This is a genomic window from Ralstonia soli, from assembly GCF_023955655.1.
In the GTDB taxonomy this organism is placed as follows: domain Bacteria; phylum Pseudomonadota; class Gammaproteobacteria; order Burkholderiales; family Burkholderiaceae; genus Ralstonia; species Ralstonia soli.
The window spans coordinates 183,133-298,475 of sequence record NZ_JAMXHT010000005.1; the positions used below are offsets into that span (position 1 = coordinate 183,133).

At 65.5% G+C, this 115,343-nt stretch carries 102 protein-coding genes, 1 pseudogene and 1 riboswitch (2 of these 104 only partly in view); of the genes and pseudogenes, 74 read left to right on the plus strand and 29 right to left on the minus strand.

Features of this window, described 5'->3' with window-relative positions; all coding sequences use genetic code 11:
* Positions 1-2,073, plus strand: the 3' portion of a protein-coding gene (locus tag NG900_RS14000; RefSeq protein ID WP_252681317.1) for a xanthine dehydrogenase family protein molybdopterin-binding subunit. The gene continues 150 nt to the left of window position 1, outside the view; the window shows 2,073 of its 2,223 coding nt (coding positions 151-2,223); its start codon lies off the left edge, out of view; the stop codon is at positions 2,071-2,073.
* Between the two features lie 8 nt (positions 2,074-2,081).
* Positions 2,082-3,014, plus strand: a complete 933-nt coding sequence (locus NG900_RS14005) for a LysR family transcriptional regulator (RefSeq protein WP_252681319.1) — start codon at positions 2,082-2,084, stop codon at positions 3,012-3,014.
* On the opposite strand, the gene NG900_RS14010 is transcribed toward NG900_RS14005, so the two are convergent.
* Complete coding sequence (locus NG900_RS14010; RefSeq protein WP_252681322.1) at positions 2,990-4,006, minus strand: AraC family transcriptional regulator; 1,017 nt, start codon at positions 4,004-4,006, stop codon at positions 2,990-2,992. The two genes, NG900_RS14005 and NG900_RS14010, sit on opposite strands and share 25 nt — an antisense overlap.
* 188 nt (positions 4,007-4,194) lie before the next feature.
* On the opposite strand from NG900_RS14010, the gene NG900_RS14015 reads away from it, so the two are divergent.
* The 6 genes from NG900_RS14015 to NG900_RS14040 all read left to right on the plus strand — a co-directional run bounded on the left by NG900_RS14015 (position 4,195) and on the right by NG900_RS14040 (position 11,550).
* On the plus strand, positions 4,195-5,328 hold the full coding sequence (locus NG900_RS14015) for an acyl-CoA dehydrogenase (protein ID WP_252681323.1): 1,134 nt from the start codon (positions 4,195-4,197) through the stop codon (positions 5,326-5,328).
* Positions 5,329-5,390: 62 nt separating this feature from the next.
* Complete coding sequence (locus tag NG900_RS14020) at positions 5,391-7,085, plus strand: AMP-binding protein (RefSeq protein WP_252681326.1); 1,695 nt, start codon at positions 5,391-5,393, stop codon at positions 7,083-7,085.
* Between the two features lie 49 nt (positions 7,086-7,134).
* Entirely contained in the window at positions 7,135-8,682 is a 1,548-nt protein-coding gene (locus NG900_RS14025; RefSeq protein WP_252681329.1) for a CoA-acylating methylmalonate-semialdehyde dehydrogenase, read from the plus strand.
* 20 nt (positions 8,683-8,702) lie between these two features.
* On the plus strand, positions 8,703-9,596 hold the full coding sequence (mmsB, locus tag NG900_RS14030; RefSeq protein WP_252681331.1) for a 3-hydroxyisobutyrate dehydrogenase: 894 nt from the start codon (positions 8,703-8,705) through the stop codon (positions 9,594-9,596).
* Positions 9,596-10,393, plus strand: a complete 798-nt coding sequence (locus tag NG900_RS14035) for an enoyl-CoA hydratase (RefSeq protein ID WP_252681334.1) — start codon at positions 9,596-9,598, stop codon at positions 10,391-10,393. The genes mmsB and NG900_RS14035 overlap by 1 nt, the downstream gene beginning before the upstream one ends.
* Entirely contained in the window at positions 10,390-11,550 is a 1,161-nt protein-coding gene (locus NG900_RS14040; protein ID WP_252681336.1) for an enoyl-CoA hydratase/isomerase family protein, read from the plus strand. The genes NG900_RS14035 and NG900_RS14040 overlap by 4 nt, the downstream gene beginning before the upstream one ends.
* Before the next feature lie 15 nt (positions 11,551-11,565).
* On the opposite strand, the gene NG900_RS14045 is transcribed toward NG900_RS14040, so the two are convergent.
* On the minus strand, positions 11,566-13,071 hold the full coding sequence (locus tag NG900_RS14045; protein ID WP_252681339.1) for an acyl-CoA synthetase: 1,506 nt from the start codon (positions 13,069-13,071) through the stop codon (positions 11,566-11,568).
* 169 nt (positions 13,072-13,240) lie between these two features.
* On the opposite strand from NG900_RS14045, the gene NG900_RS14050 reads away from it, so the two are divergent.
* From NG900_RS14050 to NG900_RS14070, 5 genes are all read left to right on the plus strand, one after another.
* A complete protein-coding gene (locus NG900_RS14050) occupies positions 13,241-14,152 on the plus strand; it encodes a LysR family transcriptional regulator (RefSeq protein ID WP_252681342.1) in 912 nt (303 codons plus the stop codon).
* 189 nt (positions 14,153-14,341) lie between these two features.
* On the plus strand, positions 14,342-17,176 hold the full coding sequence (locus tag NG900_RS14055; RefSeq protein WP_252681345.1) for a xanthine dehydrogenase family protein molybdopterin-binding subunit: 2,835 nt from the start codon (positions 14,342-14,344) through the stop codon (positions 17,174-17,176).
* The gene (locus NG900_RS14060) at positions 17,173-17,745 is read left to right on the plus strand and encodes a (2Fe-2S)-binding protein (RefSeq protein WP_252681347.1); all 573 of its coding nucleotides are present in this window, start codon (positions 17,173-17,175) and stop codon (positions 17,743-17,745) included. Before NG900_RS14055 ends, NG900_RS14060 begins: the two co-directional genes overlap by 4 nt.
* Positions 17,745-19,022: a cytochrome c gene (locus NG900_RS14065; protein ID WP_252681350.1), complete on the plus strand. Its 1,278-nt coding sequence runs from the start codon at positions 17,745-17,747 to the stop codon at positions 19,020-19,022. The genes NG900_RS14060 and NG900_RS14065 overlap by 1 nt, the downstream gene beginning before the upstream one ends.
* Before the next feature lie 116 nt (positions 19,023-19,138).
* Positions 19,139-19,216, plus strand: a riboswitch (Fluoride riboswitch).
* 77 nt (positions 19,217-19,293) lie between these two features.
* Positions 19,294-20,568: a voltage-gated chloride channel family protein gene (locus NG900_RS14070; RefSeq protein WP_252681352.1), complete on the plus strand. Its 1,275-nt coding sequence runs from the start codon at positions 19,294-19,296 to the stop codon at positions 20,566-20,568.
* 25 nt (positions 20,569-20,593) lie between these two features.
* Here the strand turns inward: NG900_RS14070 and NG900_RS14075 are convergent, their stop codons facing one another.
* Positions 20,594-21,304, minus strand: coding sequence for an IclR family transcriptional regulator (locus NG900_RS14075; protein ID WP_252681354.1), 711 nt, complete (start codon positions 21,302-21,304; stop codon positions 20,594-20,596).
* A gap of 170 nt (positions 21,305-21,474) precedes the next feature.
* On the opposite strand from NG900_RS14075, the gene NG900_RS14080 reads away from it, so the two are divergent.
* The 8 genes from NG900_RS14080 to NG900_RS14115 all read left to right on the plus strand — a co-directional run bounded on the left by NG900_RS14080 (position 21,475) and on the right by NG900_RS14115 (position 30,213).
* Complete coding sequence (locus tag NG900_RS14080; RefSeq protein ID WP_252681356.1) at positions 21,475-22,170, plus strand: RraA family protein; 696 nt, start codon at positions 21,475-21,477, stop codon at positions 22,168-22,170.
* Positions 22,170-23,117 carry an NAD(P)-dependent oxidoreductase gene (locus NG900_RS14085; RefSeq protein ID WP_252681358.1) on the plus strand — a complete coding sequence of 316 codons (948 nt, stop codon included), beginning with the start codon at positions 22,170-22,172 and terminating at the stop codon, positions 23,115-23,117. Before NG900_RS14080 ends, NG900_RS14085 begins: the two co-directional genes overlap by 1 nt.
* Positions 23,118-23,122: 5 nt before the next feature.
* Positions 23,123-24,073 (plus strand): SMP-30/gluconolactonase/LRE family protein, encoded by a 951-nt coding sequence (locus NG900_RS14090; protein WP_252681360.1) that lies wholly within the window; start codon positions 23,123-23,125, stop codon positions 24,071-24,073.
* A 60-nt stretch (positions 24,074-24,133) separates the two neighbouring features.
* The gene (locus NG900_RS14095) at positions 24,134-25,510 is read left to right on the plus strand and encodes an MFS transporter (protein ID WP_252681362.1); all 1,377 of its coding nucleotides are present in this window, start codon (positions 24,134-24,136) and stop codon (positions 25,508-25,510) included.
* A gap of 45 nt (positions 25,511-25,555) precedes the next feature.
* Positions 25,556-26,602, plus strand: coding sequence for an amidohydrolase family protein (locus NG900_RS14100; protein WP_252681364.1), 1,047 nt, complete (start codon positions 25,556-25,558; stop codon positions 26,600-26,602).
* Positions 26,599-27,879, plus strand: a complete 1,281-nt coding sequence (locus NG900_RS14105) for an MFS transporter (protein ID WP_252681368.1) — start codon at positions 26,599-26,601, stop codon at positions 27,877-27,879. Before NG900_RS14100 ends, NG900_RS14105 begins: the two co-directional genes overlap by 4 nt.
* 73 nt (positions 27,880-27,952) lie before the next feature.
* Positions 27,953-29,278: an MFS transporter gene (locus NG900_RS14110; RefSeq protein ID WP_252681371.1), complete on the plus strand. Its 1,326-nt coding sequence runs from the start codon at positions 27,953-27,955 to the stop codon at positions 29,276-29,278.
* Between the two features lie 2 nt (positions 29,279-29,280).
* Positions 29,281-30,213 carry an amidohydrolase family protein gene (locus tag NG900_RS14115; protein WP_252681374.1) on the plus strand — a complete coding sequence of 311 codons (933 nt, stop codon included), beginning with the start codon at positions 29,281-29,283 and terminating at the stop codon, positions 30,211-30,213.
* A gap of 64 nt (positions 30,214-30,277) precedes the next feature.
* Here the strand turns inward: NG900_RS14115 and NG900_RS14120 are convergent, their stop codons facing one another.
* The gene (locus NG900_RS14120; protein WP_252681377.1) at positions 30,278-30,655 is read right to left on the minus strand and encodes a RidA family protein; all 378 of its coding nucleotides are present in this window, start codon (positions 30,653-30,655) and stop codon (positions 30,278-30,280) included.
* Between the two features lie 317 nt (positions 30,656-30,972).
* On the opposite strand from NG900_RS14120, the gene NG900_RS14125 reads away from it, so the two are divergent.
* From NG900_RS14125 to NG900_RS14150, 6 genes are all read left to right on the plus strand, one after another.
* Positions 30,973-31,416, plus strand: coding sequence for a (2Fe-2S)-binding protein (locus NG900_RS14125; protein WP_252681379.1), 444 nt, complete (start codon positions 30,973-30,975; stop codon positions 31,414-31,416).
* Complete coding sequence (locus tag NG900_RS14130; protein WP_252681382.1) at positions 31,397-33,610, plus strand: xanthine dehydrogenase family protein molybdopterin-binding subunit; 2,214 nt, start codon at positions 31,397-31,399, stop codon at positions 33,608-33,610. Before NG900_RS14125 ends, NG900_RS14130 begins: the two co-directional genes overlap by 20 nt.
* Before the next feature lie 149 nt (positions 33,611-33,759).
* Positions 33,760-34,833 (plus strand): porin, encoded by a 1,074-nt coding sequence (locus NG900_RS14135; RefSeq protein WP_252681384.1) that lies wholly within the window; start codon positions 33,760-33,762, stop codon positions 34,831-34,833.
* Positions 34,834-34,858: 25 nt separating this feature from the next.
* A complete protein-coding gene (locus NG900_RS14140; protein WP_252681386.1) occupies positions 34,859-35,812 on the plus strand; it encodes an AraC family transcriptional regulator in 954 nt (317 codons plus the stop codon).
* A gap of 144 nt (positions 35,813-35,956) precedes the next feature.
* Positions 35,957-37,159 carry an ABC transporter substrate-binding protein gene (locus NG900_RS14145; RefSeq protein WP_252681389.1) on the plus strand — a complete coding sequence of 401 codons (1,203 nt, stop codon included), beginning with the start codon at positions 35,957-35,959 and terminating at the stop codon, positions 37,157-37,159.
* A 118-nt stretch (positions 37,160-37,277) separates the two neighbouring features.
* Positions 37,278-38,582 (plus strand): O-acetylhomoserine aminocarboxypropyltransferase/cysteine synthase family protein, encoded by a 1,305-nt coding sequence (locus NG900_RS14150; protein ID WP_252681391.1) that lies wholly within the window; start codon positions 37,278-37,280, stop codon positions 38,580-38,582.
* Between the two features lie 21 nt (positions 38,583-38,603).
* On the opposite strand, the gene NG900_RS14155 is transcribed toward NG900_RS14150, so the two are convergent.
* Together NG900_RS14155 and NG900_RS14160 are read right to left on the minus strand one after the other, a co-directional pair.
* Entirely contained in the window at positions 38,604-39,980 is a 1,377-nt protein-coding gene (locus NG900_RS14155) for an amino acid permease (protein ID WP_252681393.1), read from the minus strand.
* A gap of 53 nt (positions 39,981-40,033) precedes the next feature.
* Positions 40,034-41,551 carry a sensor domain-containing diguanylate cyclase gene (locus NG900_RS14160; RefSeq protein ID WP_252681396.1) on the minus strand — a complete coding sequence of 506 codons (1,518 nt, stop codon included), beginning with the start codon at positions 41,549-41,551 and terminating at the stop codon, positions 40,034-40,036.
* 276 nt (positions 41,552-41,827) lie between these two features.
* Between NG900_RS14160 and NG900_RS14165 the strand changes: the two genes are divergently transcribed.
* The 3 genes from NG900_RS14165 to NG900_RS14175 all read left to right on the plus strand — a co-directional run bounded on the left by NG900_RS14165 (position 41,828) and on the right by NG900_RS14175 (position 46,898).
* Positions 41,828-42,028 (plus strand): hypothetical protein, encoded by a 201-nt coding sequence (locus NG900_RS14165; RefSeq protein ID WP_252681399.1) that lies wholly within the window; start codon positions 41,828-41,830, stop codon positions 42,026-42,028.
* Between the two features lie 383 nt (positions 42,029-42,411).
* A complete protein-coding gene (gene mprF, locus NG900_RS14170) occupies positions 42,412-45,096 on the plus strand; it encodes a bifunctional lysylphosphatidylglycerol flippase/synthetase MprF (RefSeq protein ID WP_252681401.1) in 2,685 nt (894 codons plus the stop codon).
* Positions 45,093-46,898, plus strand: a complete 1,806-nt coding sequence (locus tag NG900_RS14175; protein ID WP_252681403.1) for a virulence factor family protein — start codon at positions 45,093-45,095, stop codon at positions 46,896-46,898. The genes mprF and NG900_RS14175 overlap by 4 nt, the downstream gene beginning before the upstream one ends.
* A 21-nt stretch (positions 46,899-46,919) precedes the next feature.
* Here NG900_RS14175 and NG900_RS14180 read toward each other — a convergent pair whose 3' ends face one another.
* The 3 genes from NG900_RS14180 to NG900_RS14190 form a co-directional block, all read right to left on the minus strand.
* The gene (locus NG900_RS14180) at positions 46,920-48,635 is read right to left on the minus strand and encodes a SulP family inorganic anion transporter (protein ID WP_252681405.1); all 1,716 of its coding nucleotides are present in this window, start codon (positions 48,633-48,635) and stop codon (positions 46,920-46,922) included.
* Between the two features lie 87 nt (positions 48,636-48,722).
* Positions 48,723-49,280 (minus strand): sunset domain-containing protein, encoded by a 558-nt coding sequence (locus NG900_RS14185; RefSeq protein ID WP_252681407.1) that lies wholly within the window; start codon positions 49,278-49,280, stop codon positions 48,723-48,725.
* A gap of 210 nt (positions 49,281-49,490) precedes the next feature.
* Positions 49,491-50,414, minus strand: coding sequence for a LysR family transcriptional regulator (locus NG900_RS14190; RefSeq protein WP_252681410.1), 924 nt, complete (start codon positions 50,412-50,414; stop codon positions 49,491-49,493).
* Positions 50,415-50,526: 112 nt separating this feature from the next.
* Here NG900_RS14190 and NG900_RS14195 point away from each other — a divergent pair, with 112 nt between their 5' ends.
* From NG900_RS14195 to NG900_RS14220, 6 genes are all read left to right on the plus strand, one after another.
* Entirely contained in the window at positions 50,527-51,276 is a 750-nt protein-coding gene (locus NG900_RS14195) for an SDR family oxidoreductase (protein ID WP_252681413.1), read from the plus strand.
* 56 nt (positions 51,277-51,332) lie between these two features.
* Positions 51,333-52,259 (plus strand): alpha/beta fold hydrolase, encoded by a 927-nt coding sequence (locus NG900_RS14200; RefSeq protein WP_252681416.1) that lies wholly within the window; start codon positions 51,333-51,335, stop codon positions 52,257-52,259.
* Positions 52,260-52,311: 52 nt separating this feature from the next.
* Entirely contained in the window at positions 52,312-52,956 is a 645-nt protein-coding gene (locus NG900_RS14205; RefSeq protein WP_252681419.1) for a helix-turn-helix transcriptional regulator, read from the plus strand.
* Positions 52,957-52,964: 8 nt separating this feature from the next.
* Positions 52,965-53,936: a threo-3-hydroxy-L-aspartate ammonia-lyase gene (locus NG900_RS14210; RefSeq protein ID WP_252681422.1), complete on the plus strand. Its 972-nt coding sequence runs from the start codon at positions 52,965-52,967 to the stop codon at positions 53,934-53,936.
* A 106-nt stretch (positions 53,937-54,042) separates the two neighbouring features.
* Positions 54,043-54,432, plus strand: a complete 390-nt coding sequence (locus NG900_RS14215) for a RidA family protein (RefSeq protein ID WP_252681425.1) — start codon at positions 54,043-54,045, stop codon at positions 54,430-54,432.
* Between the two features lie 142 nt (positions 54,433-54,574).
* Complete coding sequence (locus NG900_RS14220; RefSeq protein ID WP_252681427.1) at positions 54,575-55,465, plus strand: flagellar brake protein; 891 nt, start codon at positions 54,575-54,577, stop codon at positions 55,463-55,465.
* A 21-nt stretch (positions 55,466-55,486) separates the two neighbouring features.
* Here the strand turns inward: NG900_RS14220 and NG900_RS14225 are convergent, their stop codons facing one another.
* Positions 55,487-56,383, minus strand: coding sequence for a LysR family transcriptional regulator (locus NG900_RS14225; RefSeq protein ID WP_252681430.1), 897 nt, complete (start codon positions 56,381-56,383; stop codon positions 55,487-55,489).
* 114 nt (positions 56,384-56,497) lie between these two features.
* On the opposite strand from NG900_RS14225, the gene NG900_RS14230 reads away from it, so the two are divergent.
* Both NG900_RS14230 and NG900_RS14235 read left to right on the plus strand, forming a co-directional pair.
* Positions 56,498-56,935, plus strand: coding sequence for a multidrug/biocide efflux PACE transporter (locus NG900_RS14230; RefSeq protein WP_252681433.1), 438 nt, complete (start codon positions 56,498-56,500; stop codon positions 56,933-56,935).
* 163 nt (positions 56,936-57,098) lie between these two features.
* Complete coding sequence (locus tag NG900_RS14235; RefSeq protein WP_252681436.1) at positions 57,099-57,725, plus strand: helix-turn-helix transcriptional regulator; 627 nt, start codon at positions 57,099-57,101, stop codon at positions 57,723-57,725.
* Between the two features lie 16 nt (positions 57,726-57,741).
* Here NG900_RS14235 and NG900_RS14240 read toward each other — a convergent pair whose 3' ends face one another.
* The 8 genes from NG900_RS14240 to NG900_RS14275 all read right to left on the minus strand — a co-directional run bounded on the left by NG900_RS14240 (position 57,742) and on the right by NG900_RS14275 (position 66,677).
* A complete protein-coding gene (locus tag NG900_RS14240) occupies positions 57,742-57,960 on the minus strand; it encodes a DUF1059 domain-containing protein (RefSeq protein WP_252681439.1) in 219 nt (72 codons plus the stop codon).
* 112 nt (positions 57,961-58,072) lie between these two features.
* Positions 58,073-58,471, minus strand: a complete 399-nt coding sequence (locus tag NG900_RS14245; RefSeq protein ID WP_252681441.1) for a DUF488 domain-containing protein — start codon at positions 58,469-58,471, stop codon at positions 58,073-58,075.
* Between the two features lie 46 nt (positions 58,472-58,517).
* The gene (locus tag NG900_RS14250; RefSeq protein ID WP_252681444.1) at positions 58,518-59,546 is read right to left on the minus strand and encodes an ABC transporter substrate-binding protein; all 1,029 of its coding nucleotides are present in this window, start codon (positions 59,544-59,546) and stop codon (positions 58,518-58,520) included.
* Between the two features lie 280 nt (positions 59,547-59,826).
* A complete protein-coding gene (locus tag NG900_RS14255; protein ID WP_252681447.1) occupies positions 59,827-60,720 on the minus strand; it encodes an ABC transporter permease in 894 nt (297 codons plus the stop codon).
* Entirely contained in the window at positions 60,710-61,495 is a 786-nt protein-coding gene (locus NG900_RS14260; protein ID WP_252681450.1) for an ABC transporter ATP-binding protein, read from the minus strand. Before NG900_RS14260 ends, NG900_RS14255 begins: the two co-directional genes overlap by 11 nt.
* Positions 61,496-61,545: 50 nt before the next feature.
* Positions 61,546-62,268 (minus strand): GntR family transcriptional regulator, encoded by a 723-nt coding sequence (locus tag NG900_RS14265; protein WP_252681452.1) that lies wholly within the window; start codon positions 62,266-62,268, stop codon positions 61,546-61,548.
* 184 nt (positions 62,269-62,452) lie between these two features.
* Positions 62,453-65,008, minus strand: a complete 2,556-nt coding sequence (locus NG900_RS14270) for a flavin-containing monooxygenase (protein ID WP_252681454.1) — start codon at positions 65,006-65,008, stop codon at positions 62,453-62,455.
* Positions 64,995-66,677 carry a GMC family oxidoreductase gene (locus NG900_RS14275; protein WP_252681457.1) on the minus strand — a complete coding sequence of 561 codons (1,683 nt, stop codon included), beginning with the start codon at positions 66,675-66,677 and terminating at the stop codon, positions 64,995-64,997. Before NG900_RS14275 ends, NG900_RS14270 begins: the two co-directional genes overlap by 14 nt.
* 184 nt (positions 66,678-66,861) lie before the next feature.
* Here NG900_RS14275 and NG900_RS14280 point away from each other — a divergent pair, with 184 nt between their 5' ends.
* Positions 66,862-67,905, plus strand: a complete 1,044-nt coding sequence (locus NG900_RS14280) for an AraC family transcriptional regulator (RefSeq protein ID WP_252681459.1) — start codon at positions 66,862-66,864, stop codon at positions 67,903-67,905.
* A 75-nt stretch (positions 67,906-67,980) separates the two neighbouring features.
* Here the strand turns inward: NG900_RS14280 and NG900_RS14285 are convergent, their stop codons facing one another.
* Both NG900_RS14285 and NG900_RS14290 read right to left on the minus strand, forming a co-directional pair.
* Positions 67,981-68,829: a fumarylacetoacetate hydrolase family protein gene (locus tag NG900_RS14285; RefSeq protein ID WP_252681461.1), complete on the minus strand. Its 849-nt coding sequence runs from the start codon at positions 68,827-68,829 to the stop codon at positions 67,981-67,983.
* Positions 68,826-69,600, minus strand: a pseudogene (locus NG900_RS14290) (GntR family transcriptional regulator). Before NG900_RS14290 ends, NG900_RS14285 begins: the two are co-directional and overlap by 4 nt.
* Before the next feature lie 200 nt (positions 69,601-69,800).
* On the opposite strand from NG900_RS14290, the gene NG900_RS14295 reads away from it, so the two are divergent.
* The 7 genes from NG900_RS14295 to NG900_RS14325 all read left to right on the plus strand — a co-directional run bounded on the left by NG900_RS14295 (position 69,801) and on the right by NG900_RS14325 (position 78,428).
* Positions 69,801-71,108 (plus strand): MFS transporter, encoded by a 1,308-nt coding sequence (locus NG900_RS14295; protein ID WP_252681465.1) that lies wholly within the window; start codon positions 69,801-69,803, stop codon positions 71,106-71,108.
* A gap of 71 nt (positions 71,109-71,179) precedes the next feature.
* Positions 71,180-72,391 carry a serine hydrolase domain-containing protein gene (locus NG900_RS14300; RefSeq protein WP_289813801.1) on the plus strand — a complete coding sequence of 404 codons (1,212 nt, stop codon included), beginning with the start codon at positions 71,180-71,182 and terminating at the stop codon, positions 72,389-72,391.
* A gap of 75 nt (positions 72,392-72,466) precedes the next feature.
* Positions 72,467-73,195, plus strand: coding sequence for a maleate cis-trans isomerase family protein (locus NG900_RS14305; RefSeq protein ID WP_252681468.1), 729 nt, complete (start codon positions 72,467-72,469; stop codon positions 73,193-73,195).
* Positions 73,196-73,223: 28 nt separating this feature from the next.
* Positions 73,224-74,639, plus strand: a complete 1,416-nt coding sequence (hydA, locus tag NG900_RS14310) for a dihydropyrimidinase (RefSeq protein WP_252681471.1) — start codon at positions 73,224-73,226, stop codon at positions 74,637-74,639.
* Between the two features lie 39 nt (positions 74,640-74,678).
* A complete protein-coding gene (locus tag NG900_RS14315) occupies positions 74,679-75,416 on the plus strand; it encodes an aspartate/glutamate racemase family protein (protein WP_252681473.1) in 738 nt (245 codons plus the stop codon).
* An 88-nt stretch (positions 75,417-75,504) separates the two neighbouring features.
* A complete protein-coding gene (locus NG900_RS14320) occupies positions 75,505-77,301 on the plus strand; it encodes a methyl-accepting chemotaxis protein (protein WP_252681476.1) in 1,797 nt (598 codons plus the stop codon).
* A gap of 173 nt (positions 77,302-77,474) precedes the next feature.
* Positions 77,475-78,428 carry an AEC family transporter gene (locus tag NG900_RS14325; RefSeq protein ID WP_252681479.1) on the plus strand — a complete coding sequence of 318 codons (954 nt, stop codon included), beginning with the start codon at positions 77,475-77,477 and terminating at the stop codon, positions 78,426-78,428.
* A 9-nt stretch (positions 78,429-78,437) separates the two neighbouring features.
* Here the strand turns inward: NG900_RS14325 and NG900_RS14330 are convergent, their stop codons facing one another.
* Entirely contained in the window at positions 78,438-79,481 is a 1,044-nt protein-coding gene (locus NG900_RS14330) for an alpha/beta fold hydrolase (RefSeq protein WP_252681481.1), read from the minus strand.
* A 319-nt stretch (positions 79,482-79,800) separates the two neighbouring features.
* On the opposite strand from NG900_RS14330, the gene NG900_RS14335 reads away from it, so the two are divergent.
* Together NG900_RS14335 and NG900_RS14340 are read left to right on the plus strand one after the other, a co-directional pair.
* On the plus strand, positions 79,801-80,022 hold the full coding sequence (locus tag NG900_RS14335) for a hypothetical protein (protein WP_252681484.1): 222 nt from the start codon (positions 79,801-79,803) through the stop codon (positions 80,020-80,022).
* A gap of 47 nt (positions 80,023-80,069) precedes the next feature.
* Positions 80,070-80,858: an alpha/beta fold hydrolase gene (locus tag NG900_RS14340; protein ID WP_420804153.1), complete on the plus strand. Its 789-nt coding sequence runs from the start codon at positions 80,070-80,072 to the stop codon at positions 80,856-80,858.
* Here NG900_RS14340 and NG900_RS14345 read toward each other — a convergent pair.
* Genes NG900_RS14345 through NG900_RS14360 form a run of 4 tightly spaced genes read right to left on the minus strand, consistent with a single transcriptional unit; the run spans position 80,846 to position 83,693 of the window.
* Entirely contained in the window at positions 80,846-81,565 is a 720-nt protein-coding gene (locus tag NG900_RS14345; RefSeq protein ID WP_252681487.1) for a Crp/Fnr family transcriptional regulator, read from the minus strand. The genes NG900_RS14340 and NG900_RS14345 overlap by 13 nt on opposite strands.
* Positions 81,558-82,193: a 2-hydroxychromene-2-carboxylate isomerase gene (locus tag NG900_RS14350; protein WP_252681490.1), complete on the minus strand. Its 636-nt coding sequence runs from the start codon at positions 82,191-82,193 to the stop codon at positions 81,558-81,560. Before NG900_RS14350 ends, NG900_RS14345 begins: the two co-directional genes overlap by 8 nt.
* A gap of 23 nt (positions 82,194-82,216) precedes the next feature.
* On the minus strand, positions 82,217-82,891 hold the full coding sequence (locus NG900_RS14355; RefSeq protein ID WP_252681493.1) for a 3-oxoacid CoA-transferase subunit B: 675 nt from the start codon (positions 82,889-82,891) through the stop codon (positions 82,217-82,219).
* A gap of 37 nt (positions 82,892-82,928) precedes the next feature.
* Positions 82,929-83,693, minus strand: a complete 765-nt coding sequence (locus NG900_RS14360) for a CoA transferase subunit A (protein WP_252681496.1) — start codon at positions 83,691-83,693, stop codon at positions 82,929-82,931.
* A gap of 260 nt (positions 83,694-83,953) precedes the next feature.
* On the opposite strand from NG900_RS14360, the gene NG900_RS14365 reads away from it, so the two are divergent.
* Complete coding sequence (locus NG900_RS14365) at positions 83,954-85,171, plus strand: cation:proton antiporter (RefSeq protein WP_252681499.1); 1,218 nt, start codon at positions 83,954-83,956, stop codon at positions 85,169-85,171.
* A gap of 41 nt (positions 85,172-85,212) precedes the next feature.
* Positions 85,213-85,767, plus strand: a complete 555-nt coding sequence (locus tag NG900_RS14370) for an NADPH-dependent FMN reductase (protein ID WP_252681502.1) — start codon at positions 85,213-85,215, stop codon at positions 85,765-85,767.
* A gap of 96 nt (positions 85,768-85,863) precedes the next feature.
* Here NG900_RS14370 and NG900_RS26620 read toward each other — a convergent pair whose 3' ends face one another.
* Positions 85,864-85,986 (minus strand): hypothetical protein, encoded by a 123-nt coding sequence (locus NG900_RS26620; RefSeq protein ID WP_289813802.1) that lies wholly within the window; start codon positions 85,984-85,986, stop codon positions 85,864-85,866.
* Between the two features lie 197 nt (positions 85,987-86,183).
* Complete coding sequence (locus NG900_RS14375; protein ID WP_252681504.1) at positions 86,184-86,858, minus strand: hypothetical protein; 675 nt, start codon at positions 86,856-86,858, stop codon at positions 86,184-86,186.
* Between the two features lie 288 nt (positions 86,859-87,146).
* On the opposite strand from NG900_RS14375, the gene NG900_RS14380 reads away from it, so the two are divergent.
* On the plus strand, positions 87,147-87,854 hold the full coding sequence (locus tag NG900_RS14380) for a GNAT family N-acetyltransferase (protein WP_252681506.1): 708 nt from the start codon (positions 87,147-87,149) through the stop codon (positions 87,852-87,854).
* 9 nt (positions 87,855-87,863) lie between these two features.
* Here NG900_RS14380 and NG900_RS14385 read toward each other — a convergent pair whose 3' ends face one another.
* Together NG900_RS14385 and NG900_RS14390 are read right to left on the minus strand one after the other, a co-directional pair.
* Positions 87,864-89,477, minus strand: coding sequence for a COG3904 family protein (locus tag NG900_RS14385; RefSeq protein WP_252681508.1), 1,614 nt, complete (start codon positions 89,475-89,477; stop codon positions 87,864-87,866).
* A 155-nt stretch (positions 89,478-89,632) separates the two neighbouring features.
* The gene (locus NG900_RS14390; protein ID WP_252681511.1) at positions 89,633-90,136 is read right to left on the minus strand and encodes a FlxA-like family protein; all 504 of its coding nucleotides are present in this window, start codon (positions 90,134-90,136) and stop codon (positions 89,633-89,635) included.
* A gap of 259 nt (positions 90,137-90,395) precedes the next feature.
* Between NG900_RS14390 and NG900_RS14395 the strand changes: the two genes are divergently transcribed.
* The 23 genes from NG900_RS14395 to flhB form a co-directional block, all read left to right on the plus strand.
* Complete coding sequence (locus NG900_RS14395; protein ID WP_252681512.1) at positions 90,396-91,217, plus strand: ABC transporter ATP-binding protein; 822 nt, start codon at positions 90,396-90,398, stop codon at positions 91,215-91,217.
* Positions 91,201-92,031 (plus strand): ABC transporter permease, encoded by an 831-nt coding sequence (locus tag NG900_RS14400; RefSeq protein ID WP_252681515.1) that lies wholly within the window; start codon positions 91,201-91,203, stop codon positions 92,029-92,031. The genes NG900_RS14395 and NG900_RS14400 overlap by 17 nt, the downstream gene beginning before the upstream one ends.
* A 25-nt stretch (positions 92,032-92,056) precedes the next feature.
* Complete coding sequence (locus NG900_RS14405) at positions 92,057-93,061, plus strand: ABC transporter substrate-binding protein (RefSeq protein ID WP_252681518.1); 1,005 nt, start codon at positions 92,057-92,059, stop codon at positions 93,059-93,061.
* Positions 93,062-93,081: 20 nt separating this feature from the next.
* Complete coding sequence (locus NG900_RS14410) at positions 93,082-93,873, plus strand: IclR family transcriptional regulator (RefSeq protein WP_289813830.1); 792 nt, start codon at positions 93,082-93,084, stop codon at positions 93,871-93,873.
* A gap of 80 nt (positions 93,874-93,953) precedes the next feature.
* Positions 93,954-95,141 (plus strand): CaiB/BaiF CoA transferase family protein, encoded by a 1,188-nt coding sequence (locus tag NG900_RS14415; protein WP_252681522.1) that lies wholly within the window; start codon positions 93,954-93,956, stop codon positions 95,139-95,141.
* A 2-nt stretch (positions 95,142-95,143) separates the two neighbouring features.
* Positions 95,144-96,004, plus strand: coding sequence for a citryl-CoA lyase (locus NG900_RS14420; protein WP_252681525.1), 861 nt, complete (start codon positions 95,144-95,146; stop codon positions 96,002-96,004).
* Positions 96,001-96,897, plus strand: a complete 897-nt coding sequence (locus NG900_RS14425) for an SMP-30/gluconolactonase/LRE family protein (protein WP_252681528.1) — start codon at positions 96,001-96,003, stop codon at positions 96,895-96,897. The genes NG900_RS14420 and NG900_RS14425 overlap by 4 nt, the downstream gene beginning before the upstream one ends.
* 837 nt (positions 96,898-97,734) lie before the next feature.
* A complete protein-coding gene (flhD, locus tag NG900_RS14430; protein ID WP_252681531.1) occupies positions 97,735-98,052 on the plus strand; it encodes a flagellar transcriptional regulator FlhD in 318 nt (105 codons plus the stop codon).
* An 80-nt stretch (positions 98,053-98,132) separates the two neighbouring features.
* Positions 98,133-98,693, plus strand: coding sequence for a flagellar transcriptional regulator FlhC (gene flhC / locus NG900_RS14435; RefSeq protein WP_252681533.1), 561 nt, complete (start codon positions 98,133-98,135; stop codon positions 98,691-98,693).
* Between the two features lie 476 nt (positions 98,694-99,169).
* Positions 99,170-100,030 (plus strand): flagellar motor stator protein MotA, encoded by an 861-nt coding sequence (motA, locus tag NG900_RS14440; RefSeq protein ID WP_012430145.1) that lies wholly within the window; start codon positions 99,170-99,172, stop codon positions 100,028-100,030.
* 200 nt (positions 100,031-100,230) lie between these two features.
* A complete protein-coding gene (gene motB, locus NG900_RS14445; RefSeq protein WP_252681535.1) occupies positions 100,231-101,178 on the plus strand; it encodes a flagellar motor protein MotB in 948 nt (315 codons plus the stop codon).
* 25 nt (positions 101,179-101,203) lie between these two features.
* Complete coding sequence (locus NG900_RS14450; RefSeq protein ID WP_252681537.1) at positions 101,204-101,626, plus strand: response regulator; 423 nt, start codon at positions 101,204-101,206, stop codon at positions 101,624-101,626.
* A 16-nt stretch (positions 101,627-101,642) separates the two neighbouring features.
* Positions 101,643-103,826 carry a chemotaxis protein CheA gene (gene cheA, locus NG900_RS14455; protein ID WP_252681539.1) on the plus strand — a complete coding sequence of 728 codons (2,184 nt, stop codon included), beginning with the start codon at positions 101,643-101,645 and terminating at the stop codon, positions 103,824-103,826.
* 83 nt (positions 103,827-103,909) lie between these two features.
* Positions 103,910-104,401, plus strand: coding sequence for a chemotaxis protein CheW (locus tag NG900_RS14460; protein WP_009240463.1), 492 nt, complete (start codon positions 103,910-103,912; stop codon positions 104,399-104,401).
* A gap of 127 nt (positions 104,402-104,528) precedes the next feature.
* Positions 104,529-106,370 (plus strand): methyl-accepting chemotaxis protein, encoded by a 1,842-nt coding sequence (locus tag NG900_RS14465; RefSeq protein ID WP_252681541.1) that lies wholly within the window; start codon positions 104,529-104,531, stop codon positions 106,368-106,370.
* A gap of 228 nt (positions 106,371-106,598) precedes the next feature.
* Positions 106,599-108,488 (plus strand): methyl-accepting chemotaxis protein, encoded by a 1,890-nt coding sequence (locus NG900_RS14470; RefSeq protein WP_252682147.1) that lies wholly within the window; start codon positions 106,599-106,601, stop codon positions 108,486-108,488.
* Between the two features lie 106 nt (positions 108,489-108,594).
* Positions 108,595-109,476, plus strand: coding sequence for a CheR family methyltransferase (locus tag NG900_RS14475; protein ID WP_252682149.1), 882 nt, complete (start codon positions 108,595-108,597; stop codon positions 109,474-109,476).
* 92 nt (positions 109,477-109,568) lie between these two features.
* Positions 109,569-110,186, plus strand: coding sequence for a chemoreceptor glutamine deamidase CheD (gene cheD / locus NG900_RS14480; RefSeq protein WP_252682151.1), 618 nt, complete (start codon positions 109,569-109,571; stop codon positions 110,184-110,186).
* Between the two features lie 38 nt (positions 110,187-110,224).
* Complete coding sequence (locus tag NG900_RS14485; RefSeq protein WP_252681543.1) at positions 110,225-111,358, plus strand: protein-glutamate methylesterase/protein-glutamine glutaminase; 1,134 nt, start codon at positions 110,225-110,227, stop codon at positions 111,356-111,358.
* Positions 111,359-111,506: 148 nt separating this feature from the next.
* On the plus strand, positions 111,507-111,911 hold the full coding sequence (gene cheY, locus NG900_RS14490) for a chemotaxis response regulator CheY (protein WP_252681546.1): 405 nt from the start codon (positions 111,507-111,509) through the stop codon (positions 111,909-111,911).
* Entirely contained in the window at positions 111,911-112,573 is a 663-nt protein-coding gene (gene cheZ / locus NG900_RS14495; RefSeq protein ID WP_252681549.1) for a protein phosphatase CheZ, read from the plus strand. The genes cheY and cheZ overlap by 1 nt, the downstream gene beginning before the upstream one ends.
* Positions 112,574-113,185: 612 nt before the next feature.
* Positions 113,186-114,925 (plus strand): GGDEF domain-containing protein, encoded by a 1,740-nt coding sequence (locus tag NG900_RS14500; protein WP_252681551.1) that lies wholly within the window; start codon positions 113,186-113,188, stop codon positions 114,923-114,925.
* Between the two features lie 185 nt (positions 114,926-115,110).
* Positions 115,111-115,343 carry the 5' portion of a flagellar biosynthesis protein FlhB gene (gene flhB, locus NG900_RS14505; protein WP_252681553.1) on the plus strand. 919 nt of this gene lie beyond the right edge of the window, so only the first 233 of its 1,152 coding nucleotides appear in the window; its start codon is at positions 115,111-115,113; the stop codon falls past the right edge of the window.

The following is a 115,343-nucleotide window of genomic DNA, read 5'->3' on the forward strand; positions in this document are numbered from 1 at the left end:
GAGTTCGAGCCCAACGCCTGGGTGCGCGTACTGCCGGACAACACGGTCAAGATCGTCGTGCACAAGCATGATTCCGGCACCGGCACGCAAACTGCCCTGGCCGCCTGCGTGGCGGAAGAGCTGGACGTAGACCCGATGCGCATTGCCGTCATCACGCCGGAGCACCCGTTCTTCCAGGACTACATCCATCCGATCTGGAAGGTGTATTCCACCGGCGGCAGCACCAGCGTGTCGCTCGAATATGCACGGCTGCGGCAGGCCGGCGCCACGGCGCGCGCGATGCTCGTGAGCGCGGCTGCGCAACGCTGGGGCGTGCCGGTCGCCAACTGCAGCACGGTGGACGGCACCGTCATCTGCCAGGCCGACGGCCGCAAGGCTACCTACGGCGAACTGGCTGATGCGGCCGCTCGCTTGCCCGCGCCGGCCAATGTGCCGCTCAAGAACCCGGCGGACTTCAAATACATCGGCAAGCTGCGTCACAAGCGCGACGCGGCGGCCAAGGCCAGCGGCCGTTTCCAATATGGCATCGACGTGACATTGCCCGGCATGCTGGTGGCGGTGGTACAGCGCGCGCCGATGCCCGGCGCGCGCGTGCGGCATGTCGACAGCACTGAAGCTCTGAAGGTGCGCGGCGTGCGCCAGGTCATCACGATCCCGCTGCGCACGGATGTGCTGGGCGGCAACCAGGAAGGCGTGGCTGTGCTGGCCGACGACTATTGGGCGGCCAACAAGGGACGCGCCGCGCTCAAGGTCGAGTGGGACGACAGCGCCTTCGCGGATTTCGACAGCAGCCACGTTGCGCAACATCAAGCCGCGTGGCTCGCCAGTGGCAAGGCACGCGTGGTGCCTACCGTGCAGGCCGGCAACACGGACGTGGCGATCGCGCACGGCGCCAAGCGCCTCAACGCGGCCTACCGCATGCCCTACAAGCAGCAGAACCCGCTGGAGCCGGTCAACATCACCGCGTGGTTGAAGGACGGGGCGATCCAGTACTGGGGCGGCATCCAGGTGCCGTCCACTGCAATGGAAGCCGCCGAGACGATCTGCGGCCTGCCGCGCGACAAGGTGGTGTTGCACGAGATGGTGTCGGGCGGCAGCTTTGGCGCGCGCGAGAGCAAGTACTGGCTGTTCGAGGTCAGCTACCTGGCCAAGAAGACCGGCGTGCCCATCAAGCTGATGAACAGCCGCGAAGACGAAATGCGCGCGCTGTACGGCCACCCCGCCACGTATCACCAGTTGGAAGGCGCGCTCGACGCGCAGGGCCGGCTCGATGCCTTGCGTATCCGCGCGGTGTCGCCCGCCTCGCCCGAGCAGTGGGAGCCTGGCTACTTCGATCGCCCCGATCGCATGGACTACAGCACCACCGAGGCCATCTCGAAGTGGGATTTTCCGTACCGCGCCAACCACATGGACATCGGCTGGGTGCGCCACGAAACGGGCATCCCGACGGGCTGGTACCGGGCGGTCAGCTTCATCCCCAACGTGTTCGCCACCGAGAGCTTCATGGACGAACTGGCCGCGGCGGCCAAGCGCGATCCGGTGGACTTCCGCATTGCGCATATGGCCGACCGGCCACGCCATGTTGAGGTGTTGCGCGTCGCCGCACAGCGTGCCGGGTGGGGCAAGGCAGCGCACGGGCACGCACTGGGCGTCGCCACGCACCAGGCCTACGACAGCTACATCGCCGTGGTGGCCCAGGTGGCCCGCAAGGATGGCCGAGTGGTGGTGGAGAAGCTCACCTGCGTGGCGGACGTCGGCCTGGCGGTTTCGCGCTCCGGCGTGGAAGAGCAGCTTTACGGCGGCCTGATGTGGGGGCTGGGCCATGCGCTGTTCGATCGCATCGACATCCAGGGCGGGGCCGTGAAGCAGAGCAACTTCCACGACTACCCCGTGATGCGCATGTCGGACATGCCGGCCATCGAGATCGTCGTCATTGATGGCAACCGCGACAAGCCGGGCGGCGTGGGCGAACTGGCCAATCCGCCGGTGGCCCCCGCCATTGCCAACGCCATCTTCCGACTGACCGGCAAGCGCCAGCGCGAGACGCCGTTCAAGCTCGACCTGCAGGCGTAGCGCATACCGTGGACATCCGCCTGCTGCGCTACTTCTCGGTCCTGGCCGACGAACTGCACTTCGGCCGTGCGGCGGCGCGCCTGTTCATGTCGCAGCCGCCGCTGAGCCAGCAGATCCGCCTGCTGGAAGACGAGATCGGCACGCCGCTGTTCGTGCGCAGCCACCATCGCGTGGAGCTGACGGCCGCCGGGCGCACGCTCAAGGAGCAGGCGCCGCTGGTGTTCGAGCAGCTCAACCGCGCGCTCGATCTCACGCGGCAGGCTGGCCGCGGCCAGGTGGGCGAGCTGGAGATCGGCATGATCAGCTCGGTGATGGTGGGCCTGCTGCCCGAGGCGCTGCGCCAGTTTCGCGAGCGCTTTCCCGGCGTTGAATGGCGCCTCAAGGAGATGACGCCGGCCGCGCAACTCGCGGCACTCAAGGAACGCCGCATCGATGCGTGCATCTTCCGCCTCGGCCATGAAGACCCCGCCGTGCGCAGCGAACTGTTGCAGCACGATCCGCTCGTGATGGCAGTGCCGGCCACGCACCGGCTGGCCGGCGAGGCCACGCTCGCGCTCGGCGATTTTGCCGGCGAGCCGTTCGTCGCGTTCGAGTCCAAGCGTTCGCGTTTTGCCGAGCACCTGATGCATCTGTGCATCCAGGCTGGCTTTGCGCCGCTGGTGCGCCAGCAGGTGACCGAGGTGCAGACCATGCTGGCCTTGGTGAGCGCCGGCTTTGGCGTGGCGCTGTTGCCTGGGGCGATGGCGCATCTGGCGCCGCCGGGTGTGGTCTTCAAACCGCTGACGCCGGCGCTGCCCGCCGTGCCGCTCTACGTCCACTATCGTGTGGATGATGCCTCGCCGGTGCTCAGGGCCTTTCTGGAAACGCTGCGAGAGGTGAGCGGCACGGGTGCGGCCCGCGACATTCCCCCGGAAGCTCAGTCCGAGCCGGCCAGCCGGTAGTCCGTCGGCCGCATGCCCGTCCATTTGCGGAAGGCGCGGTGGAACGCGCTCGGTTCCGCAAAGCCCACGGCGACCGCAATGTCGGCAATCGTGCGGTGTGTGTCCTGCAACTGGCCGATGGCGATATCGCGCCGCAAGTCATCCTTGATCGACTGATACGTGTGGCCCTCGAGTTTCAGGCGGCGGCGCATGGTGGCCTCGGCCACGTTCAGCTTGAGCGCCATCGCGTCCGATGCCGGCCAGCTCGTCACCGGCAGGTTGCGAAGCACCTTGCGCACGCGCGCCGCGAATGAATCCGGGTTGCGGTACTTGACGATGAAGCTGCCCGGCGCATCGCGCAGGAAGGTCTTGATGGACGCGGCGGTCTGGATGACCGGCAACTCGAGAAAACCGGGGGAGAGGTCGACGTACGACGCATCGTGCTTGAACGCCATGTCGTCGCAGAACATCAGGCGGTATTCCTGCGCGTCTTGCGGTGCCGCACAGCGAAAGCGTGCCGCGATGAGCGGAATGCGCCGCCCCACCAGCCAGCAGACCAGCCCGTACACCATGATGAGCCACGTGGCGTAGGTGAACATCGGCGGCACACGTGTGCCCTTGCGGTGCACAAACACCAGGCGCACCCGCTGCGCATCCTCGTCGATCCGCACGTGCAGATCATCCAGCACCAGCCGCAGGAAACCCGTGGCCCGCGCGAGTGCCTGTCTGCCCGTACGGGCGGTGAGCGCCGCCTGGGTCATCGCCACGAAGCTGCCCCAGCGCATGGGGTGGGCGTCCTGCCCGAAGAACTCGTCGTCCATCGCCTGCGCAATGCCGGCCCACAGCGCGCCGTACTGCGCGGATGACACGCGGCTGCGCGGCTGCGCCAGCATCTGCGGCGGGATGCCGGCTGCCGCCATGATGGGCTGCATGTCAACGCCGTGCGCGCGTGCGCGGGCGACGGCCTCGTTGACGAGGCTGACGGAGACGGTCCCTTTCTCGTTGTTCTTCATCGTCGTGGCAAGAGGCGAATTCTCTCGGGGCATGGCAAATGCGCTCACGCAAGTTGATCGTGACGGGCATCGAAGCGGGCGGGCTGCGTGCCTACACTTTTTCTCCATCGAAGACATGCGCCGCGGGCTGCACAGTGTAAGGCGCCTGCCTACACACCGTCACGCGGTCGGCAAGCAGAGAGCAAGCGATGGACGACTTCTATACCGAAGAACAGCGGATGATCCACGACGCCGCGCGTGACTTTGCCACCGAGCGCCTGGCGCCCAACGCCGCGCAGTGGGACCGCGATGGCGCACTGCCCGACGACGTGGTCCGCGAGATGGGCGAACTGGGGCTGCTGGGCATGATCGTGCCGGCGGAGCTGGGCGGCTCCTACACCGACTACGTGGCCTATGCGCTCGCGCTGGAAGAGGTGGCCGCCGGATGCGCCGCCTGCGCGACGATGATGAGCGTGCACAACTCGGTCGGCTGTGGCCCGATCCTCAAGTTCGGCACCGAGGCGCAGAAGGCGCGTTACCTGCCGGACCTGGCCACGGGCCGTGCGATCGGCGCGTTCTGCCTGACCGAGCCGCACGCCGGGTCGGAAGCCAACAACCTGCGCACGCGCGCCGTGTTGCGCGATGGCCAGTGGTTGCTCAACGGCAACAAGCAGTTCGTCACCAATGGCGCACGGGCGGACCTCGCCATCGTGTTTGCCGTGACCGACCCCGAAGCCGGCAAGCGCGGCATCTCCGCCTTCATCGTGCCGACCGACACGCCGGGCTTTCATGTCGGGCGCCCGGAGCACAAGCTCGGCATTCGCGCATCGGACACCTGCCCGATCACGCTGGAAGACTGCGCCGTGCCCGAAGCCAACCTACTGGGCGAGCGCGGCGAGGGCTTGAAGATCGCGCTGTCCAACCTCGAAGGGGGGCGCATCGGCATTGCCGCGCAGGCCGTGGGCATTGCGCGCGCTGCCTTTGATGCCGCGCGCAACTACGCGAACGAGCGCATCCAGTTCGGCAAGGCGCTGCGCGAGCACCAGACCATCGCCAACATGCTGGCCGACATGGCCACGCGGCTGAATGCGGCGCGGCTGCTCGTCCACCACGCAGCGCGCCTGCGCAGTGCGGACAAGCCCTGCTTGTCTGAGGCGTCGCAGGCCAAGCTGTATGCGTCGGAACTGGCCGAGGAGATCTGCTCCAACGCCATCCAGATCCACGGCGGCTACGGCTACCTGGCCGACTACGCCGTCGAGCGCCATTACCGCGACGCACGCATCACCCAGATCTACGAAGGCACCAGCGAAGTCCAGCGGATGGTGATCGCGCGGCACGTGTAGCACGCCCTGCGCCGCATCGACCGAACACGAAAGAGCGCATACGCGCCGACCAGGAGACGACGATGAACGAAGTGGCATCTGCAGCAACGGGTTTTGTAGAGGCGCGCGATTTCCTGCTGCGCCATCGCACGGACTACGACCGCGCGTATCGCGAGTTCACTTGGCCGAAGCTGGATACGTTCAACTGGGCGCTCGACTACTTCGACGTGATGGCGCGCGGTAATGACAACCCCGCGCTGTGGATCGTCGATGACGCGCAAGGCGACGGGTTGAAGCTTTCGTTCGCGCAGATGTCCGAGCGTTCGTCGCGCATGGCGAACTTCCTGCGCGGGCTCGGCATCGTGCGCGGTGACCGCCTGCTGCTGATGCTACCCAATCGCGTCGAACTGTGGGACGTGATGCTGGCGGCAATGAAGCTGGGTGCGGTGGTGCTGCCGGCGACCACGCAGCTCTCGCCGGATGACGTACGTGACCGCGTCGAGTTGGGCGGGGCGACCACGGTGGTGGTGGATGCGGCGGAGCTGCACAAGTTCGACAAGGTGGATGCGGGCGTGCGGCGCATCGCCGTCGGCGCGCAGCGTGAGGGGTGGATCAATCTGGCAGCCGCGTACGGTGCAGCCGCCGAGTTCACGCCCGATGGCGCCACCAAGGCCACCGACCCGCTGCTGCTGTACTTCACGTCGGGCACCACGTCCAAGCCCAAGCTGGTCGAGCACACGCACCAGAGCTACCCGGTGGGGCACCTGTCGACCATGTACTGGATCGGGCTGCAGCCGGGTGACATCCACTGGAACATCAGCTCGCCAGGCTGGGCCAAGCACGCGTGGAGCTGCTTCTTTGCGCCGTGGAATGCGCAGGCCTGCGTGTTCGTCTACAACTACGCGCGCTTCGTGCCGAAAGACACGCTCGACGTGCTGGTGCGCTGTAGCGTGACCACGCTGTGCGCGCCGCCCACCGTGTGGCGCATGCTGGTGCAGGAACCGCTGACGTCGTACGCCGTCAAGCTGCGTGAGATCGTCGGTGCCGGCGAGCCGTTGAACCCCGAGATCATCGAGCGTGTGCGCAGCGCGTGGGGCGTAACCATCCGCGATGGCTTTGGCCAGACCGAGACCACCTGCCAGATCGGCAACACGCCGGGCCAGCCGGTCGTACCGGGTTCGGTGGGGCGCCCGCTGCCGGGCTACCGCGTTGAGTTGGTCGACCACGACGACCAGCCCGCCAGCGAAGGCGAGATCGTGCTGCCCCTTTCGCATCGCCCGCTGGGCCTCATGCAGGGTTACGCCAACAACGCCAAGGCGACGGCTGAGGCGATGCGCAACGGCTACTACCACACGTCCGACGTCGCCATGCGCCGCGACGACGGCTACTTCGTCTACGTGGGCCGCACGGACGACGTGTTCAAGTCGTCGGACTATCGCCTGAGCCCCTTCGAGCTGGAGAGCGTGCTGATCGAGCACGAGGCCATTGCCGAAGCTGCCGTGGTGCCGAGTTCCGACCCGCTGCGCCTGTCGGTGCCCAAGGCCTTCGTGACGGTGCGCCAGGGCTACGAGGCCGGGCCTGAACTGGCGCGCGCCGTGTTCCTCTTTTCGCGCGAAAAGCTCGCACCGTACAAGCGCATCCGCCGCCTGCAGTTCAGCGAGCTGCCCAAGACCATCTCCGGAAAGATCCGCCGCGTGGAATTGCGTCGGCTCGAGCTCGAGCGCACCCCCGAACCTGCCCGCATGCCTGGGGAGTTCTGGGAAGAAGACTTCGCCTGATCCATCTGCCCCATAGAACCCCCGCCATCGATTTGCTTAGGAGACCCCCATGAGCGCCGTCGCTTCTCTTGCTGCCGCCCACCCCGCTGCCAATCAAGACACCCCGCCTACCGTCAAGCTGCTGATTGGCGGCGAGTTTGTTGAATCGAAGTCGACGGAGTGGCGCGACATCGTCAACCCGGCCACGCAGGAAGTGCTGGCGCGCGTACCGTTTGCCACGGCGGACGAAGTGGATGCGGCCATCCGCTCGGCACACGCCGCGTTTGCCACGTGGAAGAACACGCCAGTGGGCGCACGCATGCGCATCATGCTCAAGTTCCAGGCGCTGATCCGCGAGCACTCGCCACGCATCGCACGCACGCTCACGGCTGAGCAGGGCAAGACGCTGCCCGATGCAGAGGGCGACATCTTCCGCGGGCTGGAAGTGGTGGAGCACGCGTGCTCGGTGGGATCGCTGCAGCAGGGCGAGTTTCTGGAGAACGTGGCCGGTGCAGTGGACACCTACACGCTGCGCCAGCCGATTGGCGTGTGCGCAGGCATTACGCCGTTCAACTTCCCGGCCATGATCCCGCTGTGGATGTTCCCGATGGCCATCGTGTGTGGCAACACGTTCGTGCTGAAGCCCTCGGAGCAGGACCCGCTGTCGACCATGCTGCTGGTGGAACTGGCGCTGGAAGCCGGTGTGCCGGCAGGCGTGCTGAACGTCGTGCACGGCGGCAAGGATGTCGTCGATGCACTGTGTACCCACGAACACGTGAAGGCGATTTCGTTCGTCGGCTCCACGGCGGTGGGCACGCATGTGTACCGACTGGGCAGCGAGCACGGCAAGCGTGTGCAATCGATGATGGGCGCCAAGAACCACGCCGTGGTGCTGCCCGATGCCAACCGCGAGCAAGCCATCAACGCGCTAGTCGGGGCAGGTTTTGGCGCGGCTGGCCAGCGCTGCATGGCGACCTCCGTCGTGGTGCTGGTGGGCGCGGCTCAGCAGTGGCTGCCGGATCTGATCGAGAAGGCCAAGAAGCTGAAGGTGAACGCTGGCGTTGAACCTGGCACGGATGTGGGCCCCGTGGTCTCGCGCGCGGCCAAGCAACGCATTCTCGGGCTGATCGAATCGGGCGTGCAGCAAGGTGCGAGGCTCGCGCTGGACGGCCGTAACGTGCAGGTGAAGGGTTACGAAGACGGCAACTTCATCGGCCCGACCATCTTCACCGATGTGACGACCGACATGGACATCTACACCAACGAAATCTTCGGCCCCGTGCTGCTGGTGTTGACCGCGCCCACGCTGGACGATGCCATTGCGCTGGTCAACGCCAACCCGTTCGGCAACGGTGTGGGCCTGTTCACGCAGAGCGGCGCATCGGCGCGCAAGTTCCAGAGCGAGATCGACGTCGGCCAAGTCGGCATCAACATCCCGATTCCGGTGCCGGTGCCGTACTTCAGCTTTACCGGCTCGCGCGGCTCCAAGCTGGGCGATCTGGGCCCGTACGGCAAGCAGGTCGTGCAGTTCTACACGCAGACGAAGACCGTCACCGCGCGCTGGTTTGACGATGCCGTCGACGCTGGCGGCGTGAATACCACCATCAGCCTGCGCTGAGCGCACCAAGGAGCGTTGTCATGAAGATCGCATTCATCGGCCTGGGCAACATGGGCGCCCCGATGGCGCGCAACCTGCTCAAGGCGGGCCATGCGCTCAACGTGTTCGACCTGAACGCGCAGGCAGTTGGTTCGCTGGTGGAAGCCGGAGCCACGGCTGCTGCTTCGCCTAAAGAGGCGGTCACTGGCGTTGAGACCGTCATCACCATGCTGCCCGCCGCTGCCCACGTGCGCAGCGTACTGACAGCCGCAGACGGCGTGCTGGCGGGCATCAGCAAGGGCGTGCCAATCATCGATTCGAGCACGATCGACCCGGCCAGCGTGAAGGCGTTCGCGGCGCTGGCGGCCGAGCACGGCAACACCTTTATCGATGCGCCGGTGTCGGGCGGCACGGGCGGGGCGGCGGCGGGCACGCTCACTTTCATGGTGGGCGGCAGCGCGGAGGCTTTCGAGCAAGTGCGCCCGGTGCTCTCCGCCATGGGCAAGAACCTCGTGCATTGCGGCGATACGGGCGCAGGCCAGGGCGCGAAGATTTGCAACAACCTCGTGCTAGGCATCACCATGGCCGGCGTGGCCGAGGCCATGTCGCTGGGTGAAGCGCTGGGTATCGACCCGAAAGTGCTGGGCGGCATCATCAACACGTCTACGGGCCGCTGCTGGAGTTCGGACACGTACAACCCGTTCCCCGGCGTGATCGAGACCGCGCCGTCGTCGCGCGGCTACACCGGCGGCTTCGGTACCGACCTGATGCTCAAGGATCTGGGCCTGGCGGGCGACGCGGCCAAGTCGGTACGCCAGCCGGTCTACCTGGGTGCGCTCGCGCAACAGCTCTACCAAACCGTGAGCTGCAAGGGCGACGGCAAGCTGGATTTCTCCGCCGTCATCAAGCTCTATCGCCAGGACGGAGGCGCGTGATGATCGAACTCGATTTCCTCCACGACAACAGCATCGCCCTGCTGACGCTCAAGCGCCCGCCCGCGAATGCGTTCACGCCGGAAGGCTTGCTGCAGCTGCAATCCACCGTCGAACAACTGAACGCCGATGCACGCGTGCGCGCCATCGTCATCACCGGCGACGGCCCGAAGTTCTTCAGCGCGGGCGCCGATCTGAATACCTTTGCAGATGGCGACCGCGACGTCGCCCGCGAAGCTGCTGCGCGTTTCGGCGCTGCATTCGAAGCGTTGCAGAACGCTCGCCCCGTGGTCATCGCGGCCATCAACGGCTTTGCGATGGGTGGTGGACTGGAGTGCGCTCTCGCCTGTGACATCCGCATCGCCGAAGCCCACGCCAAGCTGGCTGTGCCCGAAACCGCCGTCGGCCTGCTGTGCTGCGGTTGCGGCACGCAGACGTTGCCGTGGCTGGTGGGCGAAGGCTGGGCCAAGCGCATGATCCTGACCGGCGAGCGCGTCGACGCGCAAACCGCGCTGCGCATCGGCCTGGTGGAAGAAGTGGTCGAGACAGGCGCCGCGCGTGAAGCCGCCATCGCCATGGCGCAGCGCGTGACGATGCTCAGCCCGCAGGCGGTCACCTTCAGCAAACAACTGATCCACCAGGCACGCAACGGTGTGCCGCGCAGCGCCGCGCTGGCCGTGGAGCGTGAGCGTTTTGTCGATCTGTTCGACCACCCGGACCAACGCGAGGGCGTGAACGCCTTTCTCGAAAAGCGCACGCCGCGCTGGCAGTCCGCACAGGAACCGGAGACGCTGCAATGAGCGCAGTCCATATGCGGGCGACGCAGCCCGATATCGCCGTCGAGCCTGAAGTGCTGATGCACGTGGTGAACCGCGTGGCGGTCATCACGCTGAACCGGCCGTCTGCGCTGAATGCGCTGTCGCACGGCATGGTGCGGCAACTGGCCGCGCTGCTGGAGCAATGCCGCCATGACGACGGCATCGTCGCGCTGGTGCTGCGCGGTGCTGGCCAGAAGGGATTCTGCGCCGGTGGCGATGTGCGTTCGCTCTACCACCTGGCCCGGCAAGGCCGGATGGACGGCCAGGACGGTGAGAGCGGCTGGCTGCAGTTCTTTGTCGATGAATACCGGCTCGACTACGCGCTGCACCAGTTCCCAAAGCCTGTCGTTGCGCTGATGGACGGCATCACGATGGGCGGCGGCATGGGCCTGGGGCAGGCTGCGCGCCTGCGCGTGGTGACCGAGCGCACGAAGATGGCGATGCCTGAAACGCGCATCGGCTTCCTGCCCGACGTGGGCGCCACGCGCTTCCTGAGCGTGATGTCGCCGGAGCTGGAACTGTACGTTGGGCTGACGGGCGTGACGCTCACGGGTGCAGACGCGCTGCACTGCCGCCTGGCCGATGTGTGCGTGCCTGCCGAATGGCTCGCCTCGTTTGAAGACCGGCTGCAGCGCATGCCGCACGACAGCGATCTGATGCAGGCCCTGCGCCGCGTGTTCGAGCCGCCCTGCAATGTGGTGCCGCACGCGCCGCTGGTGCAGGCGATGCCGTGGGTGCTGCGCTATTTCGATCGGCGTTCACCGGTCGACCGCATTGTCGCCACGCTGCGCGAGAGCCTGGAGCGCGAATCGGCTCGCGAGCCTCGCCAGTGGCTGCAGGCCACGCTTGATGCCATGACCACGCATTCGCCCACGATGCTGCACGTCACGCGCGAAGCGCTGCTGCGTGGCCGCCAACTGTCGCTGGCCGAGTGCTTCCAGATGGAGCTGGGCATCGTGGCGCGTGTGATTCAGGAAGGCGATTTCTGCGAGGGCGTGCGCGCGCACCTGGTGGATAAGGACCATCGTCCAGGCTGGGCACCCGCCACGCTGCCGCAGGTGCGGCCGGAGCGGGTGCGGCACTTTCTGGCGTCGCCGTGGCGGGCGGAGGAGCATCCGCTGGCAGGACTGGCTGCGTAAGGCTCGGCCGGCAGGCTACACGCGCCGCTGCCGGTCGCCCCACCACGCATCGCGCAGGCGGCGCTTGGCGATCTTGCCGTTGTCGTCGCGCGGCAGCGCGTTGGTGAACTCGATCTGGCGTGGGATCTTGAAGCCGGCAATCTGGCCGCGCAGCCACTCGATCATGGCGTCGGCCTGCAGCCCCGCACGCAACTTCTCAGGCTCGGTCTGAACTACCGCGACAAGGCGCTCGCCGTACTCATCGCACGGCACACCGAAGACAGCGCAGTCCACCACATCGGGGTGGCGCAGCAACGCATGTTCGATTTCGGCGGGGTAGATGTTGACGCCGCCCGAGATGACCATGTCCGATGCGCGATCGCACACGTACAGGTACCCATCCGCATCGAGGTATCCCATGTCGCCGAGCGTGACCAGGCCGTCGCGATCGATCTTGCTGCGCGCCTCGTCATTGCCGCGGTAGGTGAAGTCGGGGTAGGCGGGCTGGCGGCTGTAGATCAAGCCAATTTCCCCCGTATCGCACGGCGTGCCGTCTTCGCGCAGGATGCGCACCTCGGCATCGCACACCGGGCGGCCGGCGCTGCCGGGGCGGCCGGCTGCATCGCGCGGGTCCATCACCGTGATCATGCCGGTCTCGCTCGATGCATACGTCTCGTAGATGACGGGGCCGAGCCAGTCGATCATGCGGCGCTTGATCTCGGGCGCGCACGGGGCGCCGGTGGAGGCCACGAAGCGTAGCGACGAGAGGTCGTAGCGGTGGCGTTCTGCCTCCGTGAGCTTGAGCAGGCGCACGTACATGATCGGCACGAGGTAGACGGTATCGATGCGGTAGCGCTCGATCTGCTCCAGCACGCGCAGCGGATCGAAGCGCGCGTTGAGCACCAGCACCTCGGCCATCTGCGCGGCCTGCTGGGCGAAGAGACTGGGCGCGCTGTGATAGAGCGGCGCCGGCAACAGCGCACGGCAACCCGGCACGATGCCGAAGGTGGCGGCCACCACGGCGCGCGCCTTTTGCAGATGCGTGTCGAGCTGGTCCAGCGGCACCGCCTGGCGCACCACGCCCTTGGGCCGGCCCGTGGTGCCCGAGGTGTAGGCCATGTGCCCGCGCGGCGACACCAGCGGCCCGTCATACGGCGTCTGCAGCGCAAGCCAGTTCGCGTAGCCATCCGCACGGTCGGTGCCTTCCGCATCCACGCGCAGCAATTGCACATGCGGGGGCAGCAGCGGCTCCGCGGCGTCCACCAGGTCGCGGTGGCCGATCAGTACCTTGGCACCCGAATCGCGCACGAGAAACTCCACCTCGGCCGGCGTGAAGTGCCAGTTGATCGGGCAGAAGTGACACCCCGCGATGCGGCACGCGTGCATCACATCGATATAGGCCGGGCAGTTGCGCAGCAGCACGCCGATCACGTCGCCTTCCCGCACGCCCATGCGGCGCAGGCCGCCAGCAAGGGCGGCGCCGCGCGCGATGAGCGTATCGGCGTCGGTGGCGCGGTCTTCGAAGATGAGGTGGGCGGTCATGCGTGTCTCCGTGGTGGCGGGTCGCGAGGTCTCGATGCCTCGATTGGACTCCGGTTTGATCTACGCAGCATGCCGGATTGAACCGCACTGAACAATCCGCTTAGGATTGCGCACACTGGTGAATGCCAGTGAACAACGCTGATCCCATCCTCTGCCAATCCGGGGCGCCATGGACCTCAACCTCATCCACCTGTTCGTCGAGATCGTGGAAGCACGCAGCTTTACCGCCGCCGCGCAGAAGCTGGGCATGACGCGCTCGAACCTGAGCAACCGGCTGAAGGTGCTGGAGCGCGAGACGGGCGCGCAATTGTTGCGCCGCTCCACCCGCAGCCTGGAACTCACGCAGGCCGGCGAGACGCTCTTCGAGCACGGCCGCCGCATGCTGCAGGAGGTGGAGACCGCACGCGCATCCATTGACGGCCTCGGCCAGACCGTGCGCGGCCATGTGCGCGTAAGCGTGCCGACCGGCCTGGGGCGTTTCTTCCTGGGCGCCATGCTGCTGGAATTTGCGCGCGAGCACCCGAGCGTGACCTTGCGTGTGACCTTCAACAACCGCGTCAACGACCTGATTGCTTCGGAGATCGACGTGGCGTTCAAGATCACCTCTGCGCCGCCGCAGGACTCCATCGCGCGCGAAGTCTGCCCGATCGGCTGGAGCCTGTTCGCCACGCGCGCCTACCTCAAGGCCCACGGCCCTGTGACGACGCCGGAGGCGCTGGCCGGGCAGTCCATCGTATGTCCGCCCATGCCGGGGCGGCGCCTGACGCTGGCGCTTGCGCGCACCGTGCGCGGCAAGACCACGCAGCACAGCGTCACCGTCGAGCCCCGCATGCAGTCGGAAGATTTTCCGTTCCTGGCCGATGCGGTGGCGCGCGGCATGGCCATCGGCCTGCTGCCCAACTACGTCACGCGGGCCACCGCCACGCCGTTCGAGCGCGTGCTGCCGGCGTACGAGGTGGGCGGGCTGGGCACGCATCTCTACATCCTCACGTTGCCCAATCGCTATGCATCGCCGGCGATGCGGGCGCTGATCGATTTTGTGCGGACGCGGGTGAGCGCACAGGCTGAAGACTGGCAGTAATCCCGCGCGGATTGCTGCGTATGCGCAAAATAGTGCCAAGGCAGATAACGTACCCCGAATAGACGGTATCCATCACTTCGTCTTGTTTTGGGTCAAGGCGCACACCAAAATCGAAAGAGGCGGAGCCCGCTTCGCGCTTGGAGCTCCCCGCAATCTCTCCCCCGCCATCCTCCGATCGAGGAAGAATTCATGCCGCTTACCCATCCGTCGCGCCGCGCTTTCCTCAAAGCGACTGTCGTGGCCGGCGTCTCGGTGTATATCGCACCGCTGGGCGGCCGCGCATTCGCGGCCCTGTTCGAAGACAAGATCCTCACCCCGGTCCAGTGGGACCCCAAGACGGGCACCCCCAAGTTCCGCATCGACGGCATTGCCAAGGTGACCGGCGACAAGGTCTTCGCGCGCGACATCCGCTCGCGCGACATGCCGCACTGGCCGCAGCAGCAATCGCACGCGTTCATCCTGCGCACCACGCTGGCCGACCGCACGTACGAAGGCTTCGACCTGAGCCTGCTGGGCGATGAGCTCAAGCCCGATCGCGTGGTCACCGCAGATGATCTTGCGCGCGACGGCGTCGTCTTTCCCGCCTTCTATGGCGAAGACATGCTCTTGCCCACCGGCAAGACGCCCGCGTATCTGGGCCATGCGGTCGCCATCCTGATCTATCACGACTTCGCGCGCTTCCGCTTTGCGAAAGACAAGCTCAAGTTCCAGGACAAGATCATCCGCTACGGCGCGCAGACCGGCCCGCTGGAGCGCGACCCGTGGGGCACCTTCCGCTTCGTGCGTGTGGGCGGCGCTGGGCCGTATGACGACGATGTGTTCTCCAGCCTGAAGAACGCCCCGGTCTTCCCGAGCATGATGCGCAAGCACGAGCCCGTGTGGCCCGATGGTGTGGACCATGGCAAGCTCGGCGAGCAGGGCATCTTCCACGCCAACCAGATCGCCGCGGAGCTCGACAAGCCGCCCGCCGACTGGCTGGTGCTCGAGCGCGAGTACAACACGCAATCCATCGACACCGCCGCGCTGGAAGCCGACAACGCCAACTGCTGGTACGACAGCACCACGCAGACGCTGCACATGGTCGTGCCCACGCAAAGCCCGGTGGAAGTGGGCGAGAGCGCGGCCGAGATGCTGGCCAAGGCCAAGGGTGCGTTCCCCGTGAAGCAGGTGATCGTGCATCCGTGCTACACGGTCGGCTACGGCTCGAAAGACCACTACAACTTCCCGTTCTACGGGCTCGTGACGGCGCTGTATGCCGAAGGCAAGCCGGTGCGCCTGGCCAACGACCGCTACGAGCAGTTCCAGACCTCCATCAAGCGGCACGCGTTCAAGATGCGCTACCGCATCGCGGTGGACAAGAAGACGGGGCTGTTCCAATCGTTCCAAGGCCACTTCGAGGCCAATGGCGGCGGGCGGGCGAACTTCTCGCCGTCGGTGGCGATGGTGGGCGCGACGGCTGCGCAGTCGATCTACTACTTCCCGAAGAACGACCTGACCGCCGTGGCGATTGCCTCGCGCGCCATCGACGCGGGCTCCGCACGCGGCTACGGCACGCTGCAGAGCATGGCCGCCACCGAGGTGATGGTCGATGAGTTTGCCGAGCAGCTCAAGCTCGATCCGATCGAGTTCCGCCTGAAGAACGCACTGCGCTCGGGCATGAAGAACACGCAGGGCGCGATTCCTGCCGGCGCCATCCGCGTGGATGAAGTGCTGGAAGCGGCCAAGGTGCATCCGCTGTGGGTGAACCGCGCCAAGAAAAAGGCCGAGTTTGAAGCGGCCCATCCGGGCAAGCGCTATGGCGTGGGCTTTGCGTGCGTGCAGAAGGACTTCGGCACCGGCGCCGAGGCGTCGTTCGCCAAGGTGGAAATCCGCGCCGATGGGCAGATCGCACTGCACCACGTGGCGGCGGAAATCGGCACCGGCATGTCGACCTCGCAGGCGATTGCCGTGGCGCGCTGGCTGGGCCGCCCGGCATCGGAGGTGCGCGTGGCGGTGACGGAGTGGCCGGACCTGCCCGTCGTCACCAGTGGCGACCCGTACCTAATGAGCCAGGCCGATCAGGACAAGGCATCGGCCAACCCGCGGTGGTCTCCGGCGTATGCGTCGCCGGCCAGCGCGACCAACTCGGCGTACTACTTCACGCACAGCACGCGTGAGGCGGCGCGCATCATCTTCATGCATGGCCTGTGGCCGGCGGCGATGGCGATCTGGAGCCAGGGCATCGGCGGTGGCCAGGCAGCATCCTTGGTGGTGCGTGTGGAAGATGCGCGCTGGGTGGACGGCAAGCTCTCGGCCGGCGGCCTGGAGGCGCTGCCCTACGAGCGGATCGTCAAGAAGGCGCACGAGCTGGGCCTGGTGACAGGCGCGGTGGTGCACGTGTTCAACCGCTGGCAGTGGAGCGAGGCCGATTTCGAGGTGAACGGCGCGGCCACGCGCGTGCCGATCGATGGCCTGTCCGTGCGCTACGGCGAGGGCGCCGATGCTGCCCGCAAGGCCAGGATGACGACGGCCGGCGGCTACCACGTGCTCGATCGCAAGAAGGTGTATATCGCGCCCACGCAGCGCAACAACGCAAGCGTCACGTACTACAGCGCGGTCGGTACGCTGGTCGAGCTGTCGGTGCACGAGGCCAGCGGCAAGGTGGATCTGCTCTCGCACCACACGATCATGGAATGCGGCACGCAGATTTCGCCGCAGCTCGTGTCGGGGCAGTTGCAGGGTGGGCTGGCCATGGGCATTGGCCACGCGCTGCACGAAGCGCTGCCGCTGTACGAAGACGGCCCCGGCAACGGCACCTGGAACTTCAACCGCTACCAGCTGCCGCGCGCCAAGGACGTGGCCGTGTGGACGCAGACCGGGACGGTGCTGCCGCCCGTGTCGGAAACCGATCCGCCCAAGGGCATCGCCGAGGTGGTGATGATCCCGGTGGTGGGCGCCATTGTGAACGGCATCGCGCATGCCATCGGACACCGCTTCACCAGCCTGCCAGTGACCGCGGAAAAGATTCAGGAGATATTGACATGACCGCCGGCATGAACAGCACGACCATCACAACGCAACCGCTTACCGTGCACATCAACGGCAAGGACGTCGGGCCCACGCAGGTGCCCGAGGGCCTGATGATGATCGACTTCCTGCACGAGTACGCAGGCCTGACGGGCTCGCGCCTGGGCTGCGGCCAGGGCGTGTGCCGCGCATGCACGGTCATCCTCGACAAGCCCGATGGCACCAGCGAAGAGGTGCGCACGTGCATCACCGGCGCGCATTTCTTCCAGAACAAGAAGGTGCGCACCGTGGAAGGCCACGCCAAGCGCGACGAGAGAGGTGAAGTGGTTGCGCTCTCCCCCGTGCAGCAGAAGTTCCTGGAGCATTTCAGCTTCCAGTGCGGCTACTGCACGCCGGGCTTCGTCAATGGTGCGACGGTGCTGGTCGAGCGCCTCAAGCGCGAGCCGGTGGCGCGCGACAAGCTCGACGACACCATCACCGAAGCGCTGAACGACCACATCTGCCGCTGCACCGGTTACGTGCGCTATTTCGAGGCCGTGAAGGACGTGGTGCTGAGCACGCCCGGAACCATCAAGGACGGCAAGTGATGCAGATGCCCCAACTCATCCAACTGACGCGTCGGGCTCTGGCGCCGCTGGTGGCCGCCGCCATGCTGGCCGCCTGCGGCGACCGCTCCAGCGACATCCCGCCCGCTGCCGATCAGCCGCCGCCTGCCAAGCTGACCGGGGCTGACCTGATTGCCCGTGGCCGCTACCTCGTGCGCGCCGCTGATTGCGCGGCCTGTCACACGGCCAAGGATGGTGCGCCGTTCGCGGGCGGCGTACCGCTGGCCTCGCCGTTCGGTACGTTCTACGGCACCAACATCACGCCTGACAAGGAACACGGCATCGGCAAGTGGAGCGCTGACGATTTCTACAAGGCGCTGCACGATGGCGTGACGCCGGACAAGCACCTGTATCCGGCGATGCCGTACACGTCGTATCGCGGCCTGTCGCGCGGCGATACCGATGCGATGTACGCCTACCTGACGCAGCAGGTGAAGCCCGTGGCCGCCGTCAACCGCGAGCACGAGCTGCGCTTCCCGTACAACATCCGCATCGCCATGGCGGGCTGGAACGTGTTCTTCCTCAAGAACGCGCTGCCCGATGCGTCGGTCGGCAATGCGGCGGCGTGGCAGCGTGGGCGGTATCTGGCCAACGCGCTGGGCCACTGTGCGGAGTGCCACAGCCCGCGCGGCTTTGCCGGTCAGCTCGATGCCGGCAAGCCGCTCGCCGGCGCTGCACTGGGCCGCGTGGTCGCACCCGATATCACGCCCGCCGGCCTGGCGGCTCGCGGCTGGACGCAGGCCGATCTGCAGACGTTCTTTGGCGTCGGTATCGCCCCGCAGGGCTCGGCCTTTGGCGAGATGTACCCGGTGGTCCACCTGAGCACGCAGTACCTGAACCAGGCAGACCTGGGCGCGTTGGCGACGTATCTGCTGGGCGACAAGGCACCCGCACCGCAGCCGCTCAAGCCAGTGGCCGCCACGGCGGACAACGCTGACCAGCTCAAGGCCGGCCGCGCGCACTACCTGGCCGTCTGTGCCGGTTGTCATGGCCGCGATGGCGAGGGGAAGCCGCACGTTGCCGTGCCGATGCTGGGCAACGCCACCGTGCGCAATGCCGATGCGCACAACCTGCTCGTCTCGATGCTCGATGGCATTGAAGCGCAGCGCTTCCCGGGTACGGAAGCCATGCAGGACATGCCCGGCTTTGCGCAGATGAACGACACGGAACTGGCCGCGCTCGCCAACTACCTACGCACCAGCTTTGGCGGCCAGCCCGCTGATGTCACCGCAGACAAGGTGAAGGGTTTGCGGCAGTAGGCGGCCCGCCTGAAGCGACAAAAGCCCGCCCCGGTGTGATGCCCGGGCGGGCTTTTCTTTGGGCGCGCGGACGTTGTGGCCGGGTTGTGACCGGGGCCACCTTCAGGCACAATCTCGAACCTTGTGGAGATGGCATGCCTCCCTTAACCGCCGGTTAGCGAACAACGAAGCCGGCTGATGATGCCTACAAGTTCCTGAGTCAGGGAAGTTGTGGGCACACGTTCATACGACGTCCTGTCGCTCAGGTTTGAGTTCTTCGAATCTGGTCATCATGAAGACATTGATCTCGCGCCTTGAGCCGCTGCTCATGCTGCCGTATCTGCTGCGCTGGCTCGCGTTGGGCTCGCTGGTTGGCGTGCTTGCCGGGCTGGGCTCGGCGGTGCTGCTGCTGGCACTCGACTGGGCAACCAATACGCGCACCGCGCACCCATGGATGCTGTGGTTCCTGCCGGTGGCCGGTCTTGCCGTGGGCTTGCTCTATCACTACACCGGGCGCTCGGTGGAGGGCGGCAACAACCTGCTGATCGACGAGATCCACGACCCCAAGCGCGTCGTGCCCAAGCGCATGGCGCCGCTCATCCTGCTTGGCACGGTCGTTACGCACCTGTTCGGCGGCTCGGCCGGGCGCGAGGGGACGGCGGTCCAGATGGGCGGCAGTTTTGCTGACTATCTGACGCGGTTGTTTTCGCTCGCGCCGGAGGACCGGCGCATCCTGCTGATGGCAGGTATCAGTGCGGGTTTTGCCTCGGTGTTCGGCACGCCGCTGGCGGGCGCCGTGTTCGGGCTGGAAGTGCTTGCCATTGGGCGCCTGCGCTATGACGCGATCCTGCCGTGCTTCATCGCGGCCATCGTGGGCGATCTGGTGCCGCCGCTGGTGGGTGTGCACCACACGCCGTACGCGATCCCGTTTGTGCCGCATCTCACGCCGCTGGCGATTGGCGCGGTGGTGCTGGCGGGCATCGTGTTCGGGCTGGCCGGGATGACGTTCGCGGCATTGACGCACCGGCTCAGCCGCGTGTTGAAGCACCACATTGCGTTTGGCCCGCTGCGGCCCGTGCTGGGGGGGTGTGTGGTCGTGGCGGCAGCGTTGGCGCTGGGCACCGACAAGTACCTGGGCCTGGGCATTCCCGTCATCGTGGATGCGTTCCATAACCCGTTGCCCGCTTATGACTTTGCCGGCAAGGCCGCCTTCACCATCGTGACGCTGGCGTCGGGCTTCAAGGGCGGTGAGGTGACGCCACTGTTCTACATCGGCGCGACGCTGGGCAATGCGCTGGGCTATGTGTTGCCGCTGCCGTTCCCGCTGCTGGCGGGTCTCGGGTTTGTGGCGGTGTTTGCCGGTGCGGCCAACACGCCGATCGCATCGACGCTGATGGCGATGGAGCTCTTTGGCCCCGAGGTCGGCACGTTTGCCGGCATTGCGTGTGTGGTGAGCTATCTCTTTTCAGGCCACACCGGCATCTATCACGCGCAGCGCATCGGCCATGCGAAGCGCCCGTCCGAACCCGAGCCAACTGCCGAGCCTACCGAGCGCGCTCAGCCCTGATCTGGTGCGGGCGCTGTGACTCCAATCAGCGGCCGTACATTCGTTCGCACAGCGCCGCACTCGCCCCAAGCTTGCGCGACAGATCGGAGGCCGCCTGCAGTTGCAGCGCGACGCACTCGCCCGAACCGCGCGCGGCTTCCAGCCGGGATGCAGCGCCCGATAGCGTCAGCGCCGCCATGAACTTGTCGCCGGAACCAAACACCGGGGTAGCGAATGCCGCGGTGTGCTGATCGCGCGCGCCCGACGTGAACATCGGCAGCGCGGGCGCTTCGTCATACAGCGCTTCGCCCAGGCCCCAGTAGCGCAGCACATGACTGATGGCGGTGTCGTCCAGCGGCAGCGAGGTGCCGGGCAGGCGCGTTTCGCGTAGGCCTTCCGATGGCTCGGCGCGGAACAGGCACAGCCGCCGGCCGTGATCGATGACGTAGTACGATGCGCTCTCCCGCGTGGCCGCCGCCAGCGCATGCAGCGCCGGTTCCACCACGGAAGACAAGTGGAAGGACTGTTCGTAGAGCTTGCCCAGATACAGCAGGCGCGGCCCGAGCGAATAGGCGCCGGCCTCCGAGCGAATGACATAGCTCATGCGCTCCAGCGAGTTCATCAGCCGATACACCGTGGTCTTGTGCATGCCCGAGGCCTGCGCCAGGGCCGCGAGAGACAAGGCTTCCGCCCCCGGCTTGAAGCAATCCAGCAAGGCCAAGGCCTTTTCCACTGCGGCGACGCCGTCGTTTCCCATTCCCCACTCCCCGAACTGATGAACGACGGAATTGTACTATGTACAACGCTGTTGTACGTAACGAAAGGGTAAACGCTAGTGGATCGTCTCGGTTGCCGGGGCTATAGTGATTTCACTGAGTACACCATCGTTGTACATAGTACAACTTCATCGACTGAGGCAGCGTTTCCATGAGCACCCCTTCCCCTGTTTCCGCGATCGTTCGCGATATCCAGCGTGTTTCCCCTGAACTGGTTGAGGCGGCCGCCCGCTTCCAGGCCGCCATCCTGGCCGACGTGGCCGGCCGCCGCGGCACATTGAACAGCCGCGTCAAGCCGCTGTCGTCGACCATGAAAGTGGCCGGCCCGGCGATCACGGTCGAGGTGCGCCCCGGCGACAACCTGGCCATTCACGCTGCCCTGGCCGTTGCCAAGCCCGGCGATGTGATCGTTGTGGACGGCAAGGGCGACCAGAGCTGCGCCCTGATCGGCGAGATCATGACCACGCAGGCACACACCACGGGCATCGCCGGGTTTGTGATCGACGGCGCGGTGCGCGACTCGCACGAGCTGGCGCACGGCACGTTCCCGATCTTCTCCGCCGGGCTCAACCCGTGCGGCCCGACCAAGAGCGTGGCGGGGCGCGTGAATCTGCCTGTGTCCGTTGCCGGTGCGACGGTGCACCCGGGCGATCTGGTGGTGGGCGATGCGGATGGCGTGGTCGTCATCCCGCGTGAAGACGTCGAGCGCATTCTCGTGCTCGCACAGAAGAAGGTGGATGCGGAGGCCGCCCGCATTGCCGCCATCCGCAAGGGCGACACGCGCCCGGGCTGGCTGGAAAAGGAACTGCGCGCTGCAGGCATGCTGGCCGAAGGCGAGGTCCTGTGATGAGCGCGAGTGCACACAAGCCCGTCGTACTGGTCACGGCGGCTGACCTGGCGCCGCAAGCGCTCGACATGCTGGGCGACTTCGAGGTCGTATTTGCCGGCAAGCAGCCCACGGAAGACGACATCGTCGCGCTCTGCGAGCGCCACAAGCCGGTGGCAATCATCGTTCGCTACGGCAAGGTCAACGCCCGCATCATGGATGCGGCCGCCAACCTGCAGGTGATCTCCAAGCACGGCAGCGGTATCGACGTCATCGACCAGGAAGCCGCGGCGGCACGCGGCATTGCGGTGCGTGCTGCCGTGGGTGCCAACGCGGCGGCCGTGGCCGAGCATGCGTGGGCGCTGATCCTGGCGTGCGCCAAGGCCGTGCCGCAGCTTGATGCACGCATGCGCGCCGGGCATTGGGACAAGGCTGTTCACAAGTCCGTCGAGCTGGACGGCGGCACGCTGGGTCTGGTCGGTCTGGGCGCCATTGGGCGTCGGGCAGCCGCCATCGGGCTGGCGTTCGGCATGAAGGTCATCGCGTTCGATCCGTACGCCAAGGAGGCGCCGGCCGGCGTGAAGCTGGTCAGCCTCGACGAGCTGTATGCGCAGTCGGACGTGGTGTCGCTGCACTGCCCGCTGACCGCTGAGAACCGCAAGATGCTGAACCGAGACACGCTCAGCCGCTTCAAGCCGGGCGCGATCCTCGTCAACACGGCACGCGGCGGTCTCATTGATGAGGCCGCGTTGGTGGAGGCGCTCGCCAGCGGCCAGTTGCGCGCAGCCGGGCTCGACAGCTTCGACGTGGAGCCGATGACCGTGCCGCACCCGTTCCAGGGCGTTGCGAACATCATCCTGTCGCCGCACATCGGCGGCGTGAGCGATGCGGCCTACGTGAACATGGGCAAGGGCGCAGCGGCCAATGTGCTCGCGGTGATCGAGGAGCGCGCCCGCACTGCGGCGTGATGGCCATGTTCCTGCTCTCGCCACCACTTGTGCGTGAAGCCGAAGTCTTCACGCGCATGCCGGCCAAGTTCCGCAAGCCCGACGTCCAGACGGACTGGGCGCGCGCCAACCGTGGCGGGCAAGCCACCGACTCCTTCCTCGAAGGGCCGGTGTGGTGCCCGGACGGCCAAGGTCACGGCCATCTGTACGTGACCGACATTCCGCATGGCCGCATCTTCCGCATCTCGGCTGCGGGCGACTGGGAACTGGTGGCCGAGTACGACGGCGAGCCGAACGGCATGAAGTTGGTCGATGATGCGCACCTGCTCATCACCGACTACCGCAACGGGCTGATGCTGCTCGATATCAAGCGCGGCGAAGTCACGCCTTACCTGGAGCGCCGCAACTCGGAGCGTTTCAGGGGCGTGAACGACCTCACGTTCGATTCGCAAGGCAACCTGTATTTCACCGACCAGGGGCAGACGGGCCTGCATGATCCGACGGGCCGGGTCTATCGCCTGACGGTAGAGGGCAAGCTCGACATGCTGCTCGGCAACTGCCCCAGCCCGAACGGGCTCGTGCTGTCGCCCGACGAAAAGGTGCTGTACGTGGCCATGACGCGCGGCAACTGCGTGTGGCGTGTGCCGCTGCAGGCGGATGGCTCGGTCAGCAAGGTAGGGCAGTTCTTCACCTCGTATGGCCCGAGCGGCCCCGATGGCTTGACGATCGACACGGCGGGCCGGCTGTTCGTGGCCAACCCCGGCCTCGGCCGCGCGTGGGTGCTGAACCACCGTGCGGAGCCGGAGGTGATCATCACCAGCCCGGAAGGCGCGTCGCTCACGAACCTGTGCTTCGGCGGCCCCGAGATGAAGACGCTGTTCATGACGGAGTCGGTGTCCGGCACTGTGCTCAAGACCGAGATGGACATCGCTGGCCCGCTGCCGCGTCGGGCAAAGCAAACCAAGTCCCAGCAATAACTCATCGACACGTAAGTAACCCCTAGCGCTCACAGAAGCGCGATGGAGGAGACCATGCAAATGTCCCAGACCTTAAGTACCCTGCGCGCCGCCACACCTTCCAATGGTGCAGATGCGCGCGCAGCTGCCACGCTGCCCGATGCGGATTACCAGGCCAGCGAACGCACGCTGGCCAAGGCGTTCCGCCGCATCCTGCCGTTCATCTTTGCCTGCTATGTGATCAGCTATCTCGATCGCACCAACGTGGGCTTTGCGGCGCTCACCATGAACAAGGACCTGGGCCTGACCGCCGAGCAGTTCGGGTTCGGTGCGGGGCTCTTCTTCATCGGCTACTTCCTGTTCGAGATTCCGAGCAACCTCATCATGCAGAAGGTGGGCGCGCGGATCTGGATCGCACGGATCATGATCACGTGGGGCGTGTTCTCGATGGCGACCGCGTTTGTGGTCGGGCCCAAGAGTTTTTCAGCGGCGCGCTTTCTGCTGGGGCTGGCCGAGGCTGGCTTCACGCCAGGCATCTACCTGTATTTCACGCATTGGTTTCCGGGCAAGTGGCGCGCCAAGGTAACGGCCGCATTCCTGGTCGGCATTCCGGTGGCGAACATGATTGGCTCGCCGATTTCCGGTGCGCTGCTTGAACTCGGCGGGCTGCATGGCCTGCGCAGCTGGCAGTGGCTGTTGCTGATCGAAGGGCTGCCTGCCGTAGTGCTTGGTATCGCGTGCCTGTTTGTGCTGGCAGACCGGCCTGAGAAAGCCAAGTGGCTGACGGACGAAGAAAAGGCTGTGCTCGCGCGCCGTCTTGCGATGGAGCAACGCGACATCGCCAGCAAGCACGGTACGAACCTGCGTGACGCAATGACCAACTGGCGCGTGTTCGTGCTGGCGTTCATCAACTTCTGCGGCATCGTCGGCTCGATCGGCGTGGGCCTGTGGATGCCGCAGATCATCAAACAGTTCGGCGTCGAGCATGCGGTGGTTGGCTGGCTGACGGCCATTCCGTATGCGATGGGCGCGGTCGTCATGCTGTGGTGGGCGCGTGTGGCGAACCGCGCGCAGAACCGCATTCCGTATGTGGCGGGCGCGTTGGTCGTTGCCGCCGTGGCGCTGGCGGCCAGCACGGCGCTGGATGCACCTGCGCTCAAGCTCGCGGCGTTGTGCCTGACGGTGAGCGGCATTCTCGCGTTCCAGGCGACGTACTGGGCCATTCCCTCCAGCTTCCTGACCGGCCGTGCGGCGGCGGGCGGCCTGGCGCTGATCGTTTCCGTGGGCAACCTGGGCGGCTTTGTCGGCCCGTCGATGATCGGTGCCATCAAGCAGTTTTCGCATGGCTTCACTGCGCCGCTGCTGGCGGTGTCGGCGGTGCTGCTCATCGGTGCGCTGGCCATCGCCTGGCTGGGGGACCCGGGCGCGGATGCCGGTGAAGCCGCCGCGACGCACTGATGCAACGCGTCCACCCAGTTGACTTCATCCTCATCGAGAAAGCCCGTGCAAATCGTCCATGCGCCGCATCTGCCGATCAGGCAAGCGTGGCTCGCCACCCGTCAGGAAGCGGTTCTGCTGCCTGAGCTGCCGATCATCGATGCGCATCACCATCTGTGGGATCGGCAGACCGGCCGCTATCTGACCGAAGAACTGCAGCAAGACGTGGGCAGCGGCCATCGGGTCGTTTCGACGGTCTATGTGCAGTGCAGGTCGATGCTGCGGTGTGATGGTCCTGTCGCCATGCGGCCGGTTGGTGAGGTCGAGTTTGCCAACGGCGTTGCTGCCATGTTTGCCAGCGGCGCCTATGGGCAAGCACGCGGTTGTGAGGCGATCGTCGGCGGGGCGGATCTTTCATTGGGGCAGGACGTGATCCCGGTGCTGGAAGCCATGCTTGAAGTCTCCGGTGGGCGATTGCGTGGCATTCGCAATCCGCTTGCATGGCACGAAAGCGATGCGGTGCGCTCCAGCCCGGTGACTCCACCGCCGGACCTGATGTTCAGCAAGTCGTTCCGGGAAGGTGTCAGCGCGCTGGAACGCTATCACCTAGCGCTCGATGCGTGGGTTTATCACACACAGCTCGACGCGTTGTTCGAGCTGGCGAGTGAGATGCCCGGGGTCACGATTGTCATTGACCACTTTGGTGGGCCGGTTGGCGTCGGCCCGTATGCCGGGCAATCCGCCGCTGTGTTTCAAGACTGGCGCCGGGCACTGGTCCGGCTGGCGAGCCTGCCCAACACGCGGATGAAACTCGGCGGCGCAGGCATGACCGTGTTTGGCTTCGATTTTGCGTCTCGCGAACAAGCCCCCGCATCGGAGACGCTCGCAGCCGCGTGGAGGCCGTACTTCGAAACCTGCGTCGAACTCTTCGGCGCAGATCGGTGCATGTTCGAAAGCAACTTCCCAGTCGACAAGGGGATGTTCAGCTACACGGTGCTTTGGAATGCCTTCAAGCGATTGGCCGCAGCTGCGTCGCCTGACGAGCGGGCAGCGCTGTTCAGTCGTACGGCTGCATTGACGTACGGATTACACGTACCAGGAGACAAAACATGAAGGTTGTCAGTGCCGAAGCACAGACGGGAAACTTGGCAAGCCGCGAGTCGCAGGGCGCGCGGCGGATTACCGGCCCGGAGTGGCGTTCGCTGTCATTGGCTGGGCTGGGTTGGGCGTTCGAGAGCTATGACTCGTTTCTCCTCTCGTTGCTGTTGCCGACGCTGGCGCTGCAGTTTGGCCTGAGCAAGACGCAACTGGGCCTCTTTACCAGCATCACAGCGGCTGGGCAGATCATCGGTGGCATCTTCTTCGGCTACGTGTCTGACCGTATCGGACGGGTTCGGACCGCGATGCTCTGCATCGGCATCTATTCGCTGTTCTCTGGCTTGCTTGCCGTTGCGCCGAACGAGCACTGGTTTGCGGCGTTGCGTCTATGTGGCGCCTTGGGAATGGGCGGGATGTGGACCGCCGGCGCTGCCCTCATCGCCGAGACGTGGCATGCGAGCCGCCGTGGCAAGGGTGGGGCGTTGATGCAGATGGGCCTGCCCATTGGCGCCATCATTGCAATCAGCGCGGCGGGGCTGGTCAGCAACCTGAACGATGGCTTGGCCGGCAATGGGTGGCGCGTGCTCTTTCTCATTGGGGCGCTGCCATTCTTTATCCTGTACTGGGTGGCCCGTCGCACGCCCGAGTCGCCGATCTGGCTTGAGCGTCAAGCTAAAACGGCGCGCACTGCCACCCGGGCGCAAGCCACTCCGGCGAGCCTGAACGTTCGCGGGTTGTTGACGGCGTTTTCCTTCATCTTCTTTTTGCAGTACCTGTACTGGGGTGTCTTTACGTGGACACCGACCTTCCTGATCACGGTCAAGCATCTGGATTTCGTGCACAGCCTGAAGTTCGTACTCGCGCTGCAGTTCGGTGCCATTACAGGTTTCTTGCTGTTTTCCGCACTGGTCGACCGGGTTGGCCGCCGACCGATGTTCATTGCCTACCTGCTCGTGGGTGCCGCAGCCGTGGGTGTCTACATTCTGTCGGCAAATCCGCTGCTGCTGATGGCGGCGATTTTCCTGACCGGATTCGGTGTGAACGGCATCTTTGCCGGATCGGGCCCGTTTCTGGCAGAGATCATCGGAAACACGGCTTCGCGGGGTTTTCTCATGGGGTTGGCCTACAACGGCGGACGACTCGGTGGTTTCATTGCGCCGTTGTTGATTGGTGCGCTTGCGTCGACGTCGGGTGGTTTTGTCCTCGGGTTGTCTACCACGATCGTGGCATTTGTGGCCGCTGCGATTGTCGTTCTTCTTGCCCCCGAAACCCGCGGCAAGACGCTTGGGTGATCCCCTGTCGTTCCACAACTGATTTCGCCTCAGAGGGCCCCTATAGAGGGCCGGTTGGTATCCGGAGACCTGTATGCAACAAGCTGGCATCACTGATGTAACTGATCTCGAGCAGCGGACCCTACGCAAGGTGGTCTGGCGGCTCGTGCCATTCCTCATGGTCTGCTACCTGCTGGCCTTCATCGACCGCGGCAACGTGGGCATGGCCTCGCTGCAGATGAACCATGACCTCGGGCTGACAGCCACCGTGTTCGGGTTCGGCAGCAGCCTGTTCTTTGTGTCGTACTTCTTCTTCGAGGTGCCGAGCAACCTGGCGCTGCAGCGCTACGGCGCGCGCATCTGGATCGCGCGGATCATGATCACCTGGGGCCTGATCTCGGCCGCCACGGCACTCGTGCGCGGCCCGGCTTCGTTCTACACGCTGCGCTTTCTGCTGGGCGCGGCCGAGGCGGGGTTCTTTCCGGGCGTGCTGCTGTATCTCTCGTACTGGATCCCGGCAACACACCGCGCGCGCATCGTGGCGACGTTCATGGTGGCGATTCCGGCCGCGAGCTTTATCGGCTCGCCCATCTCGGCTGCGCTGCTGCAGATGGATGGCCTGGCCGGGCTGCGCGGCTGGCACTGGCTGTTCATCCTGGAAGGCATTCCGACCGTGCTGCTGGGCATCGCATGTCTCGGTCTGCTGACGAACCGGCCGGAAGAAGCCAAGTGGTTGTCGAATGAAGAGCGCAATTGGCTCACGACCACGCTGGCCGGTGAAGCGCGGGGCCCGAAGAAGGTCGCAGAGATGTCGCTGGCCAAGCTGTTCTGCAACCGCTACGTGCTGTGCCTGGCGCTGGTGGATGTATGCGCGTCGGCCGCCGGCAGCACGCTGTCGGTGTGGCAGCCGCAGTTGCTCAAATCGTTCGGATTGACCGTCATGCAGACGGGGCTGCTCAACTCGGTGCCGTACGCGGTGGCATCGGTGCTGATGGTCTACTGGGGCCGTCGCTCGGATCGCCTGAAGGAGCGTCGCTGGCACACCGCCATTCCGATGCTCCTGATCGGGCTGGGCCTGTTCGGCACGTCGCTCAGCGGTTCGCTGATGCCGACCATGGTGATGTTGTGCGCGGTGCTGGTGGGCGCGTATTCGTTCAAGGGGCCGTTCTGGGCGCTGGCGTCGGGCATGCTCTCCAATAGCGCGGCAGCGGCGGGGCTGGCCACCATCAACGCGATCGCCAACCTCATCGGTGGCGGCCTGATGGTCAACGTGTACGGCTGGGTGAAGCAGGCGACGGGCAGCTATGCGCTGGCGCTGATGCCGCTGGCTGTGCTGACGCTGATCAGCGTGACGACGCTCTTGCTGCTGAGCCGCGCGAAGCCCGAAGGGCAGGTGCTGAACAAGACGGAGACGGCCTGACCATGCGCGCGTTCAGCAGAAGGCAGTTCTTGCAGCTGGCAGGGGCCGGTGCCGTGACGGCCGCCATCCCCGCCCTCACTCAGGCAGAAGAGTTGTGGTCCACGGGCAGTGAAAAACCGACGTTCAAGCTGCCGGCTGGCGCGGTGGACTGCCACATGCATATCTACGACGACCGCTTCCCGAGCGCGCCCGGCACCACACTGCGCCCACCGAATGCCAGCATCGAGCAATACCGCAAGATTCAGGCTCGGCTGGGCGTACAGCGCAACGTGGTCGTCACGCCATCCACGTATGGCACCGACAACCGCTGCACGCTGGATGCACTCAAGCGCTTCGGCTCCAACGCGCGCGGTGTTGCGGTGGTCGATACGTCGGTTACCGATGCGCAACTCACGGAGATGAGCGCGGCGGGCGTGCGCGCCATCCGCTTCAACCTCAGCTATCCGGGCGCGACTACCGTCGACATGCTCGCCCCGCTGGCGTCGCGCATCGGCGCACTGGGGTGGCATGTCGAACTGGTGGTGCAAGGCGCGAAGCTGCCCGAGCTGGAGCGCCATCTGCGTGCACTCCCGTGCCCGCTCGTCATCGACCATATCGCGCACGTGCCGCAGCCGGGCGGCATGCAGTCCGACGCCATGCGGACGGCGCAGCGCCTGGTCGACAAGGGCAACACGTGGATCACACTCTCCGGCCCCTACGTCGACACCAAGACCGGTGCGCCCGCCTATGCCGACGTCGAGCCGGTGGCCAAGGCCTTCATCGACATGGCCCCCGAGCGGATGCTGTGGGGCACCGACTGGCCGCATCCGACCGAGAAAGCGCACAAGCCCGACGATGCTGCACTGGTCGACACGATGGCCGCGTGGATCGGCCGGGCCGATTGGCAGGAGATGATCTTCGTTGCCAATCCGGTCAGGCTCTACGGGTTTGATTGAGCTTCAGCGACCGGCGCGTTCTATCGGGACATTGCGACACGATAGTCCGTGACCCGCACGCGAGTCAGGGCTGATATGCAACAGCTTCGATTTCGATCTTGGTGCCGACCACATTCGTTCCCTGCAACGTTGACCGTGCGGGTTTGTGATCGACGAAGACCGCTCCGTAGGCGCGATTGAATGCCTCGAAGTCGCGCGCGTCTTCCAGCCATACGGTCACCTTCACGATGTCTTGCAGCGTGCAGCCCGCGAGGGCCAGCACGTGCGCCACGTTTTTCAGCGTCTGGCGCGTCTGCTCTTCGATCCCGCCCATGAGGATGCTGCCGTCTTCGTTTCTGGCGATCTGACCGGACACGAACACAAAGTCCCCTGCCTTGGTTGCCAGCGAGCGGGGCAGGCTCCGCGTGCCGGGGTTGTTTTCTGCAAAGAACGCAATCGCCATTTGGGTTACCTCCGCAGGAGTTCGCAAGTCGCTTCCTCAGAATAGGCCGTTGGAAGACAAATCTCCGCCTATGTGGGCGTTTCGATGCTTGCGTAGGCGACCTTTGGGGGGTGATTTGTTCCATCCGCAAATCACGGAACGCAGATTCCCGCACGCCGCGCGCTTTCCCACGGGCTCAGGGCAAGAACGAGACGAACGGCAACGTCTTTGGGAGTTTGGGTCATTGTCGGTGTTGACATCGGCACCAAGAATCCTGCTCATGCGTGGGGCCCGGTTTGTCGCCGGCCCCGTGGTAACAGGGCTCTTGGGAGACGGCCATGCGCTTCACACTCAACGGAAAGCCGTTCGAATTCGACGGTGACCCAACCACCCCGCTGCTGTGGGTCATTCGCGATGCAGCCAAGCTGACGGGCACCAAATACGGCTGCGGCATTGGTGCCTGCGGCGCCTGCACGGTTCACCTCGAAGGTGAAGCTGTGCGGTCGTGCGTCTTGCCGGTTTCCGGCATCGAGGGGCGTGCGATCACCACCATCGAAGGCCTCGCCAAGGAGCATGCACACCCGGTGCAGCAGGCCTGGATCGAAAAGGATGTGCCGCAATGCGGCTACTGCCAATCCGGCATGGTGATGGCGGTGGCGGCTTTCCTGGCGCACAACAAGAAGCCCACGGACGCGCAGATTGATGCCTCCGTCACCAACCTGTGCCGTTGCGCCACGTATCACCGCATCCGGGAGGCGATCCATGTCGCAGCGAGCAAGTAGCGTTGGCATGGAGTGCCGCCCCGAGGTGCCAGCCCGTCGTACCTTCCTGAAAAGCGGCCTGGCGATTGCGGGCAGCCTTGTGTTGCCACTGACGATTGGTGAACGGGCCTTCGGTGCACGGGCGGGCGAAAGCGCCAACGCGGGTTTCTATCCCATCAACGATTGGATCCGAATCGACCCCACTGGCCGCACTGTCATCGGGTTGTCGCAGGTGGAGGTCGGGCAGGGCGTCTACACCGGTCTGCCGCAAGTGCTGGCCGACGAGATGGATGCCGACTGGAAGCAGGTGTCGGTGGAGTTCGTGACCGGGCGCGATGCTTACCGTATCGAAGCCGCCAACGAGCCGCCTCAGCAGTTCGTGGGCGCCTCCATGTCGGTGACGATGTTCTACACGCGTTTGCGCGTGGCCGGGGCACAGGCGCGAGAGGCGTTCCTGCATGCGGGCGCCCGACGATTGGGCGTTCGCGCCACCCAATGCATCACGCAGCAGGGGCGCGTGGTGCACGTCCAGACCGGCCGCGCACTCAGCTACGGTGAACTGGTGGCCGATGCCGCCAAGCTGCCGCTTAACCCGCACCCGCGCCTCAAGACGAGCTCCGGTCAGCATCTGATCGGACAGTCGCTTCACAAGCTGGACGTGCCGGCAAAGGTCGACGGCACGGCCGTGTTCGGCATCGACGTGCAAGTGCCCGACATGCTGACCGGTGCGATCAGGATGGCGCCCACGCTGGGTGGCGCGCCTGTCGCCGTCAGAAACCAAGACGCAGTGCGCGCCATGCCGGGCGTGGTGGATGTCGTGGTCGTCAAGGACGCCGTCATCGTGATCGCGCAGTCGTACTGGCAGGCCAAGACTGCCTGCGACGCCGCGGACATCGAATGGAATCCGGGCACTGCGCCGCACCTGGAGAGCGCAACCATCCTTGCGCAGCGCAAGGGCGCACTGCAGAGTGCCCATGCCGTTACCGCCACCAGGATCGGCACGCCCGAGGCAGCATTGGCCGCCGATCATGCGATCGAGGCGGATTACCACACGCCGTACATCGTCCACGCGACGATGGAGCCGGTCTGCGCCACGGTGCACGTGCGTGACGGCGAGATCGAAGTTTGGGGCCCGGTCCAGGGCCAGGACAAGGTGCGCTGGGCGCTCGGTGGCATCTTCAAGCTGCCATACGACAAGATCATCGTGCACACCACCTTCGTTGGTGGAAGTTTCGGGCGCAAGTACGTGCCCGACTTTGTCATCCATGCTGCGCTGGCGTCGCGTGCGGTGAAGCGTCCTGTGAAGGTGATCCGCTCCCGCGAAGACGACATTCGGCATGGCTTCTATCGGCCGTGCGCGTCCGCGCGCTTTCGTGCCGCGCTTGGGCCTGACGGCATGCCTGTCGCTCTGCATGCCCGCGTGGTCGGGCATTCGCTGTACCGCTCCATCAAGCTGGAGAACTTCGAGAAAGCCGGCGGCTGGGACGAAACCATGCTGGACGGCCTCTATGACCTTGGATACGCCGTTCCGAATCTCCTGGTGGACGCTGTCGATACGCCTCAGCCGGTACCGATCAGTTTCATGCGCAGCGTGGGAAGCACGTCCAGCGTGTTCTTTCTGGAGAGCTTCATCAACGAGCTGGCACATGCGGCATCGATCGATCCGGTGCACTATCGCCGCACGCTGTTGCGCAATGATCCGCTTGCACTACGGGTGCTTGACCAGACTGCCGCACACGCACAGTGGTTCAAGCCGGCCCGGCCCGGTCTGCATCGAGGCATGGCCTATAGCCTGTACACCGGGCGCGGCGGCGCTTTCACGACCTATGTGGTGACGATTGTCGAGCTGCGGATGGTGGCGGGCCGCGCCAAGCTTGAGCGCATCGTCTGCGGTATCGACTGTGGGCGGGCGATCAATCCGCTGTTGATCCGCGAGATGGTGGAAGGCGGTATCGGCTTTGCCTTGACCAACACCTTCAAGAGCGAGATCACCTTTGCCGACGGTGCCGTCGTGCAGAGCAACTTCACCAGCTACCCACTGCTATCACTGCGCGAAATGCCGCGCGTCGAGGTCGTGATCATCGACAGCGACCGTGATCCTCAGGGCTGCGGCGAAGTCGCGTTGCCTCCGGTCGCACCAGCGGTGGCTGAGGCCCTGTTCCATGCGACCGGACAGCGGCATCGCTCGATGCCGTTCGCGCAGCCGCTCGCATAACCCGAAACCAACCGTATGACACCGCCGAGCCATTCACTCGGCGGCGGGAGGCGTGCGTCCGCAGGTTGGCGCGCCCGCATTCGACCGGCCCTGCAGAGGCCGGCAACACGCCTGACACAACAAGCGTCTGACCACAGGAGGAAACAGGAATGAAGAAGCATTGGAGTGCGGCGCTGTTCGCCGCCATCGGGGGTACGGCAGCCGCGCAGAGCAACGTCACGCTGTATGGCATCGTGGACACCGGCGTGCAGTATTACAACCATGCTGCACCGAGCGGTTCCCTGGTCGGGATGCCCTCCCTCACGGGGGAGCTGCCTTCCCGTTTCGGCTTGAAAGGCACCGAGGATCTTGGCAGTGGCAACAAAGCCTTCTTCGTCCTGGAGAACGGCTTCGCCACTGACACCGGTGGGTTCAACAACGGCGGGCGCCTGTTCGGCCGCGCCGCCAATGTGGGCGTATCTGGCCTGTACGGCACCCTGACGCTCGGCCGGCAGATGAACATGTCGATGCTGGTGCTCAACAATGCCGACGTCATCGGCCCGTCGATTCACTCGATGGCCAGCTTCGACAACTACCTGCCCAATGCGCGGAGCGACAACGCCATCGGCTACCTTGGACAGTTTGCCGGTGTGACGCTGGGCGGCACCTATAGCTTCGGCCGTGACGGGGCGGGGCCGGCCGGGCCATCGGGCACCAACTGCGGTGGCGAAGTGCCAGGAAACGCGCTGGCCTGCCGCCAATACACGGCACTGTTGGCCTACGACGGCGCCAACTACGGTGTGGCGGCGTCATATGACGTGATGCGCGGCGGCACCGGCGCGAGCGCTCCCCTTACCAGCAGTGCCTACACCGACTCGCGCACGATCGTCGACGGCTACGTGAAGTTCGGTGCTGGCAAGGTGGGCTTTGGCTGGATCCGCCGCAATACCGCGGCGGTCGAACATAGCCAGTCAGATCTGTACTTTGTCGGCGGAACCTACGCGCTGCGGCCGATGCTCTCGGTGGATGCGCAGGTGTCGCGCTATGTGCTGAGCGATCACGGTGGCGCGACGCTGCTGGTTGGCCGAGTGAACTATGCGTTCTCCAAGCGCACCACCGTCTACACCTCTGTTGGGTATATGCTCAACGGAGAGCAGACGAACCTGCCTGTGGCAGCGGGCGGGACCGTCGGTGCCGGGCTGAACCAGCTTGGCGCCATGGTCGGCGTGCAGCATCGCTTCTAGCGCGACGTGAAAAAAGAGGGCGGTTATGGCAAGGGACCTGTTGAGTGACGCGCTGACGGATCTGCGTGCCGACGCAGTCGTCACCGGGCACTTTACGCTGACTGCTCCGTGGTCGATCCGCAAGGGCGCGGTCAGCGGCGCCCCATTTCGGACGTGCAAGGGCCAGCCGGTGTACATCATCGTGCAAGGGCAGCCGCCGGTGCGTCTGGAGCCCGGCGATTTCGTCCTGCTGCCGCATGGCGATGAACACATCCTGTGCTCTTCGCCCGACCTGCCGCCCGTCGACTTCGATGCCTTGATGGCGGCCCAGGGCATGCGCCCCAGGTTCGATACGCCGCTCGAATTCTCGGCCGGTGGCGGCGGTGCGCGCAGTGACTTGTACACCGGCATCGTTCTGTATCAGCACAGCGCGCGGAATCCGCTGTTTTCTGTCTTGCCACCCATCATCCATGTGAGTGCGCACGACCCAGCCGTGGCGCCGTGGCTCGCCAACACCCTCCAGAGCTTCATCGAGGAATCGATGCGCTGTCAGCCAGGCTGGGCCGTGGCTGCGGCGCGGCTGGCAGATGTTCTGTTCGTTCAACTGCTGCGCGCCCATCTGGTTCCCTCGGCAGACCGGGCGGGTTGGCTGCGCGGACTGCTGGATCCCCATATCGGTCAAGCCATTGCGCTGATCTATCGGTACCCGCAACGGGAGTGGACTGTCGATGCGTTGGCCGCAGCCGTGGGCATGTCGCGTTCGCGCTTCAGCGCACGTTTCACGGAGCTTGTCGGGCAGACCCCCATCGGGCACTTGACCGCATATCGGATGTACCGGGCCAGCCTCGAACTGACGGGTGGGCGCCGCCGACTGATCGACATTGCGGAAAGCGTGGGCTACTCCTCGGAAAAGGCGTTCACACGGGCATTTCGCCGTTGGTCGGGGTTACCGCCGTCCAGGTACGCTCGCGAGCGAATGGCCGCGCTGCGCGCGCGTTGACCTCGCGCCACTGTCGATTCTCACTTGACAGTGTGTTTCCTCCCGCGAGGCTGTTCGCAGCGGATGGCCTCGCTACCATGTCTTCCAAAACCCGCGCGGCCAACTGACGGCAAGCGCGCACAACACAAGACACTGGAGACACGCATGCCTGCACGCCACACTGTGGCCGCGATGGCCCTTGCCATTGCATCCTCGTTCGCCCACGCCCAGGTGTCGGACGACAAGGTCAAGATCGGATTCATCACCGACATGTCGGGCGTGTATGCCGACCTCGACGGCCCCGGTGGGCTGGAGGCCATGCGCATGGCGGTGGCGGACTTTGGCGGCAAGGTGCTGGGCAAGCCCATCGAGATCGTCTCCGCCGATCATCAGAACAAGGCCGACGTGGCGGCCTCCAGGGCGCGCGAGTGGATCGACCGTGAAGGTGTGGATGTGCTGTTTGCGGGCCCCAACTCGGCTGCGGGCCTAGCGATGAACCGCATTGCCGCAGAGAAGAAGCGCGTGTACATCAACCTGGGTGGCGGCACCCCGCGCCTGACCAACGAGGAGTGCACGCCCTACACCGTGCACTACGCCTACGACACGAACGCCCACGTGCGCGGCACCATCGGCGCGCTGCGCAAGCAGGGCGTGAACTCGTGGTACCTGCTGTCGGTCGACTACGCCTTCGGCAAGGACATGGATGCCGAGTCGCGCCGCGTGATTGCTGCCGGAGGCGGCAAGGTGGTGGGTGGCACCAAGCACCCGCTGGGCGCGCCGGATTTCTCGTCGTACCTGCTGCAGGCGCAAAGCTCCGGTGCGCAGGCCGTGGCGCTGGCCAACGCGGGCGGCGACACCATCAACGCCATCAAGGCCGCCAAAGACTTTGGTCTCGACAAGAAGATGCGCGTGGTGGGCCTGGTCATGACCATCGACGAGATCCACGCACTGGGCCTGCAGACCGCGCAGGGTATGCAATTGATCGACCCGTGGTACTGGAACGCCAGCGATGCCGCGCGCAGGTTCGGCGAGCGCTTCTACGCCAAGTTCAAGAAGATGCCGAGTGCGCTGCAAGCGGCGGACTACTCGGCCACGCTCACGTATCTGAAGGCCGTGCAGGCCGCCGGCACAGACGATGCCGACCGCGTGATGGCCAAGCTCAAGTCGATGAAGATCGACGACATGTACACCAAGGGCGGCTACGTGCGCGCCGACGGCATGATGATCCACGACATCTACCTGTTCGAGGTCAAGAAGCCGTCGGAATCGACCCGGCCATGGGATTACTACAAGCTCGCGCAGACGATTCCGGGCGAGCAGGCGTTCAATACGCTGGCGGAATCGGCGTGCGCGATGGTGAAGAAGTAGGGCGGCGCCATCGTTGCAGTTAGGCGCGCGGCGAATAAGCAAACGCAAAAACGGTCGTTCGCGTGCCGCAGGGCTGCCCATATGCTCACCGGAGCCCAACCCTTCCGGAGACGCAACGATGACGCAGCAGTCCCTCGCCACTGCCCCCGCCTGGAAACTCGACACCCTGGCCGTCCACGGCGGCTACAGCGCCGACCCGACCACCCGCGCGGTGGCCGTGCCGATCTACCAGACCGTCGCGTTCGCGTTTGACGACACGCAGCACGGTGCCGATCTGTTCGACCTGAAGGTGCCGGGCAACATCTACTCGCGCATCATGAACCCGACCAACGATGTGCTGGAGAAGCGCATTGCGGCGCTCGAAGGCGGCATCGGCGCGCTGGCGCTGGCATCGGGGCAGGCGGCGGTCACGTATGCGATCCAGACGATTGCCGAAGCGGGCGACAACATCATTTCGGCCAGCACGCTCTACGGCGGCACCTACAACCTGTTTGCGCACACGCTGCCGTTGTCGGGCATCACCACGCGCTTTGCCGATCCGCGCGATCCGGCGTCGTTCGAAGCGCTGATCGACGACCGCACCAAGGCCATCTTTGCCGAGACGGTGGGCAACCCGCTGGGCAACGTCACCGACATTGCCGCGCTGGCCGAGATCGCGCACCGCCATGGCGTGCCGCTCATTGTCGACAACACGGTGCCGACGCCCTACCTGACGCGGCCGTTCGAGCACGGTGCCGACATCGTCGTGCATTCGCTCACCAAGTACCTGGGCGGCCACGGCACGAGCCTGGGCGGGGCGATCGTCGATTCGGGCAAGTTCCCGTGGGCCAAGCACAAGGCGCGTTTCAAGCGCCTGAACGAACCGGACGTGAGCTATCACGGCGTGGTCTATACGGAGGCGCTGGGCGACGCGGCCTATATCGGCAGGGCGCGCGTGGTGCCACTGCGCAATACCGGTGCGGCGCTGTCGCCGTTCAATGCGTTCCTGATCCTGCAGGGCATCGAGACGCTGGGCCTGCGCATCGACCGCATCACGCAGAACGCCGCGCACATCGCACAGCATCTGCAGCGGCACCCGAAGGTGGAGTGGGTGAGCCACGCCAGCCTGGACGATCATCCCGACCACGCGCTGGTGCAGAAATACCTTTCAGGCAAGGCGCCGGGCCTGCTGACGTTTGGCGTGAAGGGCGGTTTTACGGCGGGCGCGCGCTTCCAGGATGCGTTGCAGTTGTTCACGCGGCTGGTGAACATCGGCGATGCGAAATCGCTGGCCACGCATCCGGCGTCGACCACGCACCGGCAGTTGTCGGAGGCCGAGCTGGCCAAGGCCGGTGTGCGGCAGGAGACCATCCGGCTGTCGATCGGGATCGAGCACATCGACGACCTGCTGGCCGATCTGGATCAAGCCTTGGCGCAGGCTTGATCCCGGGGCGCGGTCAGGCCATCACGGCTGGCCGCGCACCCACCGGAACACCACCGCCATCACCACCAGAAATGGCACCCCCACCACCAGCGTCATGCGGAAATCCGGCATCCACGCCGTGCTGGCGATGATGACCACCATGGCAATCGCACCCAACGTGGTCAGCACCGGGTAGCCCCACATGCGAAAGCGCAGCGCGCGGCCTTCACGTTCTGCCGCGTGCCGGAAGCGCAGGTGCGTGACGAAGATGACGAGCCACGTGAACAGCGCCCCGAACATCGCCAGCGCCATCATCAACAGGAACGAGTGCCCCGGCAGCACCACGCTCAGCACCGCTGCGAGCGCCGCACCGGAGCTGGACACGGCCAGCGCCCGCAACGGCACGCCGCGTTCGCTCACGGCACCGAGCGCCCGAGGCGCCTGCCCGCCGCGCGCGAGGCTGAACAGCATGCGCGTCGACACATACAACTGCGCGTTCATCGATGACAGTGCCGCCGTGAGCACCACAAAGTTCATCACGCCCGCGCCGCCGGCAATGCCCAGGATTTCCATGACGCGCACGAACGGGCTCTTGCCGGTGCCAGCCTGCTGCCACGGCACCACGGCCAGCATCAGCGCCAGCGTGCAGAGGTAGAAGAACACCAGCCGGAACAGCGTGGAGCGGAACGCGCGGGTTGCTGCGGCCTCGGGCTCGCGCGCCTCGCCGGCGGCCACGGCAATCAGTTCGATGCCGAAGAAGCTGAAGATGCTGACCACCGCGCCAAACCAGACGCCCGACCAGCCGTGCGGCAGGAAGCCGCCCGCATCCACATAGTTGTGAAAACCGATCGGGCCGCCTTCGGGCGCACGGTGGATGGCAACGCTCGCCACCACCAGAAACGCGACGATGGCTACCACCTTGATCATCGAGCACCAGTATTCCGCCACGCCAAATACGTCGACGCTGCTCGCGTTGATCCACACCAGCACGGCCGAGAACCCGACGATCCACACCCACGCCGGTACGCCCGGAACCCAGTACGCCATGTATACCGCCACCGCCGTTACCTCCGCGCCGATCACGAAGACGACCGCCGCCCAGTACGCATAACGCACCAGAAAGCCGGCGAGCGGGCTGACGTAATGCTCGGCATAGGCGCCGAACGAACCGGTGGTGGGGTGGGCGACGACCATCTCGGCCAGGCAGCCCATCAGCAGCAAGGCAATGGCCGCGCCGATGGCGTAGCTGGCGATCACGCCTGGGCCGGCGAGCTGGATGGCGGCGCCGCTGCCCAGGAACAGGCCGGTGCCGATCGCGCTGCCGATGGCGATCATGGTGAGTTGCGCGGACGAGAGGCGATGCTGCAGGCCGCCTTCGCGTGCGGCCAGCGCTTCGAAGCTGCCGGTGGCCTTGGTCATGGTGCGGGGTTCCGGAAAAAAGCCGCGATGATACGCCCAGGGCCGGGCGGGCCTTACACCACCGCCAGCTTCGGCCGCTCCTGCCGCGGCATGACCACGTTGCGCCCGGCGGCCTTGGCTTCATACAGCCGGCCGTCGGCCAGGTGGACCAGGTCTTGGACCGTGTCGTCTGCCAGGGCAACGCCTGAGTGCGAGGCCACGCCGATGCTGACCGTCAGCTTGCCGTGCGCGCTGGTCACGTTGGGCTCATCGGCGGCCAGCACGGCGGCGCGGATGGCCTCGGCCACGCGCACTGCGCCGTTGAGGTCGGTATTGGGCAGCACGGCGCAGAATTCCTCGCCGCCGTAGCGGCCGGCAAAGTCGCCGGGACGCTTGATGCTGTCGTTCAGACAGCGGGCCACGGTGCGCAACGCGGTGTCGCCGGCGGCGTGGCCGTAGCGGTCGTTGTAGTGCTTGAAGTCATCCACGTCGATCATCAGCACCGACATCGGCGTGTGATGCCGATTGGCGCGGCGCCACTCCACATCCAGGGCGGAATCCAGCGCGCGGCGCGTGCCAAGGCCGGTCAGGCTATCGGTATTGGCCAGCAGGTATAACTGCTGCTCCATCTCCAGGCGTTTGCGCAGCTGCTGGGCAAACAGTAGCGACAGCACCATGAACACCGCATCGAGCATGAGCACGATGCCGCCGATCACCCAGGCGCGCTGCCACCACTCGGCGTAGATGTCTTCGGTGGCCAGGCCGACGGTGACGATCAACGGATGCTCGCCGATATGGCGAAAGCTCACCAGGCGCTCAACGCGGTCAAGCGCGGACTTCTCCACGTAGGAGCCGTCAGTTGCCTGCAGCAACTTCTGGAAGGCGATGCTGTCGGCCACACTTCGGCCGATGAGCTTTTCGTTGTACGGCCGGCGCATGAGCAGCGTGCCGTCGGTGCGCACCAGTGTCACGGAAGCGTGCGGCCCGAGGTTGATGCCGTCAAATAGCCGGCGGAAGTAGTTCAGGCGCAGCGTGCCGACCACCACGCCGTTGAACTCGCCATGTGGCCCGTTCAGCCGGCGGCTCAGGCCCAGGGAGGTGTCGAGGCCCGTCACGCGGGGCGTGAAGGGCTCGCTGATATACAGACCGACGTCAGGCGAGCCCCGGTGTACCTGGAAGTAGTCGCGGTCGCCCAGATGGATGTGTCTTGGTGGCACTGAGCGCGAGTCGATCACCACGTCGCCGGTCTTGTTGGTCACCAGCAACGTGCCCAGGTCCTGGGCATTGGTGGAGCGGTCGAACAGCACGAGCTGCCGGATGGCCGGGGGCAGGGCGACGACCTCGGGCTCCTGCATGCCGTCGATCACGGCCTGCAGCGAGAGGTCGTATACCTCGATGTTGCGGGCGATGTCGCGCTGCAGGATCAGCGAGAGATTGTCGGCGCTGTCACGCGCGCGGGCCAATGCGTCGGTGCGCATCTCCCACAATGAAAGCGCCGTCAACGCCGCCAGGAGCAGCGAGAGCGCTGAAGCGCCCACGATAAGCAGGGAGGGTCGCCGCAGGAATGCGCTGGCGGCGCGCTGTAAAGGCATGCGCGAACTTCTGAAAAGTAGAACGGGATAGCCGCGATTGTGTACAGGACTCCACCGTCCTACGCAATACTGTCTAGAGCATTTCCCTGAGGAAAAACGTTTGCGTTTCGCGATGGTGCGACGCTTTCGGCGGCCGGGCGCATGCCTTGCTGAGGAATGTCTGAGTGCCGCGCCCGTAGCATCGAGCGCGCTGCCGCGCGGACTTTTTGCCCATGTCACCCTGTCACGTCGCTTTGCCTATGCTTGGTAAGCCCCCTTTGGAGACCGGAGAACGCCATGCCAGCCGACCGCCCTTCGTCTACCCCAACGTCGACCCCAGTGCCCGCCAACCCGCACCCACCCGTGGCCGATACGCACGAGGAAGCGCTGCTGGACGAGGGCATTGAAGAAACCTTTCCGGCCAGCGATCCCGTATCGGTCGATGCCGGCAAGCCCCATGTGCCCCCGAAGGCACCGGAGAGCGCCCCCAAACCGTAAAATGCGACAGGTGTGTCAACGAATCGGCCGCTTCAGCCGTATTAATCTCAGCCGTATTACGTAGATCGTCATTACGTACACCATCGGCACGTGCGAATCCGGCTCGCGCGCAAACAGAAGGAAGCCGGCGCACCGGTCGGAAGCCGTTCCGGCCAGGATGACAACTAGCCTGGCCGGGAGGTCGGGGCCGATCCTGATGTCGATGCCGTGGGGGGGCGGCTCTTGGCGGTTGGGCTTGCCACCGTCTGTAGTCCGCGCGTTCGGGTTCGCGCCCAGGTTCATCCAATTTGTTTCGGCACGTTGCCCGCATCCGTCTTCCGCCCATGGTGTGGCGTTGGGGGGTGGGGCGTGCCGCCAAAGCCAGCAGGATCTCGTCTTTCACCATGCCTGACGCCGCGTCAAACGACGCCAGTTCCACGCCAAGCCGGTCATCGGCCCGCTCAGCGCCCGCCGCCGCCGATGCTGCGGCCGCGCCTGCTGCTTCCTCGCGTCCCGATTCGGACTCCGATTCGGGCTCCGGGTCGGGCTTCGGTCTGGCCGGCTGGATCGTGATTGGGGCGGTACTCGTCCTGGGTGCGCTGGTGTTCGACAGCCTGTATGCGCTGCTCGATCACGTGCACTACGCCGACATGATCGCCGCGCTGCAGGCCACGCCGCGCGCGCACCTGTTGCTGGCCATGCTGGCCACGGCGTTGAGCTATGTCGCCCTGACCGGCTATGACGCTTCCGGCCTGCGGTATGCGGGCGCGCACGTGGCGCCCGGCACGGTGGCCACCACATCGTTCATCGCCTACGCGCTGGGCAACACCGTTGGCCTCGGGTCTTTGACGGCGGGGGCGGTGCGCACGCGCCTGTACTCTGCGGCCGGGCTGGATGCCGCACGCGTGACGGAGGCGGTGGCCTTTGATGCGGGCGCGCTCGGCGTATCCACCACGGCCTTCGGTGCGGTCGGCTTGCTGTGGGGCGCGCCGCACATTGCTGCCATCACGCATCTGCCGGCAGCGTTGCTGGAAGTGGTGGCGCTGCTGGTGCTGGCCGGTGTGGTGGCGCTGCTTGCGCTGTGCATGCGGCAGCGCAACGTGACGCTGCTCGGCCGATGGGAGATCCGCCTGCCGCCGCCCGGGCTGGCGGCGCGGCAGTTTGTGATTTCAGCGGCAGACCTGAGCGCGGCGGCGGCGGCCTTGTGGGTGCTGATGCCGGCGGGTGCCGTTGATCTGCCGACGTTTGTGGCGTTCTACGCGCTGGCCGTCACGCTCGGCGTGCTCAGCCAGAGCCCGGGCGGCCTGGGCGTATTCGAGGCCGTCATCCTGCTCGGCTGCAGCGGCCAGGCGCCGCCGGCGGATGTGCTGGCGGCGCTGTTGTTCTACCGCGCCATCTACTTTCTGCTGCCGCTGGTGGTGGCGGCTGCCATGCTTGGCGTGTTCGAACTGCGCTCCGGCGCGGGCGCTCCCTTTGCGCCATTTGGCCGCGCGGCGGTCAAGCTGTCGCCTGGGCTGCTGGCTGCGCTGACGATGGTGGCAGGCGTGATGCTGCTCGTCTCGGGCGTGACGCCTGCCAGCGACGAGGCCGAAGACCTCCTGCGCATGCACGTGCCGCTGTTCGTGGTGGAAGCCTCGCACATGATCGGCAGCGTGGCGGGGTTGATCATGCTGTTCGTTGCGCGCGGGCTGCTGCACCGGCTCGATGCCGCGTGGTGGGCGGCGCTGGTGCTGTCGCTGCTCACGGGCGTGCTGGCGTTGCCCAAGGGCATCGCCGTGTCGGAGATGGCGGTGCTGGTCACGCTGGCGGTGCTGCTCATCATTTCGCGGCGGCAGTTCGACCGGCCGTCGTCGCTGTTCTCGCAGCGGCTGGAGGCGGGTTGGCTGATCGCCATGGCCTGCGTGTTTGCGGCCTGCGTGTGGATTCTCTTCTTCGCCTATCGCGAGGTGGCCTACGCCAACCAACTGTGGTGGCAGTTCACCTTTGACGGCGATGCGCCGCGTTCCATCCGCGCGCTGATGGCGGTGGCCGTCACCGGCCTGGGCTTCGGCATGTGGCAGCTCTTTCGCAAGGAGCCCGGCGCGACCACCTTCCCGAGCGATGACGAACTCGCCCGCGCGGCCGAGATCGTCCGCAAGCAGCCCGCCGCCGATGCCGCGCTGGCGCTGATGGGTGACAAGAGCCTGCTGTTCTCGCCGTCGGGCAACGCTTTCATCATGTATGCCAAGCAGGGGCGCTCGTGGGTGGCGCTGTCCGACCCGGTGGGCGCGCAACAGGAGTGGCCGGAGCTGATCTGGCGCTTCATCGAGATGGCTGATTCGCACGGCGGCCGCGCGGCGTTCTACAAGACGCGTCCGCAAACGCTGCCGCTGTATCTCGATGCCGGCTTGCGCGCCTACAAGCTGGGGGAGGAGGCCTATGTGTCGCTGCCCGAATTCAGCCTCAAGGGCTCGCGCCGGGCCAACCTGCGCCACGGCGTGACGCGCGGCGAGCGCGAAGGCCTGTCGTTCGACATCGTGCCGGCCGCCGAGGTGCACACCGTGCTGGACGAGCTGCGCGCCATCTCCGACGAATGGCTGCGCAACCAGAACGCGCGGGAGAAGGGTTTTTCGCTCGGCGCGTTTGACGACCGCTACGTGGCCAGCCAGCCCGTAGCGGTTGTCCGCCGCGAGGGCGCCATCCTCGCGTTTGCCACGCTGATGTGCCCCGAGGTGCTGCGCATCGAGGCCAGTGTCGACCTCATGCGTTATCGCGCCAACGTACCGCCGGGCACGATGGATTTCCTCTTCGGCAAGGTCATCCTCCACTTCCAGGCGGAGGGGTATCAGCGGTTCGGGCTAGGGATGGCGCCGATGTCGGGCATGGTGGAGCATCAGCTCGCGCCGCGCTGGCACCGCTTCGGACGGATGATGTTCCGCCACGGCGCGCGCTTCTACAATTTCAGAGGGCTGCGCAATTTCAAGGACAAGTTCGAGCCGGTGTGGGAACCCCGCTACCTGCTTGCACGCGGCGGCATCGCGCCGCTGTTTACATTGACGGACGTCGCCGCGCTGATCGGCGGCGGCTTGAAGGGAGTGATCTCCAAATGAGTCGGCAAGCACCGCGCCCGCAAGAGGCGCGGCACAGGGGAGTGTTACGCAAGGGCCGGCATTGGGTCGCGCATCTGGCCGCACATCTGGGTGCGATCGGGCTGGCACTGACCACGTCGTGGGCCGTTGCGGCCGATGCATCGGTGTCTGCGCCCAAGGCCGCGCCGGCGTCGAGGCTCGCACCCGCGCCCGTGCAGGGCCCGGTGCTGGTGCCGCCCGTCGGCATGACGAGCGCCAGTGGTGTCGTGGCTGTGCCGCCGCAGGGCGACATACCGCCGCGCGTGCAGATGAGCGCCGCCGCCGTTGCCGCCAACAAGGCCGCCAACGGGGGCGTGCTGTCGCTGCCGGTGGTGGCGCCGGCCACGCCCGCCGCCGCACCTGGCGCTGTCGAGTTCGTCACGCACGGGCGGTTTCGTGACGTGCCGGTCTACAAGCCCAAGGGGGAGATCCGCTCCGTGGTGCTGATGCTCTCGGGCGATCTGGGCTGGACGGCCGCCACATCGCGCATGGCCGAAAGCCTGGCGCAGCAGGGCGCGCTGGTGGCTGGCCTGTCGACCCCCGCGCTGTTCTCCAGCCTGGAAGCCGATCAGGGCGACTGCGCGTTTCCCGACGGCGATCTGGAAAACTTCAGCCGCTTCCTGCAGGCCTACGAGAAGGTGCCGGGCTACTACCCGCCCATCCTCGTGGGTGACAACGAAGGCGGCGCGCTGGCCTACGCCATGATTGCCCAGGCGCGCCCGAACATCTTCGCCGCGGCCATGTCGATGGAGTTCTGCCCGGTGCTGGAGCTGCGCAAGCCACTGTGCAAGGGCGAGGGCGTGCACTTCAGCCGCCGCAAGAGCGAGAGCCGTACCACAGCCAAGCGCGTCAAGCCGCCCGAGAATGCGGGCGTCGTGCTGCTGCCGGCCACGAAGCTGTCGGCGCCGTGGGTGGCACTGCAATCGCCGGGCACGCTGACGTCGTTTGCGCGCCGCTCCGGCCCGCTGTGCGAGGCGCGCGCCACGCAAACCTTCATCGATACGATTTCCGGTGCGCAGTCGGTAACGCTGCCGGCCACGGCGTCCGGAGCAAATGCGCCGCCTGTGACGGCGAGTGAGCCGTTCAAGAGCGCATTCGCCAAGCTCGTTGCGCAGCGAAAGCCGCCGCCCCCGCCGCCGCCAGCCGCGGTGTCGGATCTGCCGATCATCGAAGTCGCTGCGCAGCCCGGCACGTCGTCGGAGCTGTTTGCGGTGCTGTTGTCGGGTGACGGCGGCTGGGCGGGGCTCGACAAGGAGGTGGCGGCCGCGCTGTCCAAGTCCGGCGTGCCGGTGGTGGGCATCGATTCACTGCGCTATTTCTGGTCGCAGCGCACGCCGGCCTCAGCCGCGGCCGACATGGACCGCCTCGTGCGCTTCTACGCCGCGCGCTGGAAGAAGCAGAAGGCACTGCTGATCGGTTATTCGCAGGGGGCGGACGTGCTGCCCTTCATCGTCAACCGCATGCCGGCGGCGTCGCGCGAGCACGTGGCGCTGGCCGTGATGATGGGCCTGGGCAAGCGCGCCGACTTTGAATTCCACATGACCAACTGGGTGTCGAGCAGCGCGTCTGGGTTGCCGATCCTGCCCGAGGTGCAGAAGCTGCCCGCGGGCCTGGGCATGTGCATCTACGGCCAGGAAGAGAAAGACACCAACTGCCCCAACCTGGACCCGAAGCAGGTCCGGCTGGTGAAGTTGCCGGGCGGCCATCACTTTGATGGCGATTACGCCAAGCTGGCGCGCATCATCCTGGAAGGCGCGCGCGCGAACAGCGCTCCCGCACGCTGATTCGCGGTTGTGCAGGCGGCGCTAAGCGCTGGGGTGGCCGTCTGCAGTCAACGTCTGCACACACTCGTCTACGCTGAGTTCATGGAGCATCTCGGGCCGCAGCGTGCTGTCGGTGGCGCGCTGCAGGACGGCCAGCGCGCGGGGCTTGAGCCGCACCAGCATCAACTGCAGATGGCGCGCCGCGCATTCGGCGGCAAAGATGCGCAGGGCTTCGATGGCGGAGCCGTCCACGTCCGGGGTTTCTTCCAGGCTGAGCATGATGACCCGCAGCGGCGGGTCGTGCGGCTGCTGCAGCATCGCGCGCACCTTGCCGAGCACGCGTTCGGTGTTGGCGAAGAACAGCGGCACTTCAGGCCGGACGATCAGCACGCCGGGCAGCGCTTTGGCTTCCGGGTGCAAGGACACATCAACAAAATCGTGGCTGTTGCGCAGGCGGCCGAGCACGCTCACGTTCGGTTCGGACAACTGCCGCAGCGTCAGCAGCAGGCTCACGCCAATGGCGGCCAGCAGGCCGTGCAGCACGCCCAGCACCAGCACGGCGAGCAGTGCGGCAATCACCACGATCCTGTCGCGGCGCCACGTCCAATAGGGCTTGAACACCATCGGATGCAGCGAATGGCTGACCGCAAAGATCACGATGGCGGCCAGCACCGGCTCGGGAATGCGCGCGAGCTGCGGCAGGAACAACCACACGATCAGCGCGACCACGGCCGCGGCGCACAGCGCGGCGAGGCGGGATTGTGCTCCCGCCGCTTCGTTGGCAGAGGTGGCCGAATACCCGGCGCCCACCGGCATGCCGTGCAGCAGGCCCGAGAGCAGGTTCGCGCAGCCCAGCGCGACGAGGTCGCGGTTGGCCGAGATGCTGTCGCCGTGCTTGAGCGCAAAGTTGCGGATCGAGCCGTACGACTCGGCATAGAGAATCAACATCAGCGCAAAGCCGAGTTCGGCGCTCTGCATCCACTGCGCGCGGCTGAGGTCGGGCACGCCCACGCTGATGTGCTGCAAGTCGATATGGCCGACCACGGCAATGCCGTAGGCGTGCCAATCGATCCAGTAGCCCGCCGCGATGGCCAGCACGATGACGACCAGCGTGGCCGGTATGCGCCCCCAGCGCCCGAGGCCGAACAGCAGGGCGAGTGCAACCGCGCCGAGTATCGTGCTGTAGGGGTTGGCACTGGCCGCGCTCGTGATGAGCTCCAGCGCAACGCGTGGCGTGTCGCTGTGGTGCACCGTCACGTCGAGGATCTTGGGCAACTGCTTGATGGCAATCGTCAGCGCCAGCCCGAAGGTGAAGCCGCGCAGCACGGGCCGCGCGATGAAATCCGACATGCCGCCCAGCCGCGCCGCGCCTGCCAGGATGAACAGCACACCCGTGGCGATGATGAGCGCGGCCGCCATCGTGAGTGCCGTCGCGCCGGACGTGCCGGGCTCGGAGAGCACCGTCGCAAACAGCACGGCAGCCGACGATGACGTGGCCGAAACGATGGCAAAGCGGCTCGTACCGACCAGCGAATAGACGACCAGGCCGCACAGCAGCGCGATCAGCCCGGCTTGTGGCGGCAGGCTGGCGATGCCTGCATAGGCGACGGCTTCCGGCAGTAGCAGGCCCGCAATCGAGAACCCGGCAATGACGTCGCGCAGCGCGCGCTGCTGCGGCGGTTGGGGTGGGGCGGCCAGCGGCGCGAAGCTCTCGGGGTGTTGCAGGGCGGTGGCCGGATGGTCGTTGGCGGAGGGCATGCGTCGCGAAGGTGGAGCAGAAAAGGAAGACGCCGCGACCCGGGTGGGCCGCGGCGTGCCGGACGTCCCCAGTGCTGCAGGCGCGTCTTACTTGGCGCAGGCCTTGCCGCGGCTCGGACGCATGCCGGCTGCCTTGGCGTCGGCTTCGGTCATGTATTCGCCTTGCTTGGTCTTGCCGTAATAACGGTCGCCCGGGCAGTGATAGACCTTGGTGCTGGCGTTGGCCCATACCTTGTCGGCGCCGCCGCCGGGGGCAACGCTGGCTGGAGCGGCAGCGGCCGGCTTGGCAGGTGCGGCGGCGGGTTTGGCCGGGGCGGGCATCGGCGCCGGAGCAGCAGCGGGGGCAGCCGGCGTAGCGGCAGCGGACTTGGCTGGCGCCGGAGCGGCCGGCGCGGTTGCCGGGGTGGCCGGTGCAGCAGCCGGAGCCGCCGAGGCGCCGGCAGCGCTGGCCTTCTTGTCGACGCCGCCATGGCCACGGCAGGCGCCCTTGAGCGTGGCGCCGGCGTAGGGGGTGCCGTCCTTGCAGACCGCATGGACGGCTGCCGGGGCTGCCGCCGGTGCGGTGGCCGGCGCGGCCGTGCCCTGTGCAAACGCCGAACCCATCACCAGTGCACCCATCGAAAACATCAACGCAGACAGTTTCATAACGAGACCCTCAACGAGGCACGGAGATACGTGCGTGATCGATTAACGCCAGTAGAAAGCGCGCGTTGACCAAACCGAGGGTTTCTCTGAGGAGAATCGGCCCGATGTTGACCATTCCGCAACAGTTGACGCCCTTTGCGCAGAACGATGCGGAATATGCGGCGTCAGCGTCATCCCAGCATAGGCGAGATCACCCCACAGGGCGAAGGCTCAGGCGAAGCTGTCCACACCCTGCACGAGGCGCTGGGCCAAGCGCGGCTGGCGCAGTTGCTCGAGCCACCATTGCAGTGCACGGCCCTCGCCATCCGCGTGGCGGCGCCAGCCGACGTAGAGCAGGTTGGGTTCGCGCGGGTTGGTGGTGTGCTTTTCCACCAGTTCGCCCCGCGCAAGCAGCGACGCCACGCGATGCCTTGGCAGCCAGCCCACGCCCAGGCCATCGCGCTGCGCGAGTGTCTTGGCGCGCATGCTCGGCACGGCCAAGGTGGGCTGCCCGCTGAGCATGCCGTAGGCGCGGCCGGCGGTCGTGCGCGCCGAATCGGCCACCACCACGGCGCGATGCCGGGCGATGTCTTCGCGCGTGAGCGGCGCCTGAATGGCCGCCAGCGGATGCCGCGGCGACACGGCAAACACCCACTCCACCACGCCCAGCTCGAACCACCCCAGATTGGGGATGGACGGCGGCTCGTTGGTCGCCCCGATGACGAGGTCGGCGCGGCCGTCGCGCAGCGCCTCCCACGTGCCGGCGAGCACTTCGTGCGTCACGCGCAGCGCCACGCCCGACTGCAGCGCGTCGAACGCGTGCATGACGGGCATGAGCGATTCGAATTCCAGCAGCTCATCGGTCACGATCCACAGCCGGTCTTCCCAGCCGTTGGCCACCTGCCGCACGCGCTGCGTGATGCGTGACACGTCTTGCGCCAGCCGCGCGGCTTCGTCGCAGAGTAACTGCCCGGCCGGCGTCAGTTGCAGCCGATAACGCCGGCGATCGAATAGCAACGCATCAAAGCGCTGCTCCAGTTGCCGCGCCGCATACGACACGGTGGAGGGCGCCTTGCCCAGTTGCGCCGCCGCGCGCGACAGGCTGCCCGTCTGGCGGATGGCCTCGAGCAGCGCCAATTCTTCGTCCGTCAACATGTGCAATTCCTTCGAACGTGTTCATCGTTCCGATCGTATGGCAAACCGCTTACCCGCGTCCACACTGCAGTCACGCGATTGTTCAAGTTCAACTTTCCTACTGGAGGACATCATGAATCGCTTTGAAGGCAAGACCGTTCTGGTCACTGGCGGCAACAGCGGCATCGGCCTGGCAACCGCCCAGGCATTTGTGCAGGAAGGCGCCCGTGTGGTCATCACCGGCCGCGACGCAGCCGCGCTGGAAACGGCACGCGCCACGCTGGGTAACAACGCCATCGCCATCCGCAACGAAACCGGCACCGTGGCCGCCGCGCGTGATCTGGCTCGTCAACTTCAGGAAGCCGGCGTGCGCCTGGATGCCGTCTTCATCAACGCCGGCATGGCCAAGTTCGCGCCGCTGACGGACGTGGACGAAGCCCTGTGGGACGCCACCTTCAACGCCAACGTGAAGGGCGCGTTTTTCCAGATCCAGGCGCTGCTGCCGGTCCTGAACCGTGGCACGTCGATCGTGCTGAATGGCTCGATCAACGCGCGCATCGGCATGCCGAACTCGTCGGTGTATGCGGCCAGCAAGGCGGCGCTGATCTCGCTGGCGAAGACGCTGTCGGCGGAGTTGCTGGGCTCCGGTATCCGCGTAAATGTGGTCAGCCCCGGCCCAGTGAGCACGCCCATCTACGGCAAGCTCGGGCTGGATGCCGACACGCTGTCGGCCACCGCCGCGCAGATCCAGAGCCAGATCCCGCTGGGCCGCTTTGGCCAGCCGGAAGAGATTGCCTCGACGGTGCTGCATCTGTCGGCGCCCGAATCGGCCTTCATCGTCGGCACGGAAATCATTGCCGACGGCGGCATGAGCCAGCTTTAAACCCATCGTGTATTCAGCGGGCCGCACACCCCGTACGGCCCGCGCTGGAGATCATCATGAAAATGCTTCCCAACCTGGCTCGCCACCTGGGCGCCGCGCTGATCGGCCTGGCTGCGCTGCAGGCGCATGCCGCACCCGCCGTGCAAGACCGTACCGTTGACGCCGCAGGCCTGCAGATCCACACGCTGCAAGCCGGCAGCGGCCCCGAAACCCCCGTCGTGCTGCTGCACGGCTATGCCGAGACCAGCCACATGTGGCTGCCGCTGATCTCACGCCTGGCCGATCGCCGGGTGGTGCTGGCGCCGGACTTGCCGGGCGCGGGCACATCGTCGATTCCCGCCGCGGGTTTCGACAAGAAGACACTGGCGCAGGACATCCACGCCATGGTGCAGGCCATGGGGTATCGCAAGGTCAAGCTGGTGGGCCACGATATCGGCCTCATGGTGGCGTACGCCTACGCCGCGCAGTACCCCGACGAGGTGGAGAGCATCACGCTCATGGACGCCTTCCTGCCCGGCGTGGGCGATTGGCAGAAGGTCTGGCTGCTGCGCGACCTGTGGCACTTCCACTTCTACGGCGAGGTGCCGCTGAAGCTGGTGCAAGGCCGCGAGCGCATCTACTTCGAGCACTTCTGGAACGACTTTGCGGCCGATCCGAAGCATTCGGTGCCTGAAGCCGATCGGCGGTTCTACGCCCACACCTACGCGCAGCCGGGCCGCATGGCCGCCGGGTTTGAGTACTTCCACACCTTCGCGCAGGATGCGGAGGACTTTGCGGGCTTTGCCAAGGCGCCGCTCAAGATGCCGATGCTCGTGCTGGCTGGTGAGAAGGCATCGGGCGCCTTCCTGATCGAGCAGGCCAGGCTGGTGGCCACCAATGTGAACGGCGTGACGGTCAAGGGCTCTGGCCACTGGCTGATGGAAGAGGCGCCTGAGGCGACCATGACGGAGCTGGTGCGGTTCATCAACACTCCCGCCCCCTAAGCTGAAGCCATGGAATTGACGAAATGTCAGTAATTGACGTATCGTCAATGCCATGAAGCCTGCTGAAGAAAACCGCCTTCTCCTGCGGGAAGGCCGCAAGATCGTCGAGGCGCTGGGCAAGACCCTGGCGCCGCTGGTGGAGGTCGTGCTGCACGACCTCACCGATCCCGACCATTCCGTCGTTGCCATTGCCAACAACCTCTCGGGCCGCCAGGTGGGCGATGCCGTCACCGAGCTGGGCCTGGCGCGCATGGCGGACCCGGATTTCCCGGAAGTCATCGAAAACTACGCCAACCGGTTTCCCGACGGGCGGCCGGCCAAGAGCACGTCCATCGGCCTGAAGAACAGCCGTGGCGACTATGTGGCCGCCATCTGCCTGAACATGGATGTGTCGATGCTGAGCGCCGTGACGACCGGCCTCACGCAGCTGATGCGCGTTGACGTGGCGGCGCCGCCGGTGCCGGAATCGCTCAGTTCCCGCCGCGTGGAAGACGTGCGCGCCGCACTCGAACGCTTTGCCGCCGCGCGCAACACCACGCCCATGGCCATGACGCTCGACCAGCGCCGCGAAGCCATGCGCGAACTGGCCGCCAGCGGCCTGCTGAACCTGCGCCGCGCGTTGTCGGAAGTCGCGCAAACGCTCGGCGTGGCGCGCTCGACTGTCTATACCTACCTCCCAGAGAACTCTCCGACCTGAGCCCCGCCATGAGTCTGCCCATCTCCTACGACGACGTCGTTGCCGCCCATGCCCGCCTGCAAGGTGTGGCCCACAAGACGCCCGTGCTGACGTCGACCACCGCTAACGCCATGGCTGGCGCCGAGCTGTTTTTCAAGGCCGAGAACTTCCAGCGCATGGGTGCGTTCAAGTTCCGCGGCGCATACAACGCGCTGTCGCAGTTCACGCCCGACCAGCGCAAGGCAGGCGTCATCACGTTTTCGTCGGGCAACCACGCGCAGGCGATTGCGCTGTCGGCCCGGCTGCTCGGCATGCGCGCCGTCATCGTCATGCCCCAGGACGCGCCGGTCATCAAGGTCGAAGCCACGCGTGGCTACGGTGGTGAAGTGGTGTTCTACGACCGCTATACCGAAGACCGCGAAGCGCTCGGCCGCAAGCTCGCTGAAGAGCAGGGCCTGACGCTGATCCCGCCGTACGATCACCCGCACGTGATGGCCGGGCAGGGCACGGCCGCCAAGGAGCTGATCGAAGAGGCGGGGCCGTTCGACGTCGTGCTGGCGCCACTGGGCGGTGGCGGATTGCTCTCGGGTACCGCCACGGCGGTGCGCGCGCTGAACCCCGCGTGCAAGATCATCGGCGTGGAGCCCGAGGCTGGCAACGACGGTCAGCAGAGCTTCCGCAAGGGCGAGATCGTCCACATCGACACGCCCAAGACGCTCGCTGACGGCGCACAGACGCAGCATCTGGGCAATTACACGTTTGCCGTGATCCGTGAGTTGGTGGATGACATCGTCACCGTGAGCGACGCGGAGCTCGTGAGCACGATGCAGTTCTTCGCCAGCCGCATGAAGGCGGTGGTCGAGCCCACTGGTTGCCTGGCGGCTGCAGCGGCGCTCACGGGCAAGGTGGACGTGCGTGGCAAGCGTGTCGGCGTGATTCTGTCGGGGGGCAATGTGGACTTGCAGCACTTCGCCAAGCTGGTGGTGGAGGAGGCGGTATGAGCAGTAAGCAGGGGCCCCGCGCAGCGGGGATGCGCACGGCCGCGAATGCCGCCTGCCACCGACACCGCCAAGGCTGGATGAGCGAGATGGGTACGGAGGTGGCCGCATGAGCGATGTGCGCTACCTGAACGCGCCGGACTTGCGACCGCCTGCCGGCCACTATTCGCACGCCGTCTGCGCCAACGGTTTCGTGTTCCTGGCGGGGCAGATTCCCGTGACGCCTGCGGGCGAGAGGCTCGTCGATGCGCCGTTCGACACGCAGGTGCGGCAGGTGCTGTCCAACCTGGATGCGGTGCTCGCCGCCGCCGGCACCGACCGCTCGCGCCTGGTGCAGGTGCGCGTGTACGTGACCGACATGGAAACGCACTGGCCCGCGTTCGATGCGTTGTATCGCGCGTGGATTGGCGAACAGCGCCCCGCGCGCGCCGTGGTGCCCGTGCCGACGCTGCACTACGGTCTCGCGGTCGAGATCGAGGCGACGGCGCTGGCGGCTTGAAGGACGCCGGCGCGGTTGACGCACATCACGCGCAGTGAAGGTCGATCCCTCGCCCGTTCGCCATCCAATGTTGCAAAATGCCGGGTGTGCCTGCCTGGGCGTACTTGACCGGGCTCAACCTTGAATGCGACGGAACCCCCCCATGACCCACGCCACGCGCCCGCTCCGGCCCGACGATGTACCGATCGGCCAGCCGTTGCCATTCGCGCTCGTGGACGGCGCCGGCAGGCTTCTGCTGTCGGCCGGCGTGGTGGTGCCCGACGCCGAGGCCGTGCGGCTGATATTCCTGCATGGCGCCGTGATGGCCGCTGCAGAAGCGGAAGATGCCCCCAACGCAGCGCCGCCTGTGGAATCAGCGGAGGGCAAGCCGCGCCTGGGTGCGACGGGCCTGTCGATCGGCACCGTGCTGCAGGTGCAGGAGAAGTCGGCCCCGCTGCGGGGTCCGATGCCATGCCGCTTGATCGGCTATATCGAAGGCGAGGCAATCTTCATCACGCAGCCCGCCGATAGCCAACGTACGCTGCGTCCGGAGGTGCGCGACATGCTGTTGCTGCGTGGCTTCTCGGGCCGTGAGGTGGTCAGCATGATGTGCAGCGTGGTGGCGACGGGGCAGTTTCCCGCGCCGTACGTGGTGCTGTCGATGCCGGCCAAGGTGCACAAGATGCCGCTGCGCAGCGCCAAGCGCGTGCAGGTGCGCATCGGTGCGATGGTGCGTGCGCAGGGGGATGGACGGGGTGAGGGACAGGCCGCATCGCCCGCCGGCCGCGTCGCCATGTTGCGCGACATCTGCCTGAACGGCGCGCTGGTGCAGAGTGCCGGTGCCACGTTTGCGGCGGGCGAGCAGCTCGCGCTGGAGTTCAGTGCCTATGTCGACGGACAGCAGGAGGACTTTTCCATCGCCGGGCGCGTGGCCAGCACCGCGCCGGTGCAGGATGGTCCGCCGGGCTTCCCATCGTTCGGCGTGGAGTTCTCGCTCTCGAAAGAGCAGACGGCGCGCCTGTCGCGCCTGATCATCGAGCGGCTGGACGAGTAGGCACGGATGCCGGCGCTGGCCTCAGGCCTTGATCGCGCCGGCAAGCATCGTCTCCAGCAGCCAGGCGCCAGCCTGGCCCAGCGTGCGCTTGCGAGACCACACCGCATCCACCGGCACATGGCGCGGCCATCCGCGCGCATGCACTTCGTGCAGCCTGTCAGCCGCGAAGTGGTCGACAAGCCAGCGCGGCAGCTCCGTCCACCCGAAGCCCAGCACGGCCATTTCCAGCAGCATCAGATAGCTCGGCGCCGACCACCGGCGCAGGCTGCGCACGGGTGTGGTTTCGGCCCGGGGCCCGACGGGGTCGACAAAGGTGTTCAGCCGCAGCTCACGGGTGTCGCGCAGCACCGCGTGTGGCACTTCCTCGCTGCCGTATTGCGCTAGCGGATGCTGCCGCCCGACGAACAGACCGATCTCCGATTGCTCGGCGATGGTCGCCGCGCCAATGTCAGGCGGATACGTCGGCTGCGTGGCCACCAGCCCCAGTTGGGCGCGGCCTTGCTGGATGATGTCGACCACGTCTTCGTACTCCGCAATCAGGCATTCAAGTTCCAGCTCGGGAAAGCGCTGTTCGAGCAGCGCGAGCGTCTGCTCATAGCGGTCGGACTGGTACGTGTCGGACACGACGAGCGTGAGGCGCGCCTCCAGGCCGCCGGCCATCTGCGCGGCCAGGCGGTCCATCTGTTCGCTGGCTTCGAGCACGCGGCGCACCTGCGTGAGCATCGCGTGGCCCGCTTCGGTCAGCGTCGGCTGGCGCGTGCTGCGGTCGAACAGCGTCAGCCCCAGGTCGATTTCCAGGTTGCCGATCGCCTCACTCACCGTTGACTGCCGCTTGCCCAGCTTGCGCGCCGCCGCGGAGAACGAACCCAGCGTCGCAGCTTCGGCAAAGGCGAGCAGGGCTTCGGGAGAGTGGCGCATGGGTCGCTCCGGCGGTGGTCAGATCCACCAATATATCGGAAAAACCGATGATATCGAACTGGATCAATCGGTTTCAACCGATCAGAATGGCGCCTATTCATCGGAGTCATTGCCATGCAAGTCCCACCCAAAACCCCCGTTGAGCGCGTGTTCCATGCGCTGTCGTTCGAGTTGCTTGCCACCGTCATCTGCGCGCCGCTGTTCAGCTGGCTGATGGGCGTGTCGCTCGCGCACATGGGCGCGCTCACGCTCATGTTTGCCGGGGTGGCGATGGTGTGGAACATGGTGTTCAACGCGATCTTCGAGCGCGTGGAGCATCGCTACAGGCTCGCGCGTACCTTGGCCGTGCGGGTGGTGCACGCCTGCCTGTTCGAGGGTGGCCTGGTCGTGATGCTTGTGCCGCTGGGCGCGTGGTGGCTGAACGTGAGCCTGTGGGAAGCCTTTGTGATCGACATCGGCATCATGCTGTTCTTCCTGCCGTACACGTTCTTCTTCAACCTCGCGTACGACCACCTGCGCGCACGCTGGATGGCGCGTCGCGCGCTGGCCTGATCTGATGCAAAGGTCGGCCTAGGGCAAAAAGGACAGTGCGGCAGCAGGCGCGCTTCCTATAATGAAGTCCTTTTTCAAGACGGGCGCAGTGGCCGCAAGCCGCTGCGCCCGTATTGCCTTCATGCCGCGTTCTGTGTCGCGTCTTATGTCGCATGCTGCCGCCATGTCGTCCCATGCCTCGGCAACCGTGCTGCGCCAATGCTATGTGGCGGCCTGCGCGGGCGATGCCGTGGGCGTCATGAACGTGTTGCGTGATGTGTGCGGTGCGGACCATGCCGCGGCCATGATCCAGTGGCGCCTGGATGGACGCTGGCGCTGGGTCGCGTCACGCGGTGCGGGAGCAGCCGATGTGCTGCTGCATGCCGTGCGCGGCAATGGCATCGACGCCTGGCCGATGGTCGATGCCGAGGTGCACGGCGCGGTGTGGCTGGATTACCGCAGACAACGCATCGCGCAAGCGGCACTCGCGCAATGCCGCGCGGACCCTCGGGCATTGCTGCCGCACTTCGCGCAAGCGTTGCCGTTGTGTTGGCAGCGCGGTGCCGCGCAAGGTATCTCGCCTGCGCAGCCGGTGGGGTTCCGGCTGACGGATACCTTCCATCTGACCCGCCGCGAAACCGACGTCGCCGATCTGCTGGCGCGTGGTGCCGACCCAGCCTGCATTGCCCGCACGCTGGGCATTTCACTCGACACGGTGCGCACGCACCTCAAGCACGTCTACCGCAAGACGAACACGCACAGCCAGTGCGATGTGGTGCGGCTGATGCTGGCGTTGTCGGCGCGCCGATAGCGTCCAGTCACCGGTATCAGGCCGGGGCCATCTTCGGTGGTGCAACGGCGGGCGTGCCGTCCTGGAAGAGCGTGAGCAGTTGCGCCCGCAGCTCGGGCGTGTCGGTGTGCTTGTGCACGGAAACGGCATGCTGCACGGCCGCCTCCAGCAGTTCGGCATCGCTGTCGGCGCTGATGGCGACCGAGCAGTTGGTGTCGCTGGGGAAGGCGCGGCAATCGATGTAGCGGCGGCCCATGGCGGTGCTCCTGGAATGACGATGGCGCGGCCCAATGCCGGCCGCGTACTCTCGTTATAGGTTTGCCAGGGGCGCGCGTCGTCACCTGCTTGGGGTAGGTAGCCGTCGGTGGTCAGTCGGCCACCTTTGCGCCGCGCTCCTTCAGCAACGCGCGTAGCACCGACCGGTGGCAATGCGCCTCGTCTTCGCAATAGCAGCCGACCGACAGGTTGGTCTGGTGCGACAGCGCGGCGAGCATGTCGAGCAGGCGCGCGGCGTCACCATCGCGCATTTCGGTGCGGAAGTGGCGCACGAACGTCTGCCACGCTTTCTCGTCGTGCTCGGCTTGCGCGGCCTGCGCCTGCTTGACGAGCTCGGGGGTGGGTGAGAGCAGCGGCATCCAGACGTCGTAGAAATCGCGGCTGGCGAATTCTTCCTTGGGTACGCCGCGTGGGGGCCGCCGCACAGTGCCGATGCGCAGGCCTTCATCGGGTTGGCGCGGCTCGCCGAGCCGGACGATGCGTAGTGCCATGGGTTGCCTCCGTGTGGTGCTGCGTGCTGCTCGTTGTGCTCCGTGCTTACGAACCCTGCCGGCTTTGCACAGTTGGGAAGAACACATCCTTCCACGATGCCGGCTTGTTTTTGATGGTGCCCACGCGCTGCATGAACTCGGCATAGTGCGCGATTCCCACCGGCGTGGTCGTGAAGCGCGAATCCGGATCGTCCAGGATCTTCTTTACTTCTTCCGGCGAGCTCTTCACCTTCGACTGCGCGATGTAGATCTGCGCGGCCTTCGTCTTGTCCTTCGCGATGAGCGCGTTGGCCTCATCCAGCGCTGCCACGAACGCCGCCGACAGCTTCGGGTTGGCTTCGTAGAACTTCTTGCTGGTGTAGGTCATGTCCAGCGTGATGTTGCCGAGCACGTCCACGGTGTTGAACACGCGGTGCAGGCCGGGCGCGGCGGCCTCGGTGTACGAGAACGGCGGCGACGCCATGTGGCTGTTGATCTGGCTGCCGCCGGCCAGCATGACGGCGGTGGCGTCCGGGTGCGGCAGCGGCACGGTGATCGGGTCGAGCTTGTTGAACTGCTTGTCGCCGAAGGTCTTGGCCGCCGCCATTTGCAGCACCACGGCGGGCAGCGAGGTCTTGATGCCGGGCACGGCGATGCGGTCCTTATCCGAGAAGTCGGCCAGCGTCTTCACGTTGGGGTTGCGCGTCATCAGGTACATCGACGACGAGCTGAGCGACGACAGGCCGCGGACTTCCATCGCGCTGCCGCGGGTCTTGTCCCACAGGGTGAGGAAGCCCGGCACGCCGAGCGAGGCGATATCGAGCGCGCCCGAGAGCATCGCGTCGTTGATGACGTTGCCGCCGTCGAGAATGCGATAGGTCGCTTTCACGTCGCCCAGGCCGGCGGCCTTGGCTTGCTTCTCGAGCAGGTGCTCGCTGGCCATTACCATGATGGGCAGATACAGGATGCCGTAGCCGTGGGAAATGCGGACTTCTTTTGCCTCTGCGTGGGCGGTGCTGATGGCGCCTGCACAGAGAGAGGCTGCCAGCGTGGCGGCCATGGTTAGGCGGAGGATGTTGCGGCGGGGTTGCTGCATGGGGTGTCTCCTTGTTGTTTGTTGGTGGTGCATTCGGGGTTTCGTCCCCTGCCGGGGCCGACTCACTTTCTTTGTCTTGCCAAAGAAAGTAAGCAAAGAAAGGCGCGCCCGAGATGGCGAATTCCCCTTGAATTTCCGTAACCGGGCGGAGGCGGGGAAAACTCGCTTCGCTCAGACAGTTCCCCGCCTTTTTTCCGCCCGCTTACGAAAATTCAAGGCGCCATCTAGGGCAGGAACGTCAACGGCCAAACCGTCTGGGCACGTGTGTGGGCGCTGCTGCTTAGTTCTGCATGCCCCAGCGTTTGATGGTGCGGGCTTCCAGCGTGCGGAACACCAGGTTTTCCACCAGCAGGCCGATGATGATGACGGTCAGCAGGCCGGCAAACACTTCTGGAATCTGGAGCTGGTTCTTGTTTTCGTAGATGTACCAGCCGAGGCCGCCCTGGCCGGAGCTCACACCAAACACCAGTTCCGACGCGATCAACGTGCGCCATGCAAACGCCCAGCCGATCTTCAGGCCGGTGAGGATGGACGGGAACGCCGCGGGAATCAGGATCTTGGTCAGATACCCCATGCCCGAGAGGCCGTAGTTGCGGCCCACCATGCGCAGCGTGTTCGATACCGACAGGAAACCCGCGTGCGTGTTGAGCGACACCGCCCACACCACCGAATGCACGATCACGAAGATCAGGCTGCCGTTGCCGAGGCCGAACCACACCAGCGCGATCGGCAGCAATGCGATGGCGGGCAGCGGGTTGAACATGGCGGTGAGCGTTTCCAGGAAGTCTTGCCCAAGCCGGTTGCTGATGCCGAGCACCACCAGCGCGCATGAGAGCGCCAGGCCCAATGCATAGCCGGCCAACAACGTTTGCATGGACGTGCCGATACGAGCAAACAGTGTGCCGCTGGCCAGCCCTGCCCACAGCGCCTGCACCGTGTCGGAGAAGGTCGGTAGCAGCAGCGGGTTATCGAGCCAGCGTGCGCCGCCTTCCCAGATGAGGGCCAGCACGAGGAGGATCACCAGCTTGCGCAGCCATACCTGTTCGTACAAACGCTCGGCAATGGACAGCGGTTTCTCGACCACGCCGATGCGTTCGAACGCCACGGGCGTGTTATAGACGGGCGCGCGTTCGCTGACGTTGGCAGCGGGCATCGAAAGGGTTTCAGTCTGCATGGGTTTCCTCCACCGCGCGGGCGAACAGCATGTCGTGGATCTCGGCTTCCAGCGCCTTGAAGCGCTCGGGGTCTTCGTCACCGCGCGCGAGGCTCGGCAGTTCGGCGCGCACCTGACCGGGGTGCGGCGACAGGATCAGGATGCGGCTGCCGCAGCGGATCGCTTCCGGAATCGAATGCGTGACAAACAGCACGGTGAAGCGCGTCTCGTCCCACAGTTGCAGCAGCTCGTCCTGCATCTTGCGGCGCGTGAGCGCGTCGAGCGCCGCAAACGGTTCGTCCATCAGCAGCACGTCGGGCTCCATCGCCATGCCGCGTGCGATGGCCACGCGCTGCTTCATCCCGCCCGACAGCATGTGCGGGTGGTGGTCGGCAAACTTGGTGAGGTTGACCTTATGGATGTAGTGCAGCGCGCGTTCTTCCGCCTCGCGCGCACCCAGCTTTCCGGTGGCGAGCAGCGGGAACAGCACGTTCTCTTTCACCGTCTTCCACGGCAGGAGCTGGTCGAACTCCTGGAACACCATCATGCGATCCGGCCCCGGCTTGGTCACCGGCTGGCCTTTCAGTCGGATCTCGCCTTCGGTGGGCGTAAGGTAGCCGCCGATGGCCTTGAGCAACGTCGATTTGCCGCAGCCCGACGGGCCCAGCAGGATGTAGCGCTCGCCGGGGTAGACCTGGAAGTCGACGCGGTAGGTGGCTGTGACCAGGTGCTGGCGCGTCTTGTACTGCAGCGTGACGCCGCGTACGTCCAGCAATGGCGGTGAGGTCGCTTGCATGGTGTTGTCTCCTGTATGCGTGTTATCGGTATGGGTGTGTGGCGGTGGCGCTAGCGGATATCGACGTGGTACCGGAAGTGCGCCGCCGCGCCGCGTGAGCGCCGCCATTCGAGCGGCGTGCGGTCGTAGCCGCGCGCAATGCGCTCGATCACCATCACCGGGTCACCGGCCTGGATGCGCAGCAGGCGCGCATACGTGGCGTTGACGGCCTCGGCGGTGAGCGTTTCTTCAGCACTGGCGATGATCTGGCCGCAGTGCGATTCGTACAGTGGATAGAGCAGGTCGCCAAATTCGCTTAGATCGAGCGTGGCGAGATCGGCGAAGCGGTCGTGCGGCAGCCAGATTTCTTCGGCCAGCAGCGGCGCGCTGTCGAGCAAACGCAGACGCGTCAGGCGGATGACCGGCGCGCCGGTTTCAATCTGCAGGCCGGCGGCGGGTGCAGACGGCGCATCGAGCACATCGCGCTTGAGGATGCGGCTCTCGGGAATACGCCGCTCCCCGGTTTCGCTCTGGAAGCGGAAGAAGCGGAACAAGGAACTGGCAAAGCTGGCCCGGCGCACGAAGGTGCCGCGGCCCTGAAAGCGCTCCAGCAGGCCCTCGGTCACGAGCACATCCACGGCTTTGCGGACCGTGCCAACGGCCACGTTGTACGTCTTCGCAAGCTCGGCTTCGGTGGGGATGGCGTCGCCGGGGCGCCAGTGCTGCTGGGCGATCTGCGCGGCCAGGTCATCGCGCAATTGCTGGTAGCGGGGCAGGCGGAGATCGGCGGGCATGGTGTGGTGAACGGGTCAACTATTCATCTATATGACTCTGCATTGTAGGGAGCTTGGCGGCTGCGGGCATTACAGGAAAACCCGCAGCCGTGATGAGGTTGGTTGACCACATCCCTTGGTGCTGTTGCCGCCGTGCCGGCAATTTTCAGGCAGCGCTACGTCACCGAAGGTGGCGGGGCGACGGTTACGGGCAGAGGCATTCCGTCGCCGTGGCGTTGCTGACGCTGGCGGTTGGGCCGGTCGTGGCTGCGCTCCCGCTGCTCTCGGGTTGGTCGCAAGAATAGGCGGTTCGCGCACGGGTGGCGCTCGCTGCCGTGCTGGCCGACGACATCACGCACGCCTGTGCAAAGCCAGCCAGCGTGCGGATCGCCTCCCGAGCCGAACGCAGATAGAACGATTGGAGATGAAACACGTGCCAGCGCGCCGCATGCACCTCCAGCCGGCATGTCACCCCACACGCGGCGGCGTGTTCGGCCAGGCGGGTGGAATCGGAGAGCAGCACTTCCTGATCGCCGACCTGGATCAGTATGGGCGGCAGCCCACGCAGGTCTGCCTGAAGAGGATCGGGCAGCACCGCCCGATACCAATGCAGCCCTTGCTCCAGCCAGGCCTTGCGGATCATCGGGTCGGCATGGCGGCGGGTTGCCAGTGAGGTGCCGTTGAGCGCGCCGTCCGTCACCGGTGAGATCAGCAGCAGGCCAGCCGGTGCCTGTGCATCGCGCTGCTTGAGGGCAAGTGCCAGGGACAGTGCCAGCGCGCCGCCTGCCGAATCACCCGCGATCAGGATGCGGTCTGGCGCATAGCCCTTGTTACGCAGGACTTGGTAGCAGGCGAGGGCGTCTTCCAGCGCTGCGGGATACGGATGCTCTGGCGCGAGCCGATAGTCGGGCACCCAGACCGGCATGCCCGATTCCACGGCAAGGCGTGTCGTGATGCTGCGGTGTGTGGTGGGGCTGCCCAGGCAGAACGCGCCGCCGTGCAGGTACAGGACGACACCATCGAGGTCGCCCCGCTTGGGCGCGACGATCTCGACGGGGATGTTGCCAACCACATCGCGATACCGGATCACACCGCCCACGCCGGGCATCAGCGCAGACAGCAGGCTGACGACACCGCGCTGGAATTTCGCGCCGAACGGCGGCCCGATCAGCGTCCGGAAGCTCAAGCGCAGCAGCCCGCGCAGCAGGCTGGCGGTCACGCGTTCCTCGGTGTCTGCGGGTGCCGCGACGATGGCTCCGCCTTGCGGCAGCGGCTGCGTGAAACGGTAGGCGTTCAGGCTCGTATGCCGGGTCAGCCAGCGGTACGACAGCGTGAAGCCGGGCCAGTTGGTGCTGTTGTGCCCGTTCTCATCCACGTACCAGCTCTTGCAGCCGCTCCACACCGAGTTGGACAGCCGTTGCTGGATGCCCACGTTGAAGCGTTTGTAACGGCGTTCGTCCACTTCGATGGTCGATGCACCGGCCATGCGCATCGCCTTGCAGCAACGCATGACGTGTGCGATCTGGCTCTCCAGCATGTAGACGATCGAGTTGTGGCCCAGGTTGGTGTTGGGCCCGTAGAGCATGAAGAAATTCGGGAAGCCCGGAACCGTGAGCCCGAGATACGCTTGCGCACCGCGGCGCCATGCGTCGTTCAGATCCACGCCAGCCCGTCCGGTGATGCGCATGGGCGAGAGGAACTCGGTGGCGGCAAAGCCCGTGCCGTAGACGATTGCATCGACGGTGTGATGCGTGCCGTCGACGGTCTCGACGCCGGTTTCCGTCACCCGGCGGATGCCATCGGTCACCAGATCCACGTTCGGCTTGCTGACGGCCGCCAGGTATTCGCTGGACAGCAGCAGGCGCTTGCAGCCGATCGGGTAGTCCGGCACCAGCTTTGCGCGCAGGGCTGCATCGGGCACCTGCCGGGCGAGCAGCTTATGAAAGGGTTTGGCGACTGCATAGCGCATCAGGCCGTGCAGGCGCGTGAAAGCGAGCGCGCGCGCTTCATACCGCACGTAGATGGCCGCGCGATGCAGCTTCATCGCCCACGGCAGGTGGCGGAACACCATCCTGCTGAGCGATCCGTAGGGCTTGTCCGGGCGCGGGATGATGTAGGCCGGCGAGCGCTGAAACACACTGAGCTTGCCAACCTTGTCCGCAATCGCGGGCACGAACTGAATGGCCGACGCCCCCGTGCCGATCACGGCGACCCGCTTGCCTGCGAGCGAGTAGCTGTGGTCCCAACGGGCGGAATGGAAGGCGTGTCCCTTGTAGCTGTCGAGGCCGGGAATGCGGGGCATGGCCGGTTTGCTCAACTGACCCGTCCCGCTGATCAGCAGGGCGGCACGCAGGGTCGAGCCGTCCTTCAGCGTGACGCGCCACTGGGCGCGGTCTTCATCGTAGCGTGCGTTGGCCACTTCGGCGCCGAACCGGATGTGCGGCGCGAGGGCGTACTTCCGTGCGCAGTGCTGCAGATAGGCGTGGATCTCGGCCTGCGGAGCAAACGTGCTCGACCAGTTCGGATTCGGCTCGAACGAAAACGAGTACAGGTGCGAAGGCACGTCGCAGGCGGCACCCGGATAGCTGTTGTCGCGCCACACGCCGCCGACGTCGTGCGAGCGCTCCAGCAGAACGAAGTCGTGCACGCCCGCGCGCTGCAGGGCGATGGCCATGCCGATGCCTGCGAACCCCGCCCCGATGATGATGGCGGCCAGCGGCTTGCCGGTGTCCTGCTGCAGGGTGGATTCAGATGAGTGCATGCTGGGGCTCCTCAACGCGGGAAGAAGAGAGGGTGGCGACAGGCACGTCGTCGGCAAGGACATGGGTTTGAACACGCGTGCGCCCGCGGATCATGTCGACGGCCTTCTCGGCAATCATGATCGTCGGCGCATTGGTGTTGCCACCGATGAGCGTGGGCATGATCGACGCATCGACAATACGCAGGCCCTGGAGGCCTCGCACCCGCAATTGCGGATCGACCACTGCATCGTCATCGATGCCCATCCGGCAGGTACCGACCGGGTGATAGACCGTATCGGTGCGCTGCCGCAGGATTGCGCGGATGGCGTCGTCGGTGTGCACGTCGGCGGTGAACAGGTCGCGCGTGATCCAGGCATCCAGCGCGGGCGCCTGCATCAGGCGGCGCGTCATCTTGAAGCCGGCGACCATGTCTTCCAGGTCTTGCGGGTCTTGCAGGAATGCCGGGTCGATGAGCGGCGCGTCGGCCGGGCGGTGGCTCTGCAGCGTAACCGTGCCGCGGCTGCGTGGGCGCAGCAGGCAGACGTGGCACGACAGCCCGTGCCCGAGATGCGGCTTTCTGGCGTGGTCGTCGACCAGCGCAACGACGAAGTGCAGCTGGATGTCGGGCGCGGGCAAATCAGCGCGCGTTTTCAGGAACGCGCCGCCTTCGGCGAAGTTCGAGGTCAATGCGCCACGGCGTTCCTGGCGGAAGCGCGCGAACTCGCGCAGCATGCGCAGCCCCCCGCCAACGGAGACTCCCATGGTGTCGAGGCTGCGGGTGCGATAGCCGAAGATGAAGTCCGGATGATCCTGCAGGTTTTGGCCGACTCCTGACAGATGCGCGACGGGTTGGATGCCATGTCGTGCGAGTTCTTCGGCGGGGCCTACGCCGGACAGCATCAGCAACTGCGGCGTCTGCAGCGCGCCGGCCGCGAGCACGACTTCACGCCGGGCCCGGAAGGTGTGAAGTTGGCCATCGATCAACACCTCAACGCCCACGGCCCGTGTGCCTTCAAACAGAATGCGTTGCGCCTGCGCATGGGTTTGCACATGCAGGTTGCCACGCCGGCCCATGTGGGGCAGAAGATAGGCCCGTGCGGCGCTGCATCGTTCACCGTGCTTCTGCGTGACCTGATAGATGCCCACGCCCTCCTGTTCGGCGCCGTTGAAGTCGTCCGTCAATGGGAAGCCGGCTTGCTGGGCCGCCTCCAGGTATCGCGCCTGGAACGGGTTGCCCGTGCGCAGGTTGCTGACCCACAGCGGGCCGCTCTGGCCATGCCATGCGTCGTTGATGTGCTCGTTGTGCTCGCTCAGGCGAAAGTACGGCAGCACCTCGTCGTAAGACCAACCGATATTGCCCAGGCTCGCCCAGGTGTCGTAGTCGTGCCGATGCCCGCGGATGTAGACCATCGCATTGATGGCCGATGACCCGCCCAGCATGCGGCCGCGCGGCTGGTAGCCCTTGCGGCCGTTCAGCCCCGGCTGCGGTACGGTCTCGAAGGCCCAGTTGTTGAGCCGGGTCGGCAACATGGCCACCGCGCCGGTCGGGATGTTCACGACCGCGCTGTTGCCATCGCCACCGGCTTCCAGCACGCAAACGGAGTTGGATGGGTCTTCCGACAGGCGGCCCGCGACAACGCAGCCACCCGAACCGCCGCCCACAACGATGTAGTCAAACGTCTTGTTCATGCATGTCTCCAGCAGATCAGCACAAGGATGTGCTTGAGGGCACCAGGCCGTTGGCCTGGTCGTCCGGTCGCTCGTGCGGCGACTCGATGGCGGGATAGTGCGTCGGACCGGGGAAAGCACCAATGCGGCGTCGGGACAATTTCTTTAGTATTCGGGCCAAACCGGCTTCCCTAGGGTTTCCCTGATGAACGTTTGGGACTTCACCCGGAGTCCGGCCAGCGCGCGGTTGCTGGTCGACTTTGGCATCGAGCGTGGCCTGTCTGCGCCACACCTGCTCGCAGGCAGTGGACTGTCTGTCCAGCAGCTTGGCGATCCGAATGCCGAGATCACCGCCGAGCAGGAGTTGCGCGTGACGGCCAACCTGCTGCGGGCGCTCAAGCCTGCTTCGGCGGGGCTAGGCTTTGAGGTGGGCACGCGGTATCACTTCTCGGCGTACGGCATGTGGGGTTATGGACTGGTCGCCAGTGCCACCGCCGGCGATGCGCTGGCGCTGGCGTTGCGCTTCCTGCCGCTGACGTACGCCTACACCACGATCACGTACCGAGAAGAAGGCACGCTGTGCGTGCTCACCTTCACCGAGCCGGACCTTGCCGCAGAGCTCAAGCAGTTCCTTGTCGAGCGCGATATGGCGGCAGCAGCCTTGTTGCTGAAGGAGATCAGCGGCGCGGCATTCTCCCTGGCACGTGTCACGCTCAAGACCAAGCGCACGCTGGTCGGGCCTGCCTCGTCCGAGTCGATCAGGGCGCTTTTCGGAAGGCATCCCGAAGGTGGCGCCCGTGTCAACAGCCTGGCGTTCGACCGATCCTTCCTGAGCCAGAAGTTGCCGCACGCAGACCCGATCACGGTGTCGATGTGCGAGCAGCTGTGTCAGCGCCTGATGGAGTCGCGTCGCGCACGGGCCGGTGCTGCGGCCACTGTCCGCCAGTATCTGAATGCGGCACCCGGCAGCCTGTCTTCCACGCTGGAAGACATGGCGCGCATGATGAACCTCAGCCCCCGCACGCTGAAGCGCCGTCTGCAGGAAGAAGGGACGACCTACACCGCGTTGCAGGCCGATGCGCGCGGGTCGGTCGCCAAGGAGTTGCTGCTCGACCGCAACCTAACGCTGGCGGAGATTGCCGCGCGATTGGGGTTCAGCGATCTGTCGACGTTCTCACAGGCGTTCAAGCGTTGGACGGGAATGGCACCCTCCGTCTTCCGGAATCGCAATGCCGGGGACAGGGCGTGAGTTGATACGCCCGGGCACAAAAAGATCAGGGCCCTCATCTGAGGGCCCTGATCGGTTGTGAGTTGTCCGCGTGACTCAGGTCTTCGCGTAAGCGGCCACCGTCTGTGCCTGCACGCCAAGGCCATCAACGCCCAACCGCATGGTGTCGCCCGCCTTGAGATAGCGGGGCGGCTTGGCGCCCATGCCCACGCCCGGCGGCGTGCCGGTGCAGATCAGGTCGCCGGGATGCAGCGTCATGAAACGGCTCACGTAGCTCACCAGGTGGGCCACGCCAAAGATCATGGTGGCGGTGTTGCCGGTCTGCGCGCGCTGGCCGTTGACATCCAGCCATAGGCCAAGCGCCTGCGGGTCGGGCACTTCGTCACGCGTCACCAACCACGGGCCGACGGGGCAGAACGTGTCGCAGCCCTTGCCCTTGTCCCACGTGCCGCCGCGTTCGGTCTGGAACTCGCGTTCCGACACGTCGTTGACCACGCAGTAGCCGGCCACGTGCGAGAGCGCCTCTTCCTGCGAAACGTCTTGCGCCCGCTTGCCGATCACCACGCCAAGCTCGACTTCCCAGTCGGTCTTCTCCGAGCCGCGCGGCAGCATCACGGCATCGTTGGGGCCATTCAAGGCGCTGTTGGCCTTCAGGAAGATGATGGGTTCGGCAGGCGGCAGCAGGCCGGCTTCAGCGGCGTGGTCGGCGTAATTCAGCCCGATCGCGACGATCTTGCCGATGCCAGTCCAGGGCACGCCAAAGCGCGAGTCCGGCAGCACGGGCAACGCAGCCGTATCGAGGTGTGCCAAGCGTGCGAGGGCTGCGTCAGACAACTGCTGCGGCCCCAGTTCGGCCAGCACGCCGGACAGGTCGCGCACGCGGCCCTGCGCATCGATCAGCCCCGGGCGTTCCGCGCCCGGTTGGCCTACACGTACAAGTTTCATTGGTTTCCTTTGGCGTCTTTCTTGGTTTGGGCCGGTTCGGACAGGCTGCGCGCGACCACGGTCAGCACTTCATTGGCGGTGTTCTCGGAGTGCCAGCGCAGCACCTGCGCCAAGCGTGGGCGGCCCGACTCGCGCAGCGCTTGCATGATGACCTCGTGTTCTTCGTGCGATTCCTGCCAGCGCAGCATGTCGGCGTTGGCCGCACCGCGCGCGCGGTGGACCTTGCTCATCAGCGTCGCATAGATGTTGGCCAGTACCGGGTTGGCCGCGCCATCGATGATGAGCTGGTGAATCTCCTGGTTGATGCGGAAGTATTCGGTGCGGCGGCCCGCCGCGTGTGCTTCGAGCATGGCCTGGTGCTTGCGCTCCAGGCGCGCCATGGCCACCTCGGACAAGCGCGACGCAGCCAGTTCGCCGGCTGTGGCTTCCAGCCCATGCAGGAGCTCGAACGTGGAACGCAACTCTTCCAGATCGAGCGGCGCCACGCGGTAGCCGATGTATTGCCGATGGAGCACGAGCCCCTCGGCCACCAGCACCTTGAGCGCCTCGCGCAGCGGGGTCTTGGACACATCGAACAGTTCGCAGAAGGCGCGTTCGTCAATGCGGGCGCCGGGCGGCAGCTCGCCTTCTTCAATCAGCGTACGCAAGCGCGTGGCGATTTCGGCCGACATGCCGAGCGTGCGCAGGCGCGCAGATTTGAGTAACGGTTGAGTCACGGGCGTCACCAAGATGGGGGAGGATGCACCACAAAAGGCTATCACACACCAACATTGTGCGTTGTTGGTCTATAAAAATCAATGACTTACAGATGTTGTAATTACAGATTACGTATCCTATACTTGCTCCCGTTGCGCAACACAAATTAACCAAACCACCTCAAGAGGTCGTTTCGACAAGCGCAGCCGGTGGCTGCCAGGCCAGCCCGGCGTGCTTTTCGAAACGGCTTCATGGGCTACCAGGAGACAGGCGTAATGGAAACCGCAAGCCAGGCCCCGGCCGTGGCGCTAACGGAGACGAAGAGCTCCGTGCGCTGGAGAATCTTTTTGATGATGTTGATGCTGATTTCCATCAACTACATCGACCGCGCATCGCTGTCAGTGGCCATGCCGCTGATCGCCAAGGAGTTCGACATCGGCCCGGCAGTGCAAGGCTTGTTGCTGAGCTCGTTTTTCTGGACGTACGCGTTCATGCAGATCCCGGGCGGCATGCTGGCCGACCGCTTCGGCCCGCGCGTCGTGATTGCCGGTGCCACGCTGGGCTGGGGTTTCTTCCAGGCGGTCGCGGCCATCTGCACCGGCTGGGTATCGCTGATGTTCACGCGCCTGGGCCTGGGTGCTGCTGAAGCGCCGATCTATCCCGCCGGTGGCAAGCTCAATGCCATCTGGATGACGCAGAACGAGCGCGGCCGCGGTGCCACGTTGCTCGACGGCGGCGCGCCGCTGGGTGCGGCACTGGGCGCTCTCATCATTGCGGGCCTGATCACCGAATTCCAATCGTGGCGCACCTCGTTCGTGGTGGCTGGCATCGGCACCATGGTCGCGGGCTTCTTCGCCTGGTGGTATGTCCGTAACCACCCGCGCCAGCATCCGTCTGTCAATGACGCTGAAGCCTCGTACATCGAGGCCGCGCACGCTGCCGACCTGGCAGCAGAGCCCGCCAACCTGAGCGGCAACGTGCTGGATTTCTTCAAGTACCGCTCGGTGTGGGGCATGTTCTTCGGCTGGATGTGCTTCAACGCCCTGTTCTACGGCCTGCTGACCTGGATGCCGACGTACCTCTCGAAGGTGCACGGCCTCGACATCAAGCAGATGGGCGGCGCCGTGTTCATCATGTTCTTCTCCGGCTTCGTCGGTGAAATGTTCGGCGGCTGGCTGGCCGACAAGTGGAAGGCTGCTGGCGCATCGCAGGCCAAGGTGCTGCGCACGCTGTTCGGCATTGCCTCGGTGATTGCCACGATCGCCATCTACACCGTCGCACGCTTCAAGGATCCGATCGTCGTTGTGGTGCTGCTGTCGGTCACGCTGTTCTTCCTGCGCTGGTGCGGCCTGTTCTGGTGCGTTCCGTCGATCCTCGGCACGCGCAAGCGCGTCGGTTTCCTGGGCGGCACGATGAACCTGGGCGGCAACGTTGCGGGTATCGGCATGCCCATCATCGTGGGTGTGATCGTGCAGGCCACGGGCTCGTACGACATGGCGCTGATGCTGTTTGCCGCTGCCGGTGCCGGTTTGTTCATCTGCTCGACGATGCTGATCGACTACAGCAAGAAGCTGCCGATCTGATCGCCACACCACATCGCACAACACAATCCACGCCCGCGCAGCCAGCGCGGAGCGGCGGAGGAGACACATCCATGAAAACCATCCAACGCCATCTGCTGAGCGCAGCCGCCGTTGCAGCGCTGTGCCTGTGCGGCCAAGCTCCGCTTCAGGCCGCCACGCCGGCAGCCAAGCAGAAAGCCACACAGGAATTGCCGACCGCGCAGCCGGAGGCCGTCGGTGTCGATTCGCGCAAGCTGATCGAACTCTCGCAATGGATCCGCCGTGATCAGCTCGACGTACGCAGCCTGCTCGTCATCAAGGATGGCAAGGTCATCTTTGAGCGTTACGGCAACGAACTCGGCCGCGACTACAACCATGAGCTTTACTCCGTCACCAAGTTCATCAGCGCGCTGCTGGTGGGAACGCTGGTGGGCGACGGCAAGCTTGGCGCGCAGGACAAGCCCGCGCCGCTGCTGGCCGCGGCGCGGCCGGACCTGGCGGCGTCGCTGGCTGACAAGAAAGACATCCGCCTGCAAGACCTGATGTCGATGTCCAGCGGACTGTCGTACAAGCTGGTGGAAGGCACCGACACGCTGTACTACGGCGTGCCCGACCGCCTGAAGGTGGCGGCCTCGGCCAGCGTGCGCGTCAAGCCGGGCACCGAGTTCGACTACATCGACGTGAACCCGGTGCTGGTGGGCGCCACTGTCTCGCAGATCACCGGCCAGCCCGAACAGCGCTACGCAGAGGCCCGCCTGTTCAAGCCGCTCGGCATGCAGCACTACCGCTGGGACGGCGCGGACGGCAAGGGCGCCGTGTCGGGCGGATGGGGCTTGCGCCTGCGCTCGATCGACATGGCGCGGCTCGGTCTGCTGATGCTGAACCAGGGCCAGTGGCAAGGTCGCCAGATCGTGCCCGCGAGCTGGGTGGCACGCATGACCACGCCGTCCGGGCCGGCACCCGACTACGGCTTCTATTGCTGGGTCAACAACATCGTCAAGAGCGAGCGTGAGTTCAGCGCGATGGGCTACAAGGGGCAGTTCATCACCGTGCTGCCCAAGCAGAACGCCGTGATCGTGATGAACAGCATCATGTCGACCGAAGGCGGCCTGCGCGATGCGAAGTACCTCAACCTGTACCGCTCGATGGTCAACGACTACGTGCTGCCGGCGCTGAAGGCGGGCAATACCGTCAAGCCGGATGCCGAACGCAAGGCCGCGCTTGAGCAGGAGCTTGCGCTGGCCCATGCCAGCCATGGCAAGCCGGGGACGGCGATGGCCTTCAACGACAAGCCGGAAAAGTAAACAACAAGACAACGAGCGCAGCCCGGCGCGCCGCATTCCGCGCGCCAGGGCCGCGCCAACCACGAAGAAGACACCATGACCAAACGCATCAAACTCGGCATGCTCACGCCGTCGTCCAACACGGCGCTGGAACCCATCACCAGCGCCATGGTGAGCGGCTTGCCCAATGTCAGCGCGCATTTCTCGCGCTTCACCGTCACCGAGATCTCGCTGCGCGATCAGGCGCTGGGCCAGTTCGACCTGGAAAAGATCCTCAACGCCGCGCGGCTGCTGGCTGACGCGCACGTTGATGTGATTGCCTGGAACGGCACGTCGTCCGGCTGGCTCGGTTTTGAGAAGGACGAGGCGCTGTGCCGCCAGATCACAGAAGCCACCGGCATTCCGGCCACCACATCGGTGCTGGCGCTCAACGAAATCCTGGCCAAGACGGGCGCACGTGATTTCGCGCTCGTCACGCCGTACCTCAATGACGTGCAGCAACTGATCGTGCAGAACTACGCGCGCCACGGCTTCAACTGTGTGACCGAGCGCCATCTGGATCTGCACGTGAACCACAGCTTTGCCGACGTGACCGAAGACACCATCCGCACCCTGGTGCGTGAAGTGGCCCAGAAGAAACCGGCAGCCATCACCACGTTCTGCACGAACCTGCGTGCGGCGCATCTGGTGGAAGCGCTGGAAGCGGAGACCGGCATCCCCGTGTACGACACGATTTCCACCGTGGTGTGGAAGTCGCTGCGCCTGGCCGGCGTCGACACGCGCGAAGTGCGCGGCTGGGGCCGCCTGTTCGCGGAAGTGGTTTAACCGAATCGGCAATCAAGGAGTACCCAGCATGTCCACCGAATTCGATCTGGTGATCCGCAACGCGGATGTTGTCACCGCTTCCGACCGCTTTACGTGCGATATCGGCGTGCGCGACGGGCGCATCGCCATGCTCGGCAGCGGGCTGCCACGCGGCGCGCGTGAAGTGGATGCCAGCGGCCTGCTGGCGCTGCCCGGCGGCGTCGACGGCCATTGCCACCTCGACCAGCCCATGCCCGACGGCATGCGCATGGCCGATGACTTCTTCACTGGCACGCGTGCCGCAGTGTGCGGCGGCACCACCACGGTCATTCCGTTTGCCGCGCAGGAGAAGGGGCATTCACTCAAGGCGGCGGTGGACGACTATCACCGCCGCGCAGAAGGCCGCGCGGTGGCCGACTACGGTTTCCACCTGATCGTGGCCGACCCCACGCCCGAAGTGCTCAAGCACGAGCTGCCGGAGCTGATCCGCAAGGGCTACACGTCATTCAAGGTCTACATGACCTACGACGACCTGAAGCTGTCGGACCGCGAAATGCTGGACGTGCTGGACGTGGCCAAGCAGAACAACGCGCTGGTGATGGTGCATGCGGAAAACGCCGACTGCATTTCGTGGCTGACCGAAAAGCTGGTGGGCGAGGGCCGCATCTCGCCGCGCTTCCATGGCCTGTCGCGCCCGGCTGCGGTGGAGCGTGAAGCCACGCACCGCGCCATCACGTTTGCCGAACTGGTGGACGTGCCCATCCTGATCGTGCACGTGTCGGGCAAGGAAGCCATCGAACAGATCCGCTGGGCGCAAAGCCGCGGCCTGCAGATCCTGGCCGAGACCTGCCCGCAGTACCTCTACCTGACGGCCGAAGACATGGGCCTGCAAGGCGACGACGGCTACGAAGGCGCCAAATGCGTCTGCAGCCCGCCGCCGCGCGACCCCGAGAACCAGGCGGCCGTGTGGCGCGCGCTGGCGGGTGGTGTGTTCAGCGTGTTCTCTTCCGACCACGCGCCGTTCAACTATGACGACCCGGAAGGCAAGAAGCTCGGTGGCCAGGCCCAGCCGTTCGACCACATTCCCAACGGCGTGCCCGGCATCGAGACGCGCCTGCCGCTCCTGTTTGACGGCATCGCGCAGGGCAAGCTGTCGCTGCATCAGTTTGTGGAGCTGACCTCGTATCGCCCGGCGCGCCTGTACGGCCTGTACCCGCGCAAGGGCACCATTGCCGTGGGTGCCGATGCCGACATCGCGCTGTGGGATCCGGAGCGCCGCGTGCGCATCACCAACGATGCGCTGCATCACGCGGTGGACTACACGCCGTACGAAGGCATTGAAGTGACCGGCTGGCCGGTGCATTGCTTCTCGCGCGGCGAGCAACTGGTCGAGAACGGCAAGTACCTCGAACCGGCTCCGGGGCGCGGGCAGTTCCTGCCGGCAGGTGCGCCGTCGCTGGTGTGATGTCTCTAGCGCCTCTCATCTGATTCTTAGGTTTTCATCATGCGTATTCTGGTCGTCAATCCCAACATCTCCGAGAGCGTGACGGAGTTGATTCACGCGGAGGCACAGCGCTCCGTGTCCCCGGGTACCACGCTCACCATGGCCACGGTGCCGTTTGGCGTGGCCTATATCGAAACGCGCTTTGAGGCGCTGGTGGGCGGCTATGCCACCGCGTGCGTGGTTGCTGAACATCAGGGCCAGTACGACGGTGTGGTCGTGGCGGCGTTTGGCGATCCGGGCCTGGCCGGCATCAAGGAGCTGTGCAACGTGCCGGTGGTCGGCATGACAGAGGCGGCGCTCGCCAGTGCGTGCCTGCTCGGCCAGCGCTTTTCGATCATCGCGATCTCGAACCGCATCCAGGCGTGGTACCGCGAGTGCGTGGCGGCCAATGGGCTGTCGTCGCGACTGGCCAGCGTGCGCTCGTTGCAGCAGCCGCTGCGCGATATCGGCAGCGTGCAGGAAGACCACGCGGCACGGCTGGAAGAGATGAGCCTGCAGGCCGTGCGTGAGGATGGCGCTGACGTCATCATCGTGGCCGGCGCGCCGCTCGCGGGGCTGGCACGCACGCTCAAGGACCGCATTCCGGTGCCAGTGGTGGATGGTGTGTCCAGCGCCATCCGCCATTGCGAGAGCCTGATCGCGCTGGCGCCGACGGGCGCTGCTGAAGGCAGCTTTGCGCGCCCGCCGCACAAGCCGAACCGCGGCCTGCCGCCAGCACTGGCGGCCATGCTGGCCTGAGCGCCGGCCGCACATCGCGGCATCCAACAAAAAAAAAGAAGAACCGGCCAACCGCAATGTTGGCCGTTACCCCGGGGGGGCTCCTACCATGCTCGCATCTCTGCGCGCGAAGATCCTGATGATCTCGGCGGGGATTGTCGTCGCGGCGCTGGCACTGACTGCCGGCGCCACCTATGTCATCGTCCGCGACAACAATCTCGAGACCATTCAACAGAACCTGGACGCCATCGCGACCGGCCATGCACTGGCCGTCGACGAATGGGTGGCCGCCAAGGAAACCATGGTGGGCGCCGCTGCCGCGGCGATCGTGCCCGGTGACCCGCACGGCATCGTCCGCCAGTTGCAGAAGGCCGGCGCATTCCCCATCACCACGGCCGGCTGGCAGGACAAATCCTTCGTGTCCAGCAAAGACCAGATGCCGGCGGATTTCGATCCCACCGCACGCCCCTGGTACAAGGAAACCGTCGCGGCCGCCAAGCCGATCGTCACCAAGCCTTACGCAGACGCGGCGACAGGCAAGCCGTTCGTATCGTTCACCGCGCCGATCCTGCACGATGGCGCACTGGCCGGTGTGGTGTCGGCGGTCGTGTCGCTGGAGGGCGTGCGCAATGTCGTGGCCGCCGTCCACCCGACACCCGCGAGCTTCGGTTTCGTGGTCGACAAGGACGGCAATATCCTCGCGCACCCGGAAGCGAAGTTTGTTCGCAAGCCCGCCACCGCGCTGTCGCCGGCATTGACCCCCGATGCCCTGGCGGCATTGGCGAATATCACGCATCCCTTTGAAGTCGACCTGGAAGGCGTAGACAAGCTGCTGCGCGCCAAGCCGATTCGTGGCACTGACTGGCAGCTCGTGGTGGCCCTGGACAAGGCCGAAGCCACGGCAGGGTTGCGCGGCGTGGTCAAGGCCTCGGCCATTGCCATCGTGCTGCTGGCGGTGGTGGCGGCCGGCCTGATCGGCATGCTCACCGCGCAAGCGTTCCGCCGGCTCTCGGCAGTGCGCGATGCCATGCATGAAATCGGTGCCGGCGACGGCGACCTCACCCGGCGCCTGCCCGCCGTCGGCAACGACGAGGTGACGCACATCGCCTCGTCCTTCAACGCCTTTGCCGAAAAGCTGCGCAGCATTCTCGTGCGGATTCGCGGTGGTAGCGATGCCATCAAGATCGCCACGGGAGAGATCGAAGCCGGCAATCAGGACTTGTCGCGCCGCACCGAGATTGCCGCCAGCAACCTGCAGCAGACCGCGGCGTCGCTGTCGGAACTGACCGGCGCGGTGAGGACATCGGCGGAAGCGACGGTGCAGGCAACACGTCTGGCCTCCTCCGCCAGTGAAGCGGCAACGCGTGGCGGCAAGGTGGTGTCCGACGTGGTGGCTACGATGGGCGACATTGCCGAGTCGTCGTCAAAGGTGGTCGAGATCATCAGCGTGATCGAGAGCATTGCCTTCCAGACCAACATCCTGGCGTTGAACGCGGCAGTGGAAGCCGCCCGCGCCGGCGAAAACGGCAAGGGCTTTGCGGTGGTCGCCAACGAGGTGCGCAGCCTTGCGCATCGCAGCGCCGAAGCCGCCAAGGAGATCAAGGCCCTGATCGAAACGTCGGATGCGAGCGTGCGTTCCGGCACCGAGCGGGTTCGCGCCGCAGGCGATGCCATGGCCGATATCGTCGGCAGCATCGGACAGGTGAACACGCTCATCAGCGAGATCAACGTGTCGATGGGCGAGCAGAGCACCGGCATTGCGCAGATCAACCAGGCCGTCGAAGAGATGGAGCAGGCGACGCAGCAGAACGCCGCCCTGGTCGAAGAGGTGGCGGCTGCGTTCTCGCTGCTCAACGAGCAGGCGCATGCGTTGGTGGATGCCGTGGCGGAATTCCGGATCGCGTAAGGACTGTAAAGGGCGCCAGTCGCGCGCATGGCCAGATCCATGCGCTATGCTCGCCAGATCGAATGTTTGCTCTGGATCATGTTGCGTTTTGTCCTGAGAGCGCGCGTCGCGGTTGTCCGCCGCCGTACGTTTGCGTGTGCTGCAGAGGCGCTCCGTTGTACGGAGGCCCAGCGATGACCGCCGCCATCCTGCTGGCGCTGGCGCCGGTTGCGCTGCTGGTGGCGCTTGGCTACGGGCTCCGGCACACCGGTTTCATTGCCGATGCGTTCTGGCCGCAGGCGGAGCGACTCTGCTACTACATCCTCCTGCCCGCGCTGTTCATGCACGGCTTGTCGAGTGCGCACCTGCAGGCCTTGCCGGTGTTGCCGCTGGCGGCCACGCTGATTGCCGCCACCGTGATCGTGGCCATGGCGCTGGTATGGACGCGGCGCTGGGTGCCTGTGGACGGCGCGGCCTTCACCTCGGTGTTTCAGGGGGCGGTGCGCTTCAACAACTACGTGGGTGTGTCGCTGGCGGCGGGCATGTTCGGTGCGAAGGGCATTGCGCTGGCTGCCGTGTGCAACGCGGCCATCGTGCCCACCGTCAACCTGCTGTGCGTACTGGTGTTTGCGCGCTATGGCGCGGTGCGGCTCGGGGGCAGGGCGCTGCTGCGCCAGATCGCGACGAACCCGCTCGTGGTGGCGTGCGTGGTCGGGATCGGCATGCAGGCCACCGGCTTGCAGGTGCCCGCCCTGATCGAACCCGCCGTGCGCGCGCTGGGCGTGGCATCGATGCCGCTGGGCCTGCTCTGCGTGGGGGCCGCGCTGAACTTCAGCGGCGTGCGTTCGTGGGCGCAGCCCGTTGCCGTATCGTCGGTCGTCAAGTTCGTGGCCATGCCTGCGCTCACGCTGGCAGTCGGGCATGCCATGGGGTTGACCGACGTGGCGTTGATGGTGGCGCTGCTGTTCCAGGCGCTGCCGACGGCCTCGTCGTCGTACATCATGGCGCGCCAGCTGGGCGGCGATGCGCCGCTCATGGCCGGCATTACCGCCGCGCAAACAGTGCTGGCTGCGGCGGCCATGCCGGCCGTGATGACGCTGCTGGCCTTCACACATGGTTTGCCTCAGGGGCTGCTTTCAACACTGTGAGCCAGAAGCTCAGAGGTGCACCACATCCAGCATCGCTTGCGCAAACGCCTTCGGAGCCTCTTGCGGCAGGTTGTGCCCGATGCCACCGGCGATGTTCCGGTGCTGATACTTGCCCGTGAACTTCTTCGCATAGGCCGACGGTTCCGGGTGCGGCGCGCCGTTGGCGTCGCCTTCCATGGTGATGGTGGGCACGGTGATCGCGGGCGCGGCGGCCAGGCGTTGCTCCAGCGCGTCGTACTTCGATTCGCCCTGTGCCAGACCCAGGCGCCAGCGGTAGTTGTGGATGACGATGGCCACGTGGTCGGGGTTGTCGAACGCCGTGGCGCTGCGCTCGTACGTGGCGTCGTCAAACTTCCACGTGGGCGAGGCGAGCTTCCAGATCAGGCGGTTGAAGTCTTTGCAGTTGGCGGCATAGCCCTGCGCGCCGCGCTCCGTCGTGAAATAGAACTGGTACCACCACGCGAACTCCGCGGCCGGCGGCAGCGGCTTGCGGTTCGCCTCCTGGCTGCCGATCAGGTAGCCGCTGACCGACACCAGCGCCCGGCAGCGCTCCGGCCATAGCGCCGCGATGATGTCCGCCGTGCGCGCGCCCCAGTCGTAACCACCAAAGATGGCCTGCCTGACCTTGAGCGCGTCCATGAACGCGATGATGTCGGCCGCCAGCGCCGCCTGCTGCCCGTTGCGCGGCGCGTCCGCCGAGCGGATGCGCGTCGTGCCGTAACCGCGCAGGTACGGCACCAGCACGCGATAGCCCGCTGCCGCCAGTACCGGCGCCACCTCTGCATAGCTGTAGATGTCATACGGCCAGCCGTGTAGCAGGATCATCACCGGGCCATCCTTCGGGCCCAGATCCGCATAACCGATGTTGAGGACACCGGCATCGATCTGATGCAGCGTGCCGAACGGATCGGCCTGACCGCCCAGCAGTGCAGTCGCGTTGGACGGCGCCGGCTGTGCATGCACCAGCTCGGCCAGACCGAGATCGAGCACGCCAATGCTGGCGATGGTGGTGCCAAGAAGACGGCGGCGGCGAAGGTTGATGGCGTTCGACATGGGGTTCTCCGGGATATGGGATTGGGAAACGAGCAAGCACTTGCCTCGTTTCCTGCATTACGCGCCCGCGATGTATCCGAACCGTTTCACGATGCCGCCGATTTGTATGGCTCTGTAGCAATGGGCATCCGGGGGCGGGGTTTTGTATGCGCATGTATCAAGTAGCCGCAGCGGTACACGCCCAGACAAAACGGGCCGAACGTCGCTACGTGCGGGATACGTCGGCCGCCTTTAATGCATTCCGTGGCCATGACGCCAGGTCAACACAAAGCACCGGCCGGCCGCGCAATCCAACCCATCTCCTGAAAGGAAACCGATCATGTCCCGCAATCTCGCCAAGACCCTCGCTGTTGTTGCCCTCGCTGTGGCCGCTGTCGGTGCAAACGCGGCCTCGTCCATCGGCGCCCGTGACCCCTACACCGAAGGCGCCCGCGCTGTGCAGACCGCCGTGGACGCCTATACGGAAGGCGCCCGCTCGGCGGACCTCTATACGGACGGTGCCCGCACTGCCGACCCGTACTACGACGGCGCCCACGCTTGATACGGGGTACGCCCAACCTGAACCCGCCTCAATCACAAGGACACGACATGCTGAACCGCAAATCCGCCTCCATCGCTGTGCTCGCACTTGGCATGGCCGCCAGTGCGCCGCTTCTTGCAGCGCCCGCCGCCGCCGACCCACCTTCCGTGGTGATCGTGCATGGCGCCTTTGCCGATGGGTCCGATTGGGCCAAGGTCATTCCGCTGCTGCAGGCCAAGGGCGTGAAGGTGCAGGCCGTGCAGAACGGGCTGAACTCCCTGGCCGATGACGTGGCCGCCACACGCCGCGCCATCGGCAACCAGACCGGCAAGGTTGTGCTGGTGGGGCATTCGTGGGGCGGCACGGTCATCACCGAAGCCGGCGCGGACAGCAAGGTCGCGGGCCTGGTCTATGTGGCGGCCTTCGCGCCCGATGCCGGCCAGTCGACGGAAGAGGTGGGCAAGGGCTACGCGCCGGCACCGGGCATCGGCAAGCTGGTGGCGGACGCCAACGGTTATCTCTCGCTACCCGCCGCCGCACTGGCAAGCGATTTTGCGCAGGACGTGCCGGCCGCGCAGGCCCGCGTGATGGCCGCCACGCAGGGGCCCATCAAGGCAACGGCATTTGGCGAGCGGACCACCGTGGCTGCATGGCAGAGCAAGCCGTCGTGGTTCATCGTCAGCGAGCACGACCGGATGATCCAGCCGGACCTGGAGCGCGCCATGGCAAAAAAGATCGGTGCCCAGGTGACGAGCCTGCCGACCAGCCACGTGCCGCAGCAGTCGCGGCCTCAGGACGTGGCGAAGGTGATCCTCGACGCGGTGCAGGCGGTCGAGGCGCGCCGTCAGGCGCCGTAACTGCGCAGCCGATTGAGGTCGACGACTGTCACGCCGCCATATTCCAGCCGCACCACGCCGTCCTTCTCCAGCGCCTTGAGCGATTGGTTGGCCACCTGCCGCGTCATGCCCGAGAGCAGGCCGAGCTCTTCCTGCGTGATCTCCAGGTGATCACCCGCGCCGGGGTAGAGCACCGGGTTGAACAGCGACGCAATGCAGCGCGCCAGTCGCGGCGTGGCTTCGAGCAGGCGGTCGTATTCAAGCAGCGCCATGAAGTGCCCGAGCCGCTCGTTGAGTTGCTTCACCAGGAAGCGGTTGAAGGCGACGCTGTTTTCCACCAGCCACATGAAGGTGGCGCGGTCCATGAAGGCCATGCGCGTATCGCGCAGCGCGACGATGTCGTAGCGGCGCGGCTCGTTCTTGAGCACCGTGCCCTCGCCGAACCAGCCGCCGGCCGGCACGCCCGTAAACGTGACGCTGCGCCCCTCGGGCGAGACCGTGCCGATCTTGATGAGGCCCGTGACCACGCCTGTCCAGCTTTCCAGCAACGTGTTCTTCGGGCAGATGCAGGCGCCGCGCGCGTAGGTCTTCTCGACGATGCCGGCGCAGGCGCGGTCGGCCTCGTCTGCGGGCAGGTCGATCGACCACGCGGCGATATGCGCCAGCCGCGCGCGCGTGACGCCCGGGCGCGCGTTGCCGGGGTGGGCGTGGATATTGAGTTCAGCCACGCTGGATGCCCACCGGCAACGTGCTCACGCGCTGCACCTCGGGCGTAGCGAGCCAGCCGGCGTGCAGGCTTTGCAGGAACATGCCGGTCGCGTCCTCGCCCCAGAACAGCGCGCCGTCGTGCACCAGCGTCGGCACGCCAAAGACGCCGAGGGCGATGGCCGCATCGGTGTGCGCGCGCAGGGCGTCTTTCACGGCAGGCTGGTCGACCGCCGTGACGCCTTCCGCAACGCCCACCGCCTTGCACAGCGCCGCAAAGCCTTCGGGCGATGCGACGTCGTTGCCGTCACGCCAGATGTATCGGAACACGGCGCGCACGGCGTCCAGTGAACCACCCATCGCAATCGTCAGCCGCAGCGCCTTGATGGGGTTGAACGGATGCGCGGGTGGCATACGAAACGGAATGCCCAGCTGCTGCGCGCGAAACAGCGCATGCCGGTACGTGAACACGCGCTTGGACGCGATCTCGGCGGGGCCCTTCTGGCCCCAGTGATGCAGCAGTGCGCCGAGCACCAGCGGACGCGGACGGATGACGATGTCGTGGGCCTTCTGCAGTGCGTCGAACTGCTCCAGCTGCAGGTAGGCGAACGGCGAGATGACATCGAAGAACCAATCGACAGTGGTGGACATGGACGTTCCTTGGGCCTCGGATCTCAAGCGGCACGCATCTGCAGCAGCGGCGCCAGCGTGAAGGGCGCTGCCGTCATGGCGCGAATGTCGTCGAGTGTCGCATGCGAGAGGATTTCGCGCAGCACGAGCCCCGCGTCCGTCACGTCAAACACCGCGTGCTCGGTCACGATGACTTTCACGCAGCCCTGGCCCGTGAGCGGCAACGTGCAGCGCGGCAGGATCTTCGAGTTGCCGTGCTTGTCCGTGTGTGCCAGTGCGGCAATCACCTTGCGCGTGCCGTAGCACAGATCCATCGCCCCGCCGATGCCGGGCCACCACTTGCCGTTGCGATCGCACGCCCAGTTGGCGAGGTTGCCCAGCGCATCGACCTGCAGGGCGCCGAGGATGGTCACGTCGATATAGCCATTGCGCATGGCGCCGAGCGACGTGGCAAGGTCCATGATGGCCGCGCCGGGCGGCAGCGTGATCGGCTCGCAGCCTGCGTTGGTGATATCGCTATCGATGGCATCCAGCGCCGGGCGTCCGCCAAAGCCGAAGGCGCCGTTCTCGGTGTGGAAGATGACGCCGGCGTCGGCATCCAGATAGTTGGCGGTAAGCGTGGGAATACCCAGGCCGAGGTTGACGACTTCCCCCGCGTGCAGTTCCAGTGCGCAGCGGGCGGCGATGCGTTGCTTCGGGTGTTCGGGCAGCGCGTGCATGGCGGTCTCCTTGTGACGAACGGTCAGCGATCAACGATCAGGCTTGCGCAGCCGCGGGCAGGCGGCCGAGCTTTGTCCAGTGCTGCGTGTAGAGCGCGTGCTGGTCCTCCAATGACAAGCCTTGCACCACCGCATTGACGAACACGCCAGGGCAGCCGACGCGCTCGGGCGGGATCGCGCCCACCTCCACGATCTCGTTCACCTCGACGATGGTGTAGTCGCCCGCCATGGCGATGTCGCGCTGGTTTTGCAGCGCCGTGCCGCGAAACTCCACGTTGCCGAAGGTATCGGCGCGCCAGCCCTTGATGATCGACACGTCGGCGCGCAGCGGCGGCTCCACGAAGCAGGTCATGCCGTCTACGGTCAGGGTTGCCTTGGGCGATCCGCGTACGGGAAACATCCCCGGCTGGTCGAGGATGCCCACGCCTACCGGCACGAGCGCGCCGCCCAGGCCCAGCGCGCCCGCGCGCACTTTCTCGGCCCAGGTGCCCATCGGGAAGAACTCGGCCACGCGCACGGAGTCGGTCAGGTAGGCCTGCGTCGATTCATCGGTGGTGCCGACGTGCGTGCCGATGAACTCGGCCAGCTGGCCCGACGCAAACAGCCTGGCCTTGAGAAAGCCGCCGCGCAGCCCCGGCGTGTTGGTGATGAGCGTGAGCTGGTCGATGCCGCTGGCGAGCAGCGCCTCGATGCAGCAGGCCGGCTCGCCGGCGCCCACGAATTCGCCCAGCATCAGGCGGCTGCCGCTGCGGACGTGGGCGATGGCCTCGTCCACGGAAAGGACCTTGTTGGCGTAGCGCATGGTGTCTCCTGTCGGTGCCGGCGCTGCATGGTGATGGGCCGGCCTGCGGCGCAGTGTAGGAGCGGTGTTTTTGCGGCGATGTCTTCTGCATGACATTTGCTTCGTAAGGTTCGGCGCGCACCATCCCGTATAGTTGTGACGCCAAGTGAACAAACGGGTGCCCCCCGTTGTCGCACCAGGGCCGGCCCGGCCCGATTCCGCTGTTCTGCTGCGCCATCCCGCTCTTCCGTCTTCCATCCACCTCAACGTCACAGGAACGCATGCACGTCGATACCCCGCTCATCTCGACCATCATCGGTGGCCTGGTGCTGGCCTTCATCTTCGGCACCATCGCACAGCGCCTGCGGCTGCCGCCGCTGGTGGGCTATCTGGTGGCGGGCGTGGTGGCTGGGCCGTTCACGCCCGGTTTCGTGGCCGACCAGAGCCTGGCGCCGCAACTTGCCGAGCTGGGTGTAATCCTGCTCATGTTTGGCGTGGGCCTGCACTTCTCGATGAAAGAGCTGCTGGCGGTGAAGGCCATCGCCATCCCGGGCGCCATCGGGCAGATCGCGCTGGCCACGCTCATGGGCATGGGCCTGGCATGGCTGCTCGGCTGGGATTGGGGCCCGGGGCTGGTGTTCGGTCTGGCGCTGTCGGTGGCGAGCACCGTGGTGCTGCTCAAGGCGCTGGAGGACCGCGGCATCGAGAACTCGCACGAAGGCCATATCGCCGTCGGCTGGCTGATCGTGGAAGACCTGGTGATGGTGGTGACGCTCGTGCTGCTGCCGGCGCTGGCCGGCGCGCTGGGCGGCGCCGGCAGCACGGCGGTCAGCACGTGGGACATCATCAAGGTGCTGGCGATCACGCTGTCGAAAGTGGTGGCCTTTGCCGCGCTGATGCTGGTGGTGGGCCGCCGCGTGATCCCATGGATGCTGGAGCGCATTGTCATGACGGGCAGCCGCGAGCTGTTCCGCCTGGGTGTGCTGGCCACGGCGCTGGGCGTGGCCTACGGCGCGACGGTGCTGTTTGGCGTGTCGTTCGCGCTGGGTGCGTTCTTTGCGGGCATGGTGCTGGCCGAGTCCGAATTCAGCCAACGTGCGGCGGAAGAGTCCCTGCCGTTGCGTGATGCCTTTGCGGTGCTGTTCTTCGTGTCGGTGGGCATGCTGTTCGACCCGCGCGTGCTGATTGAAGACACCTGGGCGGTGCTGGGTACGGTACTGATCGTGGTGGTGGGCAAGTCGCTGGCCGCGTTTGCCGTGGTGCGCGCGTTTGGCCACGGCAACCGCACGGCGCTCACGATTTCCGCCAGCCTTGCGCAGATCGGCGAGTTTTCGTTCATCCTGATCGGCCTGGGCATTGGCCTGGAGATCTTGCCGGTGCGCGCGCGCGGGTTGCTGCTGTCGGCGGCGATTTTGTCGATCCTGCTGAACCCGCTGATGTTTGCCCTGATCAACCGCCTCAAGCGCGAGGTGGCAGCAGAGCCTGCGACGGCGGACTGAGTGGACTACGCTTTCAACAGCTTCACAAGCGAGGAGTGTTCATGAGCAATCTGACTATCGGTGTGATCGTCGGCAGCCTGCGCAAGGCGTCGTTCAATCGCCAGTTGGCGCATGCGCTGGTGGGCTTGCTGCCGTCCGGGGCCAGTGCGCAGTTCATCGAGATCGGTGATTTGCCGCTCTACAACCAGGATCTGGATGCCAACTTGCCCGAACCTGTACAGCGCTTCAAGGCAGCGGTGGCGGGCGTGGATTCCATTCTCTTCGTCACACCGGAATACAACCGCGGCATGCCGGGCGTACTGAAGAATGCAATCGACTGGGGTTCCCGGCCATATGGCCAGAGCGTGTGGGGCGGCAAGCCGGCGGGTGTTGCGGGAGCGTCGCCGGGCGCGATCGGCACGGCGCTGTCGCAAGCCCAGTTGCGCAATGTGCTCGCGGCGGTGGGGGTGAAGGTCTTGCCGTTGCCCGAGGTGTTCTTCCACTTTGCGGGCGAGCCCTTCGATGCGCAGGGCGAGGTGACGGATCCACGCACGCGCCAGTTTTTGCAGGGCTTTGTTGACCGATTCGTCCAGTGGGCAGGTGAAAACCGCGCCTGACGCATCCATCAACTGGGTGTTCAGGGCCGGGCGGGGAGGGGTTCCCGCTCGGCCGTTTTGCCATTTAAGGCGTACTGCGGCTCAGTAGAGCCAAGTTCAGGCCAGGAAAGCCGCGGCGCTGATGAGCCAACCCGCTGCCACGCAGCTCGCGATCCAGGCGGCCATGACGGCGCCAATATCCAACCATTTCATCATTGTTCTCCTTTCCAGCACTTGCATTGCTTGTTCAGGCAATCGATGTCTGAACAACTGTTACGAAGTTTAGGTGTTGCAATGCGGAAGAACAATACGGTTGGGGGTGAACAGACTGTTCCAAAGGTAACAACAAATTTCAGGCCTTGCGTGGACTGGCCTGCGCTTTAGAGCCCGCGCAGTGGCGTCGTGACCGCTTCTTGTTGCGTTGCAACAAATGCGGCTTATTTCGTACGAAACGTATTGGCCACGGCGTCGGCGAAACGGGCTTCCTGGGCAAATTCCGGTAGGCGGTCACGCCCTGCCGTGCCGAACACGCGCAGCAGATAAACCGCGCCGTTGCCGAAGAAGGCATACCCGCGCACCACGACGGTCCTGGCCGTGGACGTGCTCCATTCGCCTTCCCAGTAGATGACCCGGCGCCCGGCGAGTCCCCGTTGCGTGGGTGCCTTGCCGCGAACAAGGCGGGCGGCCCAGGCCGGGCGGTCCCCATGCACGCGCGATTCCATATGGGTGAGCAGGATCGCCAGGTCGCGCGGGCGCAAGGACTCCAGATAGTCCGGGGTGCCCTTGTCGAAATCGGATTTGCGCACCGTCACCAGCGCGAAGCTCTCCGGCGGCACGGTTTGCTGCGCAAACACCAGGCGCGACGGCCCGAACGGCGAGTTGATGGTGGCGCTCACGGACGGGATCGGGGTGTCGCTGCTCAGCCGCAGCGGGCCCCACGTGCGCGGCAGGGTGACGGTCGCGCCGGCGTCAACGCGCAGTGTGGCGGGGTAGGCGAACTTGGGCGCCGCCGAGGTCGCGCCCGCAGCGGTGAGCCCCAGAAAGGCGATGCTTCCGGCCATGCAGGCGCTTCGGATGCCGCGGCGGTACCACGCAATGATCAACGGCGCCACTCGCGGGCTCCTGGCAGAAAAGATAGCGGACGATTCCGTGGGCGCGTGCATCTCCCGGCTCAGCAATGCCGATGCTCGCGCCATTCGGGGCGCTGTCTTCCCCCACCGCCAACATATCGATTTACACCGTGGGCCGCCACGGGTTTGTGGCGGGGCATCGAATGGATTAATCCGCGCGTGGGGTGGTGATGTGGCCCCACCTGTGGGCGCTGCCATGGCTCTTTTCACGGAGCCACGGGATTCGGTAGGGTAAGGGTTCATCGCCGCTCTTCGATTGGTGTTTTCCGCATGACCACACTCAACGCTCATCAGCAACCCATCGGCGCGCCCCTGGCCGGCTGGACTGCCCGCCCGTTTCCTCCGCACACGCCGCTGTCTGGTCGCTTCTGCCGGCTGGAGCCGCTCGACGCCGCACGCCATGCCGACGCCCTGTTCGAGGCGTTCAGCCAGGCGCCGGACGACCGCCTCTGGACGTACATGGTGGAAGGCCCGTTTACCGATGCGGCGGCCCATCGCGCCTACATCGAGCGCGTTGCGGCCAAGCGCGATCCGCTGCAATACGCGGTGATCGACACGCGCACCGATCGCCCGGTCGGCACGCTGGCGCTGATGCGCATCACGCCCGAGCACGGCGTGGTGGAGGTGGGGGCGGTGACGTTCTCGCCGTTGCTGCAGCGCACGCCGGCGTCAACGGAAGCGCAGTTCCTGCTGATGAAGCACGTCTTTGACGATCTCGGCTACCGCCGCTACGAGTGGAAGTGCGACAGCCTGAACGCGCCGTCGCGGCAGACCGCACTGCGGCTGGGATTCCAGTTCGAAGGCATCTTCCGCCAGGCGGTCGTCTACAAGGGCCGCAGCCGCGATACCGCGTGGTTTTCGATCATCGACGCCGATTGGCCGCACGTGCGGGCGGCATTCGAGCAATGGCTCTCGCCCGGCAACTTTGATGCGGATGGCCGCCAGCGTGCGTCGCTGACGGCGCTGCGTTCGGCTTAGCGCGTCTGGTTACGCATCGGGTCCGGGCGCATCGGCGTACATGCCGCGCAGCGCAAGCGCGCGTTCCGTTTCCGGCAGGGCCAGGATGGAGCGGGCGAAACCGATCAGCGCCCGGCAGCGTTCGGACGGCGGTGCGGCGTGGCGCAGTGCGGGCAGCGTCAGCACGCGCTGCTCGTCCAACGGCAGCGCCGCCACGGCCAGTTGCAGCACCGGCAGGGTTTGCGCGCGTGTGACCACGGGGGCGTGTTCGGGGTCTGCCGCCTGCATCATGTCGGAGAACAGCGTCTGCTCGCGCGTGACGAGTGTGCGCGGCAGGCGTGCGGCGGCGGCGCTTGCACCCGGCGTGCCGTCGAGGTACGCCACGCAGGCTTCGGGGCTGACGCGCTGCAATGCCTGGGCCTGTTCGAGCGTGAGCTGTGCGTTGGCAAACAGCAGGGCATCGGGCGCCGTCGGAATCAGTGCGCGATACAGCTTGCCCGTTTGGTCGCGCAGCAGGGCCGTGACTTCGGCGTCGGTGGCGTTGCGTTGCAGCTTGGGCCAGACCGTGTCGATCAGACGGCTGAAGTGCGCGGGGTACTTGCGCTCCAGCGTCGCGTACAGCGGCGCGCTGCGTAGTTCTGCGGCCAGCGCTTCACGGGTGGTCAGCTGCGTGGCCATGGTTGCGTATTCCCCGCCGGGCGAGGTGCGCGTGACGACGTGGTTGGTCAGCAGTTCCGGCGCGGTGGGGAACCACATCTGGTCAAACGGGGTGCCCTGCACGCGGCGCACGAACGCGTCGGGCAGGCCCGCTTCGCCATAGGCGCGCCAAAGTTCGTTGCCGGTGGCACCTGGGGTCTGGTCGTGCTCGGCGCCGACGGCACGTGGGCGATGGAAGCCGATGCGCGCGGTGGGGGCCGCAGCGCGGTCCTCGCCCGCCAGGAAGGCAATCGTGCACGCCGAAGCACAGGCGCGCTCGACATACGTTCGCAGATGATGGCGGCGGATGACGTCTGCCACCAGCGTCCCTTCGCGCAGCCAGCCGCCTTCGGAGCGCAGCACCACGGCCGTGGCGTTGGGTGCCTTCTGGAGGGCGGCTTCCAACGCATCCGCGGCACCGTCGTTCATGCCGCCGTTGAACAGGATGGCGCGTCCGTCGCGCTGCGGCATTACCGTAAACGGCGAAGCCGCCTGTTCACCGAGCGCGGTGCGCAGATGCGCGCCCAGGCGCGGTATATCGGTGATGACGCGCGAGCCTGTGCCGACGGCCCCCAGCATGATCATGACCTTGGCGACCAGCGGCCACAGGTTCGATGCGCCGGTCAGCCGGTTGCGCCCTTGCTGGCGCTCGGCCGAGCGCCACGTGCCCATCACGGCCCAGACCCACAGCGCCGATCCCATCGCATAGATCAGCAGCAGCGCCGATGAGGCCGCACGTGCTGGCGCGTTATGCGCCAGTGCATGCGTGACGCCGGCGCTGAGCGCGACCACGCCAAACTGCATGAGCGCCGTGTGCAGCCAATACGAGCGGGCGAGGCTGTAGTCGCCGCGCCAGTGGCGTGCAAAGAAATTGCGTGACCCGGCCCTCTTCCGAGGCGGATTGGTGGGCGTGCTCGGGGGCAGGGTGTCGCTGGCAGCGGAGGTCATGCGTGTTCTCGATGCCGCACACATGATGGCGGCGCGGCGATTGTCGCTGGCGGCAGTGCAGGCTGGCGTCCCTCCGATGGGAGGGGGTGGCTGCGGCGGAGCTCAGGCACGGGCGGCGACGCCATTCAGCAGAGCCGGAACGACGCCGCTGCTGCTCAGGCCCGGACGGACACCAGCGGGGGCTCCGCGGGCGTAATGGCCTCGGCACTGGCAGGATGGGCCGACTGCGCTTGCGTTGCCTGGCGGCCTTGCAGCCGCGCGTCGCTCACCGTCGATGCGCCGGTCACCTTGTCAGTCGTATGGGCCTTGGCGGCGGCATCGGTATTGCCCGGGCCGGATCCCCTCTCGGACGCGTTGTGGCGGCTTTCCAGCTGGGTTTGTGCTTGCTCCAGGCCTTTTTGCGTCTTCAGGCGCTCGATCTGCGCCTGCACGATCAGGACCTGCTGGGTCAACAGATGTGCCTGCTCGCGGGCCTGGTTGGGCGGCAGGCCGCGATTGGGCAGATCGGCGATCGTCTTCTGCAGGTTCTTGAACTGGCGCTGCAGGCGTTCGATTTCGGTGGCCGAACTGCTCCCGCCGCCCGAGGCGCCGGAGGCCACAGTGCTGGAAACGGAAGAAGAAAGTTGCATGGCCATCTCGCTGATCAGTACGCCCTTCATCGGATGGTGGGCGGAAAACTTTAGCTTCCGCACCAACATTCTTTTAGAGGCGTCAATTTTCCTCGTTCTTTTAAATAGAACGATGTTTCTTTTGTAAGAACAAATTTGCGATATCTGCGTCAATTTTTCTGCTGTTCGACACAGGGTCGCGCCTTCGTACGGGTTTACGACCCTTATGCGCGGCTGATCTATTCTATAAAATAGAACTATATTCCATCAAACAGAACGCATCGAGTCCGGCGCGTTCAAGGAGACGCCCATGCTTTCTTCCCTTCAGGCCGCGAGCGGCCGCCCGAGCCCCGGGTTGCCGGCGGTTCAGCTCAATCAGGTGTCGGTGCGGTTCGGCAGCTTCACGGCGGTGCAGGGCGTGGACCTGTCGATCGGTGAAGGCGAGTTCGTGGCGGTGGTGGGGCCGACCGGCTGCGGCAAGAGCACGCTGCTCAATGCGGTGACGGGGCTGCTCAAGCCGGCCGGCGGCACTGTCAACGTGTTTGGCGAGCCGCTGACCGGGCTCAATGGGAGTGCCGGTTTCATGATGCAGCAGGACTCGCTGCTGCCTTGGAAGACGGCGCTCGACAACGTCGCGCTGGGCTTGGTGTTTCAGGGCATGCCGGTGGACGAGGCCCGCGAACGCGCCCGCCCGTGGATGAAGAAGGTGGGCCTGGCCGGCTTCGAGGCGCGCTATCCGCACCAGTTGTCGGGCGGCCAGAAGAAGCGCATCAGCATGGCGCAGACGCTGATCCTTTCGCCCAAGATCGTGCTGATGGACGAGCCGTTCTCCGCGCTCGATGTGCACACGCGGCACCTGATGCAGAGCGAACTGCTGCGCCTGTGGCAGGAAGACCGCAAATCGCTGCTGTTCATCACCCACGACCTGGAAGAGGCCATTGCGCTGGCCGATCGTGTGGTGGTGATGTCTGCCGGGCCGGCCAGCCGCCCGGTCGGCGATGTGGGAATCACGCTGCCGCGCCCGCGCAACGTGTCTGAAATCAATATGTCCGACGCGTTCATCCGCCTGTATCGCGAGATCTGGTCGATCCTCGGCACCGAAGTGGAGAAGAGCCATGCCGTCCAGCACTAACGCCATGCCTGCCGTGAGTACGCGGCGAGCCGGTCTCGCGCACAAGACCAAGATCCGCCTGTTCCAGCTTGCCGTGGTGGTGCTGCTGTTCGGTTCGTGGGAGGGCTTCGGCCGCGCCGGCGTGATCGACCCGTTCTATTTTTCGATGCCGTCGTCCATCGTCGTGCGCATCTGGGAGTGGTTCACCGCCGGCGATATCTACACGCACCTGGCCATCACGCTGGCCGAGACGATTCTCTCGTTCGGCATCGGCACGCTGATCGGCATCAGCCTGGGGCTGTGGCTGGGTTTGTCGAAGCTGGCGGCCGAGGTGCTGGACCCGTTTATCAAGATCGTCAATGCCATCCCGCGGATTCTGCTCGCGCCCATCTTCGTGATGTGGTTCGGGCTGGGGCTGACCTCCAAGGTGGCGCTGGGCGCAACGATGGTGCTGTTTATCACCTTCTTCAATACGTACCAGGGCGTGCGCGAGGTGAACCCGGTCATCCTGGCCAACGCGCGCCTGCTCAAGGCGAGCCGCCTCAGCCTGTTGCGCCACGTGTATGTGCCGTCCGCCACGAGCTGGATTCTTTCCAGCCTGCGTGCGTCCGTCGGCATGGCGGTGATGGGGGCGATCGTGGCCGAGTACCTCGGTTCGTCCGCTGGCCTGGGGCACCTGATTGCGCAGGCCGAAGGCGTGTTCGATGCCACCGGCGTGTTCTCGGGGATCGTCGTGCTGTCGGCGTTCGTGATTGCGCTGGACCGCAGCGTGGATGCGCTGGAAGGCAAGTTGTTGGTGTGGCGCCCGAAGGCGGATCCCGAGACCAGTGCTTGATCTAAAAACGATGACGGAGACCAAGATGAAACGATGGATTTCGGCCCTGCTGTGCGCGGCCGTCGGTGCGGCCGCCAGTGCCGCCGAGCCGGAAAAGAAGGATGTGAGCCTGTCAGTCGGCTCGATGATCCTGAACTACATGCCGGTGCCGCTCACGCAGTCGCTGGGCAACTTCCAGAAGGAAGGGCTCAATGTGAAGGTGGAGAACTTCCAGGCCGGCGGCAGCAAGGCGCTGCAGGCGCTGATTGCCGGTTCGACCGATGCGGTGGTGGGCTTCTATGACCACACCATCCACATCCAGGCGCAGGGCAAGGACATCGTCTCGGTGGCGCTGCTCAACACCACGCCGGGCATCGTGCTGGCGGTGCGGCCTGATCTCGACATCAAGAGCGGTAAGGATCTGAAGGGCAAGAAGATCGGCATCACCGCGCCGGGCTCGTCCACGGATCTGTTCGCACGCTACTACGCCATCAAGAACGGCCTGCAGGTGAATGACGTGTCGTACATCGCCGTGGGGTCGGGCGCGCCGGGCATGGTGGCGCTCGATCGCAAGGAGATCGACGCGCTCGTCAACTTCGACCCCGTGGCGAGCCTGCTGGAGAAGCGCCGCGCGGCCAAGTTCCTGGTCGATACGCGTACCGATGCCGGCTCCAACGCCGTGTTCGGCGGCCGCTACCCGACGGCCACGCTGTACGTTACGCGTGACTTCATGACCAAGAACCCTGAGACCGTGCAGCGCCTGGTGAACGCCTTCATCCGCACGCTCAAGTGGATCGACGCCAGCACGCCCGAAGCCATCGCCGACAAGATGCCCAAGGAGCAGCAGGTGGGCGGCCGCGATGTGTTTGTCGATGCGCTGCGCCACTCCAAGCCGATCTTCTCCAAGGACGGCCTGATGACGGATGCGGATGCCAAGGTCGCCCTGACGGTGCTCTCCAGTTACGACGAAAAGATCCGCAATGCCAAGATCGACCTGGCGAAAACGTACACTAACCGCTTCGTCGACCAAGCCTTGAAGACGGTCAAGTGAGCCGCCTTCCCCCCATCGTCATGACTGCAGAACGCCAAACCGCTCAGAACGACACGCAACTGCCAGCAAGCGTTGGCGATAGCACGCCGGGCGCATCGGGCGTGGCTGCGCTGGACCGCGCGTTCTCGATTCTGTTTGCGTTCCGCCCCGGCGACTATGCACTCACGCTGGCGGAGCTTGCCGCGCGCACCGGGCTCTACAAGAGCACGATCCTGCGGCTGGCCGGCTCGCTCATCCAGCACCGCATGCTGTTTCGCCTGGAAGACGGCCGTTACCAGATTGGCGCCGCGCCGCTGATGCTGGGCGCCCTCTACCAGCGCAGCATGCGCCTCGCCGACGTGGTGCTGCCGCACATGCGCGCGCTGGCCGAGGCGACGGGCGAGGCAGTGTCGCTCTACATCCGCGAGCGCGACGTGCGCGTGTGCCTGCATCGCGTGGATTCGAACCACTCGATTCGCGACCACGTGCGCGAGGGCGACGTGCTGCCGCTGGAGCGCGGTTCGGGCGGGCGCGTGCTGTGCGCGTTCTCGGGCATGCAGGGCGCCACGTACGACGCGATCCGGCGCGATTACTACTACGTGTCGATTGGCGAGCGCGATCGCGAAACGGTCGGGCTGTCCGTGCCGGTGTTTGGGGCGCAGCAGGCGCTGCGCGGTGCGCTGTGCCTGGCCGGCCCGGCTTCGCGGATCGACGGCGCCTTGCTGCAATCGTGGCGTGCCCCGGTACTGGAACACGCCGCACAAATCACCTCAACGCTGGGTGGCGACCCCGCGCCGTTGCGCGCTGCCGCTCAGCTCATTTCTAAACCCTAGGCTCCGCCAAGACGCCCAACACCTCCTGAATGGGTGAGAGGGGGAGAGGCGGAGCCACCGTAGTTGTAGGAGTTGTGTTCATGGCTTTGCCTCTCGCGGGTTTGCGCGTGCTCGACTTGTCGAACGTGCTGGCCGGGCCGTTTTGCGCCTATCAGCTGGGCTTGCTCGGTGCTGAAGTCATCAAGGTTGAGGTGCCTGGCAATGGCGATCTCGCCCGCCGCCTGGGCGCCGATCCGGAACAGGCGCGCCGCAAGATGGGCGCCTCCTTCGTCGCCGTCAACGCGGGCAAGCAATCCGTCACCGTCAACCTGAAGCACCCGGAAGGGCGGGCCATCCTGCTCAAGCTGGTGGCACAGGCCGATGCGCTGATCGAAAACTACCGCCCCGGCGTGATGGACCGCCTGGAGCTTGGCTATGACGTGCTGCGCGAGGTCAACCCGCGCCTCGTCTACTGCGCCATCTCCGGCTTCGGCAAAGATGGTCCGCTGGCGCATCGTCCGGCGTACGACCAGATCATCCAGGGCATTTCCGGCGTGATGAGCGTCACCGGTGACGAGGAATCGGCACCGCTGCGCGTCGGCTATCCGATCAGCGATACGGTGGGCGGCATCACGGCGGCGTTGGCCGTCACGGCTTGCCTGCTCGGCGCACAGCGCACGGGAGTGGGGCAGATGGTGGATGTGTCGATGCTGGAGTCGACGCTCGCCACCATGGGCTGGGTGGTGTCGAACTACCTGAACGCCGGCGTGAGCCCGCGCCCGATGGGCAACCAGAACTTCACCGCCGCGCCGTCGGGCACGTTCCGCACGGGCGATGGGCTCATCAACATCGCCGCCAACGAAGACAAGCAGTTTGCCGCGCTGTGCCGTGTGGTTGGGCATCCGGAATTGGCGACCGCCCCCCGCTTTGCCGAGCGCCATGCACGCAAGGAACACCGCCAGGCGCTCAACGATGCGTTGGAGGCAGCCCTCGCCGCACGCGCTGCCGCCGAATGGGAGCCACTGCTGATCGATGCCGGTGTGCCGGCCGGTCTGGTCCTCGACGTGCCGGGCGTGCTTGCGCATGAGCAGGTGACGGGCCGCAGCTTCGTCACCTCGTTCCCGGAAGAAGGGCAGCACGTGACGCGTGCAGGCTTTCGCCTGTCGGGCGAAGACCCCTGTCCGCAGACGCCCGCTCCTGGGTTATCCGCCCACACCGACGATTGGCTCGCCAAGCTCGGCTACCGCCCCGACCAAATCGAAGCCTTACGCGCTGAAGGCGCCATCTGACCATGACGACCACACCTGTACAAGACCCGGCTGGCCTTGCCGCCGACTACTGGCGCACCGACATCATCGACATTGAACCCGGCCGCATCCACGTGCGCGGCTACCCGATCCAGGAGCTGATCGGCCGCATCGGCTTTGCCGAGATGATCTGGCTGATGCTGCGCGGTGAGCTGCCGGGCAAGCGCCAGGCGGCGTTGCTGGAGGCGGCGCTCGTGGCCTCGGTTGACCACGGCCCGCATGCGCCGTCCATTGCGATTGCCAAGATGGCGACGAGCTGCGGGCTGCCGCTCAACGGCGCGATGGCGTCTGCGCTCAACGCACTGGACGACGTACATGGCGGGGCCGGACAACAGGCGGTGGAGTTGTTCCATGACATCGAGGCCCGCCTGTTTGACGGCGCCTCGCTGGAGGCGGCCACGGCGGCGGGTGTCGACGCGTTCATCGCTGCACATGGCAAATACCTGCCGGGCTTTGGACATCGCTTCCACCCGGTCGACCCACGCGCGGGGCGCCTGCTCGCGTTCGTGGACGAGGCTGCGCAGGACGGCGTGGTCGGCGGGCGCTATGCCGCCATTGGCCGCGCGATCGAAGCATTGCTCTCCAGCCGCAAGGGCAAGCCGATTCCGATGAACATCGATGGCGCCACGGCCGTCATCTATGCGGAGCTGGGTTTTGCTGCGCCGTTGGCGCGCGGCGTGTTCTGCCTGTCGCGTGCCGTTGGCATCCTGGCGCACGCGTGGGAGCAGAGCGGCCGTGGCGAGCGCAACAAGGGCCCCATGCCGCGCCAATTGCCGTACCGCTACACAGGCGCCGCCACGCGGCATCTGACCAAGGCGGATGCCGACGCGGTGCCCGTGCCATGACGTACTTCAACTGGCCAATCGTCGAGACCACGGTCTTCACCGAAATGCCTGCCACGCTGCGCCGCCCGGTGCCGACCGAATGGTCGCGCGCCAACAAGGGTGGAGCGCCCGTCGATAGCTTTCTGGAAGGCCCGTGCTGGGATGCGCAAGGCAATCTCTGGCTGGTCGACATCCCGCACGGGCGCATCCTGCGTGTCTCGCCGCAAGGCGATTGGGAGGCGGCGGCCGAATACGACGGCGAGCCCAACGGCCTCGCGCTGTGCCACGACGGCACGCTGCTGATTGCCGACTATAAGAATGGGCTGCTGTCGCTCGACCCGGCGACGGGCATGGTCACGCCCCTCCTCACGCGCCGCAACAGCGAGCGATTCAAGGGCCCGAACGACCTGATCGTCGCCCGCAACGGCGATCTCTATTTCACCGACCAGGGCCAGACCGGCCTGCACGATCCGACCGGCCGCGTGTATCGCCTGCGCACCGATGGCCGGCTCGATTGCCTGCTCGCCAACGGCCCGAGCCCGAACGGGCTGGTGCTCACGCCCGATGAATCCGCACTGTTCGTCGCCATGACACGCGACAACGCCGTCTGGCGCCTGCCGCTGCTGGCCGATGGCAGCACCAGCAAGGTCGGCCGCTTTGCGCAGTTCTACGGCACCAGCGGCCCGGATGGTATGGCGATGGACGCTGCGGGCAACCTGTTCGTGGCCCATGCCTCGCTGGGTGCCGTGTTCGTGCTCTCGCCGCACGGCGAACCGCTGGCGCGCATCGCGTCGTGCCGCGGGCGGACCACCACCAATGTCGCATTCACGCCAGACGGGCAGTCGCTCGTCATCACCGAATCTTCCACGGGCACCGTCCTGCACGCCCGCTGGACCCCGCCTGCACACGGCTGAGCCTATAGACGGGCGTTGTCCTACACGGCGCCCGGCCGAATCGCCGGAAATCCAACGTTGTTTTCACTAGGCAGGCGCCCATGCCGCACTTTTTGCGGAACGACCTTGGGAGAAGTGCTGCGCGCGTCCTTTTCTGCCTGGGCGGGCGTCAGTTATCGATGATTTTCGTATCAATATAAGAGACGTGTATCTATTAGAGATACGAAACGGTAGGAGCCGTCCTACAAAATCGATATTCGACTGTAGGATCACTCCTACAAAACCCGCCAGAAACGGGTCGGAACTGTCCTACACGACGTGTAGGAGTGGGTCAGATGTGTCCTACAAGCTGTTTACCCGGCATCCGATGCTCACAGTGGTAGAAGTGCGACGCCTTCTTTGTCGATTTCTCTAGACTTTAGGCAATTAAATTGCTTTTTTACGGCGATCATTGGGGTAAATACCTGTTAAACGCCCGCTTTACCGCATCGTCCGCCCAGGGTCGCTGCGTCGGCAAAGGCTTCATTTGCAACGTTTATTAACAGAATTGTAGGAAAATCGCCTACAAGGAAGTGGGCGTCATTACCCCTCCAACGTAGGGGTCCCCCCTTCTTTACTTACCCCGGACCTCAAACCACAATGTGTTCAACAGAAAACAACTTCGCCATGTCTTTTGCGACGTGAGTAAGAAGGGGGCGGGAAGTGCCGGTAACGGCGCCAACGCCAGAACATCCGATCTGTGGGGATTGGTGAACAGCCCGGCGAGGGAAAAGCGCGAGAGTGGAACAGCGCGACCGGGCAGCACCATGCGGGATCGGATGCAGGTTGTACTTTTACTGCACACGACGGGACAAAAACATGGACACGCAAGACATTGTTTCCGAGATCAGCGAGCTGAATCTCACCTATCTGATGCTTGCCCAGCAGATGCTGGCCAAGGATCGCGATGCCGCTCTGTTTCGCCTCGGCATCTCTGAAGAATTGGCTGACATCCTGTTGACGATGTCGCCCGCGCAGATCGTCAAGCTGGCTAGCACGAACATGATGCTGTGCCGCTTCCGCTTCGACGATCACGCCATCCTGGGTCTGGTGACCCAGCCGCACCGTGACAAGGGTCTGCAGCAATCGCAAATGTCGATTCTGCTGTCGCGTCAGGCGGTTGAGCAGATCAACTGAGCCACTTGCGGCGGGTTTTTTCCGCCGGGTTCAGTTGTTGCACTTTGGGATGAGTACGAAGCGAAAGCGGGAGCAGTGCCATGCGTCACACCAGCGTCATGAACGAAGTTGAGCAGATTCACCTCGCAGCGGAATTGATTTCGCTCGGTGCCCGTCTGCAACTGCTGGAACAGGAAACCACGCTCAGCCGCGAGCGTCTGGTCAAGCTGTACAAGGAAATCCGCGGGGAATCGCCGCCCAAGGGCATGCTGCCCTTCTCGGCAGACTGGTTCCTGACGTGGTCGCCGAACATCCATTCGTCGATCTTCCTGAACATCTACCGTTTTCTGGGTGAGAACAGCCGCAGCACCGGGGTGCGCCGCCTGATCTCAGCCTACAAGCTGTACCAGGAACACATTCACGTCCACGAACAGGAAGAGGTGCTCTCGATCACCCGCGCGTGGATGATGCTGAAGTTCTTCGAGGGGAAGATGCTGCACACCGTGAAGTGCAAGCGCTGCACCGGCCATTTCGTGGCCCACGCAGACGACCTGCACCATGATTTCGTGTGCGGCGTATGCCAGCCGCCGTCACGCGCAGGAAAGAAAAAGCGCGTCGCTGGGCAGGTCGATGCGATCGCAGACAAGACGGTCGACGCCTGATACGGCTCTCACGGGAACACGGGACGCACAGCACCGCCGGGGGATGGACCAAAACAGGCGGACGGGAAATACGGGAACAGCCGGCCAGACCGGCAGATAACAACCCCAGAACACAGAGCAGGAAAAGCACAGGGGCTCAGACAGCACAAAAGGGGAAGGGGGTAGGCCGGTCGCAGCGCATGCTGCAGACCGGCATTTTTTTTGCCGCCGCGCGTAGAGGGAGGGACGGAGAGCGATTTCCGTCCCTTTTTCTTTGCGTGAGCCTAGGAGAAGCCCCCTCTCGGGGCGGGTGGCGCTCAAGCCGCCCGTTTTGTTGCCGTTCTTGGGGAAGAAGGGCGCTGCGGAAGGGTTTTCCAGTTGCCAGGCGGCAGGAAAACCCGGTGTTCCAGCCTTCAGTTAACCGGGGGGATGCCGTTATCCCCTTTGTATGGATCGCACGAATGGATCGCGCGGTCGCCCATTCAGGAGTTCGCCCCGTGTTAGTTGCCATCGGTTACATCGTGATTCTCGCCTCGGTGTTCGGCGGCTACATGCTGGCCGGCGGGCACCTCGGGCCGCTCTTCCAGCCGACCGAACTGCTGATCATCTTCGGTGCCGGCATCGGTGCCTTCGTGGTCGGCAACGACAAGAAGGCCATCAACGCCACGGTCAAGGCGCTCCCGGGTCTGTTCAAGGGCTCGAAGTACACCAAGGCCCTCTATATGGAAGTGATGGCGCTGCTGTACGTGGTGCTGTCCAAGATCCGCCGCGAAGGGATGATGTCGATCGAAGCCGACATCGAAAACCCGCACGAAAGCACGCTGTTTGCCAACTACCCCGCCATCCAGGCGGACCACCACGCGCTCGATTTCATCTGCGATTACCTGCGCCTGATGGTGGGCGGCAACCTGAATCCGTTCCAGATCGAAGCGCTGATGGATCAGGAAATCGATACCCACCACCACGAAGCCGAACAACCGGCTCGCATCATCACCAAGGTGGGCGACGCCATGCCGGCCTTCGGCATCGTGGCCGCCGTGATGGGCGTGGTGCACACCATGGGCTCGGTCGGCCTGCCGCCGGCGGAGCTGGGCAAGCTGATCGCCTCGGCGCTGGTCGGCACCTTCCTCGGCATCTTGCTGGCGTATGGCTTCATCGGGCCGCTGGGTTCGCTGCTGGAGCAGCGCGCCGAAGAATCGACCAAGTTGTTCCAGTGCATCAAGGTGACGCTGCTGGCCAGCATGAACGGCTACGCCCCGGCAATTGCCGTGGAGTTTGGCCGCAAGGTGCTGTTCTCGACCGAGCGCCCGTCCTTTGCCGAACTGGAAGACCACGTGCGCGGCGCAAAAACAGCGTGAACCCACTCATGATCCTACTGCGCGCCCCGATCTTGAACCTGCGATGCTCGCCGTACCCATGTACGGCTGCGCTTCTCGGTCCAACCTCCGGCCTGCTCGCTACGGATCCTGAGAGGGTTCAAAACGATACCTACGACCACAAGAGCGCAGCCAATGAGCCGCGCCATTAACGACGCAGCACACACCGACGGGAACGGACCATGAGCAAGTCCAACACGCCGACCTTCATTGTCATTCGGCGCAACAAGAAAGGCGGACACGGCCACCACGGTGGCGCGTGGAAGATCGCCTACGCCGATTTCGTCACGGCCATGATGGCGTTCTTTCTGCTGATGTGGTTGCTCAGCTCGGTGACCAAGGCCGAGCTGTCGTCGGTCGAAACGTATTTCCGCACGCCGCTGAAGGTGGCGTTGTTCGGCGGTGCCGGCTCCGGCGACCAGTCGAGCATCCTCAACGGTAGCCCGGCGATCAAGCAGAACATGCCGCAACCGAACCCGAGCCCGAGCCCCACTGTGCAGCGCCAGCGCAACATCCGCGACGAGAGCGACGACGCGGCGCTGAACAAGCTCAAGCAGAAGATTGCCGAGATGGTCGAGACGAACCCGGTGATGAGCCAGTTCAAGCACCAGTTGCTGATCGACATGACCACCGAAGGCCTGCGCATCCAGATCGTCGACCAGCAGAACCGGCCGATGTTCGCCAACGCCAGCGCCGAAGTGCAGCCGTACATGCGCACCATCCTGCGCGAACTGGGCGTGGCACTGAACGACGTGCCCAACCCGATCAGCCTGTCGGGCCACACCGACGCCACGCAGTACGCCACGCAGCACGGCTACAGCAACTGGGAACTGTCGGCCGACCGCGCCAACGCATCGCGCCGCGAACTGGTGGCCGGCGGCATGAAGCCCGAGAAGGTCAGCCGCGTGGTGGGCCTGGAGGCATCGGTACCGCTGGACAAGACCGATCCCTACAACCCGATCAACCGCCGCATCAGCATCGTCGTGCTCAATGCACGCGCTGCCGAAGCCGTGCGATCGGGTGGGGTCGAGCCGGTGGCCGATCTGCGCAATGACGGCAAGGACACGCTGACCGACGCTGCCGCACGTGCCACAGGCGTGGCTGATGTGGTGACACCGGCCAAGCCATAAGAAGCGCCGAGGGGAGACACAGTCAATGAGTGAGAAACACATCCTGGTGGTGGACGATTCCACGTCGATCCGCCGCATGATTGCCGCGTGCCTGCGTGAGTGCGGCTTTGCCGTGACGGAAGCCGGTGACGGCACCGCCGCGCTTGAAGTCGCGCGCAATCCTGCCCAGGGTAGCCACCACCTCGTGATCACCGACCAGGTGATGCCGTCGATGGACGGCCTGACGCTCATCCGCACCCTGCGCACGCTGCCGGCCTATGCCGACACCCCCATCCTGATGCTGACCACCGAGGCCGACGGCACCATCCGCGACCAGGCCCGCGCAGCGGGCGCAACCGGCTTCCTGCCTAAGCCGTTCGACCCGGACGGCCTGACGGATTCGGTGATGCAGTTGCTCGAATGGCATGCGCAGACGCACGGGTCCGCATCCGCACATTCCGCGCATTAACGACAGAGACCACGACATGAATCTCGATCTCAGCCAGTTTTTCGGCGCCTTCTTCGAAGAAGCGGAAGAGCTGCTCGTCGACATGGAGCGGCTGCTGCTCAATCTCGATGTCGCCAACCCTTCTTCTGATGATCTGAACGCCATCTTCCGCTGCGCGCACTCCATCAAGGGCGGTGCCGCAACCTTCGGTTTCACGCACATGACGGAGCTCACGCATGTGGCGGAATCGATTCTGGACCGCGCCCGCACCGGTACCCTGCAGCTGCGCGAAAACATGGTGGATGCCTTCCTGGAAACGAAAGACGTGTTGAAAAGCCAACTTGATGCCTACCGGCAAGAGCACCCCATCGATACGGCCACGCTCGAATACATGGTGGCCAAGCTCAACGCCATCGCTGCCGAAGACGGCGCGAGCGCCGATGCGCAACCGGCCCCGGTCGCACCGGCTCCGGTGGCCGCAGCGCCTGCAGCGGCCGCTCCCGAGCCTGTCGTTGTGGAGGCGCCCGCAGCTGAGCCTGTCGGCGCCCCCGACGGCGGCCTGGACATCAAGCTCATCAACGTCTCGAACGAAGACTGCGAGCTGATCGTCACCGAACTCAAACACCTGGGCACCGTGCTGCGCCACGTGCGCACCGGCCGCAACAGCGACATCGTGCTGCAAAGCACCTGCACCGCCGACGACATCATCGCGGTGAGCTGCTTCATCATCGATGCCGACCAGATCGTCATCACCCCGCACGTGGGCGACGCGGCTCCGGCGCAGGCGGCGGTGGCAGAAGCCGCCGTGGCCGCCCCGACGCCGGCAGCCGCCCAGACCGAAGCGCACGCCCCGGCTGCCAACGAAGCCCCGCAGGCGCCATTCGTTGCCGCAGCTGCTGCGGCTGCCGCCCCGATGCCGACGCGCCCGGCTGCATCCGACAAGCCGGTCGTGGCGGCCGAAACGTCGATCCGCGTGGGCGTGGAGAAGGTCGACCAGCTCATCAACCTGGTAGGCGAACTCGTCATCACGCAGGCCATGCTGGCGCAAACCGCGCAGGCCTTCGACCCGGTGCTCAACGAACGCCTGTTTGCCGGCCTCTCGCAGCTCACGCGCAATGCACGCGACCTGCAGGAAGCCGCCATGTCCATCCGCATGATGCCGATGGACTACGTGTTCAACCGCTTCCCGCGCCTGGTGCGCGACCTGGCGCACAAGCTCGGCAAGCAGGTCGAGTTGTCGACGTTCGGCAAGTCGACCGAGCTGGACAAGGGCCTGATCGAACGCATCATCGATCCGCTCACGCACCTGGTGCGCAACAGCCTGGACCACGGTATCGAACTGCCCGAGGCCCGCGTGGCCGCCGGCAAGGATGCGGTCGGCCAACTGCTGCTGTCCGCGGCCCACCAGGGCGGCAACATCGTCATTGAAGTGAGTGACGACGGCCAGGGCCTGAACCGCGACAAGATCCTCAAGAAGGCGCGCGAGCGCGGCCTGCCCGTGTCGGACAACATGACCGATGACGAGATCAACCAGCTGATCTTCGCGCCGGGCTTCTCCACCGCTGATCAGGTGACGGACGTGTCCGGCCGTGGCGTGGGCATGGACGTGGTCAAGCAGAACATCCAGTCGATGGGCGGCTACGTCGAGATCCAGTCGCAGAAGGGCAAGGGCACGACCATCCGCATCGTGCTGCCGCTCACGCTGGCCATTCTGGACGGCATGTCGGTCAAAACCGGCGACGAGGTGTTCATCCTCCCGCTGTCGTGCGTGGCCGAATCGCTGCAGCCGCGCCCCGAAGACATCAAGGCTGTGCCGGGCGGCGGCCGCCTGCTGAAGGTGCGCAATGAATACCTGACGCTGGTGCCCATGTATGAGCGTTTCCGCATCACGCCCTCACTGCCCAACCCGTCGGAAGGCATCGTCGTCATCCTGGATTCGGAGGGCAAGAAGATCGCCCTGCAGATCGATGAACTGGTCGGTCAGCAGCAGGTGGTGGTCAAGAACCTTGAGACTAACTACCGCCGGGTGCCGGGCATCTCGGGCGCGACCATCCTGGGCGATGGCAGCGTGGCGCTGATCGTGGACGTGTCGGCGCTGATGCGCGAGACCCGCTCTGGCCATTCAGAAAACGCCATGCGTGCCGTTAGTGCCGAAAAGCTTGAGATGGGCGATACGCAGGGCGGAGGCCGGTTCTCGACCGAAGCGATGGCCGCGGCATAAGCGGTCACGCCGGCCCGAGTGGGATTTCACCACCTAACAACGCATTCAAATCTAGTGGCCCGACGGGGCCGAGGGGAGCCGCAATGGAAGTCAAGGAACACGCGATCGGAGAAGACACCGGCGGAGAGGAGTATCTGGCCTTCACGCTGGGCCGTGAGGAATACGGCATCGACATCCTGAAGGTGCAGGAGATTCGCGGCTACGAAACCGTCACGCGCATTGCCAACGCGCCGGACTTCATCAAGGGCGTGATCAACCTGCGCGGCATCATCGTGCCGATCGTCGACCTGCGCATCAAGTTCCAGCTCGACCGCGTGGAGTACAACCAGTACACCGTGGTCATCATCCTGAACTTGAAGGACCGCGTGGTCGGCATCGTGGTGGACGGCGTGTCGGACGTGCTGACGCTGCAAAGCCAGCAGATCAAGCCGGCGCCGGAGTTTTCGGGCGCGCTGGACACGGAATACATCCGTGGCCTGGGCTCCATCGACGAGCGCATGCTGATCCTGGTGGACATCGAGCGCTTGTTGATGTCGGCAGACATGGCGCTGTGCGACGAGGCCGAGGCTGCCTGATCGCAGCTTGAACGTGGGCCGGGGTGCGCGCTTGCGTGCCCCCGGCTGGTAACCCGGGCGTGCAGGGACGCTCGGTGGGCGACTAGACACCAACACAACAGGTGCGGCGCCGCATGGGGAGAAAAGCATGTTCAGCAGAATGAGCATCCGGCTCCGTCTGGGGCTGATGATGGCGGGCATTGGTGTGCTCGCCGTCGTTGTGGGGGTAACGGGCCTCATTGGCATGCGGCACGCCAACGGCCGCGTGCAGGACATCTATGCCGTGCAACTGGCGGGCACGGTGGCATTGGCCGAGTCCGATGCCAACCTGCTGAGCTTTCGCATCGTGCTGGACCGTGCGGCCATGTCGCTGAACACGCCCGGCATGGACAAGACGATGGAGCGCGCCAGGATGTTCCTCGACAAGTCCGACGCCGCCTGGAAGCGCTACCGCGCGCTGCCCATCAACGCAGAAGAGCGCAAGCTGGCCGACGAGGCCGAGACCCTGCGCAATGTCTTCCTGCGTGACGGCACCCAGGTGCTCATGCAGGCCGTGCAGGCGCATGACGAAGCGCGCGTCAGCCAGACGGTCATGGACGTCATGCCCGCGCTGTACCGCCCGCTGGGTGACAAGGTGGCGGCGCTGAACCGCATGCAGATGGAGGCGGCCAAGGCCCGATACGAGACGGGGCAGCACGAGCACGACAACCTGAGCGCGCTTACCATGGCACTGCTGTTGGGCGGCATCGTGGTTGGCGGGCTGCTGACGTGGGCACTGCGCCGCTCGATCACGCTGCCGCTGACACGCGCCATCGAGCAGGCCGAGCACATCACGCAGGGCGATCTCACGCACACCATCCGCGTGGACCGCATGGACGAAACCGGCCGCCTGCTGGTGGCCCTGCAGCGCATGCAGGAGAGCCTGCAGAAGATGGTGGGGCAGGTGCGCTCCGGTTCGGATTCGATTGCCAGCGCCACGCAGCAGATCGCCACCGGCAACGCAGATCTGTCGCAGCGCACGGAACAGCAGGCCTCGGCATTGGAAGAAACCGCGTCGAGCATGGAAGAGCTGACGAGCATCGTGCGCCAGAACGCCGACAACGCGCGCCAGGCCAGCACGCTGGCCGGCAACGCTTCAGACATTGCCGTCAAGGGCGGCGAAGTGGTCGGCCGGGTGGTGGACACCATGGCCGGCATCAATGAAAGCAGCAAGAAAATCGCCGACATCATCGGCGTGATTGAAGGCATTGCGTTCCAGACCAACATCCTGGCGCTGAATGCCGCAGTGGAAGCTGCCCGCGCCGGCGAGCAGGGGCGCGGCTTTGCCGTGGTGGCGGGGGAAGTGCGCAGCCTGGCACAACGCTCGGCCACGGCCGCCAAGGAGATCAAGGAACTCATCAGCGATTCGGTGGGCCGCGTTGAGAACGGCACCACGCTGGTGGCGGAGGCCGGCAGCGTGATCGATGAAGTCGTTGTCGCCGTGAAGCGCGTGACGGACATCATGGGCGAGATCAGCTCGGCGTCTGACGAGCAGAGTGCCGGCATCGAGCAGATCAACCAGGCGGTGACGCAGATGGACGAGGGCACCCAGCAGAACGCTGCGCTGGTGGAGCAGGCTGCTGCCGCTGCGATGTCGCTGCAGGAGCAGGCCAATGGCCTTCGTCATGCGGTGGCGGCGTTCCGCACGCAGGACCGGGCGCAGTTGGCCCCTGTGGCACCCAAGGCGGCAGCGCCCGCGTCCGCAAAGCCGGCATCGCACGCCAAGGCCGCGCCGCGTCGCGTTGCCAAGCCGAAGGCTGCGGCTTCCGTGGCGGTTGAAACGCCGGTGGAAGCCGCCGCGGCACCCGCGGCGCGGGCACCTGCAAAAGAACATTCGCGCAGGCGCACCGTGGCTGGCGCCGTTGCCAAGGCGGCCACGCAAGCGCCCAAGTTGCAAGCCCCAAAGCTCGTTGCCGCTGGCGGTGACGATAGCGATTGGGAAACCTTTTAACCATGTATGCATGGGATCTTCGCTGCTCGCGAAAGCTCTCTCGTGCGTCTTTGTGGTGTGCAGCCTGCCCCTTGGGGCAGGTTTTTTTTTGCCTGGGCAAGTCGTGACAGAGGCGGGGCGATCCCCCACTGAAGAGGCATGACCCCACTGCGGTTCTAAAGAGCCTTCCCCAAAAGGCCGATAGCGGTTGCAGGAGACCATTACAAAAAAGGAAGAGGTAGACAGATGATGGGTTGGATCAAGCGATTGCCGGTCTCCACACTATTGACCGGCGGTTTTCTGGTCGTGGCGGCCATGGGTGCGGCCATCGGCGGGCTAGGGATTTACACGATCACGCGATTGACCGCCGCCAGCGATGAACTGGCGCAGAAACAAATGCGTGCCATCACGCAGATGGGCAATGCGGCCAGCGGGCTTTCGCATGCCGCCCGGGCGCAGACGGGGATGTTGAGCAGCGGCACGATGACGGATCGCAGGGCGCTCATCGCTGAAGTCAAGACGAACGTGCAGCGCCTGAAAGACAGTGTGGATGCCGTGCGCCCGCTGTTCGCCTCGGACGAGGGCAAGAAGATGATCCGCGAGGTGGACGCCATCTACCCCGTCTGGAGCAAGCGCATGAGCGATTTCCTCACGCTCATGGAGGCACAGGGCGAGGACATCAGCCAGTTCGACAGCCGCGTCGAGGCAGAAAACTTCGGGCTGCAGGACGACACGTCCGTGTTCGAGAAAACCATCGACAAGATGGTCAAGCGCGTGGAAGAAGTGGCCGCCGCCTCCACCGTCAAGGCTCGTGAAGATGCGGATCGCTCGCGCATGATGATGATCGTGCTGGCCGGCGTGGGCGCCTTGCTGGGCATTGTGCTGGGCCTGGTCATTGCGCGCCGGCTGTCGCGCCAGTTGGGCGGCGAGCCGTCTTACGCGGCCGACATCGCCCGCCGCATCGCCGCCGGCGATCTGGCCGTGCACGTGCAGACCCGCCCGGGCGATCGCGACAGCATGCTGTTCGCCATGGCGCAGATGCAGCAACAGCTGACCGGCACCATCGGCAACATCAAAAGCTCGGCCGATTCCATTGCCAGCGCCACCAAGCAGATCGCCGCCGGCAATGCCGACTTGTCGCAGCGCACGGAAGAGCAGGCGTCCTCGCTGGAGGAAACCGCTTCCAGCATGGAAGAACTCACGAGCATCGTGAAGCAGAACGCCGACAACGCGCGCCAGGCCAGCCAACTGGCAGGCAGCGCGTCGGACATCGCGGTCAAGGGCGGCGAAGTCGTGGGCCGCGTGGTGGAAACCATGGCGGGCATCAACGACAGCAGCAAGAAGATTGCCGACATCATCGGCGTGATCGAGGGCATTGCGTTCCAGACCAACATCCTCGCCCTGAACGCTGCGGTGGAAGCCGCTCGCGCAGGGGAACAGGGGCGCGGCTTTGCGGTGGTGGCCGGCGAGGTACGCAGCCTGGCGCAGCGTTCCGCCACGGCGGCCAAGGAGATCAAGGAGCTGATCGGCGATTCGGTCGGCCGCGTGCGCAACGGCTCTGCCCTGGTGGCCGAGGCCGGCGAGGTAATCGAAGAAGTGGTGGTGGCCGTGCGCCGCGTGACCGACATCATGGGCGAGATTTCCGCTGCATCGGATGAGCAGAGCAGCGGCATCGAGCAGGTCAACCAGGCCGTGAACCAGATGGACGAAGTGACGCAGCAGAACGCGGCGCTGGTGGAACAGGCGGCCGCCGCGGCGCTGTCGCTGGAAGAGCAGGCGCAACGGCTGCGCGGCGCGGTGTCGGCGTTCCGCACGGATGCTTCGGCGGAGTCGGCCGTGGCCGCACCGGTGAAGGTTCCGGTGCGGGCGGCCCCTGTTGCGTCCGCCGCCCGTAGCGAAGTCCGTCCGGAGAAAGCCGCAGTGGTGCCCTCCGTGGCCCGCGCCCTGTCTTCGCGCAAGGCGGCCAAATCGCAGGTTGAGGTCTCGAAAGACACCTCGCCAAGCGTAGAAAAAGCGTCTCAAGCGACACATTCTCCGGTTGCACCGGTGGTTGCTGCCGCAGTTTCGGCTGCCGTAACCACCCCGGCCCTCAAGCTGGCCGCCGGTTCTGCCGATGAAGATGACTGGAGCACGTTCTGACGCCAGCCTCGCCAACAGCACACTTGGCGGGCGCCGCGGTAACGGTGCCCGCCAATGATGGAAAGCGGGCGTCAGACCCGCGCAATTACGGGGTAGTTATATGGCTATGGCACAAACCTTGGCGCCAGTCTCATCGACGCTCTCGTCGCGTGAGTTTTCGTTCACCGCGGAAGATTTCGCCCGCATCCGTGACCTGATCTATCGCCGCGTCGGCATTTCGCTGTCCGACCGCAAGAGCGAGATGGTCTATAGCCGGCTGGCCCGCCGCCTGCGCGTGGTCAACCTCGGCTCGTTCCGCGATTACCTCGATGCGCTGGAAAAAGGCCACCTGCCCGACGAGTGGGAGGCCTTTACCAACGCGCTGACCACCAACCTGACCGCGTTCTTCCGCGAGCAGCATCACTTTCCGATCCTGGCCGAGCACGCCAAAGCCAAGCGCACGCCGTTTTCCGTGTGGTGCTCGGCGTCGTCCACCGGCGAAGAGCCGTATTCGATCGCCATTACGCTGGCCGAAACGTTTGGTTCGATGAATCCGGCGCAGGTGAGCGTGATCGCATCGGATGTCGACACGAACGCGCTGGCCCGCGCCCGCGCCGGCATCTACCCGATGGAGCGCGTGTCGGCCCTGTCGCCCGAGCGCCTGAAGAAGTATTTCCTGCGCGGCACCGGCAAGCAGGAGGGCTATGCCCGCGTGCGGCCCGAGCTGCAGGCCATGATCGACTTCCGCCAGATCAACCTGCTCGACCGCGATTGGCCGCTGCAGCAGAAGTTCGACGTGATCTTCTGCCGCAACGTGATGATCTATTTCGATAAGCCGACGCAGGCGAAGATCCTCGAACACTTCATCGACGTGATGAAGCCCGATGGCTTGCTCTTTGCCGGCCACTCCGAGAGCTTCCTGCAGATCAGCAAGGCCTGGACGCTGCGCGGCAAGACCGTGTACGAGGTCGCGCCCGAGCTGCGCGCCAGGATGGCGGGGACCAAATGATCGAATTCGGCAAGAAAGCCACCCCGCGTGCATCCGTGGCCGACGCCGTGCGCAACGACAGCGGCGCGAATGGCGGGATGAGCGCCGGCGCCATGGCCACGCTCGCGCAATCGGCTGCCAGCACCCACGCGTATTACGACACCACCTTCAGCCGCCGCGCCATGAAGGTGCTGCCCGGCGAGTACTACGTCACCACCGAAGACCTGATGCTCGTGACGGTGCTCGGCTCGTGCGTGTCGGCCTGCGTGCGCGACAAGATCCTCGGCATTGGCGGCATGAACCACTTCATGCTGCCCTCGCGCAACGAAGGCGAATCGATCCTGTCGCCCTCCATGCGCTACGGTACGCATGCCATGGAAGTGCTGCTCAACCAGCTCTACAAGGCCGGCGCCCGGCGCGAGCACCTGGAGATCAAGGTGTTTGGCGGCGCCGCCGTGCTGGCCGGCATGAGCACGCTCGACGTGGGGGAGCGCAACGGCAAGTTCGTGCTCGAATTCCTGCGCAACGAAGGACTGGCGGTGGCCGCCAAGGACCTCTTCGACGTGCACCCGCGCAAGGTGTATTTCGTGCCGTCCACCGGGCAGATCATGGTGCGCAAGCTGCGCACGCAAAGCTCGGCCGCTGAGCTGGACAGCGAAGCCCAGTACGCCAGCAAGCTGTCGAAATCCATCACGACGAAGCCGGCCTCGCGCCTGCAACTGTTCACGTAATTCCGCAATCCCCGTAATTCCTGAGACTTGCTTCCTATATGAACGACAAACGCAAGATTCAGGTGCTGTGCATCGACGATTCCGCACTGATCCGCAGCATCCTGAAGGAGATCATCAACAGCCAGCCCGACATGGAAGTGGTGGGCGTGGCGCCGGACCCGATCATCGCGCGCGACCTCATCAAGCAGACCAATCCGGACGTGCTCACGCTGGACGTGGAAATGCCGAAGATGGACGGCCTCGACTTCCTGGAAAAGCTCATGCGCCTGCGCCCGACGCCGGTGGTCATGATCTCGTCGCTGACCGAGCGCGGCTCGGAAGCCACGCTGCGCGCGCTGGAGCTGGGTGCGGTGGATTTTGTCGCCAAGCCCAAGCTGGGCATGCGCGACGGCATGAACGAATACGCCGACCAGATCGCCGACAAGATCCGCGCGGCGGCCCGGGCCCGGCTGCGCCCGCGCGCGGCGGCGCCGGTGTCGGCCGCCCATGCGCCGGCGCACGCCCATGGCGCACACGTTCGCGCCGAGCATGCGCCCGCCGTTCATGCCGCTGCGGCACCCGCCCGTACCCATTTCTCGTCGACGGAAAAGCTCATCATCGTGGGCGCTTCCACCGGCGGCACCGAGGCCATCAAGGATTTCCTGCTGGAGATGCCGCCCGATTGCCCCGGCATCCTGATCGTGCAGCACATGCCGGCGGGCTTCACCACGTCGTTCGCCAAGCGGCTGGACGGCCTGTGCCGCATCCGCGTGAAAGAGGCCGTGCATGGTGAACGCGTGCTGCCCGGCCACGCCTATATCGCCCCGGGCGACATGCACCTCTCGCTGGGCCGCAGCGGCGCCAACTACGTCACCGAGCTGGACCAAGGGCCGCCCGTCAACCGCCATCGCCCGGCGGTGGACGTGCTGTTCCGCTCCGCCGCGCGCAACGCCGGGGCCAACGCCCTGGGCGTGATCCTCACCGGCATGGGCAAGGACGGCGCGGCCGGCATGCTGGAAATGCGCAACGCGGGCGCCTACAACGTCGCCCAGGACGAGGCCTCGTGCGTGGTCTACGGCATGCCCAAGGAAGCCGTCGCCCACGGCGGCGTGCACGACGTTCTGCCGCTGCACCAGATCGGCCCGCACGTGCTGGCCAGGCTGTCAGCCCATGGCCGTGTGACGCGTGTTTGATCGGTAACGCTCGGGGTTGGTGGTCGCGGGCCGCAGCAGTGGGGCGTCCCGAAGCGTTCCGGTGCTCAAGAAACAGCCCCGGGCGCCGATAACACTGCCAAGGAAGCCCGAAACCCCCCAATTCAGTTAGTTTGCGGAGATTGTGTCCATGGACAAGAGCCAGTACCGATTCCTCGTCGTCGACGATTTCCCGACGATGCGCCGGATCGTACGTAACCTGCTCAAGGAACTTGGCTTTGCCAATGTCGATGAAGCCGAAGACGGCGCCGCCGGCCTGGCCAAGGTCAAGGAAGGCCGGTTCGATTTCGTGATCTCGGACTGGAACATGCCCAACATGGATGGCCTGCAGATGCTGCAGAGCATCCGTGGCGACGCCAATCCGTCCATCAGCAAGCTGCCCGTGCTGATGGTGACGGCCGAAGCCAAGAAGGAAAACATCATTGCCGCTGCCCAGGCCGGCGCCAATGGCTACGTGGTGAAGCCCTTCACCGCCGCCACGCTGGACGAGAAGCTGGGCAAGATCTTCGAGAAACTCGAAAAAGCGGGGGCGTGATGAGCGAGATGCATGATGGCGCGCACGCGCCGGAGCCAAGCGGCGTCGACTATGGCGACATGCCGGAAATGCTCCAGCGCATCGGTCACCTCACGCGCATGCTGCGTGAAAGCATGCGTGAGCTGGGCCTGGACAAGGGCGTCGAGAAGGCCGCATCGGCCATTCCCGACGCACGCGACCGCCTCAACTACATCGCCAACATGACCGAGCAGGCGGCCACCCGCGTGCTCAACGCCATCGATGCGGCCCGCCCCGTGCAGGATGCACTGGAGTCCGACGCCGAGGCGCTGGTCGGACGCTGGCAATCGTGGATGGACCGCGAGCTTGGCGACGAAGAGATCCGTGAGCTGGTCGGCCAGACCAACGGCTTCCTGCGCAGCGTTCCGCAAAAGACGCGCGACACGAACCAGCAGCTCATGGAAATCCTGATGGCTCAGGACTTCCAGGACTTGACCGGGCAGGTGATCAAGAAGGTGCTGGATGTTGTCCAGCTTATCGAGAGCCAGCTTGTGGGAATCCTGTTGGAGAACGCACCCGAGCATCTGCGCACGGAAGCACCGCCGTCGTCGCTGCTGAATGGTCCGCAGATCAATCCGGACCACCCAGACGTGGTCGGCAGCCAGGAACAGGTGGACGACCTGCTGGAAAGCCTCGGCTTCTGAGCACCTGAATCGGCAATCAACGCTCCCCGTTTGCTGCCGGCGCCCGCCACTTTGGCGGGCGTTTTCATTGGGTGACGCACGCTGGCAAGACGCCTGAAGTGCGACGCCGAAGCGTTCAGCGGAGGTTGCAGACCCTCATCGTTTTGAACCGCTCACGTCTTACGCCCTACGGTCTACCTCAATCGAGGCACTCCATTTTTCTTGACGCATCTTGCGCATCGATTTGCCGTTACCTCGGAACGTAACGCGGAACACGTGACAGCGGCCATTGCACGCTCGATCCCACCCCATGCCGTTGGAATGGGTGCTCTCGCAAGGACGATCGCGCACATTTGAACACCTCCGGTACGGCATTGCGCTTTGGCACAGAGATTGCGGTGAGACGGTTGGTCCTCAACGTTATCGAGCCGGCATCGCAAGCCGCGCATCGCTGGCGAATGGGCCTCGGATAGAGAAAAAAGCCTAATCCCGCTTTCGAAAGGGAAGGGCTCAAACGGGGAGGTGGGTGATGACGCGCAATGTGCAACTGCGGCGGATCGCAGCTTCGGTGGTGGCGCTGTTGTGTCCGGCGCCGGTCGTGGCATACCGTGCAAGCGCTCGGGAGACGGTCTGATGGGCGCCGCATGTGGTGAAACGCTCAGCCATGACCTCGAGCGCTTGCTAACGAGGGCGCTCGCGGGGCTTGATGCGGGGGAATCCCACCGGGCAAGAGCGCTGGCCCAGTCGGCGCTGGGTCTCGCAAAGGCCGCCGCGGATACGGCCATGGAGGCGCGTGCGCTGGCTTGCCTGGCGTACTGCGACCGCCTCGCCTTTCGTTTGCAACGTGCTGCCGACACCAGTCAGCGCGCGGTGCATCTCTTCCAGGCGACAGGCGACATCGCGGGGGAGATCGACGCGCTGAACACGCTTGCGCATACCTCCATCATGCTCGGTCGCGATATCGAGGCGCTCGAGGCGGCATTGCTGGGTGTGAAGCTGGCCGAGCAGCACGGCTCGCCCCACCAACTGGCACTGGCGTTCAACTGCCTGGGGGTGGTATGCGCGTGGGGCGGGTACTTCTCTGAGGCGGACGACGCCTGCGCACGGGCCTGCGAGGTCGCGCGGCATTGCGCGCCGATACGCAGCGCGTACCAGCCGTGCCTGAACCGTGCTTTCGCCGAGCAGTTGCGCCTCGCCAAGGGGCGTTATGAGGCCGGCCACCAGCCAGACCTGGAGCGGCTAGATCAGCTGGTCGGTGAATATCGCCGCATGGAAGAGGGCGGCGCGGCAACGTTTCTGGCATCCGGCTTCGGCTTGATGGGGCCCGTCATGTCGTGCGTGATCGCGGGGTTCCTGGCGTGCTGGCGTGGCGACGCGAGCACGGCCGATGCCGAGTTGCGAGCCGCGCGTGCGTCTCTGGGCAAGCTTGGCTTCACCCTGTGGCTCAATGCCTACGCCGACTGGCTGGAAGCCGAAATCGCGTGCGTGCGGCAGGATTGGACAGCCGCACAGGCGCTTGTCACGCGAATGACGGCGGCCTCGGACAAGCGCGCACACGAGCAACTGAGCAGAATGGGTTACCTGCTCTTGCACCACATCCACGAGCGCCAGGGGCTGGAGGCACTTGCGGGCCAGGCGCTGCGCCAACTGTGGTGTCTGGAGCGGCGCGTGCGTGCGGACAATCTCGCCAGCCGCGCGCGCGTGGTCGGATGGCAGCTGACTGCGCGCCAGTCCGAGGCAGAACTGCTCGAGCTCAAGATGAATTCCCGGCAGTTCGAGCGCTGGTCCTTTGAAGATGCCTTGACCCGTATCGCCAACCGGCGCTGCCTGGAGCAGAACCTGTCGAACGCATTGCGACTGGCATCCGACTTGGGCCAGGCTGTGAGCATCGCGTTCATCGACGTGGACGGATTCAAGGCAATCAACGACCGATTCGGCCATGCGGTAGGGGACCGTGTCCTCAGCGCACTGGCTTCCATTCTCTCGGCGCAGGTGCGCGAAGATGACCTGCCGGCCCGGCTGGCGGGTGACGAATTTGTCGTGCTGTTCACGCGGACGGACTGCGCGTTGGCCGCCCAGATTTGCCTGCGCATCGTCTGTGCGGTGCGCGATTTCGACTGGGAGGCCATCTCACCCGGTCTGCGCGTATCCATCAGCCTGGGTGTGGCCCAGGCCGAGGCGGGCGATAGCGTCGATGCGCTGCTGCATCGTGGGGACCTTGCGATGTACCTCGACAAGAAAGACGCAATGCACACCCATCGATTCCTCCGGATGTCGGACACCCACGCTACGCATGGCGACGACCGAAGGGAGCTTGACGGGCCACGACGCGCACGGGCGCGGCACAGGTCGGAAGCGCACGTCGGCCTTTGAAGCTGGCGTGGCAAGGGGCCGAGGGGGCGGAGAACGGGGCGGCCACCTTCCCGTAGACGGGTCATTCTGCGGAAAAAGCCCCTTCACGACGGCTTTTTCCGCCGTTTATCCAGGGCGGCACACCGCAATAATGCGACGGTCGGCCATGGGGTCGACGTGATCTGTCCATCCCTCGCACGCCCGGCATGTCCGAAGAAAGCGATCTCGAAAAAACTGAAGCCGCCTCACCGAGGCGCCTCGAGCAGGCGCGCGAGGAAGGCGACGTTCCCAGATCGCGGGAGCTGGGTTCGTTCGCCCTGATGGCGGTGGGCGCGGGCGGTTTATGGGTGATGGGCGACTCGATTGTCCGGGCGGCTTCGTCCTTTCTGGCGCGCTGCCTGGAATTCCACCGTTACGACTACACCCGCGGGCAGGACCA

Coding starts and splice junctions, on each gene's coding strand:
- NG900_RS14340 (WP_420804153.1), top strand. CDS start 80,070: ATGCTGAACCGCAAATCCGCCTCCATCGCTGTGCTCGCACTTGGCATG.
- NG900_RS14065 (WP_252681350.1), top strand. CDS start 17,745: ATGCAGATGCCCCAACTCATCCAACTGACGCGTCGGGCTCTGGCGCCG.
- NG900_RS14025 (WP_252681329.1), top strand. CDS start 7,135: ATGAGCGCCGTCGCTTCTCTTGCTGCCGCCCACCCCGCTGCCAATCAA.
- NG900_RS14200 (WP_252681416.1), top strand. CDS start 51,333: ATGAAAATGCTTCCCAACCTGGCTCGCCACCTGGGCGCCGCGCTGATC.
- NG900_RS14320 (WP_252681476.1), top strand. CDS start 75,505: ATGCTCGCATCTCTGCGCGCGAAGATCCTGATGATCTCGGCGGGGATT.
- NG900_RS26620 (WP_289813802.1), bottom strand. CDS start 85,986: ATGCAAGTGCTGGAAAGGAGAACAATGATGAAATGGTTGGATATTGGC.
- NG900_RS14230 (WP_252681433.1), top strand. CDS start 56,498: ATGCAAGTCCCACCCAAAACCCCCGTTGAGCGCGTGTTCCATGCGCTG.
- NG900_RS14185 (WP_252681407.1), bottom strand. CDS start 49,280: ATGAAACTGTCTGCGTTGATGTTTTCGATGGGTGCACTGGTGATGGGT.
- NG900_RS14210 (WP_252681422.1), top strand. CDS start 52,965: ATGAGTCTGCCCATCTCCTACGACGACGTCGTTGCCGCCCATGCCCGC.
- cheA (WP_252681539.1), top strand. CDS start 101,643: ATGAATCTCGATCTCAGCCAGTTTTTCGGCGCCTTCTTCGAAGAAGCG.
- NG900_RS14040 (WP_252681336.1), top strand. CDS start 10,390: ATGAGCGCAGTCCATATGCGGGCGACGCAGCCCGATATCGCCGTCGAG.
- NG900_RS14485 (WP_252681543.1), top strand. CDS start 110,225: ATGAACGACAAACGCAAGATTCAGGTGCTGTGCATCGACGATTCCGCA.
- NG900_RS14015 (WP_252681323.1), top strand. CDS start 4,195: ATGGACGACTTCTATACCGAAGAACAGCGGATGATCCACGACGCCGCG.
- NG900_RS14325 (WP_252681479.1), top strand. CDS start 77,475: ATGACCGCCGCCATCCTGCTGGCGCTGGCGCCGGTTGCGCTGCTGGTG.
- NG900_RS14095 (WP_252681362.1), top strand. CDS start 24,134: ATGTCCCAGACCTTAAGTACCCTGCGCGCCGCCACACCTTCCAATGGT.
- NG900_RS14470 (WP_252682147.1), top strand. CDS start 106,599: ATGGGTTGGATCAAGCGATTGCCGGTCTCCACACTATTGACCGGCGGT.
- NG900_RS14180 (WP_252681405.1), bottom strand. CDS start 48,635: ATGCCCTCCGCCAACGACCATCCGGCCACCGCCCTGCAACACCCCGAG.
- NG900_RS14035 (WP_252681334.1), top strand. CDS start 9,596: ATGATCGAACTCGATTTCCTCCACGACAACAGCATCGCCCTGCTGACG.
- NG900_RS14135 (WP_252681384.1), top strand. CDS start 33,760: ATGAAGAAGCATTGGAGTGCGGCGCTGTTCGCCGCCATCGGGGGTACG.
- flhD (WP_252681531.1), top strand. CDS start 97,735: ATGGACACGCAAGACATTGTTTCCGAGATCAGCGAGCTGAATCTCACC.
- NG900_RS14105 (WP_252681368.1), top strand. CDS start 26,599: ATGAAGGTTGTCAGTGCCGAAGCACAGACGGGAAACTTGGCAAGCCGC.
- NG900_RS14400 (WP_252681515.1), top strand. CDS start 91,201: ATGCCGTCCAGCACTAACGCCATGCCTGCCGTGAGTACGCGGCGAGCC.
- NG900_RS14250 (WP_252681444.1), bottom strand. CDS start 59,546: ATGCAGCAACCCCGCCGCAACATCCTCCGCCTAACCATGGCCGCCACG.
- NG900_RS14110 (WP_252681371.1), top strand. CDS start 27,953: ATGCAACAAGCTGGCATCACTGATGTAACTGATCTCGAGCAGCGGACC.
- cheY (WP_252681546.1), top strand. CDS start 111,507: ATGGACAAGAGCCAGTACCGATTCCTCGTCGTCGACGATTTCCCGACG.
- NG900_RS14085 (WP_252681358.1), top strand. CDS start 22,170: ATGAGCGCGAGTGCACACAAGCCCGTCGTACTGGTCACGGCGGCTGAC.
- NG900_RS14315 (WP_252681473.1), top strand. CDS start 74,679: ATGCGTATTCTGGTCGTCAATCCCAACATCTCCGAGAGCGTGACGGAG.
- NG900_RS14415 (WP_252681522.1), top strand. CDS start 93,954: ATGGCTTTGCCTCTCGCGGGTTTGCGCGTGCTCGACTTGTCGAACGTG.
- NG900_RS14475 (WP_252682149.1), top strand. CDS start 108,595: ATGGCACAAACCTTGGCGCCAGTCTCATCGACGCTCTCGTCGCGTGAG.
- NG900_RS14215 (WP_252681425.1), top strand. CDS start 54,043: ATGAGCGATGTGCGCTACCTGAACGCGCCGGACTTGCGACCGCCTGCC.
- NG900_RS14155 (WP_252681393.1), bottom strand. CDS start 39,980: ATGACCAAGGCCACCGGCAGCTTCGAAGCGCTGGCCGCACGCGAAGGC.
- NG900_RS14240 (WP_252681439.1), bottom strand. CDS start 57,960: ATGGGCCGCCGCTACATCGATTGCCGCGCCTTCCCCAGCGACACCAAC.
- NG900_RS14145 (WP_252681389.1), top strand. CDS start 35,957: ATGCCTGCACGCCACACTGTGGCCGCGATGGCCCTTGCCATTGCATCC.
- NG900_RS14420 (WP_252681525.1), top strand. CDS start 95,144: ATGACGACCACACCTGTACAAGACCCGGCTGGCCTTGCCGCCGACTAC.
- NG900_RS14130 (WP_252681382.1), top strand. CDS start 31,397: ATGTCGCAGCGAGCAAGTAGCGTTGGCATGGAGTGCCGCCCCGAGGTG.
- mprF (WP_252681401.1), top strand. CDS start 42,412: ATGCCTGACGCCGCGTCAAACGACGCCAGTTCCACGCCAAGCCGGTCA.
- NG900_RS14165 (WP_252681399.1), top strand. CDS start 41,828: ATGCCAGCCGACCGCCCTTCGTCTACCCCAACGTCGACCCCAGTGCCC.
- NG900_RS14425 (WP_252681528.1), top strand. CDS start 96,001: ATGACGTACTTCAACTGGCCAATCGTCGAGACCACGGTCTTCACCGAA.
- NG900_RS14370 (WP_252681502.1), top strand. CDS start 85,213: ATGAGCAATCTGACTATCGGTGTGATCGTCGGCAGCCTGCGCAAGGCG.
- NG900_RS14070 (WP_252681352.1), top strand. CDS start 19,294: ATGAAGACATTGATCTCGCGCCTTGAGCCGCTGCTCATGCTGCCGTAT.
- NG900_RS14350 (WP_252681490.1), bottom strand. CDS start 82,193: ATGTCCACCACTGTCGATTGGTTCTTCGATGTCATCTCGCCGTTCGCC.
- NG900_RS14300 (WP_289813801.1), top strand. CDS start 71,180: ATGAAAACCATCCAACGCCATCTGCTGAGCGCAGCCGCCGTTGCAGCG.
- NG900_RS14395 (WP_252681512.1), top strand. CDS start 90,396: ATGCTTTCTTCCCTTCAGGCCGCGAGCGGCCGCCCGAGCCCCGGGTTG.
- NG900_RS14125 (WP_252681379.1), top strand. CDS start 30,973: ATGCGCTTCACACTCAACGGAAAGCCGTTCGAATTCGACGGTGACCCA.
- NG900_RS14500 (WP_252681551.1), top strand. CDS start 113,186: ATGGGCGCCGCATGTGGTGAAACGCTCAGCCATGACCTCGAGCGCTTG.
- NG900_RS14150 (WP_252681391.1), top strand. CDS start 37,278: ATGACGCAGCAGTCCCTCGCCACTGCCCCCGCCTGGAAACTCGACACC.
- NG900_RS14335 (WP_252681484.1), top strand. CDS start 79,801: ATGTCCCGCAATCTCGCCAAGACCCTCGCTGTTGTTGCCCTCGCTGTG.
- NG900_RS14265 (WP_252681452.1), bottom strand. CDS start 62,268: ATGCCCGCCGATCTCCGCCTGCCCCGCTACCAGCAATTGCGCGATGAC.
- NG900_RS14390 (WP_252681511.1), bottom strand. CDS start 90,136: ATGAAGGGCGTACTGATCAGCGAGATGGCCATGCAACTTTCTTCTTCC.
- motB (WP_252681535.1), top strand. CDS start 100,231: ATGAGCAAGTCCAACACGCCGACCTTCATTGTCATTCGGCGCAACAAG.
- NG900_RS14330 (WP_252681481.1), bottom strand. CDS start 79,481: ATGTCGAACGCCATCAACCTTCGCCGCCGCCGTCTTCTTGGCACCACC.
- NG900_RS14465 (WP_252681541.1), top strand. CDS start 104,529: ATGTTCAGCAGAATGAGCATCCGGCTCCGTCTGGGGCTGATGATGGCG.
- NG900_RS14360 (WP_252681496.1), bottom strand. CDS start 83,693: ATGCGCTACGCCAACAAGGTCCTTTCCGTGGACGAGGCCATCGCCCAC.
- NG900_RS14080 (WP_252681356.1), top strand. CDS start 21,475: ATGAGCACCCCTTCCCCTGTTTCCGCGATCGTTCGCGATATCCAGCGT.
- NG900_RS14405 (WP_252681518.1), top strand. CDS start 92,057: ATGAAACGATGGATTTCGGCCCTGCTGTGCGCGGCCGTCGGTGCGGCC.
- NG900_RS14020 (WP_252681326.1), top strand. CDS start 5,391: ATGAACGAAGTGGCATCTGCAGCAACGGGTTTTGTAGAGGCGCGCGAT.
- NG900_RS14275 (WP_252681457.1), bottom strand. CDS start 66,677: ATGAACAAGACGTTTGACTACATCGTTGTGGGCGGCGGTTCGGGTGGC.
- NG900_RS14410 (WP_289813830.1), top strand. CDS start 93,082: ATGACTGCAGAACGCCAAACCGCTCAGAACGACACGCAACTGCCAGCA.
- NG900_RS14120 (WP_252681377.1), bottom strand. CDS start 30,655: ATGGCGATTGCGTTCTTTGCAGAAAACAACCCCGGCACGCGGAGCCTG.
- NG900_RS14075 (WP_252681354.1), bottom strand. CDS start 21,304: ATGGGAAACGACGGCGTCGCCGCAGTGGAAAAGGCCTTGGCCTTGCTG.
- NG900_RS14140 (WP_252681386.1), top strand. CDS start 34,859: ATGGCAAGGGACCTGTTGAGTGACGCGCTGACGGATCTGCGTGCCGAC.
- NG900_RS14190 (WP_252681410.1), bottom strand. CDS start 50,414: ATGTTGACGGACGAAGAATTGGCGCTGCTCGAGGCCATCCGCCAGACG.
- NG900_RS14055 (WP_252681345.1), top strand. CDS start 14,342: ATGCCGCTTACCCATCCGTCGCGCCGCGCTTTCCTCAAAGCGACTGTC.
- NG900_RS14365 (WP_252681499.1), top strand. CDS start 83,954: ATGCACGTCGATACCCCGCTCATCTCGACCATCATCGGTGGCCTGGTG.
- NG900_RS14195 (WP_252681413.1), top strand. CDS start 50,527: ATGAATCGCTTTGAAGGCAAGACCGTTCTGGTCACTGGCGGCAACAGC.
- flhC (WP_252681533.1), top strand. CDS start 98,133: ATGCGTCACACCAGCGTCATGAACGAAGTTGAGCAGATTCACCTCGCA.
- mmsB (WP_252681331.1), top strand. CDS start 8,703: ATGAAGATCGCATTCATCGGCCTGGGCAACATGGGCGCCCCGATGGCG.
- cheZ (WP_252681549.1), top strand. CDS start 111,911: ATGAGCGAGATGCATGATGGCGCGCACGCGCCGGAGCCAAGCGGCGTC.
- NG900_RS14270 (WP_252681454.1), bottom strand. CDS start 65,008: ATGCACTCATCTGAATCCACCCTGCAGCAGGACACCGGCAAGCCGCTG.
- NG900_RS14385 (WP_252681508.1), bottom strand. CDS start 89,477: ATGACCTCCGCTGCCAGCGACACCCTGCCCCCGAGCACGCCCACCAAT.
- hydA (WP_252681471.1), top strand. CDS start 73,224: ATGTCCACCGAATTCGATCTGGTGATCCGCAACGCGGATGTTGTCACC.
- cheD (WP_252682151.1), top strand. CDS start 109,569: ATGGCCACGCTCGCGCAATCGGCTGCCAGCACCCACGCGTATTACGAC.
- NG900_RS14175 (WP_252681403.1), top strand. CDS start 45,093: ATGAGTCGGCAAGCACCGCGCCCGCAAGAGGCGCGGCACAGGGGAGTG.
- NG900_RS14380 (WP_252681506.1), top strand. CDS start 87,147: ATGACCACACTCAACGCTCATCAGCAACCCATCGGCGCGCCCCTGGCC.
- NG900_RS14115 (WP_252681374.1), top strand. CDS start 29,281: ATGCGCGCGTTCAGCAGAAGGCAGTTCTTGCAGCTGGCAGGGGCCGGT.
- NG900_RS14050 (WP_252681342.1), top strand. CDS start 13,241: ATGGACCTCAACCTCATCCACCTGTTCGTCGAGATCGTGGAAGCACGC.
- NG900_RS14205 (WP_252681419.1), top strand. CDS start 52,312: ATGAAGCCTGCTGAAGAAAACCGCCTTCTCCTGCGGGAAGGCCGCAAG.
- NG900_RS14090 (WP_252681360.1), top strand. CDS start 23,123: ATGTTCCTGCTCTCGCCACCACTTGTGCGTGAAGCCGAAGTCTTCACG.
- NG900_RS14060 (WP_252681347.1), top strand. CDS start 17,173: ATGACCGCCGGCATGAACAGCACGACCATCACAACGCAACCGCTTACC.
- NG900_RS14280 (WP_252681459.1), top strand. CDS start 66,862: ATGAACGTTTGGGACTTCACCCGGAGTCCGGCCAGCGCGCGGTTGCTG.
- NG900_RS14245 (WP_252681441.1), bottom strand. CDS start 58,471: ATGGCACTACGCATCGTCCGGCTCGGCGAGCCGCGCCAACCCGATGAA.
- NG900_RS14235 (WP_252681436.1), top strand. CDS start 57,099: ATGTCGTCCCATGCCTCGGCAACCGTGCTGCGCCAATGCTATGTGGCG.
- NG900_RS14285 (WP_252681461.1), bottom strand. CDS start 68,829: ATGAAACTTGTACGTGTAGGCCAACCGGGCGCGGAACGCCCGGGGCTG.
- NG900_RS14460 (WP_009240463.1), top strand. CDS start 103,910: ATGGAAGTCAAGGAACACGCGATCGGAGAAGACACCGGCGGAGAGGAG.
- NG900_RS14355 (WP_252681493.1), bottom strand. CDS start 82,891: ATGCACGCGCTGCCCGAACACCCGAAGCAACGCATCGCCGCCCGCTGC.
- NG900_RS14450 (WP_252681537.1), top strand. CDS start 101,204: ATGAGTGAGAAACACATCCTGGTGGTGGACGATTCCACGTCGATCCGC.
- NG900_RS14160 (WP_252681396.1), bottom strand. CDS start 41,551: ATGCCTTTACAGCGCGCCGCCAGCGCATTCCTGCGGCGACCCTCCCTG.
- NG900_RS14010 (WP_252681322.1), bottom strand. CDS start 4,006: ATGAAGAACAACGAGAAAGGGACCGTCTCCGTCAGCCTCGTCAACGAG.
- NG900_RS14295 (WP_252681465.1), top strand. CDS start 69,801: ATGGAAACCGCAAGCCAGGCCCCGGCCGTGGCGCTAACGGAGACGAAG.
- NG900_RS14305 (WP_252681468.1), top strand. CDS start 72,467: ATGACCAAACGCATCAAACTCGGCATGCTCACGCCGTCGTCCAACACG.
- NG900_RS14045 (WP_252681339.1), bottom strand. CDS start 13,071: ATGACCGCCCACCTCATCTTCGAAGACCGCGCCACCGACGCCGATACG.
- NG900_RS14225 (WP_252681430.1), bottom strand. CDS start 56,383: ATGCGCCACTCTCCCGAAGCCCTGCTCGCCTTTGCCGAAGCTGCGACG.
- NG900_RS14255 (WP_252681447.1), bottom strand. CDS start 60,720: ATGCAGACTGAAACCCTTTCGATGCCCGCTGCCAACGTCAGCGAACGC.
- NG900_RS14260 (WP_252681450.1), bottom strand. CDS start 61,495: ATGCAAGCGACCTCACCGCCATTGCTGGACGTACGCGGCGTCACGCTG.
- NG900_RS14220 (WP_252681427.1), top strand. CDS start 54,575: ATGACCCACGCCACGCGCCCGCTCCGGCCCGACGATGTACCGATCGGC.